The sequence below is a fragment of the Streptomyces tubbatahanensis genome (genome assembly GCF_022699385.1).
Lineage (GTDB): Bacteria > Actinomycetota > Actinomycetes > Streptomycetales > Streptomycetaceae > Streptomyces > Streptomyces diacarni.
Genome location: NZ_CP093846.1, coordinates 3317373 through 3432715 on the forward strand (window position 1 = coordinate 3317373; position 115343 = coordinate 3432715).

Annotated in this window: 94 protein-coding genes and 1 tRNA gene (2 of these 95 cut by a window edge); 43 read left to right on the forward strand and 52 right to left on the reverse strand. The window is 72.2% G+C overall.

Annotated features, from left to right (window positions below; genetic code table 11):
* From MMF93_RS14155 to MMF93_RS14165, 3 genes are all read left to right on the forward strand, one after another.
* Positions 1 to 777, forward strand: partial view of a glycoside hydrolase family 3 protein gene (locus tag MMF93_RS14155; protein WP_242751638.1) — the 3' portion only. It extends 1095 nt beyond the left edge of the window; the window shows 777 of its 1872 coding nt (coding positions 1096-1872); its start codon lies off the left edge, out of view; its stop codon occupies positions 775 to 777.
* Between the two features lie 82 nt (positions 778 to 859).
* Positions 860 to 932 (forward strand) — tRNA-Arg (locus MMF93_RS14160).
* A gap of 318 nt (positions 933 to 1250) precedes the next feature.
* Positions 1251 to 2054 carry a hypothetical protein gene (locus MMF93_RS14165; protein ID WP_242751639.1) on the forward strand — a complete coding sequence of 268 codons (804 nt, stop codon included), beginning with the start codon at positions 1251 to 1253 and terminating at the stop codon, positions 2052 to 2054.
* A gap of 142 nt (positions 2055 to 2196) precedes the next feature.
* Here the strand turns inward: MMF93_RS14165 and MMF93_RS14170 are convergent, their stop codons facing one another.
* Positions 2197 to 3219, reverse strand: a complete 1023-nt coding sequence (locus MMF93_RS14170; protein ID WP_242751640.1) for an ArsR/SmtB family transcription factor — start codon at positions 3217 to 3219, stop codon at positions 2197 to 2199.
* A gap of 143 nt (positions 3220 to 3362) precedes the next feature.
* On the opposite strand from MMF93_RS14170, the gene MMF93_RS14175 reads away from it, so the two are divergent.
* The gene (locus tag MMF93_RS14175; RefSeq protein WP_242751641.1) at positions 3363 to 3656 is read left to right on the forward strand and encodes a hypothetical protein; all 294 of its coding nucleotides are present in this window, start codon (positions 3363 to 3365) and stop codon (positions 3654 to 3656) included.
* A 29-nt stretch (positions 3657 to 3685) separates the two neighbouring features.
* On the opposite strand, the gene MMF93_RS14180 is transcribed toward MMF93_RS14175, so the two are convergent.
* Positions 3686 to 4105, reverse strand: coding sequence for a hypothetical protein (locus MMF93_RS14180; protein WP_242751642.1), 420 nt, complete (start codon positions 4103 to 4105; stop codon positions 3686 to 3688).
* 324 nt (positions 4106 to 4429) lie between these two features.
* Positions 4430 to 5677, reverse strand: coding sequence for a helix-turn-helix domain-containing protein (locus tag MMF93_RS14185; RefSeq protein ID WP_242751643.1), 1248 nt, complete (start codon positions 5675 to 5677; stop codon positions 4430 to 4432).
* 203 nt (positions 5678 to 5880) lie between these two features.
* Between MMF93_RS14185 and MMF93_RS14190 the strand changes: the two genes are divergently transcribed.
* The 4 genes from MMF93_RS14190 (at position 5881) to MMF93_RS14205 (ending at position 9602) form a co-directional block, all read left to right on the forward strand.
* A complete protein-coding gene (locus MMF93_RS14190; protein WP_242751644.1) occupies positions 5881 to 6426 on the forward strand; it encodes a flavoprotein in 546 nt (181 codons plus the stop codon).
* A gap of 703 nt (positions 6427 to 7129) precedes the next feature.
* The gene (locus MMF93_RS14195) at positions 7130 to 7744 is read left to right on the forward strand and encodes a TetR/AcrR family transcriptional regulator (protein ID WP_242751645.1); all 615 of its coding nucleotides are present in this window, start codon (positions 7130 to 7132) and stop codon (positions 7742 to 7744) included.
* A complete protein-coding gene (locus MMF93_RS14200; RefSeq protein ID WP_242751646.1) occupies positions 7741 to 8982 on the forward strand; it encodes an FAD-dependent monooxygenase in 1242 nt (413 codons plus the stop codon). Before MMF93_RS14195 ends, MMF93_RS14200 begins: the two co-directional genes overlap by 4 nt.
* A gap of 215 nt (positions 8983 to 9197) precedes the next feature.
* A complete protein-coding gene (locus MMF93_RS14205) occupies positions 9198 to 9602 on the forward strand; it encodes a VOC family protein (protein WP_242751647.1) in 405 nt (134 codons plus the stop codon).
* Positions 9603 to 9626: 24 nt separating this feature from the next.
* On the opposite strand, the gene MMF93_RS14210 is transcribed toward MMF93_RS14205, so the two are convergent.
* Together MMF93_RS14210 and MMF93_RS14215 are read right to left on the reverse strand one after the other, a co-directional pair.
* Positions 9627 to 11606: an MFS transporter gene (locus MMF93_RS14210; RefSeq protein WP_242751648.1), complete on the reverse strand. Its 1980-nt coding sequence runs from the start codon at positions 11604 to 11606 to the stop codon at positions 9627 to 9629.
* Between the two features lie 531 nt (positions 11607 to 12137).
* Entirely contained in the window at positions 12138 to 15113 is a 2976-nt protein-coding gene (locus MMF93_RS14215; protein WP_242751649.1) for a serine hydrolase, read from the reverse strand.
* Between the two features lie 339 nt (positions 15114 to 15452).
* On the opposite strand from MMF93_RS14215, the gene MMF93_RS14220 reads away from it, so the two are divergent.
* The 3 genes from MMF93_RS14220 (at position 15453) to MMF93_RS14230 (ending at position 18003) form a co-directional block, all read left to right on the forward strand.
* On the forward strand, positions 15453 to 16223 hold the full coding sequence (locus MMF93_RS14220) for a GOLPH3/VPS74 family protein (RefSeq protein ID WP_242751650.1): 771 nt from the start codon (positions 15453 to 15455) through the stop codon (positions 16221 to 16223).
* A gap of 512 nt (positions 16224 to 16735) precedes the next feature.
* Positions 16736 to 17596 (forward strand): helix-turn-helix domain-containing protein, encoded by an 861-nt coding sequence (locus MMF93_RS14225; RefSeq protein ID WP_242751651.1) that lies wholly within the window; start codon positions 16736 to 16738, stop codon positions 17594 to 17596.
* Between the two features lie 191 nt (positions 17597 to 17787).
* Positions 17788 to 18003 (forward strand): DUF397 domain-containing protein, encoded by a 216-nt coding sequence (locus MMF93_RS14230; protein ID WP_242751652.1) that lies wholly within the window; start codon positions 17788 to 17790, stop codon positions 18001 to 18003.
* Positions 18004 to 18164: 161 nt separating this feature from the next.
* On the opposite strand, the gene MMF93_RS14235 is transcribed toward MMF93_RS14230, so the two are convergent.
* The gene (locus MMF93_RS14235; protein WP_242751653.1) at positions 18165 to 19043 is read right to left on the reverse strand and encodes a hypothetical protein; all 879 of its coding nucleotides are present in this window, start codon (positions 19041 to 19043) and stop codon (positions 18165 to 18167) included.
* A gap of 86 nt (positions 19044 to 19129) precedes the next feature.
* On the opposite strand from MMF93_RS14235, the gene MMF93_RS14240 reads away from it, so the two are divergent.
* Positions 19130 to 19924, forward strand: a complete 795-nt coding sequence (locus MMF93_RS14240) for an SDR family oxidoreductase (RefSeq protein WP_242751654.1) — start codon at positions 19130 to 19132, stop codon at positions 19922 to 19924.
* A 207-nt stretch (positions 19925 to 20131) separates the two neighbouring features.
* Here the strand turns inward: MMF93_RS14240 and MMF93_RS14245 are convergent, their stop codons facing one another.
* The 7 genes from MMF93_RS14245 to MMF93_RS14275 all read right to left on the reverse strand — a co-directional run bounded on the left by MMF93_RS14245 (position 20132) and on the right by MMF93_RS14275 (position 30610).
* Positions 20132 to 21265, reverse strand: a complete 1134-nt coding sequence (locus MMF93_RS14245; protein WP_242751655.1) for an ADP-ribosylglycohydrolase family protein — start codon at positions 21263 to 21265, stop codon at positions 20132 to 20134.
* An 83-nt stretch (positions 21266 to 21348) separates the two neighbouring features.
* Positions 21349 to 23961: a bifunctional FO biosynthesis protein CofGH gene (locus MMF93_RS14250; RefSeq protein WP_242751656.1), complete on the reverse strand. Its 2613-nt coding sequence runs from the start codon at positions 23959 to 23961 to the stop codon at positions 21349 to 21351.
* A gap of 208 nt (positions 23962 to 24169) precedes the next feature.
* Positions 24170 to 25000, reverse strand: coding sequence for a TIGR03619 family F420-dependent LLM class oxidoreductase (locus MMF93_RS14255; protein WP_242751657.1), 831 nt, complete (start codon positions 24998 to 25000; stop codon positions 24170 to 24172).
* A 130-nt stretch (positions 25001 to 25130) separates the two neighbouring features.
* Complete coding sequence (locus tag MMF93_RS14260; protein WP_242757560.1) at positions 25131 to 26870, reverse strand: N-acyl-D-amino-acid deacylase family protein; 1740 nt, start codon at positions 26868 to 26870, stop codon at positions 25131 to 25133.
* Positions 26871 to 27100: 230 nt separating this feature from the next.
* The gene (locus tag MMF93_RS14265; RefSeq protein ID WP_242751658.1) at positions 27101 to 28228 is read right to left on the reverse strand and encodes an LLM class flavin-dependent oxidoreductase; all 1128 of its coding nucleotides are present in this window, start codon (positions 28226 to 28228) and stop codon (positions 27101 to 27103) included.
* 540 nt (positions 28229 to 28768) lie between these two features.
* Complete coding sequence (locus tag MMF93_RS14270) at positions 28769 to 29566, reverse strand: SDR family NAD(P)-dependent oxidoreductase (protein WP_242751659.1); 798 nt, start codon at positions 29564 to 29566, stop codon at positions 28769 to 28771.
* A gap of 96 nt (positions 29567 to 29662) precedes the next feature.
* The gene (locus MMF93_RS14275) at positions 29663 to 30610 is read right to left on the reverse strand and encodes a TIGR03619 family F420-dependent LLM class oxidoreductase (protein WP_242751660.1); all 948 of its coding nucleotides are present in this window, start codon (positions 30608 to 30610) and stop codon (positions 29663 to 29665) included.
* A gap of 251 nt (positions 30611 to 30861) precedes the next feature.
* On the opposite strand from MMF93_RS14275, the gene MMF93_RS14280 reads away from it, so the two are divergent.
* Genes MMF93_RS14280 through MMF93_RS14305 form a run of 6 tightly spaced genes read left to right on the forward strand, consistent with a single transcriptional unit; the run spans position 30862 to position 36474 of the window.
* Complete coding sequence (locus tag MMF93_RS14280; protein ID WP_242751661.1) at positions 30862 to 32496, forward strand: sensor histidine kinase; 1635 nt, start codon at positions 30862 to 30864, stop codon at positions 32494 to 32496.
* Positions 32493 to 32915: a roadblock/LC7 domain-containing protein gene (locus tag MMF93_RS14285; RefSeq protein WP_242751662.1), complete on the forward strand. Its 423-nt coding sequence runs from the start codon at positions 32493 to 32495 to the stop codon at positions 32913 to 32915. Before MMF93_RS14280 ends, MMF93_RS14285 begins: the two co-directional genes overlap by 4 nt.
* A complete protein-coding gene (locus MMF93_RS14290) occupies positions 32912 to 33277 on the forward strand; it encodes a DUF742 domain-containing protein (protein ID WP_242751663.1) in 366 nt (121 codons plus the stop codon). The genes MMF93_RS14285 and MMF93_RS14290 overlap by 4 nt, the downstream gene beginning before the upstream one ends.
* Positions 33249 to 33944, forward strand: a complete 696-nt coding sequence (locus tag MMF93_RS14295) for a GTP-binding protein (RefSeq protein WP_423835421.1) — start codon at positions 33249 to 33251, stop codon at positions 33942 to 33944. The genes MMF93_RS14290 and MMF93_RS14295 overlap by 29 nt, the downstream gene beginning before the upstream one ends.
* Positions 33941 to 35245: a cytochrome P450 gene (locus tag MMF93_RS14300; RefSeq protein WP_242751664.1), complete on the forward strand. Its 1305-nt coding sequence runs from the start codon at positions 33941 to 33943 to the stop codon at positions 35243 to 35245. Before MMF93_RS14295 ends, MMF93_RS14300 begins: the two co-directional genes overlap by 4 nt.
* Positions 35224 to 36474 carry a cytochrome P450 family protein gene (locus tag MMF93_RS14305; protein WP_242751665.1) on the forward strand — a complete coding sequence of 417 codons (1251 nt, stop codon included), beginning with the start codon at positions 35224 to 35226 and terminating at the stop codon, positions 36472 to 36474. The genes MMF93_RS14300 and MMF93_RS14305 overlap by 22 nt, the downstream gene beginning before the upstream one ends.
* Positions 36475 to 36693: 219 nt before the next feature.
* Here the strand turns inward: MMF93_RS14305 and MMF93_RS14310 are convergent, their stop codons facing one another.
* The gene (locus tag MMF93_RS14310) at positions 36694 to 37914 is read right to left on the reverse strand and encodes an amidohydrolase family protein (RefSeq protein ID WP_242751666.1); all 1221 of its coding nucleotides are present in this window, start codon (positions 37912 to 37914) and stop codon (positions 36694 to 36696) included.
* Between the two features lie 609 nt (positions 37915 to 38523).
* Here MMF93_RS14310 and afsR point away from each other — a divergent pair.
* From afsR to MMF93_RS14325, 3 genes are all read left to right on the forward strand, one after another.
* Positions 38524 to 41469 carry an SARP-family global regulator AfsR gene (gene afsR, locus MMF93_RS14315; protein ID WP_242751667.1) on the forward strand — a complete coding sequence of 982 codons (2946 nt, stop codon included), beginning with the start codon at positions 38524 to 38526 and terminating at the stop codon, positions 41467 to 41469.
* Positions 41470 to 41691: 222 nt separating this feature from the next.
* Positions 41692 to 41841 (forward strand): hypothetical protein, encoded by a 150-nt coding sequence (locus tag MMF93_RS14320; RefSeq protein ID WP_242751668.1) that lies wholly within the window; start codon positions 41692 to 41694, stop codon positions 41839 to 41841.
* Positions 41842 to 42098: 257 nt separating this feature from the next.
* The gene (locus MMF93_RS14325; RefSeq protein WP_242751669.1) at positions 42099 to 42305 is read left to right on the forward strand and encodes a hypothetical protein; all 207 of its coding nucleotides are present in this window, start codon (positions 42099 to 42101) and stop codon (positions 42303 to 42305) included.
* A gap of 50 nt (positions 42306 to 42355) precedes the next feature.
* Here MMF93_RS14325 and MMF93_RS14330 read toward each other — a convergent pair whose 3' ends face one another.
* Positions 42356 to 43930: a FadD3 family acyl-CoA ligase gene (locus tag MMF93_RS14330; protein WP_242757562.1), complete on the reverse strand. Its 1575-nt coding sequence runs from the start codon at positions 43928 to 43930 to the stop codon at positions 42356 to 42358.
* A 389-nt stretch (positions 43931 to 44319) separates the two neighbouring features.
* On the opposite strand from MMF93_RS14330, the gene MMF93_RS14335 reads away from it, so the two are divergent.
* The 3 genes from MMF93_RS14335 to MMF93_RS14345 all read left to right on the forward strand — a co-directional run bounded on the left by MMF93_RS14335 (position 44320) and on the right by MMF93_RS14345 (position 46818).
* A complete protein-coding gene (locus MMF93_RS14335; RefSeq protein WP_242751670.1) occupies positions 44320 to 45459 on the forward strand; it encodes a lipid-transfer protein in 1140 nt (379 codons plus the stop codon).
* Positions 45456 to 45938, forward strand: coding sequence for a Zn-ribbon domain-containing OB-fold protein (locus MMF93_RS14340; RefSeq protein ID WP_242757563.1), 483 nt, complete (start codon positions 45456 to 45458; stop codon positions 45936 to 45938). Before MMF93_RS14335 ends, MMF93_RS14340 begins: the two co-directional genes overlap by 4 nt.
* Before the next feature lie 82 nt (positions 45939 to 46020).
* Complete coding sequence (locus MMF93_RS14345) at positions 46021 to 46818, forward strand: enoyl-CoA hydratase/isomerase family protein (RefSeq protein ID WP_242751671.1); 798 nt, start codon at positions 46021 to 46023, stop codon at positions 46816 to 46818.
* Between the two features lie 174 nt (positions 46819 to 46992).
* Here MMF93_RS14345 and MMF93_RS14350 read toward each other — a convergent pair whose 3' ends face one another.
* A complete protein-coding gene (locus MMF93_RS14350) occupies positions 46993 to 47553 on the reverse strand; it encodes a hypothetical protein (RefSeq protein ID WP_242751672.1) in 561 nt (186 codons plus the stop codon).
* A 171-nt stretch (positions 47554 to 47724) separates the two neighbouring features.
* On the opposite strand from MMF93_RS14350, the gene MMF93_RS14355 reads away from it, so the two are divergent.
* Complete coding sequence (locus MMF93_RS14355) at positions 47725 to 48813, forward strand: hypothetical protein (RefSeq protein ID WP_242751673.1); 1089 nt, start codon at positions 47725 to 47727, stop codon at positions 48811 to 48813.
* A 91-nt stretch (positions 48814 to 48904) separates the two neighbouring features.
* Here MMF93_RS14355 and MMF93_RS14360 read toward each other — a convergent pair whose 3' ends face one another.
* Positions 48905 to 52087, reverse strand: coding sequence for an outer membrane protein assembly factor BamB family protein (locus MMF93_RS14360; RefSeq protein ID WP_242751674.1), 3183 nt, complete (start codon positions 52085 to 52087; stop codon positions 48905 to 48907).
* A gap of 307 nt (positions 52088 to 52394) precedes the next feature.
* Between MMF93_RS14360 and MMF93_RS14365 the strand changes: the two genes are divergently transcribed.
* Positions 52395 to 53042 (forward strand): TetR family transcriptional regulator, encoded by a 648-nt coding sequence (locus tag MMF93_RS14365; RefSeq protein ID WP_114020216.1) that lies wholly within the window; start codon positions 52395 to 52397, stop codon positions 53040 to 53042.
* Between the two features lie 106 nt (positions 53043 to 53148).
* Here MMF93_RS14365 and MMF93_RS14370 read toward each other — a convergent pair whose 3' ends face one another.
* The gene (locus MMF93_RS14370) at positions 53149 to 53637 is read right to left on the reverse strand and encodes a nitroreductase family deazaflavin-dependent oxidoreductase (RefSeq protein WP_242751675.1); all 489 of its coding nucleotides are present in this window, start codon (positions 53635 to 53637) and stop codon (positions 53149 to 53151) included.
* Between the two features lie 147 nt (positions 53638 to 53784).
* Complete coding sequence (locus MMF93_RS14375; RefSeq protein WP_242751676.1) at positions 53785 to 55200, reverse strand: acyl-CoA dehydrogenase family protein; 1416 nt, start codon at positions 55198 to 55200, stop codon at positions 53785 to 53787.
* 142 nt (positions 55201 to 55342) lie between these two features.
* Between MMF93_RS14375 and MMF93_RS14380 the strand changes: the two genes are divergently transcribed.
* Entirely contained in the window at positions 55343 to 56533 is a 1191-nt protein-coding gene (locus MMF93_RS14380) for a thiolase C-terminal domain-containing protein (RefSeq protein ID WP_242751677.1), read from the forward strand.
* Positions 56534 to 56626: 93 nt separating this feature from the next.
* Here the strand turns inward: MMF93_RS14380 and MMF93_RS14385 are convergent, their stop codons facing one another.
* Positions 56627 to 57115: a GNAT family N-acetyltransferase gene (locus tag MMF93_RS14385; protein ID WP_242751678.1), complete on the reverse strand. Its 489-nt coding sequence runs from the start codon at positions 57113 to 57115 to the stop codon at positions 56627 to 56629.
* Positions 57116 to 57337: 222 nt separating this feature from the next.
* Positions 57338 to 57769, reverse strand: coding sequence for a Zn-ribbon domain-containing OB-fold protein (locus MMF93_RS14390; RefSeq protein WP_242751679.1), 432 nt, complete (start codon positions 57767 to 57769; stop codon positions 57338 to 57340).
* Positions 57770 to 57947: 178 nt separating this feature from the next.
* Here MMF93_RS14390 and MMF93_RS14395 point away from each other — a divergent pair, with 178 nt between their 5' ends.
* From MMF93_RS14395 to MMF93_RS14410, 4 genes are all read left to right on the forward strand, one after another.
* On the forward strand, positions 57948 to 59087 hold the full coding sequence (locus MMF93_RS14395; RefSeq protein WP_242757564.1) for a flavin-containing monooxygenase: 1140 nt from the start codon (positions 57948 to 57950) through the stop codon (positions 59085 to 59087).
* 169 nt (positions 59088 to 59256) lie between these two features.
* A complete protein-coding gene (locus tag MMF93_RS14400; RefSeq protein ID WP_242751680.1) occupies positions 59257 to 61515 on the forward strand; it encodes an acetate--CoA ligase family protein in 2259 nt (752 codons plus the stop codon).
* Between the two features lie 298 nt (positions 61516 to 61813).
* Positions 61814 to 62689 (forward strand): enoyl-CoA hydratase/isomerase family protein, encoded by an 876-nt coding sequence (locus tag MMF93_RS14405; protein WP_242751681.1) that lies wholly within the window; start codon positions 61814 to 61816, stop codon positions 62687 to 62689.
* A 133-nt stretch (positions 62690 to 62822) separates the two neighbouring features.
* Positions 62823 to 63521 carry a flavin reductase family protein gene (locus MMF93_RS14410; protein ID WP_242751682.1) on the forward strand — a complete coding sequence of 233 codons (699 nt, stop codon included), beginning with the start codon at positions 62823 to 62825 and terminating at the stop codon, positions 63519 to 63521.
* Between the two features lie 27 nt (positions 63522 to 63548).
* Here the strand turns inward: MMF93_RS14410 and MMF93_RS14415 are convergent, their stop codons facing one another.
* Together MMF93_RS14415 and MMF93_RS14420 are read right to left on the reverse strand one after the other, a co-directional pair.
* Positions 63549 to 64316 carry an NAD(P)H-dependent oxidoreductase gene (locus MMF93_RS14415; protein ID WP_242751683.1) on the reverse strand — a complete coding sequence of 256 codons (768 nt, stop codon included), beginning with the start codon at positions 64314 to 64316 and terminating at the stop codon, positions 63549 to 63551.
* A gap of 115 nt (positions 64317 to 64431) precedes the next feature.
* Positions 64432 to 65874 (reverse strand): MFS transporter, encoded by a 1443-nt coding sequence (locus MMF93_RS14420; RefSeq protein WP_423835602.1) that lies wholly within the window; start codon positions 65872 to 65874, stop codon positions 64432 to 64434.
* Between the two features lie 62 nt (positions 65875 to 65936).
* On the opposite strand from MMF93_RS14420, the gene MMF93_RS14425 reads away from it, so the two are divergent.
* Positions 65937 to 66965, forward strand: coding sequence for a GlxA family transcriptional regulator (locus MMF93_RS14425; protein WP_242751684.1), 1029 nt, complete (start codon positions 65937 to 65939; stop codon positions 66963 to 66965).
* 54 nt (positions 66966 to 67019) lie between these two features.
* Positions 67020 to 68105, forward strand: a complete 1086-nt coding sequence (locus MMF93_RS14430; protein ID WP_242751685.1) for a GlxA family transcriptional regulator — start codon at positions 67020 to 67022, stop codon at positions 68103 to 68105.
* Positions 68106 to 68368: 263 nt separating this feature from the next.
* Here MMF93_RS14430 and MMF93_RS14435 read toward each other — a convergent pair whose 3' ends face one another.
* The 3 genes from MMF93_RS14435 to MMF93_RS14445 form a co-directional block, all read right to left on the reverse strand.
* Entirely contained in the window at positions 68369 to 69682 is a 1314-nt protein-coding gene (locus MMF93_RS14435; RefSeq protein ID WP_242751686.1) for an alcohol dehydrogenase catalytic domain-containing protein, read from the reverse strand.
* A gap of 199 nt (positions 69683 to 69881) precedes the next feature.
* Positions 69882 to 71444: an aldehyde dehydrogenase family protein gene (locus tag MMF93_RS14440; RefSeq protein WP_423835422.1), complete on the reverse strand. Its 1563-nt coding sequence runs from the start codon at positions 71442 to 71444 to the stop codon at positions 69882 to 69884.
* A gap of 461 nt (positions 71445 to 71905) precedes the next feature.
* Positions 71906 to 72817: an SDR family oxidoreductase gene (locus MMF93_RS14445; RefSeq protein WP_242751687.1), complete on the reverse strand. Its 912-nt coding sequence runs from the start codon at positions 72815 to 72817 to the stop codon at positions 71906 to 71908.
* 111 nt (positions 72818 to 72928) lie between these two features.
* Between MMF93_RS14445 and MMF93_RS14450 the strand changes: the two genes are divergently transcribed.
* Entirely contained in the window at positions 72929 to 73864 is a 936-nt protein-coding gene (locus tag MMF93_RS14450) for a cyclase family protein (protein WP_242751688.1), read from the forward strand.
* A gap of 330 nt (positions 73865 to 74194) precedes the next feature.
* Here the strand turns inward: MMF93_RS14450 and MMF93_RS14455 are convergent, their stop codons facing one another.
* The 4 genes from MMF93_RS14455 to MMF93_RS14470 form a co-directional block, all read right to left on the reverse strand.
* Positions 74195 to 74818: an ATP-binding protein gene (locus MMF93_RS14455; RefSeq protein ID WP_242751689.1), complete on the reverse strand. Its 624-nt coding sequence runs from the start codon at positions 74816 to 74818 to the stop codon at positions 74195 to 74197.
* Between the two features lie 400 nt (positions 74819 to 75218).
* A complete protein-coding gene (locus tag MMF93_RS14460; RefSeq protein WP_242751690.1) occupies positions 75219 to 76457 on the reverse strand; it encodes an acyl-CoA dehydrogenase family protein in 1239 nt (412 codons plus the stop codon).
* Between the two features lie 6 nt (positions 76458 to 76463).
* Positions 76464 to 77633: an acyl-CoA dehydrogenase gene (locus tag MMF93_RS14465; RefSeq protein WP_242751691.1), complete on the reverse strand. Its 1170-nt coding sequence runs from the start codon at positions 77631 to 77633 to the stop codon at positions 76464 to 76466.
* Entirely contained in the window at positions 77633 to 78898 is a 1266-nt protein-coding gene (locus MMF93_RS14470) for an amidohydrolase family protein (RefSeq protein ID WP_242751692.1), read from the reverse strand. Before MMF93_RS14470 ends, MMF93_RS14465 begins: the two co-directional genes overlap by 1 nt.
* Before the next feature lie 140 nt (positions 78899 to 79038).
* On the opposite strand from MMF93_RS14470, the gene MMF93_RS14475 reads away from it, so the two are divergent.
* Positions 79039 to 80679: a class I adenylate-forming enzyme family protein gene (locus tag MMF93_RS14475; protein WP_242751693.1), complete on the forward strand. Its 1641-nt coding sequence runs from the start codon at positions 79039 to 79041 to the stop codon at positions 80677 to 80679.
* 136 nt (positions 80680 to 80815) lie between these two features.
* On the opposite strand, the gene MMF93_RS14480 is transcribed toward MMF93_RS14475, so the two are convergent.
* Positions 80816 to 81196 carry an STAS domain-containing protein gene (locus MMF93_RS14480; RefSeq protein WP_181856434.1) on the reverse strand — a complete coding sequence of 127 codons (381 nt, stop codon included), beginning with the start codon at positions 81194 to 81196 and terminating at the stop codon, positions 80816 to 80818.
* A gap of 401 nt (positions 81197 to 81597) precedes the next feature.
* Here MMF93_RS14480 and MMF93_RS14485 point away from each other — a divergent pair, with 401 nt between their 5' ends.
* Positions 81598 to 82170, forward strand: a complete 573-nt coding sequence (locus MMF93_RS14485) for an RNA polymerase sigma factor (RefSeq protein ID WP_242751694.1) — start codon at positions 81598 to 81600, stop codon at positions 82168 to 82170.
* Entirely contained in the window at positions 82167 to 83738 is a 1572-nt protein-coding gene (locus MMF93_RS14490; RefSeq protein WP_242751695.1) for a zf-HC2 domain-containing protein, read from the forward strand. Before MMF93_RS14485 ends, MMF93_RS14490 begins: the two co-directional genes overlap by 4 nt.
* A 27-nt stretch (positions 83739 to 83765) precedes the next feature.
* On the opposite strand, the gene purU is transcribed toward MMF93_RS14490, so the two are convergent.
* The 4 genes from purU to MMF93_RS14510 all read right to left on the reverse strand — a co-directional run bounded on the left by purU (position 83766) and on the right by MMF93_RS14510 (position 89446).
* Complete coding sequence (gene purU, locus MMF93_RS14495; protein WP_242751696.1) at positions 83766 to 84674, reverse strand: formyltetrahydrofolate deformylase; 909 nt, start codon at positions 84672 to 84674, stop codon at positions 83766 to 83768.
* 136 nt (positions 84675 to 84810) lie between these two features.
* Entirely contained in the window at positions 84811 to 85248 is a 438-nt protein-coding gene (locus tag MMF93_RS14500) for an SCO4402 family protein (RefSeq protein ID WP_423835423.1), read from the reverse strand.
* 150 nt (positions 85249 to 85398) lie between these two features.
* On the reverse strand, positions 85399 to 87885 hold the full coding sequence (locus MMF93_RS14505; protein WP_242751698.1) for a hypothetical protein: 2487 nt from the start codon (positions 87883 to 87885) through the stop codon (positions 85399 to 85401).
* A 166-nt stretch (positions 87886 to 88051) separates the two neighbouring features.
* Complete coding sequence (locus MMF93_RS14510) at positions 88052 to 89446, reverse strand: NsdA family TPR-like regulatory protein (RefSeq protein ID WP_242751699.1); 1395 nt, start codon at positions 89444 to 89446, stop codon at positions 88052 to 88054.
* A 348-nt stretch (positions 89447 to 89794) separates the two neighbouring features.
* On the opposite strand from MMF93_RS14510, the gene MMF93_RS14515 reads away from it, so the two are divergent.
* Positions 89795 to 90508: a bifunctional DNA primase/polymerase gene (locus MMF93_RS14515; RefSeq protein ID WP_423835424.1), complete on the forward strand. Its 714-nt coding sequence runs from the start codon at positions 89795 to 89797 to the stop codon at positions 90506 to 90508.
* A 689-nt stretch (positions 90509 to 91197) separates the two neighbouring features.
* On the opposite strand, the gene MMF93_RS14520 is transcribed toward MMF93_RS14515, so the two are convergent.
* Positions 91198 to 92109 carry an alpha/beta fold hydrolase gene (locus tag MMF93_RS14520; protein WP_242751700.1) on the reverse strand — a complete coding sequence of 304 codons (912 nt, stop codon included), beginning with the start codon at positions 92107 to 92109 and terminating at the stop codon, positions 91198 to 91200.
* Positions 92110 to 92531: 422 nt separating this feature from the next.
* Positions 92532 to 93227 (reverse strand): iron-dependent transcriptional repressor DtxR, encoded by a 696-nt coding sequence (locus MMF93_RS14525; RefSeq protein ID WP_242751701.1) that lies wholly within the window; start codon positions 93225 to 93227, stop codon positions 92532 to 92534.
* Positions 93228 to 93426: 199 nt separating this feature from the next.
* Here MMF93_RS14525 and MMF93_RS14530 point away from each other — a divergent pair, with 199 nt between their 5' ends.
* The gene (locus MMF93_RS14530; protein WP_242751702.1) at positions 93427 to 94266 is read left to right on the forward strand and encodes an SIS domain-containing protein; all 840 of its coding nucleotides are present in this window, start codon (positions 93427 to 93429) and stop codon (positions 94264 to 94266) included.
* A gap of 123 nt (positions 94267 to 94389) precedes the next feature.
* On the opposite strand, the gene MMF93_RS14535 is transcribed toward MMF93_RS14530, so the two are convergent.
* Together MMF93_RS14535 and pdxH are read right to left on the reverse strand one after the other, a co-directional pair.
* A complete protein-coding gene (locus MMF93_RS14535) occupies positions 94390 to 95976 on the reverse strand; it encodes a PAS domain-containing protein (RefSeq protein WP_423835425.1) in 1587 nt (528 codons plus the stop codon).
* 537 nt (positions 95977 to 96513) lie between these two features.
* Positions 96514 to 97161 (reverse strand): pyridoxamine 5'-phosphate oxidase, encoded by a 648-nt coding sequence (pdxH, locus tag MMF93_RS14540; RefSeq protein WP_242757568.1) that lies wholly within the window; start codon positions 97159 to 97161, stop codon positions 96514 to 96516.
* 516 nt (positions 97162 to 97677) lie between these two features.
* On the opposite strand from pdxH, the gene MMF93_RS14545 reads away from it, so the two are divergent.
* Positions 97678 to 98769: a citrate synthase 2 gene (locus MMF93_RS14545; protein ID WP_242751704.1), complete on the forward strand. Its 1092-nt coding sequence runs from the start codon at positions 97678 to 97680 to the stop codon at positions 98767 to 98769.
* Between the two features lie 141 nt (positions 98770 to 98910).
* Here MMF93_RS14545 and MMF93_RS14550 read toward each other — a convergent pair whose 3' ends face one another.
* From MMF93_RS14550 to MMF93_RS14570, 5 genes are all read right to left on the reverse strand, one after another.
* The gene (locus tag MMF93_RS14550) at positions 98911 to 99594 is read right to left on the reverse strand and encodes a DUF4232 domain-containing protein (RefSeq protein WP_242751705.1); all 684 of its coding nucleotides are present in this window, start codon (positions 99592 to 99594) and stop codon (positions 98911 to 98913) included.
* Between the two features lie 168 nt (positions 99595 to 99762).
* Complete coding sequence (locus MMF93_RS14555; RefSeq protein ID WP_242751706.1) at positions 99763 to 99948, reverse strand: DUF397 domain-containing protein; 186 nt, start codon at positions 99946 to 99948, stop codon at positions 99763 to 99765.
* Positions 99945 to 100154: a DUF397 domain-containing protein gene (locus MMF93_RS14560; protein WP_242751707.1), complete on the reverse strand. Its 210-nt coding sequence runs from the start codon at positions 100152 to 100154 to the stop codon at positions 99945 to 99947. The genes MMF93_RS14555 and MMF93_RS14560 overlap by 4 nt, the downstream gene beginning before the upstream one ends.
* Positions 100155 to 100202: 48 nt before the next feature.
* A complete protein-coding gene (locus tag MMF93_RS14565; RefSeq protein ID WP_242751708.1) occupies positions 100203 to 100412 on the reverse strand; it encodes a DUF397 domain-containing protein in 210 nt (69 codons plus the stop codon).
* Positions 100409 to 101293, reverse strand: a complete 885-nt coding sequence (locus tag MMF93_RS14570) for a helix-turn-helix domain-containing protein (protein ID WP_242751709.1) — start codon at positions 101291 to 101293, stop codon at positions 100409 to 100411. Before MMF93_RS14570 ends, MMF93_RS14565 begins: the two co-directional genes overlap by 4 nt.
* Positions 101294 to 101471: 178 nt before the next feature.
* Between MMF93_RS14570 and MMF93_RS14575 the strand changes: the two genes are divergently transcribed.
* Positions 101472 to 101957, forward strand: a complete 486-nt coding sequence (locus MMF93_RS14575) for an ATP-binding protein (protein WP_242751710.1) — start codon at positions 101472 to 101474, stop codon at positions 101955 to 101957.
* On the opposite strand, the gene MMF93_RS14580 is transcribed toward MMF93_RS14575, so the two are convergent.
* Complete coding sequence (locus MMF93_RS14580) at positions 101917 to 103326, reverse strand: hypothetical protein (RefSeq protein ID WP_242751711.1); 1410 nt, start codon at positions 103324 to 103326, stop codon at positions 101917 to 101919. The genes MMF93_RS14575 and MMF93_RS14580 overlap by 41 nt on opposite strands.
* A gap of 880 nt (positions 103327 to 104206) precedes the next feature.
* Between MMF93_RS14580 and MMF93_RS14585 the strand changes: the two genes are divergently transcribed.
* Positions 104207 to 104950 (forward strand): RICIN domain-containing protein, encoded by a 744-nt coding sequence (locus MMF93_RS14585; protein ID WP_242751712.1) that lies wholly within the window; start codon positions 104207 to 104209, stop codon positions 104948 to 104950.
* A 60-nt stretch (positions 104951 to 105010) separates the two neighbouring features.
* Here the strand turns inward: MMF93_RS14585 and MMF93_RS14590 are convergent, their stop codons facing one another.
* The 7 genes from MMF93_RS14590 to MMF93_RS14620 form a co-directional block, all read right to left on the reverse strand.
* On the reverse strand, positions 105011 to 105706 hold the full coding sequence (locus MMF93_RS14590; protein ID WP_242751713.1) for a TetR/AcrR family transcriptional regulator: 696 nt from the start codon (positions 105704 to 105706) through the stop codon (positions 105011 to 105013).
* Positions 105707 to 105783: 77 nt separating this feature from the next.
* Positions 105784 to 106572, reverse strand: a complete 789-nt coding sequence (locus tag MMF93_RS14595; RefSeq protein ID WP_242751714.1) for an enoyl-CoA hydratase family protein — start codon at positions 106570 to 106572, stop codon at positions 105784 to 105786.
* Positions 106572 to 107741, reverse strand: coding sequence for an acyl-CoA dehydrogenase family protein (locus MMF93_RS14600; RefSeq protein ID WP_242751715.1), 1170 nt, complete (start codon positions 107739 to 107741; stop codon positions 106572 to 106574). The genes MMF93_RS14595 and MMF93_RS14600 overlap by 1 nt, the downstream gene beginning before the upstream one ends.
* A 156-nt stretch (positions 107742 to 107897) precedes the next feature.
* On the reverse strand, positions 107898 to 109820 hold the full coding sequence (locus tag MMF93_RS14605; RefSeq protein ID WP_242751716.1) for an acetyl/propionyl/methylcrotonyl-CoA carboxylase subunit alpha: 1923 nt from the start codon (positions 109818 to 109820) through the stop codon (positions 107898 to 107900).
* An 80-nt stretch (positions 109821 to 109900) separates the two neighbouring features.
* Positions 109901 to 111631: an acyl-CoA carboxylase subunit beta gene (locus MMF93_RS14610; RefSeq protein ID WP_423835426.1), complete on the reverse strand. Its 1731-nt coding sequence runs from the start codon at positions 111629 to 111631 to the stop codon at positions 109901 to 109903.
* Positions 111583 to 113322 (reverse strand): acyclic terpene utilization AtuA family protein, encoded by a 1740-nt coding sequence (locus tag MMF93_RS14615; RefSeq protein ID WP_242757570.1) that lies wholly within the window; start codon positions 113320 to 113322, stop codon positions 111583 to 111585. The genes MMF93_RS14610 and MMF93_RS14615 overlap by 49 nt, the downstream gene beginning before the upstream one ends.
* Before the next feature lie 32 nt (positions 113323 to 113354).
* Complete coding sequence (locus MMF93_RS14620; protein WP_242751717.1) at positions 113355 to 114236, reverse strand: TIGR03084 family metal-binding protein; 882 nt, start codon at positions 114234 to 114236, stop codon at positions 113355 to 113357.
* A gap of 243 nt (positions 114237 to 114479) precedes the next feature.
* Here MMF93_RS14620 and MMF93_RS33355 point away from each other — a divergent pair, with 243 nt between their 5' ends.
* Positions 114480 to 115343: the 5' portion of a helix-turn-helix transcriptional regulator gene (locus MMF93_RS33355; protein WP_274709464.1), read on the forward strand. Its footprint extends 81 nt past the window's final position; only the first 864 of its 945 coding nucleotides appear in the window; the start codon lies at positions 114480 to 114482; its stop codon lies off the right edge, out of view.

Genomic DNA, 115343 nt, shown 5'->3' on the forward strand with positions numbered 1-115343 from the left:
CGCGCTCTCCAGGCCGGCTGCGACCAGCTGGTCCTCGCCCCTCAGCTCGACACCGCCTTCGGCGCCGTACGTGCCGCCGTACGGTCGGGCAAGGTCAGCGAAGAACGACTGGACGCGTCGGTGCGGCGGATCATGGAGCACAAGTTGCGCCGCCGCCTGTTCCCCCTGCCGTACGTGAGTGAACGACGCGCCGCGCGGACAGTCGGCAGCAGGGGGCACAGGGCTCGGGCGCGCGAGATCACCGAACGGTCGATCACTCTGCTCCGCAACGAGAGCGGCGCCCTTCCCCTGCCCAGCTCCTCCAGCACGGTCCTGGTGACCGGCTGGGGCACCGCCCCCCTCGCCGATCTCGCCCGCGCGATCGGCACCCGGCGCGGTCAGCGGACAACCACCCTGGAGACCGGGACCGCACCGAACTCCGCCACGATCGCCCGGGCCACGGAGGCCGCACGCACCCACGACGTCACCGTCGTACTCGCCAACGCGGCCGCAGCGGGCACGGAGGGCGGGGCCGCCCAGGCGAAGCTGATCGAGTCCCTCGTCGCCACAGGGAGACGCGTCATCGTCGCCGGCGTGCGCCTCCCCTACGACATCCGCCGCTTCCCCGACATCCCCGCCTACCTGGCGACCTACTCCTACACCGCCCCCTCCATGACGGCCCTGGCCCGCGTCCTCTACGGCGAGACCCGCCCCCACGGCAAGCTCCCCGTCACCATCCCCCACCTCGACTCCTCCGACCGCCCCCTCTACCCCTTCGGCCACGGCCTCCACTACTGACCCGGGCGACCCCGGCCGAACGACGTTGCCGACGCCGCTCCCCCATCCGCTAGGCTAGGCGCCGCGGATCACCACTCCGCACGCCTCCGTAGCTCAGGGGATAGAGCACCGCTCTCCTAAAGCGGGTGTCGCAGGTTCGAATCCTGCCGGGGGCACACGGGAAAGGGCCGGTTCAGCAGAGTGTTCGCTGGACCGGCCCTTTTGTGTGGTCGGTGTCGCAGAGGGGCGCCTCCCCGTGGGCGGCCGCGAGCACGCCTCTCCGGGGCGCCCCCTACATGGCTGGTGGATCCGCGCGGCCCGGCTGCACTCGGCAGGTGGTGGTTCCGCTGGTCACGCGTGTGGGAGCACCGTTCGGCTGGCGGGATCTCGATTTACGGACGGTTTGGTTTAGCGCACAACCGTGCCGCGGTCACGCTGGTCTTGCTTGCACGATCTGCGCCCAGCGCAGGAACAACAGCACAGGGAGATGCACAGTGCGAGTCGCTGCCATACGCCGTACCGTTCTGACCGCTTCCGCGGTATCCGTCGCGCTTCTGGTCACCGGATGCGGTGGCGACGCAGAGGGCGGTGAGGGCAAGGAGGCGCGCGGCGACGCGGGGGCCAAGAAGCCGGTGGCGAAGGCGCTCACGGCCGGCGAGTTGGAGAAGCGCGTCGTCGCCGAGGGTGATGTCACGGGCCACGAGGTCAAGGAACCGGGCAAGAAGGACGTCTTCGAGCCCGGCTCCGTCTCTGCCGAGAGGGCCGAGTGCGAGCCCGTCGCCCAGGTGCTGTCGGCCCTGCCTGCGGGTGAGCCGAAGGCACGCGTCCAGCGGCTCGTCGTCCATGAGGCCGAAACCGCCAAGAAGGACCTGCCCTCCACGGACGAGATGGCGGACATGAAGGAGGGCGAGGCGGAGGAGGCGATGCTCGACTCACTCGACATCACCAAGACGCTGACCTCCCTGTGGTCCTACGACGCCGACGGCGCCGAGCAGGCCCTCGCGACGCTGCGGAAGGCAGGTGAGAAGTGCGCCGGGGGTTTCGCCATGACGGCCGACGGAGACAAGCAGCAGGTCACCAAGATCAGCGTGGAAAAGCTCTCCGCGGGTGAGGAGGCCGTGGCCTGGACCGTGGGAACGAAGCAGGACGGTACCGCTGCCGACACCAAGGTCGTCGTCTTCCGGCAGGGCACCACTCTGGCAGGGTTCTCGTCCTTCAACATCGCGGCGATCACCCGGGGCGAGGCGTTCGAGCAGCCGACCGCCGTCATTGAAGCGCAGGAGGCCAAGCTGGGCTGACGCGTTCGCCCGGAAGCGTGCGCCCGCGTGGGCAGGGGCCTGGCGGGTGCGCACTTCGGATCGAGTGCGGAACTGGCGCTTTGTCGGTGTCCGGTGACTTCTTCGGTGGTCCTCGGGTCGTGGGCGGTCGTGCGTGAAGGGGTTACAGCTGGTCGCCGCGCTCCTGGGTGAGGTTTCCGGGCAGGGGGAGGGCTGCCGCGAGGTGGCGTGCTCCTTCGGGTGTGAGGACGAGAGCTCTGGGGCGGGGGCCCGGAGTAAGCCACCGCTGGGCGAGGAGTGCGGCGAGAAGGGCAGCTCCCAGGCGGCCCGCCAAATGGTGACGCTGCTCCGTCCAGTCCAGACAGAACCGCAGCAGGGGACGTCGAGTGGGGCATGACGGGGTGGCCGTTTCCGAGAGATCGACGCCCAGACAGGCGAACACCTCCTTGGCGGTGGTTCCCAGTTCGTAGGGGTGGGCGGGGAGCGGGAAGGAGAGAGGGTCGTGGGGGAGGCGGTGGGGGTCGGGGACGGCGTCGGTGAGGTGCAGGGCGTCGGCCGCGACCAATGCTGCGGTCACCTGGACGCCCAGGTCTCCCGCGAGGTGGTCGTAGCAGGTTCGTACGCGGCGCAGGGCTGCCGCGCGGGTGTGAGAGCGCAGGGAGCGGGCCGGGCGGGCCGGAGCGAGCGCTGTGAGAGCTTCCAGCGCTGTGGCGACCTCCGGGCCGGTGAGGCGGTAGTAGCGGTGCCTGCCCGACTTCTCGACCGTTACCAGGCCCCCTTCGCGCAGTTTCGCCAGGTGCGCGCTCGCCGTCTGTGCGGAGACGCCCGCTTCGTCGGCCAGTACGGAGGCAGGGAGCGACCTGCCGTCCGCCAGGGCCATCAGGGCTCGGGCACGGGCCGGGTCGGCGAACAGGGCCGCCGCGGTGGCCGGGTCCGCGTCGCCGCGGGGGGCGGATTCGGGCGTACGGATGCCGCGGTGGGTGCCGCGGACGCCACTACTGCGGGTGGGCGGGGACGCGGGAGTGTCGCCGCAGGGCGACGGCGTGGACGGGACGTCGCCAAAACGGTGCGTGGCGGGCTCGTCTTCCGGGAAGCGCCTGCAGTCCTCCCCTTCGGGCAGCGGAGTCGCAGGGCGCGAGGGCACGGTGGGGCGCCGCGGTGGGGGGTGGTTGTCGGCCGTCGTCATGGAGCGAGTGTGAGGTGAGGACACTTCGCGCTCGATGGAAGTGTCCGGCGGTCGGGATGCAGCCGGGGAGGACGGTGCACGTGCCGGGCGGTGCATGGGAGGACTCTTTTTCGGTGGAGCGGCCCGGGTGGATTCTCGGTGAGATGTGTGCCGACACGGCTCTGGCGCTGCTCGACGTGGCTGTCGTCAATGTGGCGGGGCTCTTCACGGCCGCCGTGGTCGCGGCCGCGGTGGGCGCGGTGCCCGCGCGCCGTTCGGGGCTCATCAGTGGGGTCGACAACGCGGTCCGGCAGACGAGAACCGCCCTCGGCGTCGCCGTCTTCGGCACTGCCTCCGGGCCCCCGTGTGACGCGGAGGGGTGCACGGCCACGGTGCGCCAGCTCGGGCGGCTGGGGGCGGAGTCGGGGCCGCGCGTGCGTCTCGTTCGGCCGGGGTAACGCCCGTGGGAGCGGGGTCGGGGCCGGCCTCATCCCGCGCCCCGTGCGCGCGTGCTCTCCCGGGGGCCGAGGTTGTGGAGGATCGTCGAGTGCAGGGCCGCGTGGAGGGCGGCGGCGGGGGTCAGGGACGCCGCTGGGGTGCAGGGAACGGCCCAGTGGGGGCCCGGAGGGTGCAGGCGGCTGCTGGGCGGTACGGTCACCCAGCTCGCCGTCCCGAGGACTTGGACGGCGGCGAACTCGTTGAAGGACCAGTCGCGGGCGGTGTCCGGCTCGATGAGCCAGTAGAGCCTGCTGCCGTAGGGATCACGGATGACGGCTCCGGAGGAGGGGCCGAGCCGTGCCAGTACGCCCTCTCCCAGGTAGGCGGGGACCCTTACGGCGTCCCACCACTCCCCCGCGGGTAACAGCACGGCATCGAGGCCCTTCGGCAGCGGCCACCATACGGTCACGGCTTCTCCTGTGCGTCCTGCGCGTCCAGTGCGTCGTGTACGTCCTGTGTGTCCGTGCGCAACGCGCGCTCGTCGCGCGGCGGCGGCACTCGGAGTACGGGCCGGCGCCCGAGGGCGCCGAACCGTGGCTCCGCCGACCCTTGGGGCGCCGACAGTCGTCACTCCGGCAGCGCCCCTCGATGTCGTGACGGGCTCAGCCTGCCGCGAGGACGGCGGCAGAAATGTCACCGATGAGTGACACTTTGATCGCGCACCGTAGTTGTCTCGCCCGGAGTTCCGCCGCACGCTTGCCCGATGGCCCCGTCTTCGCGCTCGTGTGCGTCTTCACAGGCCCAGCCAGGCGGCCATGTTGTCCAACGAGTCGGGGGTGCGGCGGCGCTGTGCCACCAGCCCGTTGATGGTCTCGCGGGCGCCGGGATGGTAGCGCGTCTGCTCAGGCGCCAGTTTGCGTGCCGTCATGACGGATTCGAGTGCGGCTTCGCAGCGCCCCGTCTCCATCTCGGCGCGGGCGCGGTCGACGTAGAAATGGGCGCGGCGCGACATGGGCCAGCCGTGCGGCAGGCGCACCTGTCGGGACTTCTCCAGCGCCTTCCCGTAGCGCCGCATCTCCACCTGTGCCGAGACCTCGTGCACGGTGACGTTGGCCGGCCCGAAACTGAGCCAGTGGACCCGCGAGGCCTCGCCGGTGCGCTCCGCGTACGCGGCGGCCTCGCGCAGATGGCCCTCGACGGCGTTCGCGTCGTGGGCGCGGGCCGCGATGACGCTCGCCCCCAGGTGCAGCTGGCCCCGCACGACGAGGGTCTCCCGCGCTTCCCGCTCGGCGCTGTCGGTTTCGGAGAGGGCTCTGTGGCCCGCTTCGATGAGGCGCAGCCCGACGGTGTGCTCGCCCTCACGGAAGTAGGTCAGCGCGCGCATGTACTGGCGTACGGCGGCCAGCCGCGGGTCGGAGCCGCGTTCGGCGGCCCAGCCAAGCCGGTCGAGCGCGATGGTCGCCAGGTCGTAGAAACCGAGCTTGGTGGCGATGTCGTGCGCCGTGCGGTAGGCGGAGCCGAGCGTCTGCCAGAGCACCGTACTGGGCGCCCGGTGGGAGGCGGAGGTGACTTCCGCGATGAAGGCGGGGAGCGCGTTCCCCGCCTTGCTCAGCTGGGTGGCACGCACCATGCGGCACAGGTCGTCCGCACGGGCGGCGAGTTCGAAGGGGCGGATCTCGTTTCCGCCGCCCCCGTCACCGTCTCCGCCCCCGTTCCCCTCCGCCCCCGGGGGGTGCACGAAGGCGTCTTCGAGGTCGTAGAGGTCCAGGGACTCACGGATGGGCCGGATCAGGGCAGCGAGCCTGTCCTGCTGGAGCTCGGTGACGTACGGCTGCCCGGTCAGCACGGTGACGTCGATCCGCAGCAGTCGCGCCACCGCCGAGATCAGGTCGGGTGACGCGTTCTTGCGGCCTTCCTCGACCTGTCGTAACAGGCTGTAGGAGTAGGGGATCTGGGCGGCCAGGCCACGCTGGGTCAGTCCGGCCAGTTTGCGTTGATGGGCGATACGGACGCCCGCGTGTTCTTCCTTCAGCCCGCGCATCCGCGACTCCGTTCGACTTTCCCGATGCCCCGGCACGGTACGCACGGTGGCGTGGTGCACCGGATCGCGACCGGAAGCACCACTCGATCGAGTTCCGTCAAGTTGCGCCGGTGCGAAGGGATGTGAGAGAGGCGCACGAGACAGCCGAAGGGGCGAAGAGGGCGCCAAAGGTGCCCTCCGTGCGTTCATGGTGGGATGCCTCCATGGCCTCACGCGTCCTGTACCTGCTCGCCTGCGCAGCGCCGCCCGTCCTGCGGGTCGCCGATGTCGTCCGGGACGCCCGGCGGGCGGGCTGGGACGTGTGCCTGGGCCTCACGCCGACCGCGGCGCACTGGCTCGACGGCCAACTGCCCTCCCTGGAGCACCATTCCGGCTACCCCGTGCGCTCCCGTTACAAGCTGCCCGGAGGGCCCGACGTCTGGCCGCCGGCAACGGTGGCACTGGTGGCGCCCGCGACGTTCAACACCGTCAACCAGTGGGCGCTCGGTATCACGGACAAGTTCGTCGTCGGTTTCGCCGCCGAGGCGATCGGCAAAGGCATCCCTTTGGTGACGGTGCCGTGCGTGAACGCCGCCTACGCCAGGCACCCCCAGTTCGCCCATTCCCTGGAGGTCCTGCGGGGTGCCGGTGTGCGGGTGCTCTACGGGGAGGGCGGTTTCGTTCCCAATCCCCCGGGCGAGGGCCGTCCCGACGCGTTCCCCTGGGAGCTCGCCCTCAAGGCCGTGGACCAGGCCGTGGCCGAGACCTGACCCGGCCCCGGCCACGTCGAGCGTTCCCGGTGGCCGCGTCGAGCGCTATCGGCCGCAGTCTCCGCCCTCTGACCGACGAGGGCTGGTCCGAGGGCCGGTCCGAGGGCCGCTACGAGGTTCGCTTCCGGCCCTGTCCGAGGGTTGGGCCGGTCCGGTGCGCCCGGCAGATCGCCGCTCGGCCCGGCGCGCCACCGCCCCCGGCCCGGTAGGCCCCCGCTCCGGTGCAGCCGCCGACCTCCACCCGGCCGAGGCAGGACAGTTGGCCCGCTCGTGCGCGGTCGGCGCAGGAGAAGCTTGAGGTCGCGGGATGGCCGCGGAGAGACCCGGAAGCGCGGGAAGCGCGGGAAGCGCGGGAAGCGCGGGAAGCGCGGGAAGCGCGGGAAGCGCGGGAAGCGCCTGCGTCGCAGCGGAGCCGGAGAACGCGGAGGGCACGCTCCGAAGGCCGAAGGGGCCGGGTGCCACGCCCGGGATCGCCCCAGCACCGCCTCGACCTGGGAAACCTGCGGCGCGCCGCGACAGGCGCTACCCTCTTGGGCAGACGACTTGGGCACACGTCCAAGACGATCGGCCTGTATACGTCACCCGGAAGTGTCCGGTCCGAGCGAACGCCCCGACACACACCGCTCGCTCGGACCGGACGGCCGGACACCGATGCGCTACGTACCCCGGCGCACCTCAGCGCCGCGTCAGTGAGGGAGATCCCGTGCCACCACCACCCGTCACCGCCGCCGACCGGGGCCGTGAGGTACGGCAGCGACTGCTGCGCGCCGGTGCCGCACTGATCGCGGAGCGGGGCTGGTCGGGCGTCAGCACCCGTGCGGTCGCCGAACGCGCCCAGGTCGGCCCCGGGCTCGTCCACTACCACTTCGCGTCCCTCGGGGCGCTGCTCACCCAGGCCGCCCTCGGCACGATCGAGACGCTGACCCAGGAGATGACGGCGATGCTGGCGGCTGCCGCCACGCCGGAAGAGGCGCTGGAGGGCGTCCTGGGGGCGCTCGACGCGTATCCGGGCACAGATCCGACCTCGCTGCTGTTCATCGAGACGTACCTGGCGGCCACCCGCGACGAGGAACTGATGCGCGGGGTGGCCGGGATCATCTCGACCGCGCGCGAGGAGCTGGCCGGACGGCTGGACGACCACGGCGTGCCTCGCCCGCAGGAGACCGCCGCGGTGCTGCTGGCGGCACTCGACGGGCTCATGCTGCACCGCGCCGCAGTCCCCGAGCCGGCCTCCGGATCCGTCTCTCCCGTGCTGCGCCGCCTCCTGACCGATCCGGACATCGACGCTTCCACGACACCGAGGAGGGCGAACCCATGAAGGCCGTCATCTGCGGAGCGGGCATCGCCGGGTTGGCGCTCGCCCACCGGCTCGCCGCGTACGGCTGGCGCAGCGAGGTGGTCGAGCGCGCCTCAGGGCCGCGCGCCCAGGGATACATGATCGATTTCTTCGGTCCCGGCTACGAGGCCGCCGAGGCGATGGGTCTGCTGCCGCGCCTGCGCGAGCTGGGCTACACGATTCACGAGGCCGCGTTCGTGGACGAGAGGGGCCGTCGCCGGGCGGGGCTCGACTACGCGCAGTTCTCCGCGGTCGCGGGCGGCGCGCTGCTCAGCATCATGCGTCCTGACCTCGAACTGGCCCTGCGCGAAAGCCTGCCCGGCGAGGTGACGCTGCGGTACGGCACGAGTGTGACCGGCCTCGACGAGAGGCCGGACGGTGTGCGGGTCACCCTCGACGACGGCACTACGCGCGAGGCGGATCTGCTGGTGGGTGCGGACGGCATCCATTCCGCGGTGCGCTCTCTCGCCTTCGGCCGGGAGGGCAGCGACGAGCAGAGTCTCCGCCACCTCGGTTTCCACACCGCCGCCTTCGTTTTCGACGACCCTCAGGTGCGCGAGCAGGTGGCGGGACGGTTCTGTCTGACGGACACCGTGGGACGCCAGATGGGTTTCTACGCCCTGCGTGGCGGGAAGGTCGCGACCTTCGCCGTGCACCGGGTCACCGATCCCTCCGCCCCGCTTCCTGAGGACACCAGGAGCGCCCTACGGGAGACGTACGGAACGCTCGGCTGGGTGGCGCCCCGGGCGCTGGCGGCCTGCCCGCCCTCCGAGGAGATCTACTACGACCACGTGGCGCAGACCGTACTGCCCCGCTGGAGCACCGGAAGGACGGTGCTGGTCGGTGACGCCTGTTACGCGGTCTCCCTCCTGGCGGGCCAAGGTGCCTCGCTCGGCATCGCCGGCGCCCACGTGCTCGCCACGGCGCTGTCCGAGACCCGGGGGGACGTCCGCGCGGGCCTGGAGCGGTACGAGCGTCTGTGGCGTCCGGTCGCCGAGGAGAAGCAGCGGGTGGCCCGTCAGGGAGCCCGCTGGTTCCTGCCGGAGAGCGCGGCGATGCTGCGGGTGCGCCGGGGCGCCATGCGGCTGTCGGGGCTGCCGGGCGTGGACCGGCTCATCGCGGCCGCGGTCAGCGGCAAACCCGCGGAACTGGCGTCGCTGACCCAGGCGGCAGCGGACGACCGGCGGAAGGAACGCAGCACGTCCGCGCCACCGCGATGAGTTTTCCGTTCGGGCCCGGTCTGCCTTCACGTACACCACACCGGACCAGCGGAGCATGTCCCAGAGGCGCTCTTCCCGCGGACGCCGTCCCACGGGCGCCGTTCCAGGGGCGAGCCTTTCCGGGGAAGCGCCTCCCCGCCGAAGGCGGGAAACCTCCGCGACAACCGACCGCTCCGTCGTGCACAGCCCCGCGGAGCCACCGAGAAGAGGCAGACATGTCCCGGAAGATCTTCGTCAACCTCCCGGTGAAGGACCTGAACCGCAGCGTCGACTTCTTCACCAAGTGCGGCTTCTCCTTCAACCCCCAGTTCACCGACGAGAACGCCACCTGCATGGTCGTCAGCGACGACATCTTCGTGATGCTCCTCGTCGAACCGTTCTTCCAGTCCTTCTCCAAGCGGGAGATCCCCGACCCGGCGCGGACGAGCGAGGTGCTGGTCTGCCTGTCGGCCGACACGCGTGAGGAGGTGGACGCGCTGGTGGACAGCGCGGTGGCAGCCGGTGGGAGCGCACACGGGGAGCCGCAGGCGGAAGGCCCGATGTACGGGCGTTCTTTCACCGACCCTGACGGGCACATCTGGGAGGTCATGTGGATGGACCCGGCGGCTCTCGAAGGGTGAGCCGCCGGGTGGGGGCCGAGGACGTCAGTTCTTCCCGTCCTCGGTTTCCCGCTCGCCGTCAGGGCACGGGGTGCCGCGCGGCAGCTTGTAGGGGGCCGCGATGTGGTAGACGCCGGGCCGGGGGGCGTCCAGTACCGTCCAGGTGTCCAGGACCGGCTCGTCCTTGCCCTCCGGTGGCGGACCGCCGAACGTCGGTTCGGCCTCCCGCAGGCAACCGTTGACGTTCTCCTCCTCGCGCGCGGGCGGCGCCACCCGCTCGCCGTCCCCGTCGACGAGCCCGAGCCACGGCGAGTACGGCACCCGCACCAGCACCCGTCCGCTCTCCTTGACCCGCACGGTCACGCTCTCCGCGTCGGCGCGCTCGACGGAGGCCGACGAGTCCACCAGCGGCACGGCGTCGTTGACGCGGAAGAGGCGCCAGCTGTCGTCCGACCAGATCTCCTTCAGGTACGGCTGCCCCTCCCCCACCAGCTTGGCTTCGGCGACGCCGCCCGCGATGTCGGGCGGGTCGGCCGGCAGCACGACGTAGTGCACCGCCCAACGGCGCAGCCACGCGTGGTAACGCTCGGGGCTGAGGTCTTCCTCGTAGAAGAGGGGGTTGCGCTCCAGGTCAGCCTGGCGGTTCCAGCCGCGCGCGAGATTGACGTACGGCGCCAGGGCCGAAGCCTCCCGGTGACTGTTGACAGGCACGACCTCCACCCGGGCACGGTCAGCGTCGACCTTTTGCAACTGTGCGACCAGCGGCTCCAGCTCGCGTGACCAGTTGGTGTCAGGCGTCGTGTGCAGGACGTCCCAGGTGGGCTTGGCGATCTGCCAGCCCATGGTCACCACTAGCGCCAGGGCCATCGCCAGGCCCTTGCGCGACTTCCACGGTTGCCAGCCGTGCCCCACCACGAGCGGAACGGCGGCCAGCAGCGCCACCGCGCCGAACAACAGCCCGAGTCGTTCGACGTTGGACCCGACCTGCGAGGGAATCGCCCAGGTGGCGACGATGCCGAGCGTGTAGATGGCACCGCCGACCCGTACGGCCGTCCACGTCTTGGGCATCAGGAGCGTCACCGCGACAGCGCCGAGGACCGGAAAGATCAACGACACGAACGGCATCGGCTGCACGCCCGTGAACGGGAAGAGCAGCGCGGAGAACGCCACCACCAGGGGCGGCGGAACGGCGATCGCGAACATCGCGGCCGGCCTGCGGGCCAGCAGCAGGGAGGCCGCGACCACCTCGAGGAAGAGGCCCGCCACGGGGCTGGCAGCGGTGGCCAGCGCGGCCAGCACGATGGCGAGTGCGGCTCGCAGATACCGGGCGGGGCGGCTCGCGCGCCCCCCGCGCCAGCGCGCGGGCCACGTCCAGACGACCGCCACCGCGCCGAGCCCGAAGAGGACCCCCAGCGCGAAGGTGACCCGGCCGGACGCCGCGTTGCACGCGAACGCGAACGCACCCCACAAAGAGGGCACCAGCGGCTTGGGCACCGTCCGGGCCAGCAGCAGGGACAGCAGTCCGGCCGAGAGCACCCCGGAGACCATGAGCGTCGACCGCACACCGAGGACGGCCATCAGGTAGGGCGAGATGACGCTGTAGGAGACCGGATGCAGCCCCCCGTACCAGGCGAGGTTGTACGCGGAACCCGGGTGCTCGCCCGCGAACTCGGCCCAGGCGTCCTGAGCCGCCAAATCCCCGCCACCGCTGGCGAGGAACCACAGCCACACCAGATGCAGCAGCGCCCCGGCAGCCAGCGCGGCCCCGACGACGAACGCCGGCCTGGCAGCCGGCTTCTCCCCGTCGCCCTGCGCCAGCCCACTCCGCACGCGCAGGGCCCACAGGCGCAACGCGTGCCGGCGGCCGGCCCGGGCGGCACTTCCACCGTCGGAGCCGTCAGAGCCGTCAGAGCCGTCGGAGCCGTCAGAGCCGTCGGAGCCGTCGGAGCCGTCGGCACGGTCGGAGCCGTCCGTCGAGACGCCATCCGTCCGAGCGCCCTCGCCGGAATCGCCCTCCGTCCGCACACCCTCCCCCGAGACGTCCTCCGTCGAGACGTTTCCAGTGGGGGCGTTCGCGCGAGTCGGTAGGGGCTCCTCGGTTGCGAGGGCTCCGCCGTCGTCCGCGTCTGCGCCGTCGTCCGCGTCTCCGTCGTCGGTGGGAACCGCCTGTCCGGGCGACTCTCCGGCACCTTCGGACGACTCTCCGGTGTCGCCGGACGGTTCCCATCGTGGGCGTTGCCCGGGAACGGGTGTGCGAACGGCATCCGCGGCGTCGTCCACGCCCGGATTTCCGGCTATCTCGTCGGCGCCGGTGTCAGGCTCCGACTCCGGCGGCCGCGGTGGGTGCACAGTGGCCACTGCGCTCTCTCCCCCATCCTCCCCGTACGGATGTGCGGCTCAGATCCGCATGACGTTACCGGACGCCGTCCGAGCGCTCCCCGCCGCCCCGCGCGCTCCCCGGGCTTTCCGCCGCGGGGAGCGCGGACACGTTGGTGAGCCGGGCGCACCGGCTGGAACGGGGGACGCCACAGAGCACCGAAAAGGTTCAGTGGGACGTCAGCCGACACGCGTCAACTTGTCCCCGAACCCGGGTTCGGACAGATCGTCCTGCAGGGCGACCGGGACCTTCACCTGCCCGGGACCATCACCCGCGGTCAGCGTACCGACCTTGGTTCCGGCCTCGGCCTCGTGCGGAATCGTCTTGCCGCCGTCGGTCAGGCCCAGCTCGACCTTCAGACCCGACCAGCCGACAGCCTTCACGTCCTCGGTGGCCACCACCGGCGTCTTGCCGCCCAGCTGATCGTCCACGTAGCCGACGACCTCGCCCTTCTTGACCACCGTCCGCGAGGTGAGCGAGTCCTGCGCCGCGTCGATCAGCTTCTTGCTGGAGGCGAGAACGGTGTCCAGGATCGAGGGCTTGTACTGGCCCAGCATCGCGCCGATGATCAGCTGCTTGGTGCCGCCGATCTCCTTCTCCGCCGCGAAGACCAGGTTGCCGCCCGCCTTGGTGGTCGTGCCGGTCTTGATGCCGCGGACGCCGTCCATCGGGACGAGCCTGTTCCAGTTGCGCTGCGTCTTGCCGTTGCCGTCCACGTACAGCGGCTGGCGGACGACCTCGCGGAAGATCGGGTACTGCATGACCTTCTTGGCCAGCTTCACCTGGTCGGCGGCGGTGCTGACGGTGGAGGCCGTGAGACCGCTGGGGTCGGTGTAGTGCGAGTTGGTCATGCCGAGGTCCTTGGCCGCGGCGTTCATCTTCTTCACGAACGCCTTCTCCGACCCCGCGTCCCAGCGCCCGAGCAGTCGCGCCACGTTGTTCGCTGACGCGATCATTATCGCGTTGAGCGCCTCGCGCTGCGAGATCTTCTCGCCCGCGTCGACCTCGACCGTCGACTCGTTCTGCGCGCTGAGACCCGCCTCCTTCTCGGCCTTCTTGTCGACCGGGATCATCGCGCCCTTGCTGCCCTTCTTGACCGGGTGGTCGCGGAGGATCACGTAGGCGGTCATCACCTTGGCGACGCTGGCGATCGGCACGGGTTTCTGCTCGCCGTACGAGCCGAACGAACCCAGGCCCTGCACGTCGATCACGGCCTGCCCCTCGGAGGGCCACGGCATGGACGGCTTGGAGCCCTCGAACGTGTAGGTCCGCGACGCCGTCAGTGACAGCTCGGGGTCCGGCACCGCACGCACGGACTGGACGACGACGAAGACGACCGCGAGCAGCAGCACCAGCGGCGTCCAGATCTTCACCCGTCGGGCGGCCGTACGCAGCGGCGTCTCGGGCGGCGGCGGCGTGTTCGTCAGCTGAGCCAGCAGGTCCAGCGGCTGCTGGTTCTGCTGCCCGGCAGCCTCCGCCTCCGGGGTGCCCGGCATCGGCTGCTGCCGCGTGCGCTCCGGCTCGCTCTCCGCAGCGCTCGGCGTACCGGCCCCGCCTGGAGCGTGCGGCGCTCTCGGCGCCTCTGCGGGACGCTGCGGCGCCGACGACCACGGATTGGCGGTCGGAGCCCCGGACGGGGGCGAGGACGGCTTACGCGGCGCTGTGGGCGCCGCTGAGGACGACGCGGCGGGTGGCAGCGGCTTGGCCGGCATGCGCGGCCCGTCGGTGGACCGGAGCGGAATGAACTGGCTGGTCCGCTCCGCGTCCGACTCGCCACCAGTGCGACCGTCCTCGGCCGACCGGTCCGGCGCACCAGTGGCCGCCTTGCCGGTGGTCGACTTGTCCGCGGTCGACTTGTCCGAGGACGGTCCCCCCGAGGAGGTCTTGGCCGTGCCCTGCGCACCCGTGCTCGTGCTTGTGCCCTGTGTCCCCGTCGCCGTGGCCTGCTTTCCGGCGTCGCGTGCCGCCGTGGCCTGCTTTCCGGCCTCGCGTGCCGCCGTGGACGAGGCGGTCGCGGCCTGTGCGCCCGTGGCGGCGTCCGTCGTCGCCGGCTTGCGGGGATCGGACGCCCGCGGGTCGGCCGCGCCGGCGTGGGCCTCCGGGGCGGCCGAACCCTTTCTCCCGGAGCCTCCCGACTGAGCGGACTTTTCTCCCTTTTCAGACGTTCCGGATTGCCCGGACTGCCCGGACTGTCCGGATCGCTCCTGCTGTCGGGGGTTTCCGTTGGCCTCTTCCTGACCCGACTTCCGAGATCCGGCCCGCTCGACATCGGGCGCACGGAAAATCGCCGTCGGCTGGTCGACGGCGGGCTTCGCCGCGCGGCCTCCCTCGGCACCGTCGGCGGGCTTCGCGTCACCGTTGGCGGGCTTCGTGCCGCCGTCGGCCTGCACGCCCTCGGCACCGTTGGCGGCCTCCTCGCCCCCCTCGGCGTCGCCGTCTTCCTTCGCTCGCTTCGAAGCACCGAAGAAGGCCGAGGTCAACCGCTCGGCGCGGTCTGCCGCTGCCGTGTCGCTGTCCTTGGCGGCGTTCACGTCGTCACGGTGCAGGACGCCGAACATCGCGGTCGGGGCGTCCGGCCGGCCGCCACCGTCGGACTGCCCGGGGGCGTCGGAACTCTTCTTCGATCCGGCGTCTTCTCCTGCCGCGCCCTGTTTCGCCGGCGTCTTGTCCGCTGTCTTGTCCGCCTCCGCCGCCTTGGGCCGGACGGGGAGGTCCGAGGCGGCGGCACGATCGCCCGCTCCGCCGTCGTTCGCCTGCCCGCTCTCTTGCCGCCCTCCGGCCGCTTCGGACGAGTGCGCGCCATCGGAGCCGTCGGACCCCTCGGGCTGGCTGGAATCGCCCGCGACCCAGGCCGCCACGGCGGACTTCAGCCGCTCGTCACCCTCGTCGCCGGTGCCTGCCCGTTCGCCCTGGGCGTCACGGCTCTCGCCGCTGTCACGGCCGTCACGGCCCTTGCCGTCGTCCTGGCCGTCGACGCCGTCAGTACCGCCGGGGCCCTCGCCCTCGTGCCCCTCGGTGGCCCCGTCCGTCGTCGGGGCCTCCTCGTCCGGTGTCGTCGGAGCCGGGATCTTGGAAGACGCACCGCCCGACTGCGCGTCCGCGGTGCTGTCCTCGGCCGCGACTCCCGCGCCCTTCGCAGCTCCGGAGCTGCTCAACCGTTCGTTTTCGGCCGTCTCGCCGGGGCGCGCAACCGTGCCCCCACTCCCCGTCGTCTCCCCCGACGACCTCTCCCGCTCCGACCTGTCGGGGGATTCGCCCGCCACCGATGCCTCCTGATGCTGCTGCTCGCCGCTCGCCATACCAGTTAACAGTGTCCCGTGCACAGAAGCCGCCACCGGCGTGGCGGCGCTCCTCCAAGAGGCGGCTACAACAGCCACCCCAAGCGGCAGACGAGAACGACATACCTACTGGTTCCCGCCCATAACGTCCAGGCACTCTCGACAGACCATTGTGAGAGGGGTCACCCTGTCATTCATCCACGCGGGGAGGCATGGATGGGCAGGAGCCGCAGAACAATTCCTGAGGAGCTTCTGCTGCTCGCTCTGGACCCGGCCACGGGTACCACGGCGCAGCCGCAGTCGCTTGACCTCGGCCTGGCCGGGGCCCAGCTAGTGGAGCTGGCTCTGGCAGGACGGATAGCCCCGGATGGGGATCGTATCGCCGTGGTGCTGCCACGGCCGACCGGAGATCCGACGCTGGACTCCGCACTGGAACTGCTGCGCAGGCGCGGCAGCCCGGTGCGCGCCGTCCACTGGATCGGCGGGCCCCGGTTGGGGTTGCGCCAAACCTATCTCACACATCTGGAACGGTGCGGCATGGTGCATGCCGTTTCCGGCCAGATGTGTGGAGTGCTGCCGACAACGCGCTACCAGGCGACGGACACGGCGATCAGCAGGGAGATCAGGGCCCGCCTGGACGCCGCGATCCGTACCGGGGTCCCACCGGACCCACGGACGGCGGCGCTCGCCGCGCTGGCCCACGCGGTCGGCCTCGGCAAGCACCTCTATCCCGGCAACGAGGGGCGGTCGTGCCGCTCCCGGCTGCGGGATCTGATCAGGCACGACCCGATGGGCGGTCTCGTCGCGCACGCGGTGATGGACGTGCAGAACGGCGTCGGCGCCCAGCCCCGACGGGCGCCGGCGGGCGGTGCATCGCCGGGCCGCTCTCCGGCACGTGCCACGGCGTCCGGAGCGCCCTCGGCTCGCCACGTACCGGAACAGGCGCGACATCTGGCGGGCGGAATGGTCCGCGCGGGAGCTCGCTGAGCGAGGGCACGCCGGACGCCGGCCCCGGACACGGCGCGTCCGTACGGACACACGGCCGTGCCGGGCGAGAGCACTGCTCGCCCGGTATGGAAGCGATGTGCCCGTACGGACGCGCCCCCGGGAGGCGACCCGCGCCATCGCGGGCGGAGCGTTCCGTTCGGGGAACAGTTCCTCTCGGCGAACGGTTCCACTCGGCCAGGAATCACCTCGTCCGGACGTCACGCCCGTCCGGAGAGCGCACCCGTCCGGAGAGCGCGCCCGTCCGGACAGACCGCCTATACGAGCAACGCGTTCGCACGGAGGTCGCGTTCGCACGGACATCGCGTCCGTCCGGACATCGCGTCAACGCCGCACAAACACCGCACGGCACCGCGCCAGGGCGAGCCGCGCGGGCGGCGAACCCGGCGCTTCCGTACTCAGGTCCGCACTCTCTGTTGCCATTTCCCAGCGGGGACGCACATGTTGATGGCAACCTACTGGGAGTAGTCGTACTTACACGGAGGTGCGGTCCCGTGGCGTCGAACGTCAACCCCACAGTCCGGCGTCGCCGACTGGGCCAGGAGCTGCGCCGGCTGCGTGAGCAGCGCGGTATGACGGCCGAGGAGGTCGCGGACCGGCTGCTGGTCTCCCAGTCGAAGATCAGCAGGCTGGAGAACGGGAGACGGAGCATCAGCCAGCGGGATGTGCGTGACCTGTGCGAGGTCTACGAGGTCGAGGACCGCCGGATAGTCGACTCCCTGATGCAGATGGCGAAGGAGTCGCGTCAGCAGGGCTGGTGGCACGCGTTCGGTGACATTCCGTACAGCGTCTACATCGGACTGGAGACGGATGCCGCCTCACTGCGTGTCTACGAACCTCAGGTGGTCCCGGGGCTGTTGCAGACGCATCCGTACGCGGAGGCCGTCGTCGCCGGAGCGCTGCCGGAGGCCACGGCGGCGGACATCGAGCGTCGCGTGCAGGTGCGGTTGCGCCGTCAGGACCGGATCAGGGACGAGCGCAGTCCGCTGCGCCTGTGGGCCGTGCTGGACGAGTCGGTGCTCCGCCGCGAGGTGGGCGGCAAGCACACGATGGCCGAGCAGCTCGAATACCTCAACGAGATGTCCCAGCGCCCCCATGTGACGCTCCAGGTCATGCCGTTCTCGATGGGCGCGCATCCGGGCGTCAACGGCCAGTACGCGATTCTGGAGTTCCCTGACGCCTCGGACTCGACCGTCATCTACCTGGAGGGCGTTACCAGCGACCTCTATCTGGAGAAGGCGAACGACGTCCAGAAATACAGCGTCATGTACGAGCACCTGCGGGCTCAGGCGCTGAATCCGGATCAGACACGGGAGTTCATCGAGAAGGTCGCCAAGGAGTACGCCCGCGGCTGACGCCCCCTGGCCTCCGGCATGTGCCAACAAGGCATGCCGGGAAATCGGGGGAGGCTACACCGCGGCCCGTCGCGATGTGAAGACCAGCCTGGAATATGCCATCCGGTTGAGTGAACGGCCCCTTCGTGCGCCCGAACCGCCGCGTAATGTCGTTCGCACGTCAGGAAAAACTCGGAACAACCGGAGCAGACATGTCCATTCAGCAGGGAAAGACCCACACGTGGACCAAGTCCAGCTACTCGACGGGGAACGGCGCCTGTGTCGAGGTGAAATCACCGGCGGTGTGCTCGATCGCCGTGCGTGACTCGAAGGAGCCGCAGGGTCCCGCTCTCAGCTTCCGCTCAGCGGCCTGGGACGCGTTCGTCTCCCGCGTGAGCGGCGGGGAGCTCGGCGCCGGTCTGGACTGAGGCCGGGGACCGGGTGCCACACCGCGTACGACGTGGCGCCCCGACGCGTCTGAAGTGGCGTCGAAGCGCAGGACACGGCCCTCTCGACTGGCTCGCCGTCCCGGCCGAGGGGGCTTCGCGCTGCCCGCCCCACCGTTCCTTCACCGTGCGGCACGCACCGTTCAGCGGAGTCGATCCACGTAGGTGTCCGTTCCCGGGATCGTCGGAACGAAGGGCGCCACCAGTTCCGTCCGTCCCAGCCCGGTCTCCGCCACGGCTTCCGCCAGGCCCGTGAAACATGCCTCCCAGCGTTCACGCGGGTCCTCCTGGAGGAACCACAGCAGGGTCAGCCGGGTGCCGACCCCCTCGACCTGCCGCACGTACGACATCCGGTCGACGGGCAGCGGGGTGGGGCGGAACACGGTGACCATCGCGGCCGGAGAGCCGTGGAGACGGGCCGGGAGATGCTCCGCGCACAGCCACTCCAGCAGTTCGGCGCGCTCGCCGGGGCCGGTCGCGTCGACCACCTGGAGGATCAGGCCGCGGTAGGGGTGGTCGAGCGCGTGGTGGTCGCGCGGACCTGCGGCCCCGTCCCGGTAGACGGTGCCCTCGTGGTCCTGGAAGCTGGTGAAGACGTGAGTGCGCTCCTGGTGGACGCGTGCGTCCCGGTTGAGGCGCTTGTTGATGGCGACCGTCCACTTCATGTGGTCCTCGTAGCGGCCCTCGGTGATCCAGTACGTCGACAGGTAGCAGCCCGCGGTCACCGGCTGTGCCACCGCTGAGCGGGCCGGGTAGCGCAGCAGTTGCAGCTCGCGAGTGGCCACCCACCGGCGCCCCGCGTAGATCCAGGGCATGGCCATGGCGCCGGCGATGTAGTGGTCGTCCTCGTACCAGCGGTTGTAGGCGTACTCGTGGCCTGCGTGCGGCTCGACCATGGTGATGAGGGCGTGCCCTGGGCGCACTCCGTAGGGCCCGACCGCGGCCAGTCGGGCGTACGCGTCGCTGTCCGTACGGTGCGCGGGCGGGTCGCTCGGCGCATTCGACGTGTCCGGTGTGTCCATCGTGCCTCTTCCTCCCCCTCGGCTTCTCCCCTACGGTGTAGCTGACTGGGCGTCAGAATTCGATACCCGTACGGAGGGGGATCGGTGTGCTGCTCGCGGACAGGACAGTGGTGATCTCGGGGGTGGGTGCCGGACTCGGTCACGAGGTGGCCGCCGCGTGCGTACGGGAGGGCGCCTCGGTCGTGCTCGGCGCCCGTACACAGGCCCGTCTCGCCTCCTGTGCCGAAACGGTCGATCCCTCCGGCGCCCGCAGTACGTACCGGACGGTCGACATCCGCGACGAGCGGCAGTGCGAGGCACTGGCCGCCGCGGCGGTGGAACGCTTCGGCCGTATCGACGCCGTCGTGCACGTGGCGGCACTCGACACGGTCATGGGCGGCCTCGAGGGCGCGGATCTGGCCGAGTGGCAGTCGGTGCTGGACGTCAATCTTCTGGGCACCCTGCGGATGACGCGCGCCTGTCTGCCCGCGCTGAAGGAGGCCGGTGCGCGGGGTGACGGCTCCGTCGTGATGATCGGCACCCAGTCCTCCGTCGCGGCGCCCGCACAGGTGCAGCAGGCGGCATACGCCGCGTCCAAGGGTGCTCTGGTATCCGCCATGTACTCCCTCGCCCGCGAGCTGGGGCCGCACGGCGTACGCGTGAACACCGTGCAGCCCGGCTGGATGTGGGGCCCCATGGTCGAGGGATACGTGGCGTGGCAGGCCTCGGCCGAGAACGTGGAACCCGACGTCGTACGGGAGCGGCTGGACGCGCGGATGGCGCTGCCGCGGATGGCGGAGGACGCGGACGTGGCGGAGACAGCGACGTTCTTCGCCTCACCCCGGGCCCGGGGGATCACGGGGCAGTGTCTGCTGGTGAACGCGGGAGAGCTGATGCGCTGACTCCGAGCGACGACGCGGCCCACTCATGCGCTGACCCCGCGCGAGGACGCGGCCCACTCATGCGCTGATCCCGCGCGAGGACGCGGCCGGGCGAGGTCACCGCGCTCGCGCCGCGGAGCGGCCCTGCCCCCCCACCGACAGCCGGTCTCTCCGGAGCGTCCGGCGCTCGCTTCGAGCCCTCCCTCCGAGCGCTTCCCGGGAGCCCCCCTATGCGCGCGGGTAGCGGGCCAGCCAGGCCGGTGTGGCCGTGCCGGGGCCGTGCAGGGCGGGCCCCTGGGTCATCTCCATGGCGAAGTCGTCGGCCAGCTCCAGGATGGTCGCGCGGCCCTCCACCTCGGCGACCCACCCTGCGGGCAGGGCCGTCTCTCCGTGCATGGCGCCCAGCAGGTTGCCGCAGACGGAGCCGGTCGAGTCACTGTCGCCGCCGTGGTTGACGGCAAGCAGCAGGCCGTGGCGGACGTCTTGGGCGACCAGGGCGCAGTAGACGCCGATGGAGAGCGCTTCCTCGGCTGTCCAGCCCTCCCCCAGCGCGGCGACCCTCTCGGGCGACGGCATGCCCTGACGGACGGCGCCCAGGGCGCGCTTGAGCGCTTCGGTGGTCTCCTGGTGGCCGGGGCGGGCGGCCAGCTGCACGAGGGTGCGCTGGACCGCCGTGTCCAGGTCGTCGCCGCGGGCCAGGGTGTGGACGATCGCGGCGAACGCCCCAGCCGCCAGGTATCCGGTGGGGTGGCCGTGGGTCTGGGCCGCGCACTCGGCTGCCAGTTGGAAGACCAGTGCGGGCTCCCAGCCGACCAGCAGTCCGAAGGGGGCCGACCGCATGACGGTCCCGCATCCCTTGGAGTCGGGGTTCTTGGGCTGGTCCAGCGTGCCCATGCGGGGGTCGGCCAGGCCGCTGAGACAGGCGTTGCCGGGCGCCCGGCGTGAGTAGAGCCATTCCTCGCGGGCGAGCCAGCCGTCGTTCTCGCGGCGCTCGTCCGGGCCCCAGTCGCGTTGGGTGGCCGCCCAGCGCAGGTAGGCGGCGTGCACGTCGGTGGGCGGGTGCCAGGCGCCGGTGTCGCGGCGGACGTGGGCGCGGATGAGGCCGTCCACGGTGAACAGCGTCATCTGGGTGTCGTCGGTGATGGCACCGCGCCGTCCGAACGCGGGCTGGTAGTCGGTCACGCCCTGGGGGCCGTGGGCTTCACGGATCCCGTCCAGGGAGTCGAACTCGACGGCCGCGCCGAGCGCGTCACCGACCGCGCCGCCCAGCAGGCATCCGCGCACCCTGCTGCGGAAGTCCTGCTGTTCGGCGCGTCCCCATATGGCACTCGCGCCGCTGTCCGTCCCACCCGCACCTGTCACGATCCGCCGCCCTCCTGGCTGCCCCTCCTCCGGCTTGTGGCCCCGCACTCTAATAGACGGGGCCGGGCGCCGGTGAGCGCCCGTCAGTCCAGTACGGGCAGCAGTTCGGGCAGGTGGCCGTCGGAGGCGTGCGCCGCGCGCATCCGGTCCTCGGGAACGGGTCCGTATCCGGTGGTGCGGGGGCGTGCCGGGCGCCCGGCGGCGTCAGCGATGGCGACCAGGTCCTTGATGGAGCGGTAGGAGCCGTAGGAGGAGCCGGCCATCCGGGAGATCGTCTCCTCCATGAGGGTGCCGCCCAGGTCGTTGGCGCCGGAGCGCAGCATTTCAGCGGCGCCCTCGGTGCCCAGTTTCACCCAGCTGGTCTGGATGTTGGGGACCCAGGGGTGCAGCAGGAGGCGCGCCATGGCGGTGACCGCGCGGTTGTCGCGGGCGCTGGGCCCTGGGCGGGCGATGCCGGCGAGGTAGACGGGCGCGTTGGTGTGGATGAACGGCAGGGTGACGAACTCGCTGAACCCGGCCCGTCCCTTCTCCAGCGCCGTGCGCTGGATGCGTGCCAGCAGCCGCAGGTGCCCCAGCCAATGGCGGGGCTGGTCGACGTGGCCGTACATCATCGTGGAGGTCGTGCCGAGTCCCACCTCGTGCGCCGTCTCGATGACCTCCACCCAGGTGGCGGCCGGCAGCTTGCCCTTGGTGAGGATCCAGCGGACCTCGTCGTCGAGGATCTCCGCCGCCGTGCCGGGGATCGAGTCGAGCCCGGCCTCCTTGGCGGCGGTCAGCCACTCGCGGATGGACATGCCGGTGCGGGTGGCGCCGTTGACGACCTCCATCGGGGAGAAGGCGTGCACGTGGAGGCCCGGAACCCGTTCCTTGACGGTCCGCGCGATGTCGAAGTAGGCGGTGCCCGGCAGGTCCGGGTGGATGCCGCCCTGCATGCACACCTCGACGGCGCCGACGTCCCAGGCCTGCTGCGCACGGTCGGCGACCTGTTCGAGGGAGAGCGTGTAGGCGTCGGCGTCGGTGCGGCGCTGCGCGAAGGCGCAGAACCGGCAGCCGGTGTAGCAGACGTTGGTGAAGTTGATGTTGCGGGTGACGATGTACGTCACCTCGTCCCCGACCGCCTCGCGCCGTACGTCGTCCGCCGTGCGGCACAGCGCGTCCAGCGCGGGTCCGTCGGCGTGCAGGAGCGCGAGTGCCTGCTCGTCGGTGAGTCGCGTGGGGTCGTCGGCGGCCTGGGAGAGCGCCGCGCGCACGTCGGCGTCGACGCGCTGCGGGGCCATCCCGGGGGCTGCGCGCTCGCGCAGTTCCGCCCAGTCGCCGTACACCTCGTCGAAGTCGTCGCGGCGGTCGCTGGTGCGGCCCTCGGTGTCGATGGTGCGGTGCAGGTCGGTGCGGCCGCCGGCCGTCAGGCCCGCGAAGCCCTCGTCGGGCTCCTGCCAGGGCAGCCCCCGGGGGCGCACGTCCTCGCGGGCCATGCCGGTCTCGGGCTCGGCGAGCGCCCGCACGTGCGGGAGGATGCGCGGATCCATCCATGGTTCGCCGCGGCGCACGAACTCGGGGTAGAGGGCGAGGCGTTCGCGCAGCTGGAAACCGGCCTCCTCGGTGCGCTCGGACAGCTCATCGAGCTGCGGCCAGGGGCGCTCGGGGTTGACGTGGTCGGGCGTGACGGGGGAGACGCCGCCCCAGTCGTCGACGCCGGCGGCGATGAGCCGGCCGTACTCCGCGTCCAGCAGGTTCGGCGGGGCCTGGAGACAGCCGGAGGGGCCCAGGAGGTGGCGGGCGACGGCGACGGTCGCCACCAGGTCGTCCAGCTCGGCGTCGGGCATACCGCGCATGGCCGTGTCCGGCTTGGCGCGGAAGTTCTGGATGATCAGCTCCTGGATGCCGTGGTAGGCGCGCTGGACGCGGCGCAGCGCGAACAGCGAGTCCGCGCGCTCCTCGTACGTCTCACCGATGCCGATGAGCAGGCCGCTGGTGAACGGCACGTTCGAGCGTCCGGCGTCCTCCAGTACGCGCAGCCGCACGGCCGGTTCCTTGTCCGGGGAGCCGTAATGCGGGGCGCCCGGCTCGCTCCACAGCCGCTCGGCGGTGGTCTCCAGCATCATGCCCATGGAGGCGGCCACCGGCTTGAGCCGCTGGAAGTCCGTCCAGGACAGCACCCCGGGGTTGAGGTGCGGCAGCAGCCCCGTCTCCTCCAGGATGCGCACGGCGACGGCCCGCACGTAGGCGAGTGTGTCGTCGTAGCCCTCGGCGTCCAGCCACTCCCGCGCCTCGGGCCAGCGGTCCTCCGGCTTGTCCCCGAGGGTGATCAGCGCTTCCTTGCAGCCGAGTTCGGCGCCGCGGCGGGCGATGTCGAGGACCTCGTCCATCGACATGTACATCCCGTGCCCCGCGCGCCGCAGCTTGCCGGGGACGGTCACGAACGTGCAGTAGTGGCACTTGTCCCGGCACAGCCGGGTGAGGGGGATGAAGACACTCTTGGAGTACGTGATGACGCCCGGCCGCCCCGCCGCCTCCAGGCCCGCGTCCCGGACGCGGGCCGCCGAGGCCGTGAGGTCCGCCAGGTCGGCGCCCCGCGCCTGGAGGAGGACGGCGGCTTCCGTCTGATCGAGCGCCACCCCGTCCCGGGCCCGCTTGAGCGCCCGCCGCATCGCATTCGCCGTCGGGGCAGTCGGCGACACCTGTCCGTGAGAGGTCATTCCCCCACCGTAGCCCGGACCAGCGACAACGCCGCAGGCGGCGAGCGGATCGGACGCTGCGGCGACCACCTGTTCCGGCCACCCGCCGCACCGGCAGGTCCGGCTCTCCGGTGCGACGCCCTGCGCGATGGTTTCGGCACACCCGCCGGTCGCCGGCCGCACCGCCTGCCCGCTCGGCCGGCACCGCTCCCGTTGGCCGGCACCTGCCTCACAGGTACCGGGAGTAGCCGTCCAGGGCGCGCAGAACGTCGAGTTCGGTGCCGGAAGGGAGCTGGAGAATGACCTCTTCGGCGCCCAGTTCGTCACGGTAGTGGCGCAGTTTGCCCGGGGAGGGCAGGACGAAGGCGGGGACGAGCGCGGGCTCTCCCTGGCGCCCTGCGGCACGCCAGACGCGGTGGAGGCCGGGCACCGCTTCCCTCAGGCCGCTGCCGCCGACGGGGAGCCATCCGTCCGCGTACTCGGCGATGTGGGCGAAAAGGGTGGGCCCAGCGGCTCCGCCCACGAGCAGCCGGGGGCCGCCGGGGCGGACCGGTTTGGGGTGCGCGAGGGAGGCGCGGACGGATCCGAACTCGCCGTCGTAGGCGACGGGCTCGTCCGCCCACAGGGCCCGCATGAGCGCGACACGGTCGCGCACCAGCTCCCTGCGGCGGCGCCAGTCGACGCCGTGGTCGGCGGCTTCCTCGACGTTCCAGCCGAAGCCGACGCCCAGGGTGAGGCGGCCGCCGGACATCCAGTCGAGCGTGGCGATCTGTTTGGCCAGCACGATGGGGTCGTGCTGGGCGACCAGTGTGATGCTGGTGCCCAGGGCGAGCCGTTCGGTGACGGTCGCGGCGGCGGCCAGGCCGACGAAAGGGTCCAGCGTCCGCGCGTAGGGGCGCGGTAACGGGTCGCCCATGGGGGCGGGCGTCTGCCTGCTGACGGGGATGTGGGTGTGCTCGGGCAGATAGAGGCCGCCGAAGCCGCGCTGTTCCAACTCGCGGGCGAGGCGGGCGGGGCGGATGGTCTCGTCGGTGAGCAGAATGGTCGTGGAGATCCGCATGCCGCCACTGTGCGGCCCGGTGGCGTGGAACACCATGGCCTGTGCGCGCACCTGTGGGTGTCTTCGCCGTCTGACCACGCGGCTTTCGTCCGGCCACGCGGCATTGTCCCGAACGCCCGTGGAAGCGGTGCTACCGCGTGCTGACCGTCTCCGTGTCCCGTCCCGAACGGAGCACCGTTCCGGGGACGGCGCCGGTCACCGTGTCGTCGCGTACGGTCCGCGTCCCGTTGACCCAGACGCCGACGATGCCGGTGGCACGGGAGTCGAGCCGGGGGCTGTCGCCGGGGAGGTCGTGGACGAGGGTGGCGGGGCCCGCGTCGATGCGCTCCGGGTCGAAGAGCACGAGGTCGGCGTGCCAGCCCTCGTGGACGCGGCCGCGCTCGCGCAGCCCCAGGAGGCGGGCGGGCTCGTCGGTGAGCATCCGTACGGCCCGCTCCAGTGTGGCGAGCTTGCGGCCGCGCAGGCAGTCGCCGAGGAACCGGGTGGTGTAGGGGGCCCCGCACATGCGGTCGAGGTGGGCGCCCGCGTCGGAGCCGCCCAGCATCACGTCCTCGTGCTCCCAGGTGCGCCGGCGAAGCTCCCAGCTGGCCGGGTCGTTGTCGGTGGGCATGGGCCACAGCACGGTACGCAGTTCGTCGGCGGCGCAGATGTCGACGAGGCACGAGAACGGGTCCTGGCCGCGTTCGGCGGCGATGTCGGCGACGACGCGACCGCTCAGCCCCTCGTTGGCGGCCGAGTACGTGTCGCCGATGACGTACCGGTCGAAGTGGGTGAGGCGGCGGAAGACACCGGCCTCCTCGCTCTGTGCGCGGCGCAGCATCCCGGCGCGTACGTCCGCGTCCCGCAGCCTGGCGATGCGTTCGGGTACGGGCAGGCTCAGGATCTCGCCCCAGCCGGGGACGAGGTTGAGCGCGCAGAAGGTGCCCAGCGACATGTTCATGGGCGTGAGGATCGGCATGGTGAGCGCGACGACCCGTCCGCCCTGTTCGCGCGCCCGTGCGGCGGCGGCCAGCTGGCGGGGCACCCGGTCGGGGACGGCGGCGTCGATGGTCAGCACGTTCCAGTTCAGTGGCCGTCCGGCTGCCGCCGACATCCGGGCGAACAGCTCGATCTCGTCGTCGGAGAACATGTCGAGGCAGCCCGCGACGATGGCCTCGATCTGGGTGCCCTCGTGGTCGGCGACGGCGCGCGAGAGTGCCAGCAGTTCCTCGGGGCGCGCGTGGCGTGAGGCGACCGGCTCGCCGTCCCCGTCGGAGTGGCTGGCCGACTGGGTGGTCGACAGCCCCCACGCCCCGGCGTCCATGGCCTCGTGGAAGAGCCGCAGCATCTCGCCCAGCTGTTCCTCGTCGGGCTGTCCCCCGATGGCGTCCTCGCCCATGACGTGCCGCCGCAGCGCGCAGTGGCCCACCATGAAGCCGGCGTTCACGGCGGTGCGGCCCTCGAGTGCGTCCAGGTAGTCGCCGAACGTGTGCCAGTTCCAGGGGGCGCCCTCTTCCAGTGCGAGGAGGGACATGCCCTCCACCTTGGACATCATCCGGCGCGTGTAGTCGGCGTCCTGGGGGCGTGCGGGGTTCAGCGGGGCGAGCGTGAAGCCGCAGTTGCCGCCGGCGATCGTGGTGACGCCGTGGTTCATGGAGGGGGTGGCGTACGGGTCCCAGAACAGCTGGGCGTCGTAGTGGGTGTGCGGGTCGACGAACCCGGGGGCCAGGACGAGCCCGGTCGCGTCCTGGCGGGTGCGGCTCTGCTCACGGACGGTGCCGGGCTCGGCGACCAGCGCGATGCGTCCCGCGCGCAGACCGACGTCGGCGCGGTACGCCGGTGCTCCGGTGCCGTCGACGACGGTGGCGCCCGTGATGAGGTGGTCAAGCATGCTGCGCACGTCCTCCCTTGCTCGTCATGGGTGGTCAGACCCGCGGCGTCGCGGCTCGTGGCACGTGGCACGTGGCACGTGGCACGTGGCACGTGGCACGTGGCACGTGGCACGTGGCACGTCCGGCTGCCTGGGCGGCTCGGCTCTCGTGGCGCTCCCGCCGGCGCCGGACGCGTGCCGGCTCAGTCGCAGGCCGGCTCAGTCGCGGGCCGGCTCAGTCGCGGGCCGGCTCAGTCGCGTGCCGCGTCGCGGAAGCGGGTGGTGCGGTGCACGGGATCGGTGTCGATCTGCGGGATGACGTGCTCACCGATGAGCTTGATCGTGTTCATCGTGTCCTCGTAGCTGATCCCGATGGGCAGCCCGAAGGAGAGCTGGTCGGCCCCGGCCTGTTCCCAGCGCTTGCACTGGCGCAGCACTTCTTCCGGGTTGCCGCAGATCATCAGTTCCTCGGCGATGAGCAGGTCGACGATCTCCGCCGTGTACTCGGGGATCAGCTCAGGCCACTGGGGGATGCCCTCGGGGCGGGGGAAGGTGTCGTGGTAGCGGAAGAGGAGGGACTGGAGGTAGTGCAGGCCGCCGTTCACGGCGATCTGCTTGGCCTTCTCGGTGGTCTCGGCGCAGATGGCGGTGGAGGTGACCATGACGTTGTCGTTGACGTAGCCGCCGACGGGTTCCGCGTCTCCCACCGCCCCCTTGTAGGAGTCGACGACCCACTCCATGTCGGAGACCTTCTGCACGCTGAAGCCGAGCACCCCCAGCCCCTTCTTCGCGGCCATCGCGTACGACGACGGCGAACCCGCCGCGTACCACATCGCCGGGTGTGATCCCCCGTACGGCTTGGGAAGGATCTTGCGTGGGGGCAACGACCAGTGCTTCCCCTGAAACCCCTGGTACTCGTCCTGCAGCCACATCCTGGGGAACTCGGCGATCGTCTCTTCCCAGATCTCCTTGGTGTGATTCATGTCGGTGATGCCCGGCAGGAACCCGAGGATCTCGTGGGAGCCGGCCCCCCGGCCCGAACCGAACTCCATGCGGCCGCCGGAGAGGTGGTCGAGCATGGCGACCTTCTCCGCGACCTTCACCGGGTGGTTGACCTGGGGCAGCGGGTTGAAGATGCCGGAGCCGAGGTGGATGCGCTCAGTGGCGTGCGCCAGGTAGCCGAGGAAGACGTCGTTGGCGGACAGGTGGCTGTACTCCTCCAGGAAGTGGTGCTCGGAGGCCCACGCGTACTTGAACCCCGACCTGTCCGCCTGGATGACGTACTCGGTCTCCTCGACCAGTGCCTTGTGCTCGGCCTGCGGATCGGTCCTGGCCCGCGCGGCGGGCACGTACCCCTGAACAAAGAGCCCGAATTCCACGGTGTCATCTCTCCCTCGGTGCGTTTCCGACGGCAGAAACCTGACGGGCCGTCAGATCGTGTCGCGTCCGACTCTGGCACCGCGGGGTGAAGGCGTCAATACGACGGACACCGGCTCACCCGCACCACCGGACGGGAGAGCACCCTCCGGCACCCGCGCCTGTTCAGCCCCCGAAGGCGCGCCCGGCACAGGGGGCAATCCGCCACCGAAGGGAGCGAACCTTCCCGGAACGGAACGATCCGGTACGACACGCGACGATCTGCGGCCACGCGAGCAGGCCGACGTCACCTCCGTCCGAGCCGAACGCGTGAAGGATTCGTGAAGAATTGGTCACCAAAAACGTCGGCCCTTGCGAAGTCTTCCTGGGGGAAGCGGAAACCTGTTCCCGCTGGTCCCCCGTTCCGTTTCACAAGCGAAGCAGCAAATCGCCCAACCGGTCCGGACGGCGTACGGATCTCACCCCACGGTGACCGCACCTCACAGCACAGTGCACGGGTCTCACAGCACAGTGCACGGTTCCCACAGCGCGGTGGCCGCGCCTCACAGCACGGAGACTCCCGCCAGCCAGCCGCCGTCGACGACCAGGGGCGCGCCCGTCACGTACGAGGAGTCCGCACAGCTGAGGAAGAGTGCCGCGCGCGCCACCTCCTCGGGGTGCCCCATGCGTCCCTGCGGGATGAGCTTCGCGTAGAAGGCGTCCGTGTCGCTCCGCGCCGTCTCGGCGCCGTCCAGCGGCAGTCCGCTGTCCGCGGCCCTGGCGGGGTTCGTCATAGGGGTGTCGATCGCACCGGGGCACAGCGCGTTGACGCGCACCCCCTTGTCGGCCAGTTCCATGGACGCCACGCGGGTCATGCCCACGATGGCGGCCTTGCTCGCGGCGTACGCGGTCAGGTAGGCCATGCCCGTCAGCGCCGCGTAGGAGGCGGTGTTGACGATGGTGCCGCCTCCCGCGCGGACGAGGCGCGGGGCGAGGGTCTTCATGCCCAGGAAACAGCCCGTCTGGTTGACCTCGACCACCTCGCGGAACTCCTCCACCGGGGTGGCGGACAACGTGTTGAAGCGCAGGATGCCGGCGTTGTTGACGAGGCCGTCCACGGTGCCGAACGTCTGCTCGGCGGCGTCTGCGGCCGCCTGCCAGCTTTGCTCGTCGCGCACGTCCAGGTGGACGTAGAGCGCGCGCTCGGGGCCCAGTCGCGCCGCCACCTGTGCGCCCTGGTCGTCCAGTACGTCCCCCAGCACCACCTTGGCGCCCTCGGCCGCGAACAGGCGCGCCTCCGCGGCTCCCTGACCCCGCGCGGCCCCGCTGACCAGAAGCACCCGTCCCTCCAGCTTGCCCATCACGACCTCCTCGACCTCCTCGAAGAACGACGCCGGTGCGCCCGGACAGCGCCCTGGGAACGGACGTCCGCACACGCCGTCCGGCCCACGCCCGGTTCAGTCCAGCAGCGGCGCGACCTGCTGGGCGTAGAGCTCCATTTGGCCGGTCAGCTCGTCCGCCGAGCGGGAGCGGAAACGCAGCTGGACCTGGGTGACGCCGAGGGCCTGGTACGCGCGCAGGGACTCGGCGATCGCGCCGGGCGCCCCCGTCAGGGTGCGGCGGCCGACGTCCCAGGTGGCCCGGCCCACGTACAGCGGTTCCGCGAGGGCACCGACGGTGAAGGGCTCCCCGTCCAGGCCCGCCTCCCCGCGCAGCCGCCTGATGCGCTCGATCTTGGCGGCCAGTGCCTCCCTCGGGTCTCCCTGGGGCAGCCATCCGTCGCCGCGGAGGGCGGCACGGCGCACGGCTGCGGGCGAGGAGCCGCCGACCCACAGCGGCGGTCTGGGCCGCTGTGCGGGGCGGGGCCGCTGTCCGAGCCCGGAGAAGGAGATGCGGGCGCCTTGCCAGGCGGGGAACTCGTCGGGCCCGAGGGCCGCCTTGAGCGCGTCGACCGTCTCGTCGAGCACTGCCCCGCGTGCGGCGAAGTCGGCGCCCAGGGCGTCGAACTCCTCGCGTACGTGTCCGGCGCCCACGCCGAGGATCACACGCCCGCCGGAGAGGTGGTCGAGGGTGGCGTACTGCTTGGCGGTGGCCAGCGGGTGGCGCAGACCGACGACGGCGACGTGGCTGAGCAGCGCCGTCTGTTCGGTGGCTGCGGCCAGGAAGGAGAGGGTGGCGACCGGGTCGTACCACACGGTGCTCATCGCGCCGGCGAGCCTGCGCGGTATCGCCACGTGGTCGCAGCAGGCGAGGTAGGCGAAGCCGTGCCGGTCGGCGGCGCGGGCCACGGCCAGGAGTTCGGCGGGCCCCGCCGTGGCCTCCCAGGGCTCGGCGTAGAGGGTGCTCTGCGACTGGACCGGCAGCTGTATCCCGTACGACAGCCGCCCTGAGGGATAAGTCAGCACACACCCATGCTCGTACCTGACGGGTCGTCAGGCAAGAGGGGCGAACGGAAGTCCGAAAACAGCTGACGCGCGCTCAAGTGGCCGGTCAGCGACCCGCCGTGCGGATTTGCTTCCAGCAACAGGGAGGGTGTATTCCGCATACGGCTGCGCGAAAAGCGCCGCTGAGGGAACATGGCGGCACCGCTGTTCCCTGATCGGTCCCGGCGGGGACGGATCAGATCGCACGACAACCCAATCGCTCAAGGACGCCGATGACCGAGATACCGGTGGCGCTGCTCGTCACCCTGTCCGTGGGGACGGCGGCCGCCGTGGCGCTCGCCCTCCTGCTGGCGCGTTCGATGCGGGAAGCGAGGCGGTTGCGTCAGCGCTCCGCCGTCGCCGAGAAGGACCTCCAGGACGCCATGCGGCACCAGGCGGCCCTCGCCACACGCGCACAGGCCGTCGAAGCCGAGGTACGGCACCTGGCAGCCGCCCGCATTCCGGACCTGGCCGCGGCGCTGGCCCACCCGAACGTCCCCGTCCGCGGTGTCGCCGACCCCGCCTTCCGGGGCACCGAGCTGGACCGCTCGCTCGCCTCGGTGCTGGACCAGGTCGGCGACGCGGTCACCAAGGAGCGGCTGCGCGTGGACGGTGCGGCGCAGTCCGCGATGCGCGGCGCGACCACGACCATCCAGGCGCTCCTCTACCAGTTGCAGACCCGCCTGCAGACGATGCAGGAGCGCTACGACGACCCGTTCGTCGCAGAAGACCTGCTGGGCGCCGACTTCCTCAACGAGCAGGCGATCCGCCGCATCCAGGCCACCGCCATCGTCTGCGGCGCCTGGCCCGGACTGACCCGGCAGAACTCCCACATGGGCGACGTCGTCGTCGGCGCCATGTCCCGCCTGGTCGGCTACGCGCGCGTCCAGGTCACCAACCAGCTGCGCGACCCGGTGGGCATCGTGGCCCGCGCCGTGGAGCCGGTGGCGGTCGCGCTGACCGAGCTGATGGCCAACGCCCTCCACTACTCGCACCCCGAGCTCCCCGTCGCCGTCACCATCCAGCAGGGCAACCGGGGCGCCTCGATCATCGTCGACGACGCGGGCGTCGGCATGCACGGGGAGGAGATGGAGCGCGCCCAGCGCATGATCACCGGCGAGGAGGTGCTGCTGCTGACCGAGATGGGCGATCCGCCCAGGACGGGTCTGGCCACGGTGGGCCAGCTCGTCAAGCAGTACGGCTTCACCACCTCCATAGAGACGTCCCCCTACGGCGGTGTGCGCGCCATCGTGCACATCCCGGGCGAGACGCTGCTGACGCTGCTCGACGAGGAGGAGCAGCCGATGTCTCCCATGGCCCCGGTGCCGCGCGGCAGCGCGAGCGCCGCGGCCCCCGCCCCGCCGCACGGGCAGCCCGCCGCCCGTCCGGAGCCCGCGTACGGCGAGACCGTGCAGCTGGGCGCCGTCCAGGACCCGGCCGCCGGCGCCGCCCCGCCGGCACGGCCCGCCGCGGGACCGTCCGCTCCGGCGCCGTCCGCCACCGGCCCTTCCCACGCCGTGCCACCGGTACAGGACCCGGGCGGGCCCGCACACGAGAGCGGAGCCGCCGCGCCCGACGCCGGCGACGCGCTGCCGCGCCGCCGGCGGAGGCACGCGATCCCCGAGGCGTCGCTGGACGCCACGGCCGCCGTCTCCCCAGAGCCCGCTCCGCGCGGCGCGGCGTCCGCACCTCAGGCCCCGCAGCCCGCCGCGCACCCCCAGGCGTCACCGGAGGAGAGCGCGGAGCGCTGGGCGGCGTTCCAGCGCGGCACCGCCTCGGGCCGCGCGGCCGTCGACGAAGCGGCCGCGCCGGGCCCCTCACACCCCCAGGCCGATCCCCGTTCCGCTGAAGGGAATCCGCAGGAATGACAATCCCCGCACGCAGGTCGCTGCGCGACGACACCTCCTGGGTGCTGGCCCCGCTCCTGGACCTGCCACACGTCATCCACGCGGCCGTCATCTCAGGTGACGGCCTGATCGAGGGACGTTCACCCAACCTGGAGCGGGAGGCGGCCGAGGGCGTCGCAGCGATGCTCTCGGCGCTCCAGGGCGCGGCACGGACGACCACGGCGGCGTTCGCCGGCTCCTACGAGGTGCGGTTGCGCCAGACGGTCGTCGAGTCGGACCAGGGGTGGGTTTTCGCCATCCCCGCGGGCGAGAACACCGTGCTGGCCGTCTTCGCCGGGCCCGACGTGAACATGGGCATCGTGACGCACCAGATGCAGGTGCAGGTGGCGTCGTTGGGCAAGGCCATGGGCAGCCCGGCCAGGAACGACCTTTCGACATGACCCCACCCGCCGACAACAGGCGCCTGGTGCCCGCGTATCTGGCGACGACCGGACGTGCCCGGCCCAGCCGCAACACGCTCGACCGGCTCACCGTGCTGCACGGCGCGTCGGACCCGGCGACGGTCTCCGGGCTGCGCCCGGAGGAGACGCGGCTGCTGGAGTTGCTGCGCGGTGGGGCGCTGTCCCTCGCGGAGGCCGCCGCGCACCTGCGGCTTCCGGTCAGTGTGGTCAAGGTCCTGGTGGCCGACCTGGTGGACGCGGGCCGGCTGATGGCCCGCGCCCCGATCCCCGACGCCGAACTGCCGGAGCGGCAGATTCTGGAGAAGGTTCTCAATGGACTCCGCACTCTCAAGTCCTCCTAGCCCTGGCGACCCGGCCGGCGCCTCGGCGGCAGGCGGCTCCATATACCTGGAGGACAAGCCGCAGACGCTGGTCAAGCTGCTGGTCGCCGGGCCGTTCGGGGTGGGCAAGACGACGTTCATCCGCTCGCTGTCGGAGACGGCGCCGCTGCACACCGAGGAGGTGATGACGCAGACCGGCGCGCTGGTGGACAACCTGGCCGGGGTACGGGACAAGACCACCACCACGGTGGCCATCGACTTCGGCCGGCTCACGCTGCCCGGGGATCTGGTGCTGTACATGTTCGGCACGCCAGGGCAGCGCCGCTTCCGCCCCCTGTGGCAGGACATCGCGCGCGGCGCGCTGGGCGCCCTGGTGCTGGCCGACACCCGGCGCCTGGCGGACTCCTTCGAGGTGATGGACATGATCGAGGAGGCCGGGCTGCGCTACGCGGTCGCGGTCAACTCCTTCCCCGACTCCCCCTCGCACCATCCCGACACCCTCCGCGACCACCTCGACCTGCACCCCGACACCCCGCTGGTGGTGTGTGACGCGCGCAGCAGGGACCAGTCGGCCGACGCGCTGATCGCCCTCGTCGGCCACGTCCTCGAAGTGCTCGACCAGCAGCAGCAAGACGACAGCACGCCCGGCCGGCACCACGGCCACCAGCAGCCCCAGGAGACCGCTTGAACGCCGCGCCCCACACCGGGAACACGCCGTCCGGCACGATGCCGGCGCCGCTGTCCCGGCCGAGCCACGAGGTCACCCCGCTCTACGGCGAGGAGTTCGCGGCGGACCCGTACGCGGTCTACGAGCGGCTGCGCCGGTACGGGGCCCTCGCGCCCGTGGAGATCGCTCCCGGTGTCGGCGCGATGCTGGTGATCGACTACCGGGCGGCCCTCGACCTGCTGCACGACCCGGTGACCTGGTCGAAGGACTCCACTGTCTGGCAGGACACCGTGCCGCAGGACTCGCCCGTGCTGCCGATGCTGCGGGCCCGCCCCAACGCGCTGTTCAGCGACGGAGAGGCGCACGCCCGCTACCGCCAGGTGATCTCCGACGGCTTCGCCCGGCTGGAGCCGCACCAGGTGCGCCAGATCGTGCGGGAGGTCTCCGACCAGCTGATCGCCCGGTTCGCCCAGGACGGCGAGGTCGACCTGATCAGCCGCTTCGCGCGGCTGCTGCCGCTGCTGTTCTTCAACCGGGCCTTCGGCCTGGCCGACGACCGCAGCGAACTGCTGATCCAGGGCATCGCCGGGATGTTCGACAGCAAGACCACCGAGGAGGCGGAGGCGGCCGACATCGCCTACACCCAATACATCACGGAACTGACCCAGGCCAAGCAGCGCGAGCGGGGCCAGGACCTGACCTCCTGGTTCATGGACCACCCGGCCGGGCTGAGCGCCGAAGAGGTCATCCACCAGATCGTCCTGACGATGGGCGCCAGCTACGAGCCGCTGTCCAACCTCATCGGCAACGCGCTCAGCCGGATGCTCGTCGACGAGCGCTACTACAGCAACCTGTCCGGCGGCGCGCTGACCCCCCGGGACGCCCTGCACGACGTGCTGCGCAACGAGCCTCCGATGGCCAACTACTCCGCGCACTTCCCCAAGCGGGACGTCTACTTCCACGGTGTGTGGCTGCGCGCGGGACAGCTCGTCCTGGTCAGCTACGCGGCGGCCACCACCCAGAGCGGACGCGCAGCGCCCGGTGAGGCCACCGGAGCGGACGGCTCGGGCGGCGGCGCCCACCTGGCGTGGGCGGCCGGCCCGCACGGCTGCCCTGCCCAGCAGCCGGCCCTGCTCATCGCCAGCACCGCGATCGAACGGCTCACCGCCTGGCTCTCCGACATCCGTCTGACGGTGACGTACGACGAGCTGAAGTGGCGGCCGGGCCCGTTCCAGCGGGGCCTGGTCGCCCTGCCCGCACGGTTCAGCCCCGTCTCTCCCGACCACGTAGGAGGCACCCCGTGGAAGAGCCCGTCCATATAGCCGTCCCTTCGGACGTCCGCCTCGATCCGGAGGGCCGCGACATCCACGAAGAGGCGCGGCGCATCCGGGCGCGGGGCGCCGCCGCGACACTGGTGGAGCTGCCCGCCGGCATTCACGCCTGGTACGTCAGCGAGTTCGACGTCCTCAAGCAGCTCCTGCGGGATCCACGCGTCTCCAAGGACCCGCGCAAGCACTGGCCCGCCTGGCAGCGCGGCGAGTTCCACGACACGTGGATCCGCACCTGGGTCAGCGTCGAGAACATGCTCAGCTCCTACGGCGAGGACCACAAGCGCCTGCGCAAGCTGGTCGCCCCCGCCTTCACCGCGCGGCGTACGGCCGCCATGCTGCCCCGCGTGGAGCGCATCACCGGTGAGCTGCTCGATGCCATGGAAGACGACGCGGCACGGAACGGAACGGTGGACCTGCGCGCCTCCTTCGCGCATCCGCTCCCGATGAACGTCATCTGTGAGCTGTTCGGTGTGCCCGAGGACCAGCGGCCGGAGATGAAGCGGCTGATGGACATGGTCATGGACACCACCCGTACGCCCGAACAGGCGGGACAGACGGCGGTGGACATGCAGGCGGCCTTCACCGCGCTCGTCGAGTCGAAACGCGCCGAACCGGGCGAGGACCTGACCAGCGTTCTGGTCGACGCACGGGACGAGGAGGGCACCGCGCTCTCCGAGAAGGAACTCCTCGACACCCTGCTCCTGATGATCGGCGCCGGGCACGAGACGACTGTCAACCTCATCGGCAACGCCGTCCACGCCCTGCTCACCCACCCCGAGCAGCTACGACTCGTCCTGGACGGCGAGGCCTCCTGGGACGACGTCATCGAGGAGACACTGCGCTGGGCACCCAGCATCGCCAACCTGCCGCTGCGCTACGCCGTCGAACAGATCGCGCTCCCCGACGGCACCGTGATCGGGCAGGGCGACGCCCTCCTCTCCACGATCGCCTCGGCGAACCGGGACCCGGCCAAGTACGGCGCGGACGCGGCACGGTTCGACATCCGGCGGGCGGGTGGCGGGGAGCACCTGTCCTTCGGGCACGGGGTGCACTTCTGTCTGGGCGCCCCGCTGGCCCGGATGGAGGCCCGCACGGCACTGCCCGCCCTCTTCGACCGCTTCCCGAAGCTGCGCCCGGCGGTGCCGCCCGAGGAGATGGCGCAGGTCGCCTCCTGTATCGCCTTCGGGTACGCGGGCATCCCCGTGCGGCCACGGGGCTGAGCCCGCGCACCACCTGAGGCCGGAGGTGGCGGGGAGCGGGCGGCCCGGAGGACAGGGCCGGGCCGCCGCTCCCCGCCACCTTCTTCAGTACCCGGCCTGACCGCGTCTTGAGGCCCGGCCTGCCCGCGTCTTGTCGAGGGCCCACCTGCCCGCGTCTTCTGGAGGGCCGGGCCGGCTCACGTTCCGGGGGGGGCGTCAGGACCGGTAGGGCCTCGGCCGTCACGCCCCTGGCCACAGCCCTTCGTCCGTCAGGCCGAGCAGGTCGATGGCGTTGCCCCGCACGATCCGCTCCACCAGCTCTGCGGGCAGGTGGCCCATCTGCTGCTCACCGACCTCCCGCGACTTGGGCCAGGTCGAGTCCGAGTGCGGGTAGTCCGTCTCGTACAGGACGTTGGGGACACCGATGGACTCCACGTTCCGCAGCCCGAACGCGTCATCGAAGAAGCAGCCGTAGACGTGCTCGGCGAACAGTTCGGACGGCGGGCGCAGCACCTTGTCCGCCACGCCGCCCCAGCCACGGTTCTCCTCCCAGACCACGTCTGCGCGCTCCAGGATGTACGGGATCCAACCGATCTGCCCCTCCGCGTACATGATCTTGAGCCGGGGGAAGCGTTCGAACGCGCCGCTCATCAGCCAGTCCACCATCGAGAAGCAGCAGTTGGCGAACGTGATGGTGGAGCCGACGGCAGGCGGTGCGTCCGCCGACGTCGAGGGCATCTGGCTGGAGGAGCCGATGTGCATGGCGATGACGGTGCCCGTCTCGTCACAGGCCCGCAGGAAGGGGTCCCAGGCGTCCGTGTGGATGGACGGCAGGCCCAGGCGCGGAGGGATCTCCGAGAAGCAGACTGCGCGCACGCCCCGTTCGGCGTTGCGCCGCACCTCCTGTGCGGCCAGTTCCGCGTCCCACAGCGGCACGAGGGCCAGCGGTATGAGGCGCCCTTGCGCGTCGGGACCGCACCACTCCTCCACCATCCAGTCGTTGTACGCGCGTACCCCCAGCAGCCCCAGTTCCCGGTCCGCGGCCTCGGTGAAGGTCTGGCCGCAGAACCGCGGGAAGGTGGGGAAGCACAGGGCCGACTGCACGTGGTTGACGTCCATGTCGGCCAGACGCTCGCGCACGTCGTAGGAGCCCGGGCGCATCTGCTCGTAGGTGATGGCCTCCAGCCGTACCTCGTCCCTGTCGTAGCCGACGGCGGTGTCCAGCCTGGTCAGCGGGCGGTGCAGATCCTCGTACACCCACCAGTCGGCGAGCGGCCCCTCGTCGCCAGGGCTGCCCATCGTGGGGGTGAACTTGCCGCCGACGAAGGTCATCTCCTTCAGGGGGGCGCGCACGATGCGGGGCCCGGTGTCGCGGTAGCGGGACGGGAGCCGGTCCCGCCATACGTGCGGGGGTTCGACCGTGTGGTCGTCCACCGAAATGATCCTGGGGAAGGTCTCCATGCCCACCACCGTAGCGCCGAACCTGACGGGGCGTCAGCTACCGTGTCACCCTCGAACACGCGCATCCGCGCTCCCGTTCCGACTTCAGCGCCGCCTCGCGCGCCTCGTCACGTCGGCTCCCTCAACGCTCCGTTCGGGCCCGGCGTCGCTCCGTACGGACCTGAGCAGCCCTCCGTCCGGACCGCAGCGCCTCTCCGTCCGGACCGGAGCGTCCCTCCGTCTGGACCGGAGCGTCCCTCCGTCCGGACCGGAGTGTCCCTCCGCGCAGACCACAGCGTTCGTCCGCACAGACCGGCGGATCCCTCCGTACGGGCCGACCGAGCCTCCATCCGAAGCGGCGCGCCCCTCCGTCCGGACCGGGACAACCCTCCGTCCGGACCGGGACGACCCTCCGTACGCAGCGGTGCTGCCCTCCGTGCGGGCCGGCGTGCCCCGCCGTTCGGACTCCCCCCATCGCTCCACTCGGACCGGCGGGAGGCCATAACCGGCATCCGCCGAATTCGAAGGCTTCGTAGAGAGGCTGGTACCTGAGCTGACGGAAACGCCGCCGACAAGGCAGACTGACCCGTGCGGGGAACGGAGGAGTGCGGATCAGCAGGGGGCACACCAATGGGCGCCGGGGACGACACGCGTAACGGAGCGGGGCAGCGGGATCGCCAGTTGCGGTTCGCCCTGCTCGGTCCCGTGCGCGCCTGGCGCGGGGACCAGCCACTCGGCATGGGATCCCCCCAGCAGAAAGCCCTGCTGGCGGCGCTGTTGCTGCGCAGTGGTCACACCGCCACCGCCGAAGAACTCATCGACGCCATCTGGGGCGAGGAGCCGCCCGAGCAGGCCAAGGCCGCGCTGCGCACCTACGCCTCCCGTATCCGCAAAGCTCTCGGCCCCGACGCCGACCTGCTGGTCAGCGAATCCGGCGGCTACTCCCTGCACACAGGACCCGAAGCGCCGCTCGACGTCGAGACCGCCCACGACTGCGCCGTCCGCGCCGACAAGGCCGCCTCCGGCGGCGACCGCGCCCAGGCCCGCGAACTGTACGGCGCGGCCCTCGCCCAGTGGGACGGCGAACCCCTCGCCCGCATACCGGGCCCCTACGCGGAACACCAGCGCATCCGCCTGGAGGAGTGGCGCCTCAGCCTGCTGGAGCTGCGGCTCGACCTCGACCTCCAGGTCGGCTGCCACGCCGAAGCCGTCAGCGAACTGACCGCGCTGACCGCCGCGCACCCGCTGCGCGAACGGCTGCGCGAACTTCTGATGCTCGCCCTCTACCGCAGCGGCCGCCAGGCCGAGGCCCTCGCCGTCTACGCCGACACCCGGCGCCTGCTCGCCGACGAACTCGGCGTCGACCCCCGGCCCGAACTGGCCGAACTCCAGCAGCGCATCCTCGAAGCCGACGACGAGCTCACCTACCAGGCCGACGAGCCCACCGCCGCCGGGCCCACCGTCACCCGCCCCGCGCAGCTGCCCGCCACCGTCGCGGACTTCACCGGGCGTACCTCCTTCGTCGCCGAACTGGGCGACCAGCTCGCCCAGGCCGAAGGCACCGTCATGGCCGTCTCCGCCGTCGCCGGAATCGGCGGCGTCGGCAAGACCACACTCGCCATCCACGTCGCCCACGCCGCCGCCGACCGCTTCCCCGACGGGCAGCTCTACGTCGACCTCCAGGGCGCCGGAGCCGCGCCCGCCGACCCGGAAGCCGTCCTCGGCTCGTTCCTGCGCGCACTCGGTGTCGCCGACTCCGCGATTCCCAGCGGCGTCGAAGACCGCTCAGCCCTCTTCCGCTCGCTGCTCGCGGGCCGCCGCGTCCTCGCCCTGCTGGACAACGCCCGCGACGCCGCACAGGTCAGACCCCTGCTGCCCGGCGCCGCCGGCTGCGCCGCGCTGGTCACCAGCCGCGTCCGCATGGTCGATCTCGCCGGAGCGCACCTCGTCGACCTCGACGTCATGAGCCCCGATGAGGCACTCGCCCTTTTTACCCGCATTGTGGGCGACGAACGGGTCCTCGCCGAGCGCGAGGCCGCCATGGACGTCGTGGCTGCCTGCGGCTTCCTGCCGCTCGCCATCCGCATCGCGGCGGCCCGGCTCTCGGCCCGCCGCACCTGGACGGTCTCCGTACTCGCCGCGAAGCTCGGCGACGAGAGGCGCCGTCTCGACGAACTCCAGGCCGGCGACCAGGCCGTCGGCGCCACCTTCGAGCTCGGCTACGGCCAACTCGAAGGCGAACAGGCCCGCGCCTTCCGGCTCCTCGGCCTCGCCGAGGGCCCCGACATCTCCCTCGACGCGGCCGCCGCGCTCCTCGACCGGACCCAGGAAGACGCCGAGGACCTCCTGGAGTCCCTGGTCGACACCTCCCTCCTGGAATCGGCCGCCCCACGCCGCTACCGCTTCCACGACCTCGTCCGCCTCTTCGCACGGGCGTGCGCGGAGCGCGACGAACAGCCACCGAGCGAGTGCGACGCCGCGCTGCGGAGGCTGTTGGACTTCTACCTGGCGACGGCGCGGAACGTGTATGCGCTGGAGCGCCCCGCGGAGCGGCTGGTCGAGCACCTGGAGCCCACGCAGTACGCAGGACTTCATTTCGGGGGACAGACAGAGGCGATCGACTGGCTCTTCGCCGAGTCGAGCTGCTTCCTCGCCTGCGCGGCGCAGATGGCGAAAGGGTCGGCCTTGCGCCTGGCAGTGGATCTCCTGATGGCCACCAGCGCCCTCGCGGAGACCGGAGGCTACGGGCGCCAGTACGAACAGGGGGCCACCGCGCTCAAGCGCGCGGCGCAGAAGGCGGGGGACCCGCGCGCCGAGGCGCGCGCCCGCTCGGTACTCACCGGGATGTATCTGGCCACCGGGCGTTTCGACGAAGCTGAGGCGGAAGCCAGTGAGGCGCGCCCGCTGGGCAACAGGGCCGACGACCCCATTTCCTCCTCCTACGCGCTCAACGACCTCGGTCTGGTGGCCAACTACCAGGGGCGCCCCGAGGAAGGCGAACGCTGCCTGAGCGATGCGCTGGAAGCGTTTCGCTCCTACGGCAACAAGCCCGCGGAGGCGAGCGCCCTGTGCAACCTCTCCCGCGCTCTTACAGACCTGGGCAGGATGGAGACCGCCATCTCGCTGGCTGAGCAGGCGCTCGCCATCCACGAGGCTCTGGGCGTCTCGATCCGCCGAGCGACGACGCTGTACGCCCTCGGTATCGCGCTGACCAAGGCCCACCGGCTGGCGGAGGCCGAACGGCACTTCCGGGAAGCTCTGGACATCTTCCAGCAGAGCCGACAGCGCCTGTGGGAAGGGATGGTCTACTTCCGTCTCGGCGAAGTGCAGTTGGCGGCCGGCCACCCCGCGCAAGCGGCGGCTCTGACGGAGCAGTCCATGGCGATCCTGCGCAGTGTCGGCGGATCGTGGCGCAGGGCCAACGCGCTCACACTGCTCGGAGAGGCACTGGAGGCGCTGGGCCACAGTCGGCGCGCTCAGGCCTGCTGGCGCGAGGCCTTGGAGCAGTACGAACTTCTCGGCAGCCCCGAGGCCGCGACCGTGCGCCGGCTGCTGGAAACCGAGAGCGCGGCGTAAGACAGCGCGGCGCAACACGGTCACCAATCAACCGTTCATCGATCGTTTATCGTCGCCCGGCATGCTCTAAGCAGTCGATCCGGCGCGTCGGGGGGCAGGCGGATCGGCAGGGGGAGGCGGCCCTCCCCCGATAGGGTGAACGGCCCGACTCGTCCGCCCGGCGGCCCACGGGGGAGCCGCTGGGCGGACACCTGCCCACAGATCCCATGGAGGGAAGCCACCATGAGCGACCACGAAGAGAAGGTCACGCCCGAGAGCGGCGAGGTCACCACCAAGGACCGCAACCAGACCATCAAGCCGCCGGCCGCGAACGGCTCGTCCGGTGAAATGGGCACGAACGACCGCAACCAGACCATCAATCCGGCCCACTGAGGCCCGCTCTCCGGAGGGCCGTAGGGGCCCGGGGGGGAGGCCCTCCGGAGAGCCATCGGACCATCACACGGGACGCCCCGCCGGGGGAAGCAAGCGGGGACCGTCCTACGGGGGACCAGAGGGTCGTGGTCGACGACGCAGAGGGGGAGTCGTCGACCACGGCCCTCGGTGCATGACCGGCTTTGGCCGTTTCCCGGAGCCGTACAGCGTCAAAGTACACAGTACGAACACGTATTCACTCCCGGAGGTGCCCTCTCGTGTCCCGTTACAAGAAGCTCGTCGCCACGTGTGCTGTCGCTTTGGGCGTCATGGGGGCGCTGGCTACTCCGGCACTCGCGACCCACGCGTCCGCGCCCGCAGACCGCACTCAGACCGCAGGCGTCCCGGACCGCAACGGCACCATCCTCCCCGACCTGGACAACAGCCAGGGGACCGTCGCGCCCACCGCGACCCAGGCCGGCTGAGCGATCGGCGCGGCCCGGAGGCCCAAGGGGGCCGGCGGTGACGTGCGTCGTCACCGCCGGCCCCGCAGGCGCGTCTTGACCACCTTGCCGCTCGCGTTCCGCGGCAGTGCCGCCACGAATTCGACGTCCCTGGGCACCTTGTAGTTGGCCATCTCCCGGCGCGACCAGGCGATGAGGTCGTCTGCGGTGACGGTGGCGCCCGGGTGGCGGACGGCGAAGGCTTTGCCGACCTCGCCGAGCCGGGGGTCGGGCACGCCGATGACGGCGGCCTCACTGATGTCGGGGTGCCGGCTGAGGAGTTGTTCGATCTCGGCGGGGTAGGCGTTGAAGCCGCCGACGATGAACATGTCCTTGATCCGGTCGGTGATACGCAGGTTGCCCTCGGCGTCCAGGACACCGATGTCGCCGGTGCGCAGCCAGCCGTCGGAGGTGAATACCTCGGCCGTCTCGTCCGGTTCTTCGAAGTAGCCGGACATGACGTGGTAGCCGCGCACCAGGACCTCGCCCGGCTCGCCGGGGGGCCGCGGGGCACCCGTGGGGGAGACGACTTTCACCTCCGTGCCGGGAAGGGCCCGTCCTGAGGTGGTGGCGACGGTCTCCGCGGGGTCGCCGCGGCGGCACATGGTGACGGTGCCGGAGGCCTCGGTGAGGCCGTAGGCGGTCAGGACGGTGCCCACCCTCAGTTCGGCACGCAGCCGCTCGACCAGTTCGAGGGGGACGACGGCGGCGCCGGTGACGACCAGGCGGAGTGCGCTCAGATCGTGCTGCCGGCGGGCGGGGTGGTCCAGCAGTGCCTGGTGGAGGGTGGGCGGGCCCGGCAGCACGCTGACGCGCTCGGTGGCGATGTGCGCGAGCGCGGTCTCGACGTTGAAGACGGGCTGCGGGATCATCGTCGCGCCGCGCAGCAGGCAGGCGATGATGCCCGCCTTGTAGCCGAAGGTGTGGAAGAACGGGTTGACGATGAGGTAGCGGTCGCCTTCTTCGAGCCCGGCCAGTTCGCTCCACGCGGTGTAGACACGGAGCGTCTGTTCGTGGGTGATCACGGCGCCCTTCGGGTGCCCGGTCGTGCCCGAGGTGAAGGTGAGGTCACAGGGTGCGGAGGGGGTGACGCGGGCGGCGCGTGCGTGGACCGCCTCGCGGGAGACCGACGCGCCGGCGGCCAGGAAGTCGGTCCAGGTGCGGAAGGAGGCGGGCGCGTCCTGTGCCAGGACCACGACCTCTCGCAGGTGCGGCAGTCCCGGCAGTGGGCCTTCGCCCAGCCCCTCAGCGGTGGCGCGGCGCAGTGAGGCGACGTACGAGGTGCCCAGGAACGTGCCGGTGATGAACAGCAGCCTGGCGCGGGTCTTGCCGAGCACGTAGGCGGCTTCGGCGCCCTTGAAGCGGGTGTTGAGGGGAACGAGGACGCCGCCTGCGGTGACCGCGCCGAGGGCTGCGACGATCCAGTCGAGGGTGTTGGGCGCCCAGACGGCCACCCGGTCGCCGGGTTCCAGGCCGGAGGCCAGGCATGCGGCCGCGGCCCGCTCGACCCGCTCGCCCAGACCGGCGTACGAGATCCGGGTGCGCCCCTCGACGACCGCTTCGCGTTCCCCGTAGCGTTCGGCGGCGGCCCGGACGAGGGCCGGGATGGTCGCCGGAACGGTTTCCGCGCCCGTTGGAACGGTTTCCGCGCCCGTTCCGGCAGCGGGGGCGACGGCGGCGGGGGACGCCGCTTCAGTGCGGGCCGTCGGGGCCGCGTCGGCAGGGGACGCCGGTACCGCTCCGGGTGCGATGTCCTTACCACTCACTGTGCGCCTCCTTGACCGAGCCGCTGCCACTGCCGCTGCACTACTGCGCTGAGCCACTGCACCGCCGCACCGTCGCGCCCCACAACTGCACCGCCGCAGCGGTGCGGTGCGTCTCACGGACGGTCGCACGGCTTTCGTCGCGCACCGATACCTGACACACCGTCAGGTTAGCTGTAGCCTCCCGGACTGTCAGCAGCGGTGCACCAGTCAGGTCGCCCGAGGAGGACGCCATGAAGGACGCCACGGCGATCGTCGGCATAGGGCAGACGCCGTTCGCCAAGCGGCTCGACGCATCCGAGAAGAGCCTGGCCTGCCGCGCCATCCTGGGCGCGCTCAACGACGCGGGAATCGCCCCCTCCGAGGTGGACGGTTTCGCCTCGTACACGATGGAGGAGACCGACGAGGTCGAGGTCGCCAAGGCGATCGGCGCCGGTGACGTCACGTTCTTCTCCAAGGTCGGCTACGGCGGTGGCGGCTCGTGCGCGACCGTCGCACACCTGGTGGGCGCGATCGCCACCGGACAGGCCACCGTGGGCGTCGCCTGGCGCTCCCGCAAACGGGGTTCGGGCACCCGGCCGTGGGGAAACGCCGCGGCACAACTGCCCACGCCCGCGCAGTGGACGCGTCCCTTCGGACTGCTGCGCCCCGCCGACGAGATCGGCATGCTCGCCCGGCGCTACATGCACGAGTACGGGGCCACCCGCGACCATCTCTTCAACGTCGCGCTGGCCTGCCGCAACCGTGCCAACCAGAACCCCGCGGCGATGATGTACGAGCGGCCGCTGACCCGCGAGATGTACATGACGGCCCGCTGGATCAGTGAGCCGCTGTGCCTGTTCGACAACTGCCTGGAGACCGACGGGGCGCTCGCCTGTGTGCTGGTCTCCGCCGACCGCGCCCGCGACTGCCGCCGCAGGCCCGTCTACGTGCACGCCGCGGCGCAGGGCCTGCCCGCCCAGCACCACGGCATGGTCAACTACTGGAACGACGATCCGCTGAGCGGCCCCGCGTGGACGGCGGCCCAGCAGCTGTGGAAGCAGGCGGATCTCGGCCCCGCCGACGTGGACGTGGCGCAGATCTACGACGCGTTCACCGTGCTCGTCCCGCTCTCCCTGGAGGGTTACGGCTTCTGCGGACGCGGGGAGGGGGCCGCGTTCACCGAGGGCGGCGCGCTGGAGATCGGTGGCCGTCTGCCGCTGAACACCGCGGGGGGCGGGCTGAGCGAGGCGTACGTGCACGGTTTCAACCTGATCACCGAGGGGGTGCGGCAGCTGCGCGGCACCTCCACCGCGCAGGTGCCCGACGCCTCGACCTGTCTGGTGACGGCGGGCGAGTGCGTGCCCACCTCCGCCCTGCTGCTGAGGAGCTGAGAGCTGTGACCGCTTCTGTGACACCGGTCCCCGGGGGCGGGTTGCTGCTGCCCGTCCCCGACGACGACGGCGCGCCCTTTTGGGCGTACGCCGCGAAGGGCGAACTGCGCGTGCAGGCCTGTCGCGACTGCGGAGTGCGTCGCTTCCCGCCGCGGCCGTGCTGTCCGCGCTGCCGGTCCTTCGAGGACGAGTGGCAGAGGGTGAGCGGGCGCGGGCGCGTCTGGTCGTACGTGGTCGCGCACCCGCCGCTGCTGCCGTCGTACGCCGCGCTCGCGCCGTACGACGTGGCGGTGGTCGAGCTCGTCGAGGATCCCGCGATCCGGCTGGTCGGCAACCTGGTCGCCGCACCGGACGCCCCGCTCGGCTCCGTGGACGCCGCCAGGTTGCGCATCGGCGCACCGGTACGGGCCGTTTTCTGCACGCTGGGCGAGGGCGACGAACGGGTGACGGTGCCGCGCTGGATGCTGGAGCGGCCGTGACCAACGCGGAGGGGGTCGCGACCAGCGCAGAGGCGGGCGTGAGGAGCGGGGAGACGGGCGTGAGGAGCGGAGAGGGAGGGGCGTGAGCATCGGGCTGGAATGTCGGGACGGTGTGGCGACGGTGACGCTGGACCGGCCGGAGAAGCACAACGCGCTGGACCTCGACGACGCTCGGGCTCTTTCCCGGACATGGCGGCAATTACGCACCGACCGGGCGGTGCGTGCGGCCGTGGTGACCGGTGCGGGTGGGCGGGCCTTCTGCACGGGCATCGACAGGTCGGCGGTCGCCGGCGCGGACGCCGTGCCTCAGCCGGCGTCACCGTTCGCGATCGAGGACCCGTTGCTTTCGATCGGCCCGAAGAGCAACGACCTGTGGATACCGGTGCTGGCCGCCGTGGAGGGCATGGCCTGCGGGGGCGCGTTCTATCTGCTGAGCGAGGCGGAGTTCCTCGTCGCGACGGAGGAGTCCGCCTTCTTCGACCCGCACACCACCTACGGCATGGTCAGCGCGTACGAGGCCATGGGGATGGCGCAGCGGATGCCGTTCGGCGAGGTGGCACGGATGGCGCTGATGGGAACGGCCGAACGGATCTCGGGCCGGCGCGCTTACGAGACCGGCCTGGTCTCCGAACTCGCGCCGGTGGGTGGCGCACTGGAGTGTGCGCTGGACTGCGCACGGACCCTGGCCTCGTACCCGCCCGAGGCGGTGCAGGGGACGGTGCGCGCGGTGTGGGCCGCGAGGGAGGCGGCCCGCAGCCAGGCGATGGCCCAGGCCCCACCGCTGATCGCCCTCGGCAACCTGCCGCCGGCGCGACAGGCGGAGCTGTTCGCCGGGCGTCGGCGGAGCGGGCGGGGCGGCACCGCCTTCCGCACCCGGTAGGGGTACGAGCGCTGCCGGCTGCCGGCAGCCGCACGGGATTCAAGTGCCAGAGGGAGCGCGGTTGCGCGCCTGCCGCGCGAAGAGGGTGCTCCTCCGTGCGGAGAGAGTGCTCCCTTCGTGCGGAGAGGTGTGCTCCCTCCGTGCAGCAGAGGGAGCACACCTTGAGCGAGGGTGTCACCTGACCGAGGAGACCTCGCACTCCACGACGTCCCGCACCTTCGACGGGGTCTCCATCGGCACCTTCACCGACCGTGCGTTGCCGCCCTTGACGGTGGTGTGGGCGGAGCCGGAGTCGATGACCTCACCGGCCGCGTCGAGGAAGTCCACCTCGACGACGAACGTGCCCGACCTGTCGCCCGAGTTGCGCACCCGCACAGTCGCACCGGGTTTCGTCCCCGGCTTGGCCTGGGCGCACTCGGTCACGTACCCGGACCCCTTCACGCTGCTGCCACCCGAACCGCTGCTGGAGCTCGAACTCCTTGAGCTGCCGGAGCTGGAGTAGCCGTTGGTGTAACCACTGGTGGAGCCGCTGCCGTAGTCGCTGTCCGAGCTGCCGGTGTGGCTGTGGCTACTGGACTTCTCGCTGCTGCAGCCGCCTCCGCCGTGACCACTGCTGCGGCTCTTGCCGCCGCCACCGCTGTGACCACCCGACGAGCGGGCCTGGCTGAACCCCGTCAGCGCCAGCAGGACGACCGAGACGGCGGCGATCAGCTTCAGATGCCGCAACCGCTTCATGAGAACCCCCCGAAAACACGTGGACACCACAACCATTGTCGCGTCCAGTTCAACCATTGCCACCGGCTCAAGACGTCCACAGTGGCGAGGGGGTTCCCGGCGGCGTAGCGTCGAGAGCGGATCACGCACCCGTACGGCGTCGGGAGTGGCGCCGGGAAGCGAGGCGAGACCATGATCCGCAACGCGATCGGGTCGCTACTCGCCCTCATCGGGGCAGCGGCCGCCGTCTACAGCCCCTTCCGACCGTGGTACGACGGCCGCCTCGGACGCGACTTCCGCCTCGACGCCCTCTTCCAGTCCGCCGGCATCACCGGAGCGGCCGCGGCGTTGTTCACCGGCCTCTTCGTGCTGATGCTGGTCGCGGCAGTCATCGCGGTGCTGGGCGTGCTGGCGCGCTCGCGCATCCTGGTGCTCATCGCGGGCGTGCTCGCACTGGGCTTCACCGTGCTGTGGATGGTGCGCCAGGGACAGGCCGCGGGCAGCCTCACGGCCGGCAGCACCGGGGGCCTCGCCTCGGGCGCCTGGCTCGCCCTGGGAGGAGGCGTTCTGCTGCTGCTCGGCGGCGCCATGATGGCCGGGCGCCGAGCCGTGCGCCACCGCGCCCGCCGCGGGGAGAAAGGCCCGGACGGGGACACGCTGGAACAGCCGTACGCGGGGCAGCCCCCGCCCCAGCAGCCGTACGCGGGGCCTCCCTCGTCCCAGCAGCCGTACGCCGGTGCGCCGCCCTCTCCCCCTCCCGCGGAGCCGTACCCGCAGCCGTATCCGGGACAGCCCGGAATGCGCGGGGCACCCCAGCAGCAGTACCCGGGCCCCCAGCCCCCCGAACCCGGCGCGGCACCGTACGGGCAGCCCGCCCCCGGACCGGCCGCCCAACAGCAGCCGGAACAGTACGGGACGGAGCCTTACCAGAACGAGCCGTACGGTACCGGGCCTTACCAGCAGGAGCCGTACGGAACGGACCCGCACGCACCGGAGCCGTACGAGTCACGTGCCGGCACTCAGGGCGCTCCGCTGGACGAGCCGTACGAGCCGACCCCGGCCACGGCGGAGACCGGTCCGCAGACGGAAGCCGAGCGGCAAGCGGGTGCGGCCCCGCGGACGGAAGGGGAGGCGGAAGGAGAGACGGAGACGGAAGCGGGACGGGGATCCGATCCGGTGGACAACACGCGTCCCTTCCCGACAGCTCCCCCGCCGCCTGCCGACCGTCCCGGTGACGAGGACGAGGACACCTGGCGGCACAGAGGACGCGACGCGGCGTGAGGCCGGCCGCACGGTGGCACGGTCGCGCTCCGACGGAGGAGGAAAACCTTCGCCCGCCGGGCCGCCCGCAGGGGCCCGGCGGGCGCGCCCGTCAGGCGGACTGGCGTGACTGTCCGGTGCCCTTGGTGGCGTCCAGCGCGTAGACGCAGCGGTCCTTGCTGCACGCGTACACGACGCCGCCCACCGCCACCGGCGAGCCGGTGATCTCCCCGCCGGTGGCCAGCTTCCAGCGCAGCTGCCCGCCCACGGCGTCGACGGTGTACAGACAGTGGTCGGCGGAGCCGAAGTGGACCCGCCCGTCGGCGACCACAGGGGCGCCCACCACGTCGGCGCCCGTGGCGAAGCGCCAGCGCGGCGTGCCGCTGACCGCGTCGAGCGTGTAGACGGCGCTGCCGCTGCCCAGGTGGACCAGACCGTCGGCGGTGACGACGGGCTCCGCCGAGTGCCGTGCCTCGGTGGCGATACGCCAGCGGTCGTTGCCGTTGCCGGAGTCGAGCGCGTACACGGTGCCGAGGTAGTCGGCGAGGTAGACCCCGCCACCTGTCACCCCGGGGCCCGGCACGAAAGCGGCGGGGCTCAGGAAGGCCGCGGGCGCGTCGAAGCGCCACCTCTCCTGCCCTGTGGCCGCGTCGAGCGCGAACACCCGCGATCCCGCGCACACGTACGCCACACCGTCCTCGGCGACGGTCACCCGCACGGGCACCCCGCCCGTGGCGGAGGCGTCACCGACGGGGTACGTCCAGCGCTCGGTGCCGGTGCGGGCCTCGAAGACGTACAGTCGCCCGTCCGCCCAGGTGTAGACGGCGCCGTCAGCGATGACGGGACCGCCCTCGGGGGTCTCGAAATCCGTCTGGGCGCCCGTCAGGTCCCACAGCTTCTCGCCTGTGGCCGCCTCCCACGCCTGTACTCCGCCCCCACGGGTGCCGGTGACCACGGTGCCGCGGTCGACCTGGAGGGCGTAGACCCAGCCGTCGGTGGCCAGTCGCCACCGCTCCGACCCGTCGCCGGCGTCGAGCGCGTAGAGGCTGGGGCCGTCGGAGGCGTGCACCCGGCCGCCGGAGACGGCCATGGACCAGGCGACCTCGCGCGTCTTGAACTGCCTGCGCCCGCTGGCCACGTCCAGCGCGTGCACCTCGAAGGAGGTCACGTACACCAGATCGTCGGCGACGGCCGGCGAGCCCCACACGTCGTTCGACATCCGGAACCGCCACGGCCGCCAGCGCTGCGGCCCGCCCGACGAGGCGCCGGACGCCGCCGGATACCCGCCACCCACCGAGTGCGCGGAGGGCTGGGACGGCGGCTGCGCGGGCGGCCGCGGATGCTGCGGGGACTGCGGCGGAGGTGCCGGCGGCTGGTGCAGCGGATGCACGCCGGGCGGCGGCGCGGACCCCGCGGACGGACCTCCGCCCTGGTCGGCGCCCCCGGCGGACCGCCCCGGAGCACCGTACGGCGGAGCGGACGGGGGCGCGGGGGGCGGCGAGACGGCCTGCGGAGCCGCGGCGCCGTGCGCGGCGGAGGGACCCGCCAGCGGGGGCAGCGGCGCCGCGTACGGCTGTGCGTAGGAGGGCGGCGGAGTGCCGTCCCTGGATCCGTCCCTCGACCCGTCGGGGGCCCGCACCCAGCCCGAGGTCGGATCGGTGCCCGTCTCGCGCCCCGTCTCGTCGGAGCGGCGCGGCCCCGGACCGATCGGCACCTGCGTGTTGGGCAGCTGTACGGGGTCCGCCTCCGGGCTGCCCGGCTGGGCGGAGGGGCGGGAGACCACCGGTGCCGAGCCGGGCGTCACCGCGCCGGGGAAGCCGGCGAGGTCACTGGCGGCGGGCACGGAGGGGTCTCCGGAGTGAGGAACACCCCGAACGGATGCACCGGATGCGCCGGATGCACCGGACGTCCCTGGCGGACCGGACGCGTCGGCGGCGCCGCCGACGGCGGGCGGTCCGCCGGGGATCCCCTGGTTCCACTCGGCAGCGGCGGGGCCGCCACCTGCCGCCCCGTGACCGCCCCCGGCTCCGGACCCGTTGCCCGGCACCCCCGGGCCACTGCCGGCGGCACCGACTCCGCTCATGGCCGACCCCGCGGGCCCGGCGGAACCCGCGCTTTGGGCCGCTCCCGCGTCCTGGCTCGGCCCCGCGCGCCCCGCGGCGGGCGGTCCGCCGGGGCCGACGGACCCCATGGCCGAACCGTCCGCGCCGCTGTCCCCCGCCCCCGCGGGCGGGAACGACGCGGCGGGGGACGGCGCGGCCGGGGACGGCGCGGACGCCGGCGGGCCGGGAGGCGCAGGCACGAAGGGGGCGGGCGCGGAGCCGGCGGGCGGCTGTGCGGGGGCGCCTCCGGCGGCCGGGCCCGCATCGGCGGACGCCGCGTTCTGGCGCCGCATGGCGCGTCCGCCCCGGCGGCGCTCGATCAGGGATACGGCGGTGATGGGCAGCCAGGCCGACACCGTCCCGCTGTCGTCGCTTCCCGCGCCGAACAGGTGCGGGGCGAGCTGCGCCTGGAGGTCGGCCGGGGTGGGCCGCTCCTCCGCGTTCATCCGCATACACGAGTCGATCAGCGCTCGCAGGTCGTCGGGCAGCCCCTCCAGGTCGGGGCCCTCGCGCAGCAGCATGAAGACGGTCTCCACGGGGTTGGCTCCGTGGAAGGGCGCGTGTCCGGTCGCCGCGAAGACCAGGGTCGAGGCGAGCGAGAACACGTCACTGGCGCCGGTCACGCTGCGGGAGTCGCGCGCCTGCTCGGGCGACATGTAGGCCGGAGTGCCCACGGCGACGTTCGTCATGGTCAGCCGGGTGTTGGAGACGCCGGAGGCGATACCGAAGTCGATGACACGCGGGCCGTCCTCGACGACCAGCACGTTGGAGGGCTTCAGGTCCCGGTGGACCAGTCCGGCACCGTGGATGGACTGGAGCGCCTCGGCGACCCCGGCCGCCAGCCAGCGCACCGCCTGCACCGGCAGCGGACCGCACTCGGTGACTATTTCCTCCAGCGAGGGCGAGGGCACGTACGCGGTGGCCAGCCACGGAATGGCGGCGCGCGGGTCGGCGTCCACGACGGCGGCCGTGTAGAAGCCGCTGACCGCCCGCGCGGCCTCGACCTCACGGGTGAAGCGCACCCGGAAGAGCTGGTCCTCCGCCAGTTCCGTGCGCACCGTCTTGATCGCGACGCGGCGGCCGGACGCCGAACGTGCGAGGTAGACCAGCCCCATGCCGCCGGAACCGAGACGGCCCAGCACCTCGAACGGGCCGATCCGCCGCGGATCGTGCTGCGCAAGCTGCTCCACCACTTGTCCTGCCACCTCCCCGTAGGGGCCGTAAAATCTGCCCGTTCCCGCCCCGTGCAGCCTCTCACTGCCGTGCCGGACCTGGCGGTCCGGACGCCGATTCTTCCTGGCGAACGCGCCGGTTGCGAACCCGGGGGCGGCACGTAAGTGTCTTCCTGCCCCGACAAAGGCGCGTATGACCCGGTCAATCCGTCATGGTGCGGTAGCCGTGTATCACCCTGATTGCCCTCATCCGGGCTCGCCGATCGAGCACACCCCGTTTGCCTGCGGACGAATCGCGGTCCGAGCGCCCCTCGGTAAGCTGACGGGCATGACAGGACAAGTTCGAACCGTCGACGGCCGGGTGGCCGGACGCCGCGGTCAAGCGACGCGGCAGAAGCTGCTCGACTGCCTCAGCGAGATGCTCAGCTCGTCGCCGTACCGCGATGTCAAGGTCATCGACGTCGCACGGAAAGCGGGCACGTCCCCTGCGACGTTCTACCAGTACTTCCCCGATGTCGAGGGCGCCGTCCTGGAGATCGCCGAGGCCATGGCCAAGGAGGGCGCCTCCCTCACCGAGCTGGTGGCCGGACGCTCCTGGACGGGCAAGGCGGGCTGGCAGACGGCCGAGGAGCTGGTCGAGGGCTTTCTGGCCTTCTGGCGCAGGAACGACGCGATCCTGCGCGTGGTCGACCTGGGCGCGGCAGAGGGCGACAAGCGGTTCTACAAGATCCGCATGAAGGTCCTCAACTCGGTGAACAACTCCCTCGCCGACGCCATCAAGGACCTGCAGAACCGCGGCAGGGTCGGCAAGGACGTCAACGCCGCTGCCGTGGCCGGCTCGCTGGTCGCCATGCTGGCCTCCGTCGCAGGCCACCAGAAGGGCTTCCAGAGCTGGGGCGTCAAGCAGGCCGAGCTCAAGCCGAGCCTCGCCCTGCTCGTACACCTCGGCGTGACCGGCAAGAAGCCCACCAAGTAACGCACCGCGCCGCCTCACCCCGCGATGCGTGGGCACGCCGCGCTGCCCGCTTGGCACGTGTCCTCTCTCCCGTACGCAGCGTCCCTCGCCCCTCCCCGAGAAGCCGTCAGCTCTCCGGCCTGCGCTCCAGGCGGAAGACGCGGATCCGCCGCTCGATCCGGCGCTGGTAGACCGCGTACGGCGGCCAGAACCTCAGCAACTCCCCCCACGCCTCCTCGCGCTCCGCGCCCTCCAACTGTCGCGCCCTCACGGGGATGTCGCGGCCCCTGTAGGTGATACACGCCTCGGGATGACGGCGCAGGTTGGCGGTCCACCCCGGGTGGCCCTGCTTGCCGAAGTTGCTGCCGACCAGCAGCCAGCTCCCCCGCGCCTTCTCCGGCATGCACGCCAGCGGCGTCCTTCGCGGCTCACCGCTCTTGGCGCCCGTCGAGCTCAGCACGACACCGGGCAGCATCCGGGTACTGAGCATCGTCCGTCCACCCGAGAGCCGGTGCACCGCCCGGTCCAGTACGGGGATCACATGCGGGGCGATCCGCGAGAACGTCCGTGTGGACGACACCGCCTGAATCATCTTCCGTCCGCCCGACCCGGCCATCAGAATCCAACCGCCTTCCCCGCGGCCCCCGCGCCGCGTCTTCTTTTTCTTCGTCCCTTCGCGCTGCTCCCCTGTTTGCGCGTCCCTTCGCGCTGCTTCCCCTGTTTCCGCGTCCGTTCGCGCTCCTTCCCCGTTTTTCGCGTCCGTTCACGCCACGGGCCCTGCCTGCGCGTCCGTTCGCGCGACGGGGGCTTGCTGCGCGCCCGTTCGCGCCACGTTCCCTTCGCGCACGTCTGCGGCTCCTTCGGGGCCCGCTCCCGCGGCGTACAGCGCCGCCTCTTCGGCGGCCTGGTGCCGCAGCCGGTGCACCGGTCCGAACAGCAGGTCGTCCCCGGCCGCGCGCCTGAAGGAGAGAGGCGCCGTCTGCTCCCGGGTCGAACCCGCCTCCCCGTGCAACCGCATCGCCTCGCCCGCGGCGAACCTGAGCGCCTCCAGTCCCGACGCCTGCGCGCCGCCGGCGGCCGCCCGTGCTTCCGCCTCGTCCGTCGCGGCCGTCCACGCCTCGTCCGCCCCCACCGTCCACGCGGCGTACGAGGCCGCCGCCCGCGCGGTGCGCACCCGGAGGTACGCCTCCGCCAGGAGGGTCCGTATCGCCCGGAGGGAACCGCATGGCCGGCGCCCGGCGCCCGCGCCCGACGTGACCTGTTCGACCGTCCGCGCCAGCGCACCGTCCGCCGCGCCCACGGCCTCCATCGCGAGGACGGCGGCCACTCGGGGGCCGAGGGCGGCCAGTGCGGGCCGCACGTCGTGCTCGTCGCGTTCGCCGAGGAGTTCCGCGCGCACGTCGCGCAGTTCGACACGGGCCACAGGGCGCGTCTCGTCCAGCGCGGAGTGCCGTACCCGCACGAGCCCCGCGGCGTCGTCCGGGACGAGGAAGAGCAGCGTGCGGCTGCGCGTGAAGCCGCCCGTGTGCGCCGCGACGAGCAGCAGCCCCGCGCTGTGACCGCCCAGCACCTGTGCCGCTTCCCCGTACAACCGCCATCCGTCTGCCGCACGGTGCGCCTGGATACCACCGGCACGCCCACCGCCGGACCACCCGCCGACCGGCCTCCCGCTGTCGGGCCGCCCGCTGTCGGCCCGCCCGTTGTCGGCTGGTTCCTCGCCGGGGCAGTGCTCGCGTCCTGCCCGCTCCCCGGGGCCCGCCGACACCGTGAGGCCGAGGGCCACGGGCAGCGTTCCCGGGGGTACGGCGAGGGCGCCGGTCAGTTCGCCGGAGGCCAGCCGCGGCAGCACGCGGGTGCGCTGCGCCTCGGTGCCCAGAGCGAGTACCAGCGGGGCGACCAGGCAGGCCGTGGGTACCAGCGGCGACGGCAACAGGGCGCGGCCGGTCTCCTCACCGGCGAGCGCGAGTGCGAGGGCGCCACGCCCGGCGCCACCGTAGGCCTGGGGCACCGCGAGGCCGGGCAGCCCGTGGTCCCGGGCGAGTGTGGCCCACAGGGCGGTGTCGTATCCCTGCGGCGACCGCGCCGCGGCCCGCACCTCGTCGGGTCCGCTGTGCCTGTCGAGCACGTGTCGCAACGTGCGGCGTATCGCGTTCTGCTCCGCGGTGAACCCCGTGTCCATCGGCAGCGCCCCCTCATGGCGACCTCGTCACCTGACGGGGCGTCATGTTAGGCAGCCCCGGCTCCGATGCCCAGGGCACGGACGGCGCCACCTTGCCACCGCCCCCTCCCGCCGGCACGCGGAACTGATGTACCGTCAGTTCATGCCGCCTGCCGACAGCATCCGCCGCATCGGCCGCCGCGTCGCCGTCGCCGGAGTCGCGCTCTCGGACGGAGGGAGGGTCGACGAGGCGACGCCGTACGCGCTGCACGCCCAGGCCGCGCGCCGGGCGCTGACGGACGCCGGCATCGACCGCTCCCTGGTGGACGGGCTGGCCTCGGCCGGGCTGGGCACTTTCGCGCCCGTGGAGGTCGCCGAGTACCTGGGACTGCGGCCCACGTGGGTCGACTCCACCTCTGTCGGCGGCTCCACCTGGGAGGTCATGGCCTCCCACGCCGCCGACGCCATCGCGCAGGGCCGCGCGAACGCCGTGCTGCTGGTGTACGGCTCCACCGCGCGCGCCGATCTCAAGGCCCGCCGCCGCACAGCCGATCTCTCCTTCGGTACGCGCGGTCCGCTGCAGTTCGAGGCGCCCTACGGGCACACCCTCATCGCCAAGTACGCGATGGCGGCCCGCCGCCACATGCACGAGTACGGCACCACGCTGGAACAGCTCGCTCAGGTCGCCGTCCAGGCACGCGCCAACGCGGCCGCCAACCCCGACGCCATGTACCGGGAACCGGTCACGGTGGACGACGTCCTGTCCGGCCCGGTGATCGCCGACCCGTTCACCAAGCTGCACTGCTGCATCCGCTCGGACGGCGGCTGCGCGGCGCTGCTGGTCGCCGAGGATCTCGTGCCGGACCTGGCCACCCGCCCCGTCTGGATTCTCGGCTCGGGAACGGCCGTCTCTCACACCACGATGTCGGAATGGGAGGACTTCACCGTCTCCCCCGCTGCGACGTCGGGGCGCACCGCCTTCGCACAGGCGGGTGTCACACCTTTCGACATCGACCTCGCCGAGATCTACGACGCCTTCACCTACATGACCCTCGTGACACTCGAAGACCTCGGTTTCTGCGCCAAGGGGGAAGGCGGCTCCTTCGTGGAGAACGGTCGGCTGCTGCGCGACGGCGACCTGCCGGTCAACACCGACGGAGGCGGTCTGTCCGCCTGCCATCCGGGCATGCGGGGCCTCTTCCTGCTCGTGGAAGCGGTACGGCAACTGCGCGGCGAGGCGGGCGACGGGCGACAGGTACGCAGGCGCGACGGAGCACTGCCCGAACTGGCCGTCGCGTCCGGCACAGGCGGCTGGTTCTGCTCGTCGGGGACACTGGTGCTGGGCCGCGGTTGAGGACCGCGGGAGGGGGCAGGCGCCGGGCACCGCGTCGGGACCGCGAGCACCTGGTGCTACGGCGTCAGAACGGCTGGTGCATGCTGTCCGCCGTCAGAACCGCTGGTACATGATGTGCAGTCCCACGAACCCGCGCTCGGGGTGACGGAAGCCCTCCGTCAGGGTGGCCACGATCTCGAAACCGAGGGACTTCCACAGCGCGACAGCCCGGGTGTTGGTCTCGACGACCGCGTTGAACTGCATCGCCCGGTAGCCCTCGCTCTTGGCCCACTCCAGCACGTGCTCGCCCAGCGCCCGTCCGACACCCTTGGCGCCGCATCGGGGATCGACCATGAAGCTGGCTCCCGCGATGTGGGACGCGCCGCCCATGTGGTTGGGGCCCGTCTTCGCCGAACCGAGCACCCTTCCACCCTCGTCCACGGCGACGAAAGTGATCCCCGGGGGTTCCAGCATCCAGGTCGCTCTGCCTGCGGCCTCCTCCATGTCGCGCGGGTAGGTGTAGGTCTCGCCAGCGGCGACGATGGTGTGGAAGAAGGGCCAGATGGCGGCCCAGTCGGCTGCGGTCGCTTCACGGATCTGCACGGACACAGCCTGCGTGATCGGTGGCCTGTGACGCCACCGGGAATCACCGCGCCGGCACGACGAGCGAGGCGCCACGCCGGGACGACGAGCGAGGCGCCACGCCGGCACGACGAGCGAGGCGCCACGCCGGCACGATGGGCGCGGCGCGGGAGACGCGCCCCTCGCTGGGACCAGACACCTGTGAAGGCTGCCAGGAGAGCGCTCATGCGTACGCGAGAGCGCCTATGCGGGGCGGAAGACGGGCACGGTGATTCCGTCGTCCTCTCCGGACGCCTCCCGGAACGCGACCCGCAGTTCCTTCCCCACCACCAGCGCCTCCTGTGGACAGTCAACCAGCTCGGTCATCATGCGCGGGCCCTCCCTGAGTTCCACGACGGCCGCGACGTAGGGGACGCGCCCCGAGAAGGGCGGCAGGTCGTTGCGGTGGACGACGGACCAGGTGTAGAGGGTGGCCCGCCCGTCCGCCTCCTCCCAGACGACGTCCTCACTCCAGCAGCGCGGGCAGAACTCGCGTGGGTAGTGGTGCGCTGTGCCGCACCCTTCGGCACGGCAGCGGCGTATCAGCAGCCGTCCCCCAGCCGCCGCCTGCCAGTACGGCGCGGTGAACGCGTCCACATCCGGAAGATCGAACCGCTGTTTCGACGTTGTGCCCATCCAGCCTCCGCTCACACAGGGCTTGGCTTCCGCCCTTCCGTCACCCGTTCGCGGGTCATAACTGACGGCGCATCAGGTGGCACGTCGCAGTGAAGCGGCCTCCGCGCCCCTTTGCAAGGGGCCGTGCGGACCGACCGGCGACAGCTCAACAGGGGCACCTAGAATTGTCGTCATGCTCATGCCCGAGAACGGGACGCCCGTCCACATCCTCGGCGCCGGCCCGGGCGGCCTCGCCACGGCCGCCGCGCTGCGGGAACGCGGCATCAGCGCCGTCGTACTGGAGAGGGCCGACGCCGTCGGCGCCTCCTGGCGCTCCCACTACGACCGCCTGCACCTGCACACCACCCGCGCCGGTTCCGCGCTCCCTGGGCTGCCCATCCCCCGCGCGTACGGGCGCTGGGTCGCACGCGCCGACGTGGTGCGCTACCTCGAACAGTACGCGGCACACCACCGCACAGAGGTGGCCACAGGAGTGCAGGTGCACCGGCTCGAGCGCGGCGAAGACGACCAGTGGGTGCTGCACGCCAACGGCGGACGGCGGTTGACCAGCCCCGCCGTCGTCGTGGCCACCGGCTGCAACCACACCCCCCACCTGCCGCCCTGGCCAGGACGCGAGACCTTCACGGGCGACCTGCTGCACGCCTCCGCCTACCGCTCCGCCGCCCCCTACGTGGGCAAGGACGTCCTGGTGGTGGGCGCGGGCAACACCGGGGCCGAGATCGCCACCGACCTCGCGGAGAGCGGAGCAGGGCGGGTACGCCTTGCCGTGCGGACACCACCGCACATCATGCGCCGCTCCACCCTCGGCTGGCCCTCCCAGCGCAGCGCCATCCTGTGCAGACACCTGCCTGTCGGACTCGTGGACCGCATGGCGGGGCGGCTGACCAAAGCCTCCCTGCCCGACCTGTCTCCCTACGGGCTGCCCCGCCCGGAGGCGGGCTTGTACACGCGCGTGCGCCAGGGGGCGATCCCGGTACTGGACGTCGGACTGGTCAGCGCGGTACGGCAGCGGAGGATCGAGCCGGTTGCCGCCCTCGAGTCGTTCGAGGGGGCGAAGGCCGTCCTGGCGGACGGAGAAACCATCAGTCCCGGGGTGGTCGTCGCCGCCACCGGATACCGCACGGGACTCGACGAACTGGTCGGCCACCTGGGCGTGCTCGACGCACGCGGCCGCCCGCTCGCTCACGGCCGTCGCACCCACCCTTCGGCCCCCGGCCTCCACTTCACCGGCTTCTCCTACCCGATCAGCGGGACACTACGGGAACTGCGGCTCGACGCCGGACGGATCGCGAAGGCCATCGCCAAGGCGGCCCGCTGAGGCCACCGACCTCATACTCCCCCAGGAACGCGAAGCAGCCGTAAATGGCCGCTCAGGTGACGTCGGACAGCCCGTGGCCGACAGAGGGGTTCCTGACGTGCCGTCAGCTCCAGTAACCTGACGGGGCGTCAGTTCCAGTCGGCCACCACACGGGAGTGGGCGAGTACACATGCTCGGATCGACTCACGGGACCCTTACCATGACCCCCCGCCAGGGCCGGGTACTGGCCTGCGGCGAACCGGCCGGCGGCGGCAGCGTCCACAGCAGGGCCGACGACAGCGACGACGTCGGCCTCGATGTCAGCGGCCGGCCGCTGCACGCCCCGGTGCCCGATCTCGACCGCTTCTTCCGCCCGGAGGCCGTCGCCGTGGTGGGCGCCTCCGACGCGGAAGGGCGGCCCAACACCGGCATCACGCGGCAACTGCTGGCCTGGGCCGAACACGTCGGCGCCCGCCTGTATCCGGTGCACCCCAAGCGGTGCGAGGTGTTCGGGCAGGCGTGCGCGCCCACCGTCGCCGACCTGCCCGAACCCGTGGACGTCGCCGTCCTCCTCGTGGCCGACCCGTTGCCCGTACTGGAACAGCTGGCGGACACCAAGACCCGGTTCGCCGTCGCCTTCGCCTCCGGCTTCGCCGAGACCGGCCAGGACGGCACCCTCGCCCAACAGCAGCTGGCCGAGGCCGCGGCGCGCTCCGGCGTGCGGCTGCTGGGCCCGAACACCAACCTCAACGCCTTCGAGCGCTTCCGGACCGACCTGGACGGGCCCGCGATCGCCCTCGTCACGCAGTCAGGCCATCAGGGCCGCCCCCTCTTCGCCCTCCAGGAGCTGGGCATCCGGCTCTCGCACTGGGCACCGACCGGAAACGAGGCCGACCTGGAGACGGCCGACTTCCTCTCCTACTTCGCCGGCTGCCCCGAGGTCGGGGCCGTGGCGGCATATGTGGAAGGGCTCAAGGACGGCAGGCGCTTCCTGCTCGCCGTGGACCGCGCGGCACGCGGCGGTGTCCCCGTCGTCGCGGTCAAGGTCGGCCGCACCGAGACCGGGGCGCGCACGGCCGCCTCGCACACGGGGAAGCTCACGGGCTCCGACGCCACGGTGGACGCGGTGATGCGGCAGTACGGCGTCATCCGCGTGGACGGGCTGGACGAACTCCAGGACACAGCCACGCTGCTGGCCCGGGCCCGGCCGCCACGGGCCGAGGGCGTCGCCGTTCTCGCGATCTCCGGGGGCACCGGAGCGCACCTGGCCGACCTGGCCACCTCGGCAGGGCTGACGCTGCCCACCCTCTCCGACGCCAAGCAGGCGGAGCTGCACCAGTGGATCCCCGACTACCTGTCGGTGGCCAACCCCGTCGACAACGGTGGTCACCCGGTGGGTGACTGGCGCGGCCGCAAAATCATCGACGCGGTCCTGGCCGACCCGGACGTCGGCGTCCTCATCTGCCCCATCACCGGTCCCTTCCCGCCGATGAGCGACAGGCTGGCGCGGGACCTGGTGGCCGCGGCCGAGGAGACCGACAAGCTGGTCTGCGTCGTGTGGGGCTCTCCGGTCGGCACCGAGGACGCCTACCGGACCACGCTGCTCGGCTCCTCGCGGGTGGCAACCTTCCGGACGTTCGGCAACTGCGTGCGGGCGGTGCGCGCCTACCTCGGCCACCACCGCTTCGCCCGCGCCTACCGGTCCCCTTTCGAGGACGCGCCCCGCACCCCCTCCCCCTCGTACCGCAAGGCGCAGGCTCTGCTGCGGCCCGGACAGCAGCTGAGCGAGCACGCAGGCAAACAGCTGCTGCGCGCCTACGGCGTCCGCGTCCCCCGTGAGCAGCTGTGCACCAGCGCGGCGGGGGCGGTGCGCGCGGCCGCGCAGGTCGGTTACCCGGTCGTCATGAAGGCGTCGGCACCGCGACTCGCGCACAAGAGCGAGTACGGCCTCGTCCGCGTCGGTCTCACCTCCGCGAGCCAGGTCCGCGACACCTACCGCGAGCTGATGGACATCACGCGCGCCGAGGACATCGAACTGGACGGCGTGCTGGTGTGCCAGCTGGTCGACCCCGGCGTGGAGATGGTGGTCGGCGTCGGGCAGGACGAGCTGTTCGGACCGACTGTGACGGTGGGACTCGGTGGCGTCCTGGTGGAGGTGTTGGGCGATGTCACCGTCAGGGTCCCTCCGTTCGGCGAGGAGCAGGCCCGCGCGATGCTCGGAGAGCTGCGCGGTGCCGCACTCCTGGACGGGGTGCGCGGCAGGCCGCCCGCCGACGTCGACGCACTCGTCGAGGTCATCCTCCGGGTGCAGCGGATGGCTCTGGAGCTCGGGGCGCCGCCCGGCTCCGAGGGCGCCGGCGGTCTGGCGGAGCTGGACATCAATCCTCTGGTCGTCCTGCCGCGCGGGCAGGGCGCGGTGGCGCTCGACGCCCTCGCGGTGTGCCGGTGAACGGCGCGCGAGGTGCCTCGCCTCCCGCATGCGGTTCCACGCCGCCGCCGGTGACTGCGCCGCCCGCGCGGGAACCCGTCTCGCAGGCGTACGCGACACCGCCGCCCGCGCGGGCAGGCGCGTCACCCACACGCGGCGGCGGAACGCCCGCGTGCTGCGCCACGCCGTCAGCGCGCAGCACCGCGCCACGGGTGCACAGCACCGTGTCATACGTGCACAGCGTTGCGTCATCCGTGCACAGCGCCGTGTCATCCGTGGACAGCGCCGCACCGTCCGCCGTGAAAGGAGCCGCACGTCGATGACCTCCCCCCGTGATCCGTCGCCCTCCGACCAGCCCGAGCGGGCCGAGCCCGCAACCTCGCGTGAGGCCGCGGACGAGTCCTTGGAGAAAGTTGTAGCGCGGACCACTGACAACGGCGTGGCGTGGCTGACTCTCGATCGGCCGCACACCCTCGGGGCTCTCACCGTCGACCAGCGAGAACGCCTCATCGGCCTGCTCGCCGACGCCTCTGCCGATCCGGAGGTTAGGGCCGTCGTGCTCACCGGTCGAGGACGCGGCTTCTGCGCGGGCGCGGACCTGAGAGGCGCACCGGGCAGCGGGGCGGAACGGGTGGCGGGCGACGTGGCGCGCACTCTGGAGCGGGGAGCGCAGCGGCTGATCACGGCCGTGCTCGACTGCGAGAAGCCGGTACTCGCCGCCGTCAACGGCGTTGCCGCCGGTCTCGGCTGCCATCTCGCCCTCGCCTGCGACCTCGTTCTGGCCGCCGAAGAGGCCACGTTCGTGGAAGTCTTCGTACGCCGCGGACTGGTGCCGGACGGGGGTGGCGCCTACCTGCTGCCGCGATTGATCGGGCCGCAACGGGCCAAGGAACTGATGTTCTTCGGGGATGCACTGGCCGCCACGGAGGCCGCACGGTTCGGCCTGGTCAACCGCGTCGTCCCGGGTGAGGAGTTGACGGAGACGGCGCGCGCCTGGGCCGCACGCCTGGCGTCCGGGCCGACCCGCGCGCTCGCGCTCACCAAGCGGCTGGTCAACGCCTCCATGGACACCGACCGCTCCGCCGCCCTCGGTGCTGAGGCGTGGGCCCAGGAGATCAACATGACCACACGGGACGCACGCGAGGGCGTGGCGTCCTTCGCCGAACGGCGATCGCCCGTTTTCGACGGGAGGTAGGACAGCGGTGGTTACGCTGGACGGAACGCCCCGAACGGGCCGGCCGGTCCGACAGCACCACCGCCGAATGACACACCCGACGGCACCAGCTCCGACGACGCTCATCCGACGACGCCACAGGGACGATGAAGCCATGATGGGACACGCGGGAATGGCAGCCGCCGCGGTGCGCTATCTGCGGGCGGCCGGCTCACCGTCCGGACAGGCCGCGGGGCGGGCGCGGCCTGTCCAGGAGCGAGGGGAGGAGCGTACCGACACGCTTCCCCCGCCCGACCTGCGAGCTGTGCGAGCGGACGAGCGCGCACCCGTCGACCCGGCCGTCTTCCGCCGCGTCCTGGGCGGTTTCGCCTCGGGGGTCACCGTCGTGACAGCGCCCGCGCCGGCGTCTTCGCACAAGGGCGCATCGGAGGCCGGGGAAGGCGTGCCAGGGCCTGCGGGGTTCGCCTGCCAGTCCTTCGCCTCCTTGTCGCTGGAGCCGCCGCTGGTCTCGTTCATGGTGGCCCGGACATCCAAGAGCTGGCCCGGCATCGCCCGCGCCGGGGTCTTCTGCGTGAACGTCCTGTCCGCCGCGCAGGGGGAGCTGTGCAGGGCGTTCGCGGTGAGCGGCGCCGACAAGTTCGCCGGGGTCTCCTACTCCCCCGCCCCGGTGACCGGATCGCCCCTGCTGGAGGGCGTGACGGCGTGGATCGACTGCGAGATCCACGCCGTGCACACCGGCGGTGACCACCTGATCGTCGTCGGCAGGGTGCGCGCGCTGGACGAAGGGCGCAGTGATGAGGCACCGCTGGTCTTTCATCAGGGGAGGCTGGGGACGTTCACGCCGGCCGAGTGAACAGGCACGCGCTCGCTCCCCCGTGCGTCACGCCGCGTGCATGTCCAGTCCCGTGCGGCCGGGCGCCAGGTGCGGGCGCAGCGTCAGGTCCGCGTCGTAGTCCCCTCCGGCCTCGTACCGGTAGGCCAGGGGAGCGAGCGTCTCCAGTGCCTCCACCCGCGCGCGCAGTTGATCCTGCCACTCCGTGGCGTCTGTCCCACTCGCCCGGTCGGCTCCGTAGAGGACGAACGGCGGCAGCGGGGTCATGCCCGTGTACCAGAACGTGCCGTGGTGCAGCGGGAAGAGGATGTCGTCCACGAAGCCGTGGATGCCGCGCGGGCCGAAACTGGAGGAGCGCGCACCGACCGAAGTGACGACCATGGCGCGCTTTCCCGCCAGGCCTCCGTCGCCGTAGCGCCGGGCACGACCGTGTGGGTCCTTCACCCCGAAGGCGAATCCCTGCACCAGCACGCGGTCGAACCATCCCTTGAGGATGGCCGGCGGCCCCAGCCACCACAGGGGGAAGTGGAAGACCAGTGTGTCGGCCCAGGCGATCTTCTCCTGCTCGGTGCGGACGTCCTGGCTGAGCAGGCCCCTGCGGTGCGCGTGCTCTTGGGCCTCCCCGACCAGCAGCCGCTCCTGTGCGTCCCTTGCGGGAAAGTCCGCCCGGTCGACGACCGGCTTCCACCCCATCGCGTACAGGTCGGACTGGCGCACCTCGTGGCCACCTTCGCGGAGGGCAGCTACCCCGGTGTCCCGCAGAGTGGCGTTCAGAGAGCGTGCCTCGGGGTGGGCGAAAATCCAGAGCGTCTTCATACGACCGATCGTGCGGGCTGCCCCGATCCGAAACGAGTGACCGTATGGACGACGAGTGCAAGGTTCTGGCCACCCGGCCCACTTGCCCGCTCCCTCCGGGCGCCACCTCCTCGGCTCACCTTTTGCCGCTCCCTCCGGGTGTCCGTGCGGCCCCCTCGTCCCCCGTCAGAACGCCGCCGGGCCGCGCCATTGCGCCGCTCGTGGCCAACGGCGCACCCGTCCTCCCTGGCCCTCGCCGTACGACGAGCACCATGAAGGCCGCCAGCGCACACAGGACGCCCGTTCCCGTCCAGGCGAGGTCGTACGTCCCGGTGGCGTCCCTCACCAGTCCCGCCACGAAGGCGACCACCGAGGCTCCCGTCTGGTGCGCCGCAAGCACCCAGCCGAAGACGATGGCACCGTCGGCGCCGAAGTGCTCTCGGCACAGCGCCATGGTGGGCGGCACGGTGGCGACCCAGTCGAGCCCGTAGAAGATGATGAAGAACAGCATCGGCGGCTGCACACTTCCGGCGAAGAGCATCGGCAACAGCAGCAGCGACAGCCCGCGCAGTCCGTAGTAGACGGCCAGCAGTCTGCGGGCGTCGAAACGGTCGGTCAGCCAGCCGGAACAGACGGTGCCGACCAGATCGAGCACACCGATCAAGGCCAGCAGGGACGCGGCGACCGGAACGGCCATCCCGTGGTCGTGCGCCGCCGGCACGAAGTGGGTGCTCATCAACCCGTTGGACGACGCGCCGCAGATCGCGAACGACCCCGCCAACAGCCAGAAGACCTTGGTACGGGCCGCCTGCCACAGCGCCGAAAGGGTGCGCCGCAGCGCCCCGGCCGCCCCGGCCTCGGGGGGCACGTAGCCGGGGCCCGCGCCGTAGGGGCGCAGTCCGACGTCCTCGGGTCGGTCCCGCAGCAGCCACACCACCAGTGGCACGACGGCGAGCGCGGACCCGCACACCACCAGTGAGGCGGTGCGCCACCCCGAGCCCTCCACCAGGAGCGCCACCAAGGGCAGGAAAACGAGCTGCCCTGTCGCGCTGCCGGCGGTCAGGATGCCGCTGACCAGTCCCGTGCGGGCGACGAACCACCGGTTGGCCACCGTGGCGGCGAAGGCCAGCGCCATGGATCCTGAGCCGATGCCCACCAGCAGCCCCCAGCACACGATCAGCTGCCACTCGGAACGCATGAAGACGGTGAGCCCGCTGCCCGCCGATATCAGCAACAGCGCGGCGGTGACGACCTGACGGATGCCGTAACGCTCCATCAGCGCCGACGCGAACGGTGCGGTGAGTCCGTACAGCAGGACGTTGAGCCCGACGGCGAACGAGATGGTCCCGTGGGACCACCCGAACTCCTGGTGCAGAGGATCGATGAACACGCTGGGTGTCGCCCGGAAGCCGGCGGCCCCCACCAGTGCGACGAAGCACACCAGCGCGACCCACCAGGCACGGTGCACGCGCGGTGCCGGTGGGGCCGCGTCGGGGGACTGTCGGCTGTGCGTCGTGCGGCTGCCGCGGTCGTCCCGCTCGGGCGGCCGTGAGGGAAGGGTCTCGGTCACACTGCTCAGCCTGCTGAGCACACGGGCACGGAACGAGTGGCCCGAGAGCCACCATGTGCGAGGATCGGGCCATGGCCGTCTTCACCCGTACCGGTCTCCACAGAGTCGCCGTTCTCGTGCGGCACGGGCTGCTGCCGATCGAGTTGGGAATCCCGCACTGTCTGATGGGGCGTGCGCGGTCCGCCTCGGGGGAACCGCTGTACGAGGTCGTCACCTGTGCCGCCGCTCCCGGTGCGATCCGCACGGAAGGCGACTTCACGGTCAACGTGGAACACGGCCCCGAGGCACTCGCGGAGGCGGACACCCTGATCGTCCCCGCGGCGCACGAGCGGGACGAGCCCTACGACCGCGGCGCGATGAGCCCGGCACTCGCCGAGGCCTTCGCACGCATCCGCCCCGGCACCCGGATCGCCTCCATCTGCACGGGCGCCTTCGTCCTGGCGTCCGCCGGGCTGCTGGACGGCAAGCGGGCGACGACCCACTGGAGCGCCGGCGAGCGCTTCCAACGCCTCTTCCCCTCCGTCAAGCTCGACTCGGACGTCCTCTACGTGGACGAGGGCTCTGTCCTGACCTCCGCGGGTATCGCCTCCGGGGTCGACCTGTGCCTCCATATGATCCGCGGGGACCACGGCTCGGCGGTGGCGAACGAGGTCGCCCGCCGCACCGTCGTGCCACCCCACCGCGACGGCGGGCAAGCACAGTTCATCCGCCGCCCCGTACCCGAACCCCGACTCTCCTCCACAGGAACCGCCCGCGCCTGGGCCCTCGACCACCTCCACCACCCCCTCACCCTCAAACAACTCGCCGACCAGGAAGCCATGAGCGTCCGCACCTTCACCCGCCGCTTCCGCGAAGAAGTCGGCATCAGCCCGCAGCAGTGGCTGACCCGACAACGCGTGGAGCGGGTGCGTCATCTACTGGAGGAGAGCGACCTGTCCGTCGACCAGGTCGCCGCCCGGACCGGGTTCGGCTCCGCTTCGACACTGCGCATGCACTTCCAGGCGTCCCTCGGCGTCTCTCCCACCGCGTACCGCAGAACGTTCCGTACGGAGGGTGGCGAACACGTCGCCGCGACCCCCGTCGCGCCCTGCGAGGGGTGACACGCATGCGGGAACTGCCGACGACTGCCGCCGAGGGCGAAGGAGACGCTCACCATGTCCGACCACGCGCGCGTGTTCATCCACCCGGGCCGCCACCGGGTCGCCGTTCTGGTCCGGCACGGTGTGGTGCCCATGGAGCTGGGCCTCGTCCACCAGGTGTTCGGCCGCGCGGCCGGGCCGAAAGGTGACCCGCTCTACGAAGTGGTCACCTGTGCACTGACACCGGGAGCGGTGCGTACGGACGCCGATTTCCCCGTCCATGTGACGCACGGGCCGCAGGCGCTGGCGGAGGCCGACACGGTGGTCGTCCCGGCCACCCACGAGCCCGACGCGACGGAGACGGAAGGCACCCTGCCGCAACCGCTCCGCAGCGCGCTCTCACTCGTCCGTCCCGACGCCCGGATCGCCTCCATCTGCACGGGCGCGTTCGTCCTGGCCGCCGCCGGGCTGCTGAACGAGAAGCGGGCCACGACGCACTGGATGTCCACGGACAGCTTCCGCGCTCTGTATCCACGCGTACGCCTCGACCCCGACGTCCTCTATGTGGACGAGGGCTCCGTTCTGACCTCCGCCGGAGAGGCCGCGGGTATCGACCTGTGCCTGCACATGGTGCGCGGGGACCACGGCTCGGCTGTGGCGAACGAGGTCGCCCGCCGCACCGTCGTGCCACCCCACCGCGACGGCGGGCAAGCACAGTTCATCCGCCGCCCCGTGCCCGAACCCCGACTCTCCTCCACAGGAACCGCCCGCGCCTGGGCCCTCGACCACCTCCACCACCCCCTCACCCTCAAACAACTCGCCGACCAGGAAGCCATGAGCGTCCGCACCTTCACCCGCCGCTTCCGCGAAGAAGTCGGCATCACGCCGCTGCGCTGGCTGACACAACAGCGCATCGAACACGCCCGTCACCTGCTGGAGGAGACGGACCTGCCCATCGAACGCATCGCCACCGACGCGGGCTTCGGTACCGCGGCCTCCCTTCGCCAGCACTTCCACGCCTCCCTCGGCGTCTCCCCTCGCGCCTACCGCCGCACGTTTCGCGCGGGAACGGCGGACGGATATTCCCTGGACGTCGCCGGCCCCCTGACCGGAACGGCGCGCGCAGCCGGGACGGCCGCCATGGCCGAAGCCCGCTCCTGAGCCGCGGCTGCCGCCGGCGCCGTTGCCCCCGTTTCTTGCCCTCGCCGCCCCGTGCCCGTACCCGTCCCAGTTGCCGTCCCCGTCCCCGTTGCCGTTGCCGTTGCCGTTGCCGTTGCCGTTGCCGTTGCCGTTGCCGTTGCCGTTGCCGTTGCCGTTGCCGTTGCCGTTGCCGTTGCCGTTGCCGTTGCCGTTGCCGTTGCCGTTGCCGTTGCCTGAAAGGGACGGCGCACTCCCTCGGACGGTTTCGCCGGACGAGTACTCGCTCAGAAGGTCAGTACTGCCCGCGCCACCCGACCCTGGTGTGCATCGTGCGCTGCCCGGTCGAAATCCTCGATCGGGTAGACCTCGGTAACCAGCTCGTCGAGCAGCAGCCGCCCCTGGCGGTAGAGGTCCGCGTAAAGGGCGATGTCACGGGACGGACGGGAGGAACCGTAGCGGCAGCCCAGCACGGATTTGTCCAGGAACATCGCCGCCGGCAGGAAGGTGGCCTCCGCGTCAGCCGCCGGCATGCCCAGCAGCACGGCCTGCCCGTGCCGGTCCAGGAGATCGATGGCCTGCCGCACGAGCGCCGTGCTGCCGACGCACTCGAAAGTGTGCGCCGCGCCGTCGGGCAGGATCTCCCTGACGGCGGCTTCTGTGCCGGAAGCCACGGAGGCGGGCATGTCGGCATCGGCGCACCCGGGACGGGGAGCCTCTGCGTCGGCAGGCGCAGACGTGGCTTCTGTGTCTGCGGCCCCGGACGCCGTCGCGACGGACGCATCGGCTCCGCCGCGCGCGCCGGCCGCGGCTGCCGCCGCCGGTGACGCGGTCACGAAGTGCGTGGCTCCGAACCTGCGGGCCACGTCCTCCTTCGCCGGATTGGCGTCCACGGCGACGATCGGGGCCGCCCCCGCGATCCGCGCCCCCTGGAGCACGTTGAGCCCGATGCCGCCGACGCCGAGCACCACCACGGACTCGCCCTGGCCGACCTTCGCCCGGTTGAGCACGGCACCGACACCGGTGAGGACGCCGCAGCCGATCAGCGCGGCGGAGGTCAGCGGGATGTCCCGGGGGATCGGCGCGGCCTGCACGGCCTTGACGACCGTGCGCTCGGCGAAAGCGGACGTGGCCGCGAAGTTGTGCAGTGGCTTGCCGCCCCGGAGGAAGGGCCTCTCCGGCCTGCCGATGGCGCTACGGCACATGGTCGGCCTGCCCCGCGCGCACTCGGGGCACGCGCCGCAGTTGGCGATGGTGGACAGCGCCACATGGTCCCCCGGAGCCACATGGCGCACCCCTTCTCCCACCGCCTCGACCACACCCGCGCCCTCGTGCCCGAGGACGACCGGGCGCGGGAACGGAATCGTTCCGTCGATGACGGAAAGGTCGCTGTGGCACAGCCCTGCGGCCCGGATGCCGACGAGTACCTCGCCGGGCCCCGGGGCGCGTACGTCGAGGTCGTCCACCACCTGCGCCTGGCCGGCGACCCGGGCCTGAGCGAGTGCCCGTGCCTGTGGGGTGGCCCGCTCCTGAGCGACCGCCTGTGGGTGAGCGGCGGCCACCGCCGGGGCGGCCGCGTCGTCGACAATCACGCCTCTCATGCCATGGCCCTCACTTCGCTCCGTCTGCTCTTCGCACTGCGTTCTCGTCCCTCGGCCCGACCGGGTGTCTCAGGTCCCCGCACGCCCGGATGCGCAGGCCCCCGACGCCGGCCAGGCGGCCGAACCGCGCTGCCGCAGCCCGCCCCACCCCCGCGCCGCAACCCCGCCGCGCCGCCGCACCGCCACCGAGCGGCACGCTTCACGACGCCCAGACGACCGACTGGAGTTCGCTGTAGGCATGGAGGCCGAACACCCCTCCGTCCCGGCCGACTCCGGAGTCCTTGAACCCGCCGAACGGCGTTTCCGGGTGCCGCTGAACGGTGTTGATGCCGACGTTGCCGCTGCGCAGCCGGCCGGCGAGCCGCCACGCGCGGCCGGTGTCGCCACTGAAGACGTAGTCGTACAGCCCGTACGAGGTGCTGTTGGCGAGGCGCACGGCCTCGTCGTCGTCCTCGAACGAGAGGACGACGACGACCGGCCCGAACAGCTCTTCGCGGGCGACGGTCATCTCCGGTGTGACGTCGGTGATCAGGGTGGGCGCGACGTAGAAACCCGTACCGGGCTCGGCGGGCCGCTCGCCCCCGACCAGCACCGTCGCGCCCTGGTCACGGGCTGCGGCGATGTGGGCCTCGACCCGGTCGCGCTGGGCCGCGGAGATCAGCGGTCCGACCACGATTCGCTCATTCGTGGGATCGCCGAGTGTCAGTGCGGAGGCGTAGCGTGAAAGCGCAGTCACGAACTCGTCGTAGAGCGAGCGGTGTACGAGCGCACGCGTCGGTGCCGTGCAGATCTGGCCGCTGTGAAAGGTCCAGGTCGAGGCGACCGAGCCCAGTGCTGCCTCGCGGATCCGGCCATCCGCGTCGTCCAGCACCAACGCCGCACCCTTCCCGCCCAGTTCCATGAGGGTGCGCTTCATGCCTCGTCCCGCCCGCTCCGCGATCTTCTTTCCTACGGAGGTGGAGCCGGTAAAGCTGATCATGTCGACGTCCGGGTGCGCGACCAAGGCCTCGCCCGGCGTCGCCCCCGAACCGGTGACGACGTTGTAGAGCCCGTCGGGCAGCCCGGCCTCCTGGAGCAGTGGGCCCAGCTCCAGGCAGGCCAGCGGATCCTGCGGCGCGGGCTTGCAGACGACGGCGTTGCCCATCGCAAGAGCGGGCGCGACCTTGCCCGCGAGGTTGACGACAGGAAAGTTGTAGGAGGTGATGCACCCGACCACACCCAACGGGCGGCGCACGGCTGCCGCCCCGATCAGCCCGCCGGGGGCGAGGGCACTGGCCGGTACGGGCTGCGGGGCGAGCGGCACGGTGTCGGGCTCCGTCGCACCGCGGGCGTAGCGGCGGAAGCGGTCGGCGGCGGTGGGCAGTTGCATTCCGCGGGCCACCTTGAGTGTGGCGCCGGTCTCGGCCTGGAGGAGCGGTACGAGCCCGGGGCCGCGTTCGGTGAGGAGAGCACCGATCCTCTCCAGTACCCGAGCGCGTTCACGGGGGTCGGTGTCGGCCCACTCGTCCTGGGCGGCGCGGGCCGCGCGGACGGCGGTGCCCACCTCGTCGGCGCCCCCTTCCGGGGCGTAGCCGACCGGCTCTTCGGTGGCCGGGTCGGTGATCTGGTAGTGGCCGCGCGCGGGCTGCTGCCAGGCGCCGGCGATCCAGTGCCGGTAGGCCTGCGGTGCACCCGCCCGGCCGGGGGCGGGTGCACCGGGGGCCTTCCCGGTGCCCGGTGTCGCGCTGGTTCCGCTCTTCGGTGTGCTCGCTTTCGTCGTCACGTGCTTGCCTCTCTGGGCGGGCCCAGCACCGTGCTGGGACAAGGTTGTTCCCGTCGGCTCATCGAGCCGCACCGAGCCGACGGGCAGAGCGCGTGCGTCGCCACCACTGCGAAGCCACGCGCGTCACTCGGCGCCGTGCACCGTGCCCGCCTCTCGACGCCCGACGCTCGACGCCCGACGCCCTGCGCGTCGCTCCGCACCGGGCACCGAGCCCGCGCTCGACGCCGGACGCCGACCGCGCCGCTCCGCGCGGGAGACCGCATACCGCTCCACTCCGGAGACTGCGCGCCGTGCCGCTCCACTTCGGAGACCACATGCCGTCGCACCGGACACGGCGTATCGGACCGCGCCGCGCCGGAGACCGCATTCACCACCGCCACCAACGGCTGCGTCACCACGGAAGGGGCACCCATCCGCCGCGCGCGGGAGGTCGGGGGCGGCCACTACGCCGTCGCGCCCACTCAGGCGTTGGGGCGGTCCTTGCGTGCGGCGGCGTCGGCCATCTCCCTGAGCCGCTCCAGCATGGGCATCGGATCCTGCCCGACGCTGCCCGGGAGGGCCTCGGCGAGCTGCTCGGGTGTCCACGCGCCATCGGCGTAGGCGGCCCGGAGTTCGCGTGGCTGCGCCCAGACGGCGACCTTGGGGCCGGCGACGGTGTAGACCTGTCCGGTGATCTCCTGGGCCTTGGCCGAGTCGCTGAGGAGGTAGACGACGAGGGGTGCCACATCTTCCGGTTCACCGATCTCCGTCAGCTCCGTGGGCACGCCCGCGGACATCCGCGTGCGTGCCACGGGGGCGACGGCGTTGGCCGTGACTCCGTACTTGTGCAGACCGAGGGCCGCGCTGCGCACCAGGGAGATGACGCCTCCCTTGGCCGCCGCGTAGTTGGCCTGGGAGACGGAGCCTTGGTGATTGCCGCTGGTGAAGCCGATGAGGGTGCCGCCGCGCTGTTGGCGCATGACGGCGCTCGCGGCGCGGAAGACGGTGAAGGTGCCCTTGAGGTGGGTGGCGACCACGGGGTCCCACTCCTCCTCGCTCATGTTGAAGAGCATGCGTTCGCGCAGGATGCCGGCCACGCAGACCGCCCCGTCGAGCCGCCCGTACCGGGCCAGGGCGGTGTCGACGACGCGCCGGCCGCCGTCCATGGTGGAGATGTCGTCGGCGACCGCCACCGCTTCACCGCCCGCCGTGGTGATCTCCTTGACGACGGCTTCCGCTATCTCGCTGTGCGGCTCGCCACCGTCGACGCCGACTCCGTAGTCGTTGACGACGACTCTGGCGCCCTCGCTCGCACACGCCAGCGCCACCGCGCGGCCGATGCCGCGCCCGGCGCCCGTGACGGCGACGACCTTCCCGGCCAAGAAATTGCCCACGTCCGTCCCCCTCCCGAGTTATCTGACGACCCGTTAGATTCTTGGGCAGGCGACGCCCGAACACAAGAGCCCCGTACCGCCCCGCTTCCGACGTCCCGCTCTGGAGGAGAGATGACCGTGCCCGCAAAGTGCCCCGAGTTCGCCGAGATCGCCAGGCGGGTCAACAACTGGGGCCGGTGGGGTGCCGACGACGAGGTGGGAACGCTCAACCTGGTGACCGACGAGGTGGTGCGGCGGGCGGCGGCCGGCGTGCGCAGCGGTCGCCGCGTCCCGCTGGCGCTGCCGCTCCAGCAGAACGGCGTGCAGACCGGGATGATCCCCGGCCGGGTGAACCCGCTGCACACGATGGTGGCCCTCAACCTGGAGATGTTCGGGCCCGGCACCGTGGCCACCAGCGACGACGTGGTGACCATGGGTCTCCAGGCCGCCACCCACTGGGACGGTCTCGGACATGTCTCGCACGGCGGGCGGATCTACAACGACCGGCCCGCCGACTCGATCACCGCGCACAAAGGAGCCACGTTCAGCGGCATCGAGAAGACGCACCCCCTCGTCTCACGCGGCGTCCTGCTCGACGTGGCGCGCGCCCGCGGTGAGCAGCAGCTGGCGGGGGACCACGCGGTGGAGCCCGAGGACCTGGAGGCGGCCGAGGAGTTCGCGGGCACACGGGTGCAGGCCGGGGACATCGTCCTCGTCCGGACCGGGCAGTTGCGCCACTTTCTGGCCGGTGACAAGCACGCCTACGCCCATCCGTCCCCGGGGCTGTCGATCCGGGCGCCGGAGTGGTTCCACGCCCGCGATGTGGCCGCTGTCGCCAACGACACCCTCACCTTCGAGATCGTTCCCCCGCAGATCGAGAACCTGTGGCTGCCGGTCCATGCCCTCCACCTCGTCGAGATGGGCATGCTCCAGGGCCAGAACTGGAATCTGGAGGAGTTGTCCGAAGCCTGTGCGGACGAGGCCCGCTACAGCTTCCTGCTCTCGGCGCCGCCCGAGCCGTTCACGGGCGGAACGGGTGCTCCGGTGGCACCGGTGGCGGTGCTGTGAAGCGCAGCAGGGAGGGAGCGGGCGCCAGGGGCTCCGGACGCCCGTGGACGGTGGAACGGTTCGGGTGGCGGTGCGCTGATGCGCGCCCCGAGCACGGCACGGCGTACCGCCACCCGACTCCGGCGCTCGGGGGCCCTGCCTCGCACGGCCCTCGGACAGGCCTGGCACGAAGGTTGGCGCCGGACAGCGACCCGTACTCGCCGAGGAATCCAGGATTCCTCGGCGTCCCCTCACGACGCATCGCTCCACCCAAGGGTGATCAAACCGACACGAGTCGTCAACACCTGGTCTGGACTTTGGGGTTTTTGCCCCAATCCTCCCGGCGCACGTTCAGCCGAACGCGCCAGCCCCGGCTTCCACGACGTTGACCCGGGTGCGCATCGGCATCGTGGCGTCGGGACGCGTCTCCGTCCGCGAGCGGGCACCGCCCTCCAGGCGTGCCGCCTCCGGGTGCGCCCGCGACTCCCCGCCTGCTCGCCCGCCGGCTCGCATCTCGCCGTACACCGGGGGCGCGAGGACACATCCCGGCCCCGGCGGCGCGGCGTCCAGTTCGCACCAGACGCGCTTGCCGCCCGGCTCGTGCTCCCAGCCCCAGCGGTCGGCGAGACCGGAGACGAGCTCCAGTCCGCGGCCGCCGGTGTCCCCGCCCTCGGCCTGGCGGTGGCGCGGAGCGCGGCTGCTCGTGTCGGCGACCTCGACCCGTACGGACTCCACCGTCTCGCACGCCTCCTCACCCCCGCACCTTCGGGGCAGCAGCATGCACAGCACGGCCGGACATCCGGTGTGCACCACCGCGTTGGTGACGAGTTCCGAGATCAGCAGAATCAGCGTCTCGGCCAGCGGTTCGTCGGCAGCCACCCCGGCTCCCGCGAGCCGGGCCCTGGCCCACCTACGGGCGCGCCCCACCTCCGTCGGATCGGATCCGATCTCCAACTGCTCCAGAAGCACCTGCACCGCTCACACCATCCGAACTGGCGGACACATCGCCTCGCGTCTCCTTGTAGTCACGGATTGTGACTCCAGCGAGACCAGCATGGTTGCTCATAGTGAGGGCAACAAGCGCTTCAGGCATATTCCGGCGCAAAGGAGTATCGGCACGGCATACTGTGCGACGGCCTGTGCGACGGCCTGCGGCACGTTGTCGCTTCGGTGTTGCCCCGTGCGGCGGCAGGTTTGCGCTGTCGGATCCGTTCGGACACGGGTTCCGTCACCGCCGTCGGCTCACACGTCTCCCGCGCGACAGCCTTCATGACTTTGAGTAACCACCGTTGTTCAGATTGCCCCTCACATAGCGGCGGAATGGGTCGGCAGCGGGGAGGGACAGAGCCAGCAACGGGAAACCCGTGGCAAGCGGTCACAGCAGAGCAGTTGCCAGTTTTTCCTCGGCTGCCACCGACGTCACCCACTGCTCGGCCCGCAACCAGGCCCGCTTGAGATGCAGATGCACCTCGGCCTCCCAGGTGAAGCCCATGCCGCCGAACACCTGGAGACAGTCGCGGGCGTTGGAGGTGGCGGCCTCGTCGGCGAGGAGCTTCGCGGCGCACGTCTCCTCGTCCTCGCGGGTGACGGCGGCCGCGTACACGGCGCTGCGCGCCGTCTCCGCCCGTACCAGCATCCCGGCGCACAGGTGTTGCACCGCCTGAAAGGTGCCGATCGGCCGGCCGAACTGTTCGCGTGCCCGGGCGTATCCGACGGCCAGTTCCAGTGTTCGGTGTGCACTGCCCAGTTGTTGCGCTGCGGTGAGCGCGCCGGCCTCACGGCGCAGCACGTCGGCGTCCACCGCGCACAACCGCTCGCCCAGCCCTCCCCTCATCCCTCTCGCGACCCCTTCCCCCAGCCCTTTTCGCGCTCCCTCCACCCCTTTTTGCGCTCCCTCCGATCCTTCCTCCGGCCCTTTTCGCTGCCCCTCCGGCCCTTTTCGCTGCCCCTCCAGCGCATTTCGCAGCTCGCCCTGCCGGCCTTCGGCAGCCGTCCGGCTGCCGGGGGACGTCCGACCGGTCACCCGGTGCAGTGGGGAGAGCGGATCGACGGAGAGCACGGGTGCGGCGGCGGGGAGGTTGTCGGCTTGTTCGCCGCCCTTCACCGTCTCGTTCAGGGCGCTGCCCGTGGTCTCCAGGAGCCGCACCTCGCCGCCGCCGACGAGTAACACGGCGTCCGCCGCCTCCAGGTGTTCCACCAGCATGGTGTCCGGGACGGCTCCCGCGGGGGGAGACGTGCGGCCCGGCGACGACGGCCCCGCGTCCATCGCCGTCACCACCGCCCGCCCTTCCCCCGCTCCGGGTACCAGCCCCCAGCTGCCCGCCAGGTGAGTGGCGACCAGGGGGCCCGGCAGCAGGGCGCGGCCCGCTTCCTCGAAGACCAGCACCGCTTCGGGCAGTCCGAGGCCGACCCCGCCCGCGCTTTCGTCCGCCCGCAGCGAGAACAGTCCGGCCTCGCCCAACTGTCCCCACAGCCGCGCCAGCTCCTCCCTCGGGGCGTGGTGCGCGAGAGGATCGGCCGCCTGGTGCAGCGCCGTCGGCCCGAAGCGCCGGTCGAGCAGTTGCCGCATGCCGCGCTTCAGTGCCTCCTGATCGTCGGTCAGCCGGAAGTCCATGGGGCGTCACCGTGCCTTCGGCAGGCCGAGGACGCGCTCGGCCAGGATCGTGTGCTGGATCTGGGAGGTGCCGGCGGCGATGGTGTACGAGAGGGAGGAGAGCCGCTCACGGGTCCACTCCTGTGCCAGGTCGAGCGTGTCGGGACCCAGGACCGCGGCCGCCACCTCGTACAGCTCCTGGCGGGCGTGGGAGTAGCGCAGCTTGAAGAGGGAGCCGTTCTCTGCGGGTACACCCGTGCCACCGTTGCGCAGCCTGTGTGCGGCCTCGCTGACGTTCCACTGGATGAGCCGCCACAGAGCGGTGAACTCGGCGTTGAGCCGGCCGAGCCCGCGGCGGAGTACGGCGTCGTCCCAGCGGCCCGTCTTCCTGGCGTGCTGCGCGAGCAGCCGCAGCGTACGGCGGCAGGCGACGACCTCGCCGACGAAGGCGGTGCCCCTCTCGAAGGAGAGGGTCACCATGGTGACGCGCCAGCCGTCGTTCTCGTCACCCACCCGGTGGGTGACGGGCACCCGCACCTCGTCGAGGAACACCTCGGCGAACTCTGTGGAGCCTGCCAGCGTGCGCAGCGGCCTGACGGTGACGCCGGGCGCGTCCATGGGCAGGGCGAGCCAGGTGAGGCCCCGGTGGCGTGGCGCGTCGGGGTCGGTGCGGACGAGCAGTTCGCACCAGTCGGCGACCTCGGCGTGCGAGGTCCATATCTTGGAGCCGGTGACGACGTAGTGGTCGCCGTCGCGCACGGCGCGGGTCCGCAGCGAGGCCAGGTCCGAGCCCGCGTCCGGCTCCGAGAAGCCCTGGCACCACACCTGGTCGCCGCGCAGGATCGGGGGAAGCCAGCGGGCGCGTTGTTCTGCGGTGCCCTCGGCGGCGATGGTGGGGCCCGCGTGGAGCAGCCCGACGAATCCCGCCCCGACGTAGGGGGCTCCGGCCGCCTCCGTCTCCTCCAGGAAGATCAGGTGCTGGGCGGGGGTCGCGCCCTGGCCGCCCGCGTCCCTGGGCCAGTGCAGGCCCGCGTATCCGGCGCCGTGGAGCCGGCGTTGCCAGTCCATGTCGTAGGCGCGTCGTGCGGGCCAGTCCAGCGGGTCGGGGCGGGGCGGCAGTGTGGGCAGTTCGCGGGCCAGCCAGGTGCGCAGGCGAGCCCGGAACTCCTCCTCCTCGGGCGTGCAGGTCAGGTCCATCAGACGCGGTCACTGTCGCGGACGCTGCCGCCGTCGCGGGCGCCGTCGCGGGCGCTGCCGCTCCCGTTGCGGTTGTCGTCGAGGTCGAGGTCGAGCATGCGGATGGCGTTGCCGCGCATGAGTTTGTGGATGGTGGTCTGGTCGAGTCCGGCGACGTGTTCGAGGGCGACCTGTTTGGTGTGGGGGAAGGTGGAGTCGACGTGGGGGTAGTCGGTCTCGAAGGTGGCGTTGTCGCGGCCGACGGTGTCCAGGGCGGTGACGCCGTGTTTGTCGCGGAAGAAGCAGCAGTAGATCTGCCGGTAGTAGTAGGTCGAGGGAGGCTCGGGGATCAGGTCCCGGACGCCGCCCCAGGCGCGGTGTTCCTCCCACACGTCGTCGGCGCGTTCCAGCGCGTAGGGGATCCAGCCCATCTGGCCCTCGCTGTAGGCGAGTTTCAGCCGGGGGTACTTGACCAGGACGCCGCTGAAGAGGAAGTCCATCATCGAGGCCATGGCGTTGTTGAAGGACAGGGACGCCTGCACGGCCGGGGGTGCGTCGGGGGAGGCGGCGGGCATCTGCGAGGAGGAGCCGATGTGCATGTTGACGACCGTGCCGGTCTCCTCGCAGGCGGCGAAGAAGGGGTCCCAGTAGCCGGTGTGGATGCTGGGCAGCCCGAGGTGGGTGGGGATCTCGCTGAAGGTCACGGCCCGTACCCCGCGCGCGGCGTTGCGGTGGATCTCGGCCACGGCCAGGTCGATGTCCCACAGCGGGATCAGACACAGCGGGATGAGCCGGCCCCCGCTGTCGCCGCACCACTCCTCGACCATCCAGTCGTTGTAGGCCCGCACGCACGCCAGAGCGACGTCCTTGTCGTGGGCCTCGGCGAAGGTCTGGCCGCAGAAGCGGGGGAAGGTCGGGAAGCACAGGGAGGCCTCGACGTGGTTGAGGTCCATGTCCGCCAGCCGCGCGGCCGGATCCCAGCAGCCGCGCCGCATCTGCTCGCGGGTGATGCCCTCCAACGTCATCTCGTCCCGGTCGAAGCCGACAGCCGCGATCACCCGCTTGTAGGGGAAGAACAATCCCTCGTACTCCCACCAGTCCGTCAGCTGCCCCTCCGGGTCCGTGGTGAACCGGTACTTGCCGCCCACGTACTCCAGTTCGCCGATCCCGGCCGTCAGGGGCTTGGGCCCCGCCTCCCGGTACTTGCCCGGCAGCCACGTCTCGAACAGATGCGCCGGCTCGATCACGTGGTCATCGACACTCACGATCCGCGGAAGTTCCGTCACTGGTGTACCCCCTCGCCATACCGCACTATCTGATGGGCCGTCAGAAAGAGGCTAGACCCGCCCCCTCTGGACCGACAAGGCGTCGCCCTCTACGCTTCCCCAAAAACTGACGGCCCGTCAGCAAAAGGGGAGGAGGCGGCATGTCCGCTGTCGCACGCGAACCCGGAGCCTCGGCCCGCGAACCAGGCACCGCACACCCGCCCGCGAACGACGCGCCAGGGGCGAGCGACGCGCACGCGCTCGGTACCGCCCGGACCCTGTGGGAGCTTCTCGTCCGCCGGGCGGAGCTCACCCCCGAGGCGCCCGTACTGATCCAGGCCGCCGACGACCCGTCCGACGACCGCACCGTCACGTTCGGCCTGCTGCGCCGCCACGCCGAGCGCACCGCTGCCGGGCTGTACGAGAAGGGTGTACGCCCCGGGCACACCGTCGCCTGGCAGTTGCCCACCCGTATCGAGACGGTCGTGCTCTCCCTGGCACTCGCCAGGATCGGCGCACGCCAGACACCGGTCATCCCCGTGTACGGGGAGCGGGAGGTGGCTCTCGCCCTGCGCGCGACGGGCGCCGCCTGGTACGTCCACCCCGGCACCTGGCGCGGCACCGACTACCGGTCCCTCGCCGACCGCATCGGCGCGCAGCACGGCCTGACACCGCGCACCCTGACCGCCTACGACACCCTGCCCGACGGCGATCCGACGCGCCTGCCGGAACCGCCCGACGACGGCACACGGGTGCGGTGGATCTACTGGACGTCCGGCACCACCTCGGAGCCGCGCGGTGTCCGCCACACCGACCACAGCCTCATCGCGGGCGGCTCGTGCCTGGCGCACGCGCTGCGGCTGCGCCCCGACGACGTCGGCTCCATCGCCTTCCCCTACGCGCACATCGGCGGCCCCGACTACCTGGTGATGCTCCTGCTGTACGGGTTTCCCGCCGTGCTGTTCGAGAGGTTCGCGCTGCCGGACGCGCTGGCCGGATACCGACGGCACGGGGTGACCACGGCGGGCGGCTCGACGGCCTTCTACGCCATGTTCCTCGCCGAACAGCGCAAGCAGCCCGGCCAGAAGCTCATCCCGAGCCTGCGGCTGCTCGCGGGGGGCGGGGCCGCCAAGCCGGCCGAGCTGTACCACGAGGTGGTGACCGAGCTGGGGTGCCTGCTCACCCACGGCTACGGCATGACCGAAGCCCCCATGATCACCATGGGGGCGCCCGACGACACCCCCACCCACCTGGCCACCACGGAGGGCCGCCCGCCCGCCGCCATGGACATCCGGATCACCACCCCGGACGGCACACCGCTGCCACCCGGCAGCGAGGGCGAGGTGCGGCTGCGCGGCGAGGCCGTCTGCCAGGGATATCTGGACGCGGCACAGACCGCCGAGACCTTCGACGCCGACGGCTACCTGATCACGGGCGACCTGGGGCGCGTACTGGAGAGCGGGCACCTGGTCCTCACCGGGCGCACCAAGGACATCATCATCCGCAAGGGAGAGAACATCTCGGCCAAAGAGGTCGAGCAGCTGATCTACGAGCACCCCGCCGTCGCCGACGCCGCGGTGATCGGGCTGCCCGACGCGGAACGCGGGGAGCGGGTGTGCGCCGTGGTCGAACAGCCACCCGGCGCGCCGCCCCTCACCCTCGCCGAGCTGACCACCTGCCTGCGCGAGCGCGGACTGGCCACCTACAAGCTGCCCGAACAGCTCGAGATCCTGGAAGCCCTGCCGCGCAACGAGGCACTGCGCAAAGTGCTCAAGTACCGGCTACGGGAACGGTTCGCCTGACAGAGCAGGAGCGACCAGAGGGCCGGAACGGCTGGCGGGGCCGGCGGGGCCGGCGGGGCCGGCGGGGCCGGAACGAGTCTCACGTGGAGAGAGCGCGCAGCGGACAACGGATGGCGCAGCCGGCTGCCGGCGGGTGCTACGCGGTGAGGGGGCCCGTGGCGGCGCGGGCGTCGGTGGCCGCCTCCAGATCCGGGTAGCAGTCGAAGAGGCGGCGCACGCCCAGCGCGGAGAGCACCCGGTTCACATGGGAGCCCTCCTCGGCGCCCCGTGCGGGCAGGATCAGCCGCAGGCGGCCGGCGCAGGAGCGCATCAGCCGTCGGGAAGCGATCAGCACGCCCACTCCGCTGGAGTCGCAGAAGAGGACGTCGGACAGGTCCAGCACGAGACTCCTGCGTCCCTCGGCCACGGCGTCGTGCACGTGCTGCCGCACCGCGGGCGAGGTGACCAGGTCCAGCTCACCTGAGACCCGGAGCACGGCCCACGCGCCGCGCTCCTCCTCCAGCACCTTCAACGACACTCCCCGCAACCCCTTCGTCGATCGCCTACAGCAGTCGGCTGCCCTGCGCGCCCCCTCCAAAACTGGTCCCAGGGAACGACCCTATGCCGTCCTGAGGTATTACCCCGGGAAACCTGCGGGAACTTGTGGTCACGCCCCCATAACTCTCGGCAGCGCGCGTATCTTCCTTCTCTCTACCCCCGTTCGCCCCGGCCGTGCACCTGCCGTACGTGACGGAAACCGCACTGTCCGCGACGGTCCAGGGGAGCGCGTTGCGGCAAAGGGGCGTGCGCTGTCAGTGGCTCGCACTACATTCGAGGGGTTGACGGGCATCACACGAGTGGAAGCGGAAGCGGAACCGCCGAGCGCGGCGGCACCGCGCCGCAGGGAGCGGAAGGCGACGCCGAGAGCTGGGGGGCAGCATGGCGCACGACACAGCACCGCGTTGGGACCGGAAGATGCAGCAGCGCCTGGAGCGCGGCGAGGCGGCGGCGCTCGGCGAGCTGTACGACCGCTTCGCCTCGCTCGTCCACAGCCTCGCCCACCGCGTGCTGGACGATGACGAGGCCTCCGACCACGCCACCCGCGACGTCTTCGCCTACATCTGGCAGAACCCGCACTCCTTCGACCCCCGCGAGGGCCCCATGCGCTCATGGATCGCCGCGCTCACCCAGCGCACGGCGACGAGCAGGCTGCGCCGCCTCCAGCGCAGCGACGGACCCTGCTCGCCCGAGGAGGCCGAACGGATCGAGGAGCAGGTACGGGCCGCCGCGACCGCCGCCCGCGCCGACTACATCGTCACCTCCATGCCCTCCTCGCTGCGCGCCGCCTTGGAGCTCGCCTACTTCCAGCGGCGCGACTACCGGCAGGCGGCCGACACCCTCGGCGTCACCGAGGACGAGGCCAGGCGGCGTCTGCGGCTGGGTCTCCAGCTCCTCTCCTCCGCCGTGACCCGGCCCGCCATGGCGCCGCCGGGTCCGAGGGGCCGACCATGAGCGGCCCCTCCGGCCCCTCCGGCCCCGACGGCCAGGGGCCGCCGCGCGCCCCGCACGGCACCCGCGAGTCCGCCGCACCCGGCCTGTCCGAGGAGCCGGAAGTGAGCGCGGATCCCGAGGGGGCTGATGTGCCCGGGGGGACCGAGAGGTCCGAGGAGCGCGGGACGGCTTCCGAGGCGCATCGCGTACCGCGCCAGGCCGACGCGTCCGACCTCTCGCCCCACTGCGACCCGCCCCCGCCCGAGGTGCCGCGCCAGGCCGACGCGTCCGACGCCCCCGACGTCTCCCCTCGCGCGGAGGCGCACGGGGCCTCCCGTCGGCCGGACGCGCCGTCCGGGCGCCCGCGCCCCGGCCCACCTCGCGCATCGGAGCCGCTCGACCACACGGTGCTCAAGTCACTGCTCGGCGCCTGGGCCCTGGCGGCCTGCTCGGCCGAGGAGACCGCCGCCGTCGAGGCGCACCTGACCGACTGCGCGCCCTGCGCCGACGAAGCGCTGCGGCTGCGCGACGCCGTCGGTCTGCTGCACTCCGAGGACAGCCTCGACCTGGACCCGGAGCTGCGCGCCCAGGTTCTCGAAGGCTGCCTCGAGAGCCGTCCCGCCCGCATTCCGCTGCCCGTCTGGGCGGCGCCCTTCGACGCGGAGACCGCCCGTCTCGACGCGCTGCTGCGGGACATGGCCGCGGACGAGTGGCGCGCGCCGGTGCGGCTGCGCTGGTTCGACGGGCGCCGGGAGACGGACCGGGAGACCACGGTCGCCGGCATACTCGGCCATCTGCTCGCGGTGGACGGCCTGGTCGCGGCCGGCCTCGGCCTGCCCGACCCGCTGCCCGACGGAGCGCTGCGCGTCGAACACGACGCGGGCCCGCAGGCGCGTACGGAGCTCTACTGGGCGCTCGATCGTGCCGCCCCGCACACGCCGGCCGCGCGGAGGCCGTGGCGGGAGCAGAGCCACGCCATGATCCGGGACGTCTCCTTCCTCACCGCCGCCGAGGCGGAAGGCCCCGAAGCCGCCGGCGGTGCGGCCGATACGGCAGGAGCAGCGGGCACAGCGGAGGCAGCGGATACGGGTGCGCGTACGCGGCTCGTGTCCTACGGCGGCTTCTCCCTGCCGCTGCCCGACGCGTTCCTCGACCGGGCCTTCGAGTGCTGGAAGCACGCCCAGGACATCGCCGAAGCGGTGGACTACCCCTACGGGCCGCCCGTCGCCGCCCATCTGACGCCGCTGGTCGACCTGGCCGCGCGCCAGCTGCCCGGAGCCCTCGCCGCACGCCGCCGGGCCGGGCTCGCTCCGCCACCGCGCGGGCTCGCCCCGGCCGGCGCTCCGGGCCGTACGCTCCACCTGGAGGTCGAGGGGGACGGTGGTGGCGACTGGTATCTGCCGCTCGACTCCCCAGGGGCACGCGCGGGGCCGGAGGAGACGGTCGCCCACGTCGCCCTGGACTCCCTGGAGTTCTGCCAGCTCGCCGCGGGGCACGTACCGCCGCTGGAGGCTGCCGCCGGGCAGGACGGCGACCGGGACGCCATCCGTGACGTGCTCTTCGCCGCCGCGTCCCTCTCCCGCATGTGAGCGCCCGTCGGAGCGAGGGCGAACGGGTCAGGCGAAGACGACGGTGCGGTGGCCGTTGAGCAGGACGCGGTGCTCGCTGTGCCATTTGACGGCGCGGGCGAGGGCCTGGCACTCGACGTCGCGGCCGACGGCGACGAGCTGTTCCGGGGTGACGTCGTGGCCGACCCGCTCCACCTCCTGCTCGATGATGGGGCCCTCGTCGAGGTCGGCCGTCACGTAGTGCGCGGTGGCGCCGATCAGCTTGACGCCGCGCGCGTGTGCCTGGTGGTACGGCTTGGCGCCCTTGAAGCTCGGCAGGAAGGAGTGGTGGATGTTGATGATCCGCCCCGACAGCTCCTTGCAGAGGGTGTCGGACAGCACCTGCATGTAGCGGGCGAGCACCACGAGTTCGACGCGCTCCTGCTCGACGATCTCCAGCAGCCGCTGCTCGGCGTCCTGCTTGGTGGCCTTCGTCACCGGGATGTGGTGGAAGGTGAGGCCGTAGGAGTCGACGAGTTCGGCGAAGTCGGTGTGGTTGGAGACGACGGCCACGATCTCGACGGGGAGCGCGCCGATGCGGGAGCGGAAGAGCAGGTCGTTGAGGCAGTGCCCGAACTTGCTGACCATCAGCAGGACGCGCATCCTCTCCTCGGCGCGGTGGATCTGCCAGTCCATGCGGAAGGAGTCGCCGACCGCGGAGAAGCTGGCCCGCAGCTTGTCCACCGTGGTGGTGCCGGTGAAGTGGACGCGCATGAAGAAGAGCCCGGTGTCGCGGTCCCCGAACTGCTGGGAGTCCTCGATGTTGCAGCCGGTCATGAACAGGTAGCTGGAGACAGCGTGCACGATGCCCGTGTTGTCGGGGCACGAGAGGGTGAGAACGAACTGACCCGGCTGCCCGCTTTCGCGGCGTTCTTCCGGGTTGCCGGTCTCGTCGGGAACGGGGTGCGACTGGCTCATGGCCTCAAGACTGGCACATCGCGGCGGATGCCCCGGCACACCGCCCACGGCGCGAACCCTCCGTCCACCGTAACGGTCACACCGTCCGCAGCGCGCTCACCCCACCCGTGGCGGGCTCACACCGTCCGTGCCGCGCTCACACCGTCCGCAGCATGATCGCCAGTACTTCGAGGGAACGCGGCGGCTCGTCCGGGTCGTCACCGTCGGCGGTGGCGAGCCTCACATGGGCCTCGCGCGCCGCCCGCACCGCGTCCGGCCAGCCCTGGTGCTCCAGGTACGAGGCCACGGGGGCGTCGGCGCCCACCTGGTGCATGATGCGCAGCACCCGCAGGACGGCCGCGTCGACGAGCTCGGCCTCCTGGTCGTCACGGAAGATCGTCCCGACGTACTTCTCCGCCGACCAGTTGTCCAGCCAGGTGTCCTCGACGAGGCGGTAGACGGCGTCCGTCACGTCACCGTATCCGGGGCGGCCCGCCAGCCAGCACTCCTGCTGGAACGTCTGGTCGGAGAGCATGTGCAGCGCCGAGCGCACGTTGCTGCGCCAGCGCCACCAGGGCACGTCGTTGACAGGCATACCGCCTATGGTGGTGGAACGACGGCCACGTCGGGAAGACTTCGTGGTAGCTGCTTGCTGCATGGTCACCGACCCTACGTTCCGCGCACACCGGCCACAGCGCGGGCCCTGGCCTGACGGGCGACGGCCCTCGGGCCCCTCGCGGTGGCCTCACAGCTGGCCGAACTGGCGCTCCTTGAGCCCGTACTTCTTCGCCGTCGGATTCCACAGCCCCGCCGCCTTCTTCTTGGCCGTGGTCGCGGTGCCGCTCGCGGTGTTGCCCTGGGCGGTCTGCTTGGTCGGCTTGGCCTTGCCCTTGTGGCAGCCCTTCTTGCCGCCCGCCTGGTCCGCCCAGGCCGCGTAGTGGTTGTCCGCGGAAGCCGAGGACTTCCACGCGCTCTTGAGCGCGGCGGTCAGCTGACCGCTGTCGGGGATCTCGTCCGTCTTCAGCTCCCCGAGGCGCCGTACCAGCCCGGTGCGCTGCTTGGCCGCCGCACGCAGGTCCTTGGCGGCCTTGTCCAGGGCCTTGCACTGCTTGATGTTCTCCACGGAACGGATGACGCTGGCGCGGCTGTTGTTGCTGTTCGCCAGCAGCGCGTCCAGCTTCTTCGCCTGCGCCTCGGCCGGGTCCGGAGCCGTGGAGGACTCCTCCCCCGCCGGTGCGCTGGAGGCCTGCGGCTTGTCGTCACCGCCGCCGCCCCCGCCGCCCGCGAGGAGCAGACCGCCGACCACCAGGCCGATCACCGCGACACCCGCGAGACCACCGGCGATCAGCACGCCCGACGGCACCCGGCGCCGGCTGCGGTCGCCGCCCCGCCGGGCCGCGGCGCGGCCGCCCTGCGGCTGCTGCTCCGCACCGGGCTGCGGGTAGCCGTAACCGCTCCGCTGACCGCCCCCCGGCTGCTGCGGGTAGCCGTAGCCACCGCGCGGACCGGATCCCGGCTGCGGATAGCCGTAACCGCCCCGCGGGCCGGATCCTGGCTGCGGATAGCCGTAACCGCTCCGCGGGCCGGATCCTGGCTGCGGGTAGCCGTAGCCGCCGCGCGGCGGGGCCTGCTGCTCGGAGGCGGGGTCGAAGAGCGGGAGGTTCTGGGTCGAGCCCGGCTCGTCGTCGCCCGCACCGCGCGGCCCCGCGCCGGGCCCGGACGTCGAGGCGGACTGCCCCGGTTCGGCCCTGAAGAGGCTCTCGAACTCCGGCAGCGGGCGCCGCTCACCTGAGCCGGACGGGCCGGACGGGCCGCCGCCCGCCGGTGGCTCGGGGGCCGGCATCATCTGGGTCGCCTCGCCGCCACCGGGCACGGGCGCGATGAACTGGGTCGCCTCGCTGTCCGGACCGCCCACCGGGCCCGCGGGCTGCGGCGGAAGGAGCTGCGTGCCGTCCTCGGATCCGGTGGGCGCCGCAACGTGCCCCTGCGGGTCCCCCGCAGGGAAGGGCGGAAAGAGCTGCGTGGCCTCGCTGTCCGGGCCCGCTACCGGTCGCTGCGGCGCGGGCGGGAACTCCGGATGGTTCCCCGCCTGCGCGGGCAGCTGCGGCGCCTGGCCTGTCTGCGGCAGCGCGTGCCGCCCGCGGGAGGCGGGAGGTTCTGGCGGAAGGGGGCCTGGACCTGGCACGGGCGCGCCGGCCGGCCCGGCGTACGGCGCCCCACCGGGCTGCGGCACGCCTCCGGCCTGCGGCTGTCCCGGGCCGCCCGGTGCGGGCGGGAAGGCATCCGGAGCGGGTGGGCCTCCCGGTGCGGGCGGGTAGCCGCCCGGGGCGCCCGGTTGCGGCAGGGGCCCGGCACCGCCGGCCGGCTGCTGCCCGAACGCCGTCGCGCCGGGCTGCTGCCCGGGAACGGGGGCGTGCGGGGCGCCGGGCGGCTGTGCGTACCCCCCGTGTCCGTGCGGTGCGCCCGGGCCCGAAGGCCCGGTGGGAGGGGGCTGCGGCATCGCGCCGGCATCCGCGCCCTGGGCGGGCGGCACCGAGGGAGGGTGCGGCGGACGGGCAGGCGTGCCCTCGGGCGGCAGCGGCTGCGCCACACCGGCGCCGCCGTAGGTGCCGCCGGCCGGCGGCACCGCGCCGCCGCCGTACGAGCCCGCGTCCGCCGGGCCGCCACCGTAGGCCGTACCGCCGGAGCCGCCGCCGTAGGCCGCGTCAGCGGAGCCGCCGCCGTAGGCCGCGTCAGCGGAGCCGCCGCCGTAGGCCGCGTCGCCGTGGGCGTCGTAGGAGTACGCGCCCGGACCGCCACCGTAAGAGCTGTCGTCGGGGCCGCCGGCGTAAGCGTCAGGGCCGCCGCCGTAGCCGCCGTAGGAGCCCGCGTCGGGACCGCCGCCGTAGGCGCCCCCACCGCTCGGGAGGGCACCAGCGCCCGCGGCGTGGGCGCCCGCCTCCAGCTGCCCCGCGCCCGGGTCGGCCTCGCCGCCGGACGGGCCCCAGTAGCCGGGGCTGTGCGGGGAGGGAGAGGCGGGAGCGGAGTCGGGGCCCCAGGGCTGGCCCCACGGCTGGCCGGTCGGGGGGCTCACCCGGTCACGCTCGGCCTGTGCCTCGCGCTGCTGCTGAGGAGTCCACGGTTCACCGTTGGCGGGCAGCACGACACCCTCGTACGGGGTCGTGGAAGCGGGCAGCGGGTCACCGGCAGAGCCGGAAGTCCCGTCCTGTCCGCGTCCGTTGTGCGTTGTCACCGAGGCTCCTCGTTCGCATGCCGACGGAATCGTCGGCTCACGCTACCGGTTACCCCGAAGGGGGGACCACGCACCCAGATGTGCGGACACCCTTCCTTCCCCTCATATCCGGGTCAATACCCCTAAAGAGCCTCATAGCGCGCATGCCGCCACAGGCGCTCGGGGCTCAGACGGCGGCCCGTGCGTGCTCCAGCCGGTCGGCGAACTCCCGCACGACGGCCTCCCGTGCGAACGGCTCCAGGCGCTGCCGGAAGTCGTCCAGATACTCCGCGCCCCGGTCCGAGCGCAGCCCGGCGAGCAACTGTGCCGCCTGCGTGCCCGTGTGGCAGGCGCGTTCGACCTCCCGCTGCTGGAGTTGCGCGTCCGCCAGCAGGAACAGACCGATGGCGCGCCGCCTGGCCCGGCCCTCCGGGTGCGCCGCGACGGCTTCCTCGGCCCGCGCCGCCGCGCTCCGCGCCTGGCCGAGATCGCGGTGGCAGTGGGCGAGTTCGTCCGCGAGGTAGGCGCGGTCGAAGTGGCCGATCCAGGGCGGGTCGTCCCCCGCACCCTTCGCCGCGTCGGCCGCGTCCATGGCGCTCAGCGCGAGGTTCACCGCGCTCTGGCAGGCGCGCTCATCCCCCATCAGCGCGTGCCCCCTGGCCTCCGCCGCGTGGAACATCGCCTCCACACGCGGGGTGACGCGCCCGCGCGCCCCCTCCTGCGCCGCGCGCGCCAGCTGCGCGATCTCCCGCGGGTTGCCCAGGGAGGCGGCCAGATGGCTCATGCTCGCGGCGAGCACATAGCCGCCGTACGCCCGGTCCCCCGCCGCCTGCGCGAGCCGGAGCGACTGGATGTAGTAGCGCTGCGCCAGACCGTGCTGCCCGGTGTCCACGGCCATGTAGCCCGCCAGTTCGGTCAGCCGCGCGACGGCGGCGAACAGCGACCTGCCGACCGACTCCCGGTACGAACCCGCCAGCAGGCCCGACACCACGCTGTTGAGGTAGTGCACCACCACGGGCCTGATGTGGCCGCTGCCGTAGCGGTGGTCGAGTTGGGAGAGCGCCTCGGTCATGGACGTCACGGCCGCCACGTCCACAGCGCCCACCCGCGGCCCCGAGGCGCGGGCGACCTGGTGGTCGGGCTGGGTGATCAGCCAGTCCCTGCTGGGCTCGACCAGCGCCGAGGCGGCCACCGTCGAACCGCTCAGGAAGTCCCGGCGCCCCACGTCGCTGCGCCACAGTTCACACGCCTGCTCGACCGCGCCGACCACCGTCGGCGCGAACTGGAGGCCCACACCCGAGGCCAGGTTCTTGCCGTTGGCCATCCCGATCTCGTCGATCGTCACCGTGCGGCCCAACTTGCGGCCGAGCGCCTCGGCGATGATGCCAGGTGCACGCCCGCGCGGCTGCTGGCCGCGCAGCCAGCGCGCCACGGACGTCTTGTCGTACCGCAGATCCAGACCGTGCTCCGCGCCGCACATGTTGACCCTGCGGGCGAGCCCCGCGTTCGAGCACGCGGCCTCCTGGATGAGCGCCTGCAGCCGTTCGTTGGGCTGCCTCGCGACGAGCGGCCTGGCGGCCATACGGTCCCCCTCCATCGTGAAGGCCTGCCTGCTCCCGTACTTGCTCAGCTGCGCCGCCGGCACCTGCTCAGCTGTCGCCCCGCTGGTGACGCATATGCCACGAGCCCGTGACTACCCGGCGAAACGCTGCCAACCGGCACTCTCTCGACACAACGCGCCACAGAGGGTCTACCCAGCCAAGACCGCTCTTTCGTGCACGCGCCCCCACAGATGCCCCCATGCGCTGCCCCGAGCGCGGACTGCCCCGCCCACGCCCCCGCCACCAGGACCAGGCCACCCCGGCCCCCACCGTGCGCCTCGGCACGCCCCGTTCTGCCCCCGTAACCCCCGACCGGACCAAAAGTTGTGATGGTCGTGGAAGAGACCCGCACACGCACCCCAGCAGCGACCACGCACGCGCGCATCCCCGGCCAGCGGACCGCACCGCCCGCCGCGTCCCCCCTCGAACACGCCCTGCGCTACACCCGGGAGCGCGCCTGGGACGTCTTCCCCGGCACCTGGCTGGAGACGGTGCACGGCGTACCGCGCTGCTCGTGCGCCGACCCCGCCTGCCCCGCGCCCGGAGCCCACCCCGCGCGCCCCCGCTGGACGGACGAGACCACGGGAAGCGCCACCACCGCCCGCCACCTGTGGACGACCGCACCCCGCGCCGCCGTCCTGCTGCCGACCGGACGGGCCTTCGACGCCCTGGAAGTCTCCGAAGCCGCCGGCTGCCTCGCCCTCGCCCGACTGGAACGCATGGCAGCGCCCCTCGGCCCCGTCACCAGCTCACCCGACGCACGCATGACGTTCTTCGTCCTGCCCGGCGTCGCCGCCACCGTGCCGCACACGCTTCGCCGCCTGGGCTGGTCACCCACCGGGCTGGACCTGCGGGCCAAAGGAGAGGGCGACTGGGTGGCCGCCCCACCCACGCGCCTGGGGGCGCACGGCCCCGTCCAGTGGGCGCGCGAACCCAACGCGGCCAACCGCTGGCTGCCCGGCGCCGACGACTTGGTGCCCACGCTGGCCTACGCCTGCGCCAGCGAAGCCGTCGACCGCACCTTGGCGGTCGACGGCACCTGACTTCTCCCCCGCGGGGGGCGCCCCCACCGGGGGGAGCGCCCCACTGGGGGGAGCCCCCCACCAGGCGGAGCGCCCCCGCCGCGACGGCGCCCCTGCCGGGGCCGCCCCCTCCCCCGACTCACGCCCGCCCGGGGACTTCACCGACTGACTTCCCCGCCGCGCCCTGGCCCGCGTCGGCAGGCCACACCCCGGACCGCGCCGGCAGGCCACACCCTGGACCGCGCCGGCAGGCCGCTCCCCCACCGCCGGGCGGCACACCCGCACCGTGAACCCACCGACCGGCCACCGCCCCCGCCAACGGGCCACCCCGCCAACGGCCAGGCCGCCGTCAGGCCGCCCCCGCTCGGCGGGCCGCCCCGACGCACGTCCCCTCCGCACTCCGGCCCGCACCGGCAGGCCGCCCCCGGCCCGCACCAGCAGGCCACACCGCCACCGCCGGGCGGCAAACCCGCACCCTGGCCCCGCCCGAACCGGCCACGACCCCGCCGACGCGCCAACCCCTGCCGGGAGCTTTACCGACTCACGTCCCCACCGCACCCCGGCCCGCACCGGCAGGCCACCCCGCCAACGGCCAGGCCGTCGCCCCCGCTCGGCGGGGCACCCCGCCGAGCCAGGCCACATCGCCGCCAAGCCCCGCCGGCAGGCGCACGGCAGGCGCCCGGCGTGGTGAGGGGGGTGGGTGGGAGAGGTCAGGGTTTTGAGGGGAGGGCGGCTTGGAGGAAGGGTTCGACCACCCGGCGCCACTCCTCCGGCTGGTCGTAGTGGATGAGGTGGCCCGCCTCCGTCACCTCGGCGTAGATCCCGCGCGGCAGCACCCGCACCATCTCCTGGGCCTCGGCTCTGCCCAGCTCTCCGTCCAGGCCCCGTACGACGAGGGTCGGGCAGCGCACCTGGGCGAGCTCGTCCCAGTGCGCGTCGTGGATCCACGTCTCGCGCACCCGCATCATCACGCCGGGGGAGAAGACCGGCCGCCAGCCGTCCTCCCCCTCCGCCATCACCTCGGCGAAGTAGGCGCCGCGGGCGGGCCGGGAGCGCTCCAGTGTCGGATCGTCCTCGCCGAACCACTTGCGGACGTCGGCGAGCGTGGCGAACGGCACGGGCCAGGAGTCGAACCAGTGCTGCCATTCGTGCTGGGACTGCTCGCCGAGCGCGGAGGCCCGCATGTCGCTGATGACCAGCGCCTGCACCAGGTCGGGCCGCTTGGCTGCGAGTTGCCAGGCGGTCAGTGCGCCCATGGCGTGGCCGACGAGCGCGACGGGGCCCAGGGCGAGCTGTTCGAGAACGGCCTCGGCGTCGGCGACGTAGGCCTCACGGTCGTAGCGGGCGTCTTCGGGTTTGTCGCTGCGGCCGTGGCCGCGCTGGTCCAGGGCGACGGGGCGGTAGCGGTCCGCGAGCCAGCGGGCGGTGCCCACCCAGTGGGAGGCGCGGCCCATCAGGCCGTGCAGTAACAGCACGCCGGGTGTCGCGCGGGCGCCCCGCGCCGGGGTCGAGGACCCGGCGGGGCTGGGCCTGGCTTCCGGGCCCGTCTTGGGCGGGTCCGCGAATTCCCAGGCGGCCAAGCGGACTGCGTCCGCTCCCGTCACGTCGATCCGTCGCACCATGCGTGTGAGACCCCCACTCCTGTGACCGCCGTCTCAGCCTATCGAACCTTTATTCGAACAGCCGGTGATCACGGCGAACACCCCACCTTCGAGTGACACGGGCGCGGGGTTGTCCGCCGTTCCCCGGGGGAGACAGGAACCGGGAGGGCGGCAGACCCTGAGAGCTCGGGGCTCCGGGTCGCCGTGGGGGGACATGGGGAGGCGGGGCTCCGGCGGCCGAAGGCGCTGGGGCCCCGCCTGCTCGGTGGAGATGCCGTGGTCGGCGTGCGCCGCATCGGTGGCTCCCTTCCGCCCGAGGGGGCTCGGCGCCGTTGTGTTCCGGCAACTCTGGTACGCCGACCAGCGTTTGGGAAGACAGCCGCCTTCTCCCTTTCCTCCCCTTCGTCTCGCGGGGCTTCGTTCCGCCGCCCCGCGGGGGGCGCTCAGCGTTTGGCGACGAAGACGTGCGCCGCCACGTCGTCCCCCAGCTCCGCCACCTCGCCGCTGCTGCCCACCTGGACACCCCCTGCCGCGCCGGCGCTGACGCTGACGACGGCGCCGGGCTGCACCCCTGCCCGCCGCAGCGTGTACATGAGCTGGGCGTCCATCTGGATGGGCTCGCCGATCCGGCGGACGACGACCGTCTTGCCGTCCGCGTCGGCGTCGAGGTCGTTGAGGTTGACGAGCCCGTGGTCGAGGAAGGGGTCGACGTCGCCCTTCTCGCCGAGTTCGGCGAGGCCGGGGATCGGGTTGCCGTAGGGCGACTCGGTGGGGTGGCGCAGCAGGTCGAGCACGCGGCGTTCGACGGCCTCGCTCATGACGTGTTCCCAGCGACAGGCCTCGGCGTGGACCTGTTCCCATTCCAGGCCGATGACGTCGACGAGGAGGCATTCGGCGAGCCGGTGTTTGCGCATGACGCGGGTGGCCAGCCGCCGGCCCTCCTCCGTCAGCTCGAGGTGGCGGTCCCCGGCGACCGTGACGAGTCCGTCCCGTTCCATACGGGCGACGGTCTGGCTGACCGTGGGCCCGCTCTGGTCGAGGCGCTCCGCGATGCGGGCACGCATCGGGACCACACCCTCCTCCTCGAGTTCCAGGATGGTGCGGAGATACATCTCCGTGGTGTCGATGAGTCCTGACATGCGTAGCCCCTAGTCAGCTTGTGCGGTGGCCCTGCTAGCAATTCTGACGCATCCCGCTGACAACCGTCCCGCGGAAGGGCGGAGACGGTATTGACAGCCGGCGCCGACCAGTTGACAGAAGCAGGTCCAGACCTCAACGTGATCGCCGTACTACGGAACGGGATCGATCAACGAGCGGCGAGGGGCGAGGGGCGACGCGATGGGTGACGGCGGCGGGGCGGGTGCGGAGGCGGGAACTGCGGCGGACACGGAGACGGGAACGGGCACGGGAAAAGGCACGGGAACAGGCGCGGGGGCGACGCTCGCCGGGGATTTCCTGGACGCGGCCATCGCGCTGTTGTCCGAGGTCAGGGACGGTGAGGCGGGGAACGTCCGCGCCGCGGGCGCGCTGCTCGCGCGCACGGTTGCCGAAGGTGGCCGGATCTTCGCTTTCGGTGCGGGGCACTCGTCCTTGCCGGCGCAGGACACCGTCTACCGGGCGGGCGGCCTGGCGGTGATGAATCTGCTCAACGTTCCGGGCGCGGTGGGGGTCGACGTGCGGCCCGCCACGCTCGGCAGCGCGCTGGAGCGGGTCTCGGGGCTCGCGGCGGCGGCGCTGGACTCCAGCCCGGCGCGCGCGGGTGACGTGCTGATCGTGATCTCCCTCTCGGGCCGCAACGCGCTGCCCGTGGAGCTGGCGATGAACGCGCGGGCGCTGGGGCTGAAGGTCGTCGGCGTGACGTCGGTGGCGTACGCGCGCGAGACGCGGTCGCGGCACAGCACGGGCACGTTCCTCAAGGACCACTGCGACCTCGTCGTCGACAGCCGTATCGCCCTGGGGGACGCGGAGCTGACCGCCGAGGGCGTGGAGGCGCCGTTCGCTCCGGCGTCCACGGTGGTCACGAGCGCGCTGATGCAGGCGATCGTCGCGGAGGCGACGGGTGAGCTGGTGCGCCGGGGTGTCGAGCCGCCGATGCTGCGCTCGGGGAACGTGGACGGCGGGCACGACTGGAACGCCCGCGTGATGGACGAGTACGCGGACCGGATCTTCTACCGCTGACACCTGCCGTCCACCAGCGATACGGGCCGTCCACCCGTGACATCGGCCTTCCACCCCCGACATCGGCCTTCCACCGCTGACACCGACGCCACAGGCACCACAGGCACCACAGGCGCCACAGGCTCAGTGCCGGTACCCGTGGTCGGCTCCCCGTCTGTCCAGTACGCCCGCCAGGTCGACCGCCGCCGCGACGAGCGCGGCGGTCTGCTCGGCGTAGTCGGCGTCCTCCCGGTCGAAGGGGCGGCGGCCCGCCTCCCGCAGGAAGGTGACGACGCCGAGGGAGCGGCCCCGGCAGCGCAGCACCGTGCACAGGCCGTGCACGGTCCCGGCGGGCCAGCTGCGGGCGCGCGCCCACTCGCCCGCCTCGTGCGCGGCGGTGGCGTTCGTGCCGCCGCTGGCGCGGACCGAGGTGCAGCGCTGGTAGGCCTGGAGCGCGGGGTGCCCTTCGGTGTAGGCGACGGGGATGCCGCTGGGCGCGTTCGCCTCGATGTACGGTGCACGGCCGCGGTCGGCGACGGGGGTGGAGGCGGCCCGCACGAGTCGGGTGTCGCTGGGCGGCAGCGCGTCCAGCGAGGCGTCCAGCGTCGGGGAGGGCTCGGGGCCCGGGTCGGCGGCGAGGTCGAGCAGCGCGCGGTCGGCGAATCCGGCGAGGGCGAACTCCAGGTGGAGGCGTGCGGCCTCCATGGGGTCGGGGCACTCGGCGGCGGCCCGTGCCGCGCGGTGCAGCTGGCTGTCGCGGAAGCGGAGCCGCGCCGCGTCCCGCTCGGCGCGCTTGTGCGCGGTGACGTCCTGGAAGAGCCAGGCCACGCCGAGCGGTACGGGCTCTTCGGCGAGGGGGGAGGCGAGCCGCAGGAAGCCGCTGCGCCAGCAGCGGCGCCGGGACTCGGCCCCGCCTTCCGCACCGGGGCCGAGGGCGCGCCCGGCGCCCCGGGGGCCCGCGTCGGGCCCGTCGGTGAGGGGGGCGCGCAGCGTCACCCAGATCTCGGCGGGGGCCGGTGGTGAGCCCTCTCCGAGGACGTGCTGGAGGGCGCCTTCGAGCTCTTCCATGCCCTGGTCGAGCAGTTCGCCCAGGGGGCGTCCGAGCATGGCGGCGCGTGCGGGGGCGCGGAAGGCGCGCGCGGCGTGTGCGTTGGCGACGGTGGGGCGCAGGTCGGCGTCGACGAGGACGACGCCCCAGGAGGCGTCCTCCAGCAGCGCCTCGCTCAGCGCGATGGAGCGTTCGAGGTCGATCTGGGCGTGCACCTCGCTGAACGCGCAGTAGACGCCCTTGGCGCGGCCGTCGGCCCCGGTGACGCCGGAGGACTGGATGCGCACGAGCACGCGTCCGCCGTCCTTGGTGAGCAGCGCGAACTCGTGGAGGTGGCGGCCGGGCGAGCGCATCGCACCCAGCAGCTGGCTCTCGATGTCCTCGGCGTCGGCCGCGCGCACCGCCCACCCCGCGAGCCCTTGGCGGCCGACGGCCTCCTCCTGGGACCAGCCGAGCATGCGTTCGGCCTCGCGGTTCCAGTGGGTGATCACTCCGTCGGCGTCGAAGGCGCACAGGGCGGCGTCCATGCCGTCCAGGAGCGCCGCGAGCAGGAGTTCGTCGTCGGGTCCGCCGTCGTCGCCGTCCGAGGACGACGCGGAGTGTGTCTCGGATCGAGCGGCCACCTCGGCACCCCCCCTAGATGCTCTGCCGTCGCGGACAGCGACGGAGTGTTCACGGATCATTCAACTCGAACGTGACGCAGAGCACAGTGAGTTCCCGTAAATCGTTGTCGCCCCGAAACTCATCCGCGCGGGCGAGGCCGGTGGCGGGCCGGGCCGTCCGGTGCGCGGCGCCCGGTCCTGAGCCGGGCTCCGGACCGGAATCCCCGAAAATCCGTCCCGAAAATCGTTTGCCGGTGTTCCGGGGCGGTGCCTACGGTGTGGAGCACACAGGAAAGGAGGTGATCCGGCTGATGATCAATCACCGGACGTGTGAGGTGGCTGCGGCCTAAGGCCGACGCCACTGCGTGACGCCGGCTCGCCGGCCAATCCACAGCAGTCACCCGGCCCGTGGGCTCGTCGGACTCGTCCGACCGACGCCGTTCGCTTCGGCGAAGGGAGTCGCCCACGGGCCGTTCTGCTGCCCTCCTCGTTCCTGGCTCGACTTGTCCGCGCCCAGCGCCGCCCGCCCGCCCCTCAGCGGCAGAGCCGCTCGACGCAGGGGCACAGCCGCTCGACGCAGGGGCACAGTCGCACGGCTCAGGGACACAGCCGCACGGCTCAGGGGCAGAGTCGCTCGATCCGCCAGCCGTCGGCGGGGCCCTCCCCGCCACCGTCCGTACGGCGGCTGTAGCGGAGCCTGTCGTGCAGGCGGTTCTCCCTGCCCTGCCAGAACTCCACCGTCTCGGGGCGCACCCGGTAGCCGCCCCACTGGGCGGGCGCCGGCACGTCCTCGCCCTCCGGGTAGCGCTCCGCGAGGCGGGCGAACATCGCGTCCAGCTCCTCGCGCGAGGCCACCCGGGAGGACTGCTCGCTCGCCCAGGCGCCCAGCTGGGAGCCGTGCGGGCGGGTGCGGAAGTAGGCGGCGGTCTCGTCGCGCCCGGTGCGCTCGGCCGTACCCGAGACGATCACCTGGCGGGCGATGCCGTGCCAGGGGAAGAGCAGGGACACCCACGGGTTGGCGTCCAGTTCGCGGCCCTTGCGGGAGCCGTAGTTGGTGAAGAAGACGAAGCCCCGCTCGTCGTACTTCTTGAGCAGGACGGTGCGGGAGCTGGGCCGGCCGTCCTCGTCGGCGGTCGAGCAGATCATCGCGTTGGGCTCGTGCAGCCCCGCGGCCCGCACCTGTGCGAACCAGTGCGCGAACTGCGCGAAGGGATCGGACGCGAGGTCGCTCTCGTCGAGCCCCGCGTCGCGGTAGTGGGCCCGCATCACCGCGGGGTCCAAGGTCGTGGAGTCGTCATCGGCCCGGCCGGCGGGATGTCCGACGGCGGTGTCAGCGGCTTTGCCGGCGGCGTGGCCGGCAGCGTCATCAGCGTGAGGCACGCCGCCATCTTGCAGCATAGGACCTGGCCGCGGTCCGACAGTCTGCCCGGTGGTCACCCGCTGCACACCTGAGGGCCCCGAATCGGCCCCTGTGCCACTTCTCACCCTCCCCCACGGGGCCGCGAACCGCCAGAATCCTGCGCGGAGAGCTGTGAGGTCCGCACGTCAGGGGCTATGGTTGCCGCTCCGTCCGGCAGGGCGCTTGGGCCACGGGGCCGCGGAGCGTGACCATCCGCCCAGGCGGGCATGACCGAGGGGAGACCCGGTCCGTGAGCCGCGGGACGCGGCAGCGGAACCGCGCGCCGCCCGCACAGCAGACCACGCTGCCCCCGCGCAGCCCATGCCAGCAGGTCGTTCCGCCGCCAGCTGTTCCTGGCGGCGCTCTGAAGAGGGAGCCGCCAGATGTCCGACTTCGTACCCGGGCTCGAGGGGATCGTCGCGTTCGAGACGGAGATCGCCGAACCCGACAAGGAAGGCGGCTCGCTCCGGTACCGGGGCGTGGACATCGAGGACCTCGTCGGGCACACGTCCTTCGGCAACGTGTGGGGGCTGCTGGTCGACGGCGGCTTCAACCCGGGCCTGCCGCCCGCCGAACCGTTCCCCATCCCCGTGCACTCGGGCGACATCCGCGTCGACGTCCAGTCGGCCCTGGCGATGCTCGCGCCCGTGTGGGGCCTCAAACCCCTGCTCGACATCGACACGGCCACCGCGCGGGACAACCTGGCGCGGGCCGCCGTGATGGCCCTCTCCTACGTGGCGCAGTCCGCGCGCGGCCAGGGCCTGCCCATGGTGCCGCAGAAGGAGATCGACAAGGCCGACACCATCGTCGAACGCTTCATGCGCCGCTGGCGCGGCGAGCCCGACCCCAAGCACGTGGCGGCCGTGGACGCCTACTGGACGTCCGCCGCCGAGCACGGCATGAACGCCTCCACCTTCACCGCCCGCGTCATCGCCTCGACCGGCGCCGACGTGGCCGCTGCGCTGTCCGGTGCCGTCGGCGCCATGTCGGGCCCGCTGCACGGCGGCGCGCCCTCCCGCGTCCTCGGCATGATCGAGGAGATCGAACGCACCGGCGACGCGGACGCCTACGTGAAGCGGCAACTCGACCGCGGCGAGCGGCTGATGGGCTTCGGCCACCGCGTCTACCGCGCCGAGGACCCGCGCGCCCGGGTGCTGCGCCGTACGGCCAAGGAGCTGGGCGCCCCGCGGTACGAGGTCGCGCTGGCGCTGGAGAAGGCCGCCCTGGCGGAACTGCGCGCCCGCAGGCCCGACCGGGTCCTGGAGACCAACGTCGAGTTCTGGGCGGCCATCGTCCTCGACTTCGCCGAGGTACCGGCCCACATGTTCACCTCGATGTTCACCTGCGCCCGCACCGCGGGATGGTCGGCGCACATCCTGGAACAGAAGCGGACGGGCCGACTGGTGCGGCCGTCGGCCCGGTACGTGGGGCCGGGCCCCCGCAGCCCCCGCGACGTGGACGGCTACACGAGCTGACCCCGACCCGGGGGTCGGGGTCGGCAACCGGTCGGTACGGCCGCGCCTCGCCCCAAACGACGCCGGCCGCACCCGCGCTGCGTTGCGCTGCGCGTGGTGCGGCCGTGACGGCGGGCGAGAAACGTGGCTGGCTCAGCGGGCTCAGCCGATGCCGATCGGGTTGACGAACGTGCCGGGGCGGGTGGCACCCGACTGGTCGAGGATGGCACCGCCGTACGGCCAGTCGAGGGTGACGTGCGAGGTCTCGTCGGGCGGCGTGACCAGGACCTTGCTCGGAGCGAAGCGCTTGGGGCCCTCCATGCCCTCGGGCACCGGCAGGATGTTCATGGACACCGCGGCCGTGGACTCGCCCGGCTTCAGCGTCATGGTGCTCGGCGTGTCCGAGGAACGCCGCAGGTCCCACGTGTCGCCGGACTCGCTGACCAGCTGCACGCCCGGGAAACCGCGCAGCGTGCAGGTCCGCCCGCCGTCGTTCTCGATCTGGATGCTCGCCACCTGCTGGTAGTCGGCCTCCATGTCCGGACGGCCGCCGTGCGGACCACCCCACTTGAAGTCCAGCTCACCGGTGTGGCAGCGCTTGCTGGCACTGCCCGAGGAGACGTTGATCGCGTCCGTCCGCGACCCCTTCGCGGCCGTCTCCTTCATCTTGACCCCGGACGCCTCCTGCACCTTGTCCTTCCCGCTGTCCTTCTCCGCGGAGTGGGATCCGCCCTTGGAAGCGGAGGAGTCGGAGGACGAGTTGCACGCGGTGGCACCCGCGCCCACCGCGACGACGGCCAGCACGGCAGCGGTGCAACGAACAGCGCGGTTGAGCATGGCGGACATGATCCCTCTTTCCCGGCGCAGGACCCTCGCCCCGCGCTCCCCGTCGTGTGGAGTGCGTTACGAGAGATGTGATGCGGCGCCGACGATCAGAGTTCACGAAACTTTGTCCGCGACCTGTAACAGCGGACGTCGGCCCCGCGTGGTGCGGGGCCGACGCGTAGAGCTTGCTTACGCGGGCCGCCCCGCGAACCCGATGAAGCGCGCCCACTGGGCGGACGGTACGGAGAGGACGGCACCGCGCTGTTCCTTCGAGTCGCGGACGTGCACCGTGTCGGCGGTGTGCGCGATCTCCACGCAGTTGCCGCCCTCCGGGCCGCTGTAGCTGCTCTTGAGCCAGGACAACTCGGTCTTCACTCCGCCGCCGCCAAGCTCGTCAGGAACGAAGCCCACTGAGCGGACGGGACGGAGAGGACGGGACCGCACTGTTTCTTCGAGTCGCGGACGTGGACAGCACCTGCGCGGTGGGCGACCTCCAGGCAGTTGCCGCCACCGGAGCCGCTGTAGCTGCTCTTGAACCAGAACAGCTCGCAGGCTCCGGCTGCCTTCTGCTCGTTCGTCATCGTTCCCCTTCCGACCGGACGAAGACCGCTGACTTCCCTCGGGCCTGCCTACGCGGACTGCTCCGCAAAGGCAACGAAGTCCGCCCAACCGGCGGACGGCACGGAGAGGACAGCACCGCGCTGCACCTTGGAGTCACGGACGTGGACGGCACCGACGGTGTGCGCGACCTCCACGCAGTTGCCACCCTCCGGGCCGCTGTAAGTGCTCTTGTGCCAGGACAGCTCGGGGAGGCGTGCGGCCTCCTGCTCGTTCGTCATCGTTCCCCTGCCAACTGCTGGATGAAGGCGGCTGACTCCTCGATGTTCAGCGCCTGTGATCGCAGCTTGCCATACCGCAGAGCGAACTCGCTTACGCGTGCGGGTTCGCTCACGACATGACCGATGCCCTGAGACTCAAAGTAGCCGTACTGCTGGTGGCTCGACGTTTCCACCATCACCATGCCGCCGTACAGGCCGGGATGGAACCCGGCTCCGAGGGGCATGACCTGAATGGCCACGTTCCGGAGCCTGCTCTGAGTAAGAAGGTGGCAGTACTGCTCCCTCATCGTCTCGCTCCCGACCAACTGTTGGCGAAGCGCAGCCTCCCCGAGCACAAAACAGAAATCAACCAGCGGACTCTTGGTGAGGAGCTTCTGCCTGGTCAGGCGGACATCGACGTTGTTGTCGATGTCGTCCTCGTCGAGCACGGGCACGTGGCCCTCGAACAGGGCGCGCGCATACGCCTCCGTCTGCAACAGTCCGGGGACCAGCAGCGGGTCGTAGTCGAAGCGGCTGACGGCCTCCATTTCCAGCAGCACGAAGTCGCGGAAGAACGGCGGCAGTTTGGCCAGGTCCACATCCTCCTGGAGGGTGGCCAGAACGCCGCCCGCGTTCAGCACCCGCTCGGCCGCCTCCGTGAAGGCGGCCTTCGCCGCGCGGCGGCCCTGTTCGACGGAGGCGACCTGTTCCGGCGAATAGCCGAGGAGTGGGGCGAGGGTCTCCTGGGAGTACCCGGCGGCGATGCGAAACTTCCGCAGCAGCTTGCCGTAGGCGACCCACACGCCGGGGCGGTCGTCCTCGCGTTTGCGCTGGTGGGCTACGTCCACCGTACGCGGTGAGGGGACGGCGCGGCCGTCCTTCCTCCGGTTGGCAACGGTCATACGCTCTCACGTCCTTGTGCGCCCGCAACGGGTCTCCGCGTCAACGCCGTTCGCCGTGCGGTGGTCACGGCGTACGGCCCGTACATCCCCGCGCAGAAGACGTACGCCGCCGTACCCGTCGCCGGGGCACGCGCTTGCGACCTGGTGAACGCTAGTCGCGTAGCGGGACGGTCACGCCATGAATCCGCAAACGCAGAGAATTCGCCAGTCCGCGCCACCACGGGCGGTGGCCGCGGCACCGTCGACGTTCGCCGTGCAGCTCAGCTCGACCCGGCGGGGCGCCCGCCTCGCCCGGCTGCTGGCCACGCAGTGGCTGGACGAACGCGGTGTGCCGTACCGGAGCGCGGCGTCCCACACGGCCGCGCTCCTCGTGGCGGAGCTGGCGGCCAACGCCGTACGGCACTGCGGCAGCATCGGCCGGGACTTCCGGCTGCGGCTGACACTCGGCGCAGCCGGCACCGCACGGGGGCCGGTGTTGCGCGTCGAGGTCACCGACGCCCGCGCGGACAAGCCCCTGCCCTCGGGCCCGTGTCGGCTGCCGGACCCGGAGGAGGAGTCGGGGCGTGGGCTGGTGCTGGTGGACGCGGTGGCCCACCGCTGGGGAGAGCGGGTGAACGATCTGATCACCAAGACGCTGTGGGCGGAACTGGACCTGCCCGAGTGAGCGGGCCCCGCGCACGAGGGGTGTTCGCCCAGGTGCCGGTCGTGCCCGTGCGTACGGGGAGGCGGTCGGTCTTGCGTTGCAGGGAGGTGAAGTCCTCGAACCAGGGGTGGGTACGGCCGGTCGAGCCGTCTGGGCCCTGCCGGACGGTGCGCGTGGCGTAGAGGCTGTTGAGCATCCAGGGGTGCTTGTCGGGGCCGATGTCGCGGACCATGGCGGCTCCCTGGGCCACGCCGTACGTGGCCACCGCGAGCTTTCCCGTGTCGCGGAAGCGCTGGACCTGGTCGCGCAGGTAGTGCCTGTTCCTGTGGAACCAGGGGCTCATCGACAAGAAGGCGTCCCACTTGTCCTGCGGGAAGGGGCTGTCCGCCGCCTTCCGCAGAAGCTGCCACACCCGGGTGCCCGGGGCGACGCCGTACCGCCGGGCGAACCGGGGCGGGATCCTGTCCCGCATGTGGGCACGCCAGGTGAGAACCAGGGAGAACTCGGTCGCGAGGAACTTCTGGTCGGAGCGCAGGTGCGGAAGCACGTAGTCCAGGTACTGCTGGGCTGCGTCGAGGGACGTCACGTGCGGGTGGATGTCGACGCCTTCGAGCTCCCGCGTGTCGTGGACGAACTCCAGCCACCGCCGGGTGGCCGGTGTCCGCTCGGCGGGGTTGTCGAGATGGTTGAGCGCACCCATGTACAGGCGGGTCCTGCACCCCTTGGGAAAGTGCTTCTCGCGGTACGCGATGAGGTGCTCGGCCACGTGCTCGTAGAACCTGTTGAGGGCGGGTCCTTCACGGTCGGACCGCCGCGTCTCCAGGAACGGCTCGTTGCCTACCGCGAGGATGTCGACCTTGCCGAGCACCGCGCGGGCCACCTTCTCCACGCGGGCCAGCTCGGTGTCCATCGCCATGCTGCCCGGGGCGGGAAGCCGACGCTGCTGGTACGGGAACTTCAGCGACAGCACCGTGCCGTAGTGGTGTGCGTGCGCCTCCAGCAGGGTGGTGACCGCCCGCTGCTCCTCCGCCGGGCCCCGGTCGACCTGGAGCGTCGGCAAGAAGCCCCGCACCCAGCTCGCGGAGGCGCCCCGCAGCCTCTCGAAGCTCACCTCCGTGGGGTCCTCGTTGAAATTGACACCCAGGATGCCGCTCGGGGCCCTCGCGGGGCGGTCGGGAGTCCCGTCGCCTTCGTCGTCGCCTCCCTCGTCCTTTCCGACGCCGCACCCCGCCGCCAGCAGTGCGGCAGCGGACGCCCCGAGCACGAGACGGCGCCGTGGCACGCCGGACTTCGGTGCAGGGGGCGGACCCTGCGCGGGGGGCGGGCCCTGTGCGAGGGGCGGGCCCTGCGCGGGGGGCAGGCCGGGCTCCGGCGGCGTTGTGGGAGGCATGACGTTCTCCTTCTCCGTGTGCCGAGGGATACACGCAACGGCTACACGTCCGCGAGGCCGGAAGTGTTCAGCGTCCCGCCGAGGCGGTCAGCCCACGCCGACCGCGTTGACGAAGGGCTCGGGGCTCTTCATGTCCTCGGGGAGCGGTGGAGGCGTGGGAGGGGGAGGGCCGCCCGGAGGGGACTCGTCCCGGTAGGCTGCCAAGTTCTGGACAGCTCCGCTCACTTCAGGTAAGGGGCAGGAGCACACCCGATCACGAGCGTCCCCTCTGTCCCTTCCGCATGTCGGCTGGTCGGCGGCTGATCGATGAACAGCACCGCGATGAGCAGCATCGAACGGAGAGAAAATGCCTCCTCACGAGGAAAGCACGGGCCCAGTCGCCCCTGAAGTGCGCCGCGCTGTCCCCGCACCCGGTGTCGCCGGAGACCTGGAGGCGGTCATACCGCGGTCCGGCCGACCGATCCGTTTGGCCCCGGCCGGGCAGCCGGAAGAGCCGGAAGGGCGGCAGGAACGGCAGGAACGGCAGAAACGGGAGGAAGAGAGCCAGGAGGCTCCCGAGCGCGCCCGCGGTGAAGGTGAGGCGGAGGTCTCCCCCGCTCCCTCCACGGGTGCGGCGGCTCTCGACGCACCCGACGCGGCCACCGCCCCGGACTCCGCCACCGCCGACACCTCCGCCCCCGCTCCCGCCTCCGCCCTCCCCGGACAGGGAACGACCGGATCCGGCGACGCTGCGGCCGCGAGCGCGAGTGGCAATCCGCCGGACCCGTCCAGTAGCGCCCATGTCGGCGGTGGGCAGCCTCCCTCGGGCCGCCCCTCCAAGGCGATACTCGCCGGCGCGGCTATCGCGGGGGCGTTCCTGATCGCGGTTCCGTTCCTCGTCATGGGGGCGAACGACGACGAAGAAGAACAGAAGATTTCGAAGACCGCCTCGGGCGTGACGATGCCGAAGGACAGTGAGGACGGCAACCCCGGTCAGTACGTCCCTGCGTCACCCGCGCCGTCTCGCGCCGCCGATGCTTCCGAGAGCCCGGATACGGAGAAGTCCGAGCACGACAAGGACGACAAGGCCGGCGAGAAGGAGCCCGACGAGAAGGCGAGCGCCGCGGAAGCCGAACACGAGAAGAAGCCGGGCGCCGTGGTGGCGGGAGGACCGTCGAAAACCAAGCCCATGCTGCTGCGGAACGCGATGACCACGTTCTGCGCCGACGTACCAGGGCGCGGCAAGGGCAAGGTCGGCGGCCCGGTCAACCAGGCCGGCTGCCACTCCACCGGGGACAACCAGAAATGGGAATTCCAAGTGAGCATCAAGGGAGGGGGGCCGGGCGGCTCCCACCTCTTTGTCATACGGAACAAGACGGACGGCCTGTGCATGGACGCGGCCGGCAAGGGAAACGCTCCGGGGGCCTCGCCCCTCACCGAGGGAAAATGCGACATGTCCCGAGCGGACAACCAGCTCTGGTGGCTCGACGACCGGGACGGCGGAAAGTACTGGATCCGCAATGTCAAGAGCAGCGACCGGTGCATTGACGTCTGGGGCGAGCACTTCGGCAGCGGTGGCCGCTTCGCACGCCTGGGCTTGGCGGACTGCAACCCCAAGGACGACCACGCCTGGAAACTCGGCTGACGCCGACGACGGTCCCAAGGCACCTGGACCCCCACCGGGCGGCCCGGTAACGCCCAGGCGTCAGCTCCGCAGGCTCGCCTCCACGAGGCGGGCCCACTGGGCCACGATGCCGCGGCGTCGGGCGCTGTCGTCGGTCAGCAGATTGGCGAGGCCCAGGCCGCGGGCCGTGTCGAGCAGGCCCTGCACGGTCTCGCGTACGCCGGGGCGGGACTCGTCCGCGCCCAGCAGGGCGACCGCCATCCGGTGCGTCTCCCGGCCGATGCGGGCCTCCAGGGCGGTGACGCGGGGGCCGAGCTGCGGCTCGTTGGAGGCGGCGACCCACAGGTGCAGGGCGGCGCGGAAGAGGGGGCCCGTGTAGAGGCCGACCAGCGTTTCGACGGCGGCGTACACGGAGGCGGGCGTCGGCAGTTCGCGCAGGGCGCGGGAGCGCTCCTCGGCGACGTACTCCACGGCGGCCGTGAACAGGTCCTCGCGGGTGGGGAAGTGGTGCTGGGCCGCGCCCCGGGAGACGCCCGCATGTTCGGCCACCACCGCGACGGTGCTGCCTGTCCAGCCCCGCTCGGCGAGGCAGGTCACGGCCGAGGCGAGCAGCCGCTGCCGGGTGGCGCGGCTGCGGTCCTGTTTCGGCGCGGCCCCCCGGGCTCCCGGCGCCCGCCCGCCGGGGGAGCGTTCGCCCGGCGCGCCTGCGCCCGGCGCGCGCCCGCCCCGCGCGCCCTCGCCCGGAGCACGCTCGTCCGTCGTCCGTCCGCTGCGCATCCGTTCGCTCTCCGTCCCCGTGCGTGGGTTCTCGGCGCGGTCCCCCGCGCGGTCCGCTGCACGGGGGTCCGGGCGGTTCACCGCGCGGGGGTCTGCCGCACCGTCCACTCGGGCTCCCGTCGTTCCAGGAAGGCCGTCATGCCCTCGCGTGCCTCGTTGGACGCGAACAACCGCGCCGACAGTTCGGCGAGCGTACCGGTGTCGCGGTCGAACGCGGCCAGTACCTCCCGGGTGACCAGCTGTTTCGACGCGGCGAGGCCCTGGGGGGAGCCGCGCCGGAGGCCGTCGAGGATGGGGGCGAGGGCTTCGTCGGGGTCGTCGGCCGCGCACGTCACGAGGCCGATCCTGGCAGCTTCCGCCGCGTCGAACCGTTCGCCCGTCAGGTAGTACCGGGCCATCGCGCGCGGGTCCGTGCGCGGCAGCACCGGCAGGGAGATCACGGCGGGGGCGACGCCGATGCGGGCCTCCGTGAAGGCGAAGGTGGCGCCCGGTCCGGCCACGGAGATGTCGCACGCCGCGAGCAGGCCCGTGCCGCCCGCGCGGACGTGTCCCGTGACCCGGGCGACGACCGGTTTGGGGAACGCGACGAGCGTGCGCAGGAGCCTGGCCAGGCCCAGGGGGGCGTCCGTGGGCGCGTCGTCGGCGCTCGCCTCGCTCAGGTCCGCGCCCGCGCAGAACGTGGTGCCCGTGTGGGTGAGGAGCACGGCGCGGGTGCCGGGGTCGGTCTCGGCACGGTCCAGTTCCTCGTGCAGCCGGGCCACCAGGCGGGCGGAGAGTGCGTTGCGGTTGTGGGGCGAGTCGAGGGTGAGGGTGCGGACGGCGTCGCGGGACGCCACCGTGACGACGTCCTTCTCCGGCGTGCCCATCAGTAGGACTTCGGGAGGCCGAGGGTCTGGTGGGAGACGTAGTTGAGGATCATCTCCCTGCTGACCGGCGCGATCCGCGCCACCCGGGACGCGGTGATCATCTGTGCCAGGCCGTATTCGCGGGTCAGCCCGTTGCCGCCCAGCGTGTGCACCGACTGGTCGACGGCGCGCACACACGCCTCTCCCGCCGCGTACTTGGCCATGTTCGCCGCCTCTCCCGCGCCGATGTCGTCACCCGCGTCGTACAGCCGTGCGGCTTTCTGCATCATCAGGCGTGCGCACTCCACCTCGATGTGGACCTGTGCGAGGGGGTGGGCGATCGCCTGGTGGGCGCCGATGGGTTCCTTCCACACCTGGCGGGTGCGGGCGTAGTCCAGTGCCTGCTCGATGCAGTAGCGGGCCATGCCCAGCGCGAAGGCCGCCGTCATGATGCGCTCCGGGTTCAGGCCGGCGAACAGCTGGAGCAGGCCCGCGTCCTCGTCGCCGACCAGCGCGTCGGCGGGCAGCCGCACGTCGTCGAGGACGAGTTCGAACTGTTTCTCGGGGGCGCCGAGTTCCATGTCGATCTGGTGGCGGGTGAAGCCGGCCGCGTCGCGCGGGACGATGAACAGGCAGGGCTTCAGCTTGCCCGTGCGGGCGTCCTCCGTGCGGCCGACGACGAGCGTCGCCTCCGCGATGTCGACACCGGAGATGAAGACCTTCCTGCCGGTCAGCAGCCAGTCGCCGGTCGCCGCGTCGCGGCGGGCCGTGGTGGTGATGCGGTGGGAGTTGGAGCCGGCGTCCGGCTCGGTGATGCCGAACGCCATCTTGCGGGTGCCGTCGGCCAGGCCCGGCAGCCAGGCCCGCTTCTGCTCCTCGGTGCCGAAGCGGGATATCACCGTGCCGCAGATCGCCGGCGAGACCACCATCATGAGCAGGGGGCAGCCGGCCGCGCCGAGTTCCTCCAGGACGAGGGAGAGTTCCTGGATGCCGGCGCCGCCGCCCCCGTACTCCTCGGGCAGGCTGACGCCCAGGTAGCCGAGTTCCGCGGCTTCCAGCCAGAGTGCGTCGGTGTGCTTGCCCTGCGCGACGACGTCGGCGAAGTACGCGCGCCCGTAGCGTTTGCCGAGGGCGGCCACCGAGGCGCGCAGCGCGCTGTGTTCCTCGGTTTCGATGAGACCGTGGGTCATGGTGCGTCCCTTCGTTGTGGTTGCGCGCGCGGTGTCCGGCCCCTTCCCCCGCCCCTTCCCGTTTCCTCCGGGGCTCCGCCCGCCCCCGGACCCTGGGTCCTCACACGCCGGACGGGCTTGGAAAAAGCGCCCGTGGAAGAGGCGGGGCCGGGGCTGTCACTCCGCGACGACGGCCAACAGGGTGCCGACGTCGACCTGCTGGCCCTCGGACACGTGCAGTGCGGTGACTCTTCCGTTGGCGGGGGCGGCCACCCGGTGCTCCATCTTCATCGCCTCCAGCCACAGCAGGGGCTGGCCCGCGGTGACGGTGGCGCCCTCGCGCAGGCCCTCCGCGAGGCGGACGACGGTACCGGGCATGGCCGCCAGCAGAGAGCCGGGTTCCGTCACGTTCTCCGGCTCGGGGAGGCGGGGGAGCGCGGTGAAGGCGTGGGCGCCGGCGAACACCCGGTCGCCGTACACCGCGACCGGGTACCGGCGCCGCACGCCGCCGCTCTCCAGTACGACCGCGTCGGCCCGTGCCGTGACGACCCGCACGTCGGGAGCGGAGACGAGGGTCGGCCGTCCGTCGCGCCCCCACACGTACCGCACCTCGTGCTCTGCGCCGTCGCGGTCGGCGTAGCGCCGCAGGTGGGGCGCGGAGGCGAGATTGCGCCAGCCGCCCGTTCTGGCGGCGACGCGGGGGCGGGCGGGCTCGTCGCGGACGGCCTGGGCGAGCGCGGCGGCCGGCAGCGCGCAGGCGGCGTCGGCGGCGTCCGCTTCGGTGGGGGTGGTCAACTCGGCCAAGTGCCGGGCGTAGAAGCCGGTGTCCATGCCGGCGGCGGCGAAGTCGGGGTGGCGCAGGGAGCGCACGAGCAGGTCGCGGTTGGTGACGGGCCCGTGCACGTGGGCCTGTTCCAGCGCCCGCGCCAGCTTCCGTACGGCCGCTGAGCGGGTCGGCGCGCAGGCGATGACCTTCGCGAGCATGGGGTCGTAGTGCACGCCGATCTCGCAGCCGTCCGCGACGCCGGAGTCGACGCGGACGTCTCCCGGCACCTCCAGCCGCCACAGGGTGCCCGTCTGCGGCTGCCAGTCGCGGGCCGGGTCCTCCGCGTACAGGCGCGCCTCGACGGCGTGCCCGCGAGGCGGCGGGGGCCCGTCCTCGGGGAGGGCGGCGCCCTCGGCCACCTGGATCTGGTGGGCGACCAGATCCAGCCCGTACACGCACTCGGTCACCGGGTGCTCGACCTGGAGGCGGGTGTTCATCTCCAGGAAGAAGGGCCGCCCACGGGCGGAGACGAGGAACTCGACGGTGCCCGCGCCCCGGTAGTCGACGGCGCGGGCGGCGGCGCGCGCCGCGTGGGCCAGCGTGGCGCGCAGCGCGTCGTCCAGGCCGGGCGCCGGCGCCTCCTCGACGACCTTCTGGTGGCGGCGTTGCAGCGAGCAGTCGCGGGTGCCCAGCGTCCACACGGTGCCGTGGGCGTCGGCGAGCACTTGGACCTCGATGTGGCGGCCGTCCTCGACGTACGGCTCGACGAAGACCTCGCCGTCGCCGAACGCGGAGGCGGCCTCGGCGCGCGCGGCCTCGATCGCCCCGGGCAGCGCCGCGCGTTCCCGTACGACGCGCATACCGCGTCCGCCGCCGCCCGCCGCCGCCTTGACCAGCACGGGAAGGTCCGCCTCCGTGACCTCGTCCGCGTCGAGCGGGGCGAGCAGCGGCACCTGAGCCTCGGCCATCAGCTTCTTGGCGCGCGTCTTGGAGGCCATGGCCTCGATCGCGGCAGGCGGCGGGCCGATCCACACCAGTCCGGCGTCCTGTACGGCGCGCGCGAAGCCGGCGTTCTCGGACAGGAAGCCGTAGCCGGGGTGGACGGCGTCGGCGCCGGCGGCGCGTGCGGCGGCGACGAGGAGATCACCGCGCAGGTAGGTGTCGGCGGGCGCGTTGCCCGGCAGCCGGACGGCGGCGTCGGCCTCCCGTACGTGGGGCGCCTCGGCGTCCGCGTCGGAGTGGACGGCCACCGTGGCGATGCCCAGCTCGCGGCAGGTGCGCAGGACGCGCCGCGCGATCTCGCCCCGGTTGGCGACCAGTACGGAGTGGATCATTCCCTGCTCCCTGTCGTTTCCGAACGTGCCCGTCCGTGCCTCGATCCGGCCCTCATCGCTGTGCTCACCTTTGGAAGTGCTCACATCCGGAAGACGCCGAAGCCGCCGCGTGCGCCCCTCACCGGCGCGGTGTGCACAGCCGACAGGCAGATACCGAGGACGGTGCGGGTGTCGCGCGGGTCGATGACCCCGTCGTCGTAGAGCCGTCCCGACAGGAACATCGGCAGGGACTCGCTCTCGATCTGCTGCTCGACCATGGCCCGCAGCCCGGCGTCGGCCTCCTCGTCGAACGGTTTGCCCTTCGCTGCGGCCGACTCGCGCATGACGATCGAGAGCACGCCCGCGAGCTGCTGCGGCCCCATCACCGCGGACTTGGCACTCGGCCACGCGAACAGGAAGCGCGGCTCGTAGGCCCGGCCGCACATCCCGTAGTGGCCCGCCCCGTAGCTGGCTCCGAGCAGGACCGACAGGTGCGGCACCTTCGAGTTGGAGACGGCGTTGATCATCATGGAGCCGTGTTTGACGATGCCGCCCTGCTCGTACTCCTTGCCGACCATGTAACCGGTCGTGTTGTGCAGGAACAACAGCGGGATGTCGCGCTGGTTGGCGAGCTGGATGAACTGGGTCGCCTTCTGCGACTCCTCGCTGAACAGCACCCCCCGCGCGTTGGCGAGGATGCCGACCGGATACCCGTGCAGCCGCGCCCACCCGGTCACCAGGCTCGCCCCGTACAGCGGCTTGAACTCGTCGAAGGCGGAGCCGTCCACGATCCGGGCGATCACCTCGCGCGGGTCGAACGGCACCTTGAGGTCGCCGGGCACGATGCCGAGCAGCTCCTCCGGATCGTGCACGGGCTCCGCGACGGTGTCCTGGGCCGGGTCCGGGTGTGCCTTGCGCCAGTTGAGGCGGGCGACGACGCGGCGCGCCTGGCGCAGCGCGTCCGGCTCGTCCACCGCGTAGTGGTCGGCCAGCCCCGAGGTACGGGCGTGCATGTCCGCGCCGCCCAGCTCCTCGTCGTCGGACTCCTCGCCGGTCGCCATCTTGACCAGCGGCGGACCGCCGAGGAACACCTTGGCGCGCTCCTTCACCATGATCACGTGGTCGGACATGCCGGGGATGTACGCGCCGCCTGCCGTCGAGTTGCCGAACACGACGGCGACCGTCGGAATCCCCGCCTCCGACAGGCGGGTGATATCGCGGAAGAGCGCGCCCCCGGGGCTGAAGATCTCCTTCTGGCTCGGCAGGTCCGCACCGCCGCTCTCGACCAGGCTCACGCACGGCAGCCGGTTCTGGTACGCGATCTCGTTGGCCCGCAGCGCCTTCTTCAACGTCCACGGATTGCTGGCACCGCCGCGGACGGTCGGATCGTTCGCCGTGATCAGGCACTCGACGCCCTCGATGACGCCGATGCCCGCCACCAGCGAGGCGCCCGTCGTGTAGTCGCTGCCCCACGCCGCGAGCGGGGACAGCTCCAGGAACGGGGTGTCCGGATCGAGCAGCAGCTCGATCCGCTCGCGGGCCGGCAACTTGCCGCGCCCCCGGTGCCGGGCCACGTACTTCTCCCCGCCGCCCGCGAGCGCCTTCGCCTGCTCGGCGTCCAGCTCGGCCAGTCTGCCCAGCATGGTCTCGCGGTGCGCGGCGTACTCCGGCGCGCTGGTGTCGAGCGCGGAGCGCAGGGCCCCGGCGCCGGCGCCGGGGCCGGGGCCGGTTCCAGCTGCTCCGGCCGCTCCGGCTGCTCCGGCCGCTGCCTGCGTTCCAGCGGTCACGAGAGGAACTCCTCCGGTATGTCGAGGTGGCGCGCGCGCAGCCATTCGCCGAGCGCCTTCGCCTGCGGGTCGAAGCGGTGCTGCGCGGCCACGCCCGCGCCGAGGAGGTCCTCGACCACGAAGTTGAGGGCGTGCAGGTTGGGCAGTTCGTGGCGGGTGACGGGCAGCTCCGCCGTCTCCGGCAGCAGCTCGCGCAGCTTGGCGACGGTGAGCGTCTCCCTCAGCCACCGGTGGATCGCCGGGTCCCCGTCACGCGCCCACACCCCGATGTTGGCGCTGCCGCCCTTGTCGCCGCTGCGGGTGCCGGCGACGCGGCCGAGGGGTGCGCGTCGGGTGTTGTGCCCCTGCCCCGCCCCTTCCCGTTTCTCGGGGGGCTCCGCCCCCCGGACCCCCCGGTTCCGGGAAGGGGCGGGGTGGGGGAAGGACACGTCCCGCCGCCCGCCGTCCGGCAGCACCGCGACATGGGGCACCGTCGACGCGTCGACGTAGGCGGCCTCGAAGACCCCGTAGGGCGCTCCTCGCGACGGCGGCGCCGTCACGTGGAAGCCCGGATAGCTGGCCAGCGCCAGCTCGATCGCGGGGCCCGAGACGGCGCGGCCGACGGCGGCCTCGTCGTCGTCGCGGACGACCAGCCGCAGCAGCGCACTCGCCTCCTCCTGCACGTCGGCGTCCTCGCGCCCCGTCCGCACGAGGCTCCAGGTGACCTCCCTCGGACGCCGGGGCCCCGCCAGCGCGGACTCCATCTGGCCGCGCACCAAGGCGGCCTTGGCGTCGATGTCGAGTCCGGTCAGCACGAAGGTGACCTCGTTGCGGAAGCCGCCGAGCCGGGTCAGGCCGACCTTGAGGGTGCCGGGGCGGGGCTCGCCGCGCACGCCGTCGACGCGGACACGGTCGGTGCCCGCCTGGCTGAGCCGCACGGAGTCCAGGCGCGCTGTCACATCGGGTCCCGGGTAGCGGACTCCCGCGGTCTCGTAGAGGAGTTGCGCGGTGACGGTACCGACGGTGACCGCGCCGCCGGTGCCGGGGTGCTTGGTGATCACCGAGCTGCCGTCCTCGGCGATCTCCGCCAGCGGGAACCCGGGCCGGCGCACGTCGATCCCTTCCGCCGCGAAGAAGGCGTAGTTGCCGCCGGTCGCCTGGGCGCCGCACTCCAGCACGTGCCCGGCGACGACCGCGCCCGCCAGCCTGTCCCAGTCGTCGTCGGCCCAGCCGAAGTGGGCGGTGGCGCAGCCCGACACGAGCGCCGCGTCGCTCACCCGCCCGGTGACGACGACGTCGGCGCCGCCCCGCAGGCACTCCGCGATGCCCGCGCCGCCCAGGTACGCGTTGGCCGTCAGCACCCCCTCGCCCCAGCCGCCGCGCCCGGTGAGGTCGTCGCCCTCGACGTGGGCGACCCGCGCGGGTACGCCGACGCGCTCGCTCAGCTCGCGCACGGCGTCCGCCAGGCCCGCCGGGTTGAGGCCGCCCGCGTTGGTGACGAGCGTGACGCCGCGCTCCCGCGCGAGCCCGAGCCCGGTCTCCAGCTGCCGCAGGAAGGTCCTGGCGTAGCCGCGTGCCGGGTCCTTGAGGCGGTCGCGGCCGAGGAGGAGCATGGTGAGTTCGGCCAGGTAGTCGCCGGTCACCACGTCGAGGGGGCCGCCGGTCAGCATGTCGGCGAGCGCGTCGAAACGGTCGCCGTAGAAGCCGGACGCGTTGCCGATGCGGAGCGGCGCGCTCCGCAGCGCCGGGCCCCTCACGCCTTCCCGGGAGACCCCGGTGTCGGGACCGCTCACGCCCGCGCCTCCCCCGCGTGTCCCGGCTCGCGGCCCGCTCCCGGCGGCCCCGCGTGTCCCGGCTCGCGGCCCGCTCCCGGCGGCCCCGCGAACGCCTGGGCGATGTCCAGCCACTGGTCGGCTTCCGCGCCTTCGGCGTGCACGTCCGCGTCGTCGCGGTGCACCCGCTGGGTCACCAGACGGCAGAAGTCGTACGCGTCCCCGGTCACCTTCTGCCCGGCGTCCACCGCGCCGTGCGCCCACACCTCGCCGTCTGGTCCCCTCACCTCCACCCGGAACGGCCCCGCCGGCGGCCGCAGCCCGTGCACGGCGTAGGCGAAGTCCCGGGCGCGGACGCCGAGGTGCACGATGTGCCGCAACCGCCGCGTGGGCTGCCGCGCGACACCCAGCGCGTCGGCGACGTCCTCACCGTGCGCCCAGGTCTCCATCAGGCGCGCGGTGGCCATGCTCGCGGGGCTCATGGACGTTCCGTACCAGGGCAGCCGGGGGCCGGGCAGCGCGGCGGTGAGCGCGTCCGCCAACGCGGCGCGCCCGGCCCGCCACCGGTGCAGCAGCTCGGTGTGCGGCAGCCTGGCGCCCTCCTCGGCCGCCTCGTCGATGAAGTGCGCCGCCGCTCCCCCGGTTCTGGAGTCGCCCTGGGACCCGTCAGGGAACCGCTCCGCCTCGCGCCGGAACGCCTCGGGTTCCGCGGCCGCGAGCAGCGCTTGCCCGTCGGTCCAGGCCAGGTGGGCGATCTGGTGGGCGACGGTCCAGCCGGGCGCCGGGGTGGCTGCCGCCCAGGTCGCGGGCGGCAGGTCGGCGACCAGCCGGTCCACCTCCTCGCTCTCGGCGCGCAGGTCGGCCAGGAGGCCGCTGAGAAGCTCCGCCGGTGTGGCCACAGCCCACCCTCCTCGGGTCGCGGGTCGCGGGTCGCGGGTCGCGGGTCGGGGCGGCGGCGAGCGGGGCGCGCCTCACCCGAGGCGCTCCGGCCGCCGCAGTGCGCGCCCCAACCGCCGTGCGTGGCACCGAGACTGGCAGTCACGGCAAAAACAAGCAAGCGTGCTTGCATGACTTTTCTCCGCGGACCCGTCCGGGTAGCTCCCTTGCGGAACGGGGGCCCCGAAGGGAGGGAAAGCGACAACGTGACCGCGACGCGCAACTCCGCACCCGTCCACCCCGACATGCCGCTGCACCGGCTCGACGTCCCCGCCCCGCGCGTCCTCCCGTTCGCCATCGGGACGTTCGACACCATCGGCCCGCTCTCCCGCGCCGCCTACCCCCACCGGCACACGTTCTACGAGATCGCCTACGTGACGCACGGCAGCGGCTCCCACGTCATCGACCTGCGCCGCTGGACCCTGCGCCCGCCCCACCTGTGCTTCATCACGCCCGGCCGGACTCACCACTGGCAGCAGCACGAGCAGGTCCAGGGCAGCGTCGTCCTCTTCGACCCGTCCTTCCTGCTCGCCCACCCGTCCGACCGCGCGTTACTGCGCGCCCTGGGCGAACACCCCTCCCTCCCCCTGACGGGGCAGGCCGCCGCGCGGGTCGAGGACCTGCTCGAGGGCATGCGGTCCGAGTACGGCGGAGGACAGCGCGGCATGCCGACGGTCCTCCAGGCGTATCTGCACATCCTCCTGGTCCACGCGAGCCGCCTCCCCGCCGAGACCCGCGCGCACAGCGGCCGCGCGGCCCGGGCCCGGGACGCCGCCCCGGGCGCAGCCGCCTGTCTGGCGGGCCGGTTCGTCCAGTTGCTGGAGGCGCCAGGCGCCGCGGGCGCACACACCGTCGCCTCCCGCGCCGCCGAACTCGGCGTCTCCGTCGGCTACCTGACCGCCGCCGTCCGCTCGGCCACCGGACGCACCCCGGGCCAGCTCATCCGGCACGCCCAGGTGCTGGAGGCCAAACGGCTGCTCGCCGGCACCGACATGACGGTGCGGCGCGTCGCCCACGACGTCGGCTTCGCCGACCCCGCCTACTTCTGCCGCTTCTTCAGGCGCGAAACC

Coding starts and splice junctions, on each gene's coding strand:
- MMF93_RS14560 (WP_242751707.1), bottom strand. CDS start 100,154: ATGACGAACGAGCAGAAGGCAGCCGGAGCCTGCGAGCTGTTCTGGTTC.
- MMF93_RS14390 (WP_242751679.1), bottom strand. CDS start 57,769: ATGGGCACAACGTCGAAACAGCGGTTCGATCTTCCGGATGTGGACGCG.
- MMF93_RS14405 (WP_242751681.1), top strand. CDS start 61,814: ATGACCTCCCCCCGTGATCCGTCGCCCTCCGACCAGCCCGAGCGGGCC.
- MMF93_RS14475 (WP_242751693.1), top strand. CDS start 79,039: ATGTCCGCTGTCGCACGCGAACCCGGAGCCTCGGCCCGCGAACCAGGC.
- MMF93_RS14380 (WP_242751677.1), top strand. CDS start 55,343: ATGCCGCCTGCCGACAGCATCCGCCGCATCGGCCGCCGCGTCGCCGTC.
- MMF93_RS14595 (WP_242751714.1), bottom strand. CDS start 106,572: ATGGGCACGCCGGAGAAGGACGTCGTCACGGTGGCGTCCCGCGACGCC.
- MMF93_RS14350 (WP_242751672.1), bottom strand. CDS start 47,553: ATGAAGCGGTTGCGGCATCTGAAGCTGATCGCCGCCGTCTCGGTCGTC.
- MMF93_RS14430 (WP_242751685.1), top strand. CDS start 67,020: ATGTCCGACCACGCGCGCGTGTTCATCCACCCGGGCCGCCACCGGGTC.
- MMF93_RS14310 (WP_242751666.1), bottom strand. CDS start 37,914: ATGGAGACCTTCCCCAGGATCATTTCGGTGGACGACCACACGGTCGAA.
- MMF93_RS14525 (WP_242751701.1), bottom strand. CDS start 93,227: ATGTCAGGACTCATCGACACCACGGAGATGTATCTCCGCACCATCCTG.
- MMF93_RS14250 (WP_242751656.1), bottom strand. CDS start 23,961: ATGACCTCTCACGGACAGGTGTCGCCGACTGCCCCGACGGCGAATGCG.
- MMF93_RS14565 (WP_242751708.1), bottom strand. CDS start 100,412: ATGACGAACGAGCAGGAGGCCGCACGCCTCCCCGAGCTGTCCTGGCAC.
- MMF93_RS14550 (WP_242751705.1), bottom strand. CDS start 99,594: ATGTCCGCCATGCTCAACCGCGCTGTTCGTTGCACCGCTGCCGTGCTG.
- MMF93_RS14270 (WP_242751659.1), bottom strand. CDS start 29,566: ATGGGCAAGCTGGAGGGACGGGTGCTTCTGGTCAGCGGGGCCGCGCGG.
- MMF93_RS14295 (WP_423835421.1), top strand. CDS start 33,249: ATGGACTCCGCACTCTCAAGTCCTCCTAGCCCTGGCGACCCGGCCGGC.
- purU (WP_242751696.1), bottom strand. CDS start 84,674: ATGAGCCAGTCGCACCCCGTTCCCGACGAGACCGGCAACCCGGAAGAA.
- MMF93_RS14530 (WP_242751702.1), top strand. CDS start 93,427: ATGGGTGACGGCGGCGGGGCGGGTGCGGAGGCGGGAACTGCGGCGGAC.
- MMF93_RS14490 (WP_242751695.1), top strand. CDS start 82,167: ATGAGCGGCCCCTCCGGCCCCTCCGGCCCCGACGGCCAGGGGCCGCCG.
- MMF93_RS14580 (WP_242751711.1), bottom strand. CDS start 103,326: ATGCCTCCCACAACGCCGCCGGAGCCCGGCCTGCCCCCCGCGCAGGGC.
- MMF93_RS14510 (WP_242751699.1), bottom strand. CDS start 89,446: ATGGCCGCCAGGCCGCTCGTCGCGAGGCAGCCCAACGAACGGCTGCAG.
- MMF93_RS14170 (WP_242751640.1), bottom strand. CDS start 3,219: ATGACGACGGCCGACAACCACCCCCCACCGCGGCGCCCCACCGTGCCC.
- MMF93_RS14280 (WP_242751661.1), top strand. CDS start 30,862: ATGACCGAGATACCGGTGGCGCTGCTCGTCACCCTGTCCGTGGGGACG.
- afsR (WP_242751667.1), top strand. CDS start 38,524: ATGGGCGCCGGGGACGACACGCGTAACGGAGCGGGGCAGCGGGATCGC.
- MMF93_RS14335 (WP_242751670.1), top strand. CDS start 44,320: ATGAAGGACGCCACGGCGATCGTCGGCATAGGGCAGACGCCGTTCGCC.
- MMF93_RS14375 (WP_242751676.1), bottom strand. CDS start 55,200: ATGGACACGGGGTTCACCGCGGAGCAGAACGCGATACGCCGCACGTTG.
- MMF93_RS14585 (WP_242751712.1), top strand. CDS start 104,207: ATGGGGGCGAACGACGACGAAGAAGAACAGAAGATTTCGAAGACCGCC.
- MMF93_RS14570 (WP_242751709.1), bottom strand. CDS start 101,293: ATGACCGTTGCCAACCGGAGGAAGGACGGCCGCGCCGTCCCCTCACCG.
- MMF93_RS14205 (WP_242751647.1), top strand. CDS start 9,198: ATGTCCCGGAAGATCTTCGTCAACCTCCCGGTGAAGGACCTGAACCGC.
- MMF93_RS14255 (WP_242751657.1), bottom strand. CDS start 25,000: ATGCGGATCTCCACGACCATTCTGCTCACCGACGAGACCATCCGCCCC.
- MMF93_RS14575 (WP_242751710.1), top strand. CDS start 101,472: ATGAATCCGCAAACGCAGAGAATTCGCCAGTCCGCGCCACCACGGGCG.
- MMF93_RS14450 (WP_242751688.1), top strand. CDS start 72,929: ATGACCGTGCCCGCAAAGTGCCCCGAGTTCGCCGAGATCGCCAGGCGG.
- MMF93_RS14520 (WP_242751700.1), bottom strand. CDS start 92,109: ATGGTGCGACGGATCGACGTGACGGGAGCGGACGCAGTCCGCTTGGCC.
- MMF93_RS14220 (WP_242751650.1), top strand. CDS start 15,453: ATGGGCAGGAGCCGCAGAACAATTCCTGAGGAGCTTCTGCTGCTCGCT.
- MMF93_RS14175 (WP_242751641.1), top strand. CDS start 3,363: ATGTGTGCCGACACGGCTCTGGCGCTGCTCGACGTGGCTGTCGTCAAT.
- MMF93_RS14260 (WP_242757560.1), bottom strand. CDS start 26,870: ATGCTTGACCACCTCATCACGGGCGCCACCGTCGTCGACGGCACCGGA.
- MMF93_RS14425 (WP_242751684.1), top strand. CDS start 65,937: ATGGCCGTCTTCACCCGTACCGGTCTCCACAGAGTCGCCGTTCTCGTG.
- pdxH (WP_242757568.1), bottom strand. CDS start 97,161: ATGCGGGCCCACTACCGCGACGCGGGGCTCGACGAGAGCGACCTCGCG.
- MMF93_RS14355 (WP_242751673.1), top strand. CDS start 47,725: ATGATCCGCAACGCGATCGGGTCGCTACTCGCCCTCATCGGGGCAGCG.
- MMF93_RS14460 (WP_242751690.1), bottom strand. CDS start 76,457: ATGGACTTCCGGCTGACCGACGATCAGGAGGCACTGAAGCGCGGCATG.
- MMF93_RS14185 (WP_242751643.1), bottom strand. CDS start 5,677: ATGCGCGGGCTGAAGGAAGAACACGCGGGCGTCCGTATCGCCCATCAA.
- MMF93_RS14435 (WP_242751686.1), bottom strand. CDS start 69,682: ATGAGAGGCGTGATTGTCGACGACGCGGCCGCCCCGGCGGTGGCCGCC.
- MMF93_RS14190 (WP_242751644.1), top strand. CDS start 5,881: ATGGCCTCACGCGTCCTGTACCTGCTCGCCTGCGCAGCGCCGCCCGTC.
- MMF93_RS14285 (WP_242751662.1), top strand. CDS start 32,493: ATGACAATCCCCGCACGCAGGTCGCTGCGCGACGACACCTCCTGGGTG.
- MMF93_RS14600 (WP_242751715.1), bottom strand. CDS start 107,741: ATGACCCACGGTCTCATCGAAACCGAGGAACACAGCGCGCTGCGCGCC.
- MMF93_RS14545 (WP_242751704.1), top strand. CDS start 97,678: ATGTCCGACTTCGTACCCGGGCTCGAGGGGATCGTCGCGTTCGAGACG.
- MMF93_RS14320 (WP_242751668.1), top strand. CDS start 41,692: ATGAGCGACCACGAAGAGAAGGTCACGCCCGAGAGCGGCGAGGTCACC.
- MMF93_RS14535 (WP_423835425.1), bottom strand. CDS start 95,976: ATGATCCGTGAACACTCCGTCGCTGTCCGCGACGGCAGAGCATCTAGG.
- MMF93_RS14410 (WP_242751682.1), top strand. CDS start 62,823: ATGATGGGACACGCGGGAATGGCAGCCGCCGCGGTGCGCTATCTGCGG.
- MMF93_RS14200 (WP_242751646.1), top strand. CDS start 7,741: ATGAAGGCCGTCATCTGCGGAGCGGGCATCGCCGGGTTGGCGCTCGCC.
- MMF93_RS14485 (WP_242751694.1), top strand. CDS start 81,598: ATGGCGCACGACACAGCACCGCGTTGGGACCGGAAGATGCAGCAGCGC.
- MMF93_RS14610 (WP_423835426.1), bottom strand. CDS start 111,631: ATGGCTGCGCGCGCGCCACCTCGACATACCGGAGGAGTTCCTCTCGTG.
- MMF93_RS14370 (WP_242751675.1), bottom strand. CDS start 53,637: ATGGCCGGGTCGGGCGGACGGAAGATGATTCAGGCGGTGTCGTCCACA.
- MMF93_RS14515 (WP_423835424.1), top strand. CDS start 89,795: ATGGTCGTGGAAGAGACCCGCACACGCACCCCAGCAGCGACCACGCAC.
- MMF93_RS14465 (WP_242751691.1), bottom strand. CDS start 77,633: ATGGACCTGACCTGCACGCCCGAGGAGGAGGAGTTCCGGGCTCGCCTG.
- MMF93_RS14590 (WP_242751713.1), bottom strand. CDS start 105,706: ATGCGCAGCGGACGGACGACGGACGAGCGTGCTCCGGGCGAGGGCGCG.
- MMF93_RS14415 (WP_242751683.1), bottom strand. CDS start 64,316: ATGAAGACGCTCTGGATTTTCGCCCACCCCGAGGCACGCTCTCTGAAC.
- MMF93_RS14605 (WP_242751716.1), bottom strand. CDS start 109,820: ATGATCCACTCCGTACTGGTCGCCAACCGGGGCGAGATCGCGCGGCGC.
- MMF93_RS14290 (WP_242751663.1), top strand. CDS start 32,912: ATGACCCCACCCGCCGACAACAGGCGCCTGGTGCCCGCGTATCTGGCG.
- MMF93_RS14365 (WP_114020216.1), top strand. CDS start 52,395: ATGACAGGACAAGTTCGAACCGTCGACGGCCGGGTGGCCGGACGCCGC.
- MMF93_RS14395 (WP_242757564.1), top strand. CDS start 57,948: ATGCCCGAGAACGGGACGCCCGTCCACATCCTCGGCGCCGGCCCGGGC.
- MMF93_RS14500 (WP_423835423.1), bottom strand. CDS start 85,248: ATGCCTGTCAACGACGTGCCCTGGTGGCGCTGGCGCAGCAACGTGCGC.
- MMF93_RS14400 (WP_242751680.1), top strand. CDS start 59,257: ATGCTCGGATCGACTCACGGGACCCTTACCATGACCCCCCGCCAGGGC.
- MMF93_RS14235 (WP_242751653.1), bottom strand. CDS start 19,043: ATGGACACACCGGACACGTCGAATGCGCCGAGCGACCCGCCCGCGCAC.
- MMF93_RS14230 (WP_242751652.1), top strand. CDS start 17,788: ATGTCCATTCAGCAGGGAAAGACCCACACGTGGACCAAGTCCAGCTAC.